Annotated in this window: 97 protein-coding genes and 4 pseudogenes (1 of these 101 running past the window's edge); 52 read left to right on the plus strand and 49 right to left on the minus strand. The window is 66.9% G+C overall.

Annotation, left to right across the window (positions count from 1 at the left end; all coding sequences use genetic code 11):
- Positions 1–212 precede the first annotated feature (212 nt).
- The 5 genes from E3O06_RS14495 to E3O06_RS14515 form a co-directional block, all read right to left on the minus strand.
- Positions 213–1,133, minus strand: a complete 921-nt coding sequence (locus E3O06_RS14495) for an ECF transporter S component family protein (RefSeq protein ID WP_166788223.1) — start codon at positions 1,131–1,133, stop codon at positions 213–215.
- Positions 1,130–3,187 (minus strand): ATP-binding cassette domain-containing protein, encoded by a 2,058-nt coding sequence (locus E3O06_RS14500; RefSeq protein WP_134504100.1) that lies wholly within the window; start codon positions 3,185–3,187, stop codon positions 1,130–1,132. Before E3O06_RS14500 ends, E3O06_RS14495 begins: the two co-directional genes overlap by 4 nt.
- A complete protein-coding gene (locus tag E3O06_RS14505) occupies positions 3,187–3,762 on the minus strand; it encodes a hypothetical protein (RefSeq protein ID WP_134504101.1) in 576 nt (191 codons plus the stop codon). Before E3O06_RS14505 ends, E3O06_RS14500 begins: the two co-directional genes overlap by 1 nt.
- Before the next feature lie 20 nt (positions 3,763–3,782).
- Entirely contained in the window at positions 3,783–5,144 is a 1,362-nt protein-coding gene (locus tag E3O06_RS14510; RefSeq protein WP_134504102.1) for an O-acetylhomoserine aminocarboxypropyltransferase/cysteine synthase family protein, read from the minus strand.
- A gap of 68 nt (positions 5,145–5,212) precedes the next feature.
- Positions 5,213–6,397: a MalY/PatB family protein gene (locus E3O06_RS14515; protein WP_134504103.1), complete on the minus strand. Its 1,185-nt coding sequence runs from the start codon at positions 6,395–6,397 to the stop codon at positions 5,213–5,215.
- Positions 6,398–6,575: 178 nt separating this feature from the next.
- On the opposite strand from E3O06_RS14515, the pseudogene E3O06_RS18465 reads away from it, so the two are divergent.
- Both E3O06_RS18465 and E3O06_RS17790 read left to right on the plus strand, forming a co-directional pair.
- Positions 6,576–6,746 (plus strand): annotated as a pseudogene (locus tag E3O06_RS18465) (NYN domain-containing protein); the annotation flags it as partial.
- Positions 6,747–6,780: 34 nt separating this feature from the next.
- On the plus strand, positions 6,781–6,990 hold the full coding sequence (locus E3O06_RS17790) for an OST-HTH/LOTUS domain-containing protein (RefSeq protein WP_338144871.1): 210 nt from the start codon (positions 6,781–6,783) through the stop codon (positions 6,988–6,990).
- A gap of 284 nt (positions 6,991–7,274) precedes the next feature.
- Here the strand turns inward: E3O06_RS17790 and E3O06_RS14525 are convergent, their stop codons facing one another.
- Both E3O06_RS14525 and E3O06_RS14530 read right to left on the minus strand, forming a co-directional pair.
- Entirely contained in the window at positions 7,275–8,150 is an 876-nt protein-coding gene (locus E3O06_RS14525; protein WP_198415829.1) for a DUF6671 family protein, read from the minus strand.
- 86 nt (positions 8,151–8,236) lie between these two features.
- Positions 8,237–8,521: a helix-turn-helix transcriptional regulator gene (locus E3O06_RS14530; protein WP_134504104.1), complete on the minus strand. Its 285-nt coding sequence runs from the start codon at positions 8,519–8,521 to the stop codon at positions 8,237–8,239.
- Positions 8,522–8,641: 120 nt separating this feature from the next.
- On the opposite strand from E3O06_RS14530, the gene E3O06_RS14535 reads away from it, so the two are divergent.
- Positions 8,642–9,586: a sodium-dependent bicarbonate transport family permease gene (locus tag E3O06_RS14535; RefSeq protein ID WP_134504105.1), complete on the plus strand. Its 945-nt coding sequence runs from the start codon at positions 8,642–8,644 to the stop codon at positions 9,584–9,586.
- A 5-nt stretch (positions 9,587–9,591) separates the two neighbouring features.
- Entirely contained in the window at positions 9,592–9,894 is a 303-nt protein-coding gene (locus E3O06_RS14540; RefSeq protein ID WP_134504106.1) for a P-II family nitrogen regulator, read from the plus strand.
- An 83-nt stretch (positions 9,895–9,977) separates the two neighbouring features.
- Here the strand turns inward: E3O06_RS14540 and E3O06_RS18095 are convergent, their stop codons facing one another.
- On the minus strand, positions 9,978–10,220 hold the full coding sequence (locus tag E3O06_RS18095) for a universal stress protein (protein ID WP_134504321.1): 243 nt from the start codon (positions 10,218–10,220) through the stop codon (positions 9,978–9,980).
- A 243-nt stretch (positions 10,221–10,463) separates the two neighbouring features.
- On the opposite strand from E3O06_RS18095, the gene E3O06_RS18100 reads away from it, so the two are divergent.
- From E3O06_RS18100 to E3O06_RS18105, 6 genes are all read left to right on the plus strand, one after another.
- Positions 10,464–11,081 carry a recombinase family protein gene (locus E3O06_RS18100; protein WP_420898893.1) on the plus strand — a complete coding sequence of 206 codons (618 nt, stop codon included), beginning with the start codon at positions 10,464–10,466 and terminating at the stop codon, positions 11,079–11,081.
- 23 nt (positions 11,082–11,104) lie between these two features.
- Complete coding sequence (locus E3O06_RS14555) at positions 11,105–13,342, plus strand: HelD family protein (protein WP_174843240.1); 2,238 nt, start codon at positions 11,105–11,107, stop codon at positions 13,340–13,342.
- Positions 13,335–14,861: a DUF3375 domain-containing protein gene (locus E3O06_RS14560; RefSeq protein WP_134504108.1), complete on the plus strand. Its 1,527-nt coding sequence runs from the start codon at positions 13,335–13,337 to the stop codon at positions 14,859–14,861. Before E3O06_RS14555 ends, E3O06_RS14560 begins: the two co-directional genes overlap by 8 nt.
- Positions 14,854–15,546 (plus strand): DUF4194 domain-containing protein, encoded by a 693-nt coding sequence (locus E3O06_RS14565; RefSeq protein WP_134504109.1) that lies wholly within the window; start codon positions 14,854–14,856, stop codon positions 15,544–15,546. The genes E3O06_RS14560 and E3O06_RS14565 overlap by 8 nt, the downstream gene beginning before the upstream one ends.
- Positions 15,543–18,944, plus strand: a complete 3,402-nt coding sequence (locus E3O06_RS14570; protein ID WP_134504110.1) for an ATP-binding protein — start codon at positions 15,543–15,545, stop codon at positions 18,942–18,944. The genes E3O06_RS14565 and E3O06_RS14570 overlap by 4 nt, the downstream gene beginning before the upstream one ends.
- A gap of 127 nt (positions 18,945–19,071) precedes the next feature.
- Positions 19,072–19,689 (plus strand): hypothetical protein, encoded by a 618-nt coding sequence (locus E3O06_RS18105; RefSeq protein ID WP_241980234.1) that lies wholly within the window; start codon positions 19,072–19,074, stop codon positions 19,687–19,689.
- Positions 19,690–19,878: 189 nt separating this feature from the next.
- On the opposite strand, the pseudogene E3O06_RS18470 reads toward E3O06_RS18105, so the two are convergent.
- The 4 genes and pseudogenes from E3O06_RS18470 to E3O06_RS17625 form a co-directional block, all read right to left on the minus strand.
- A pseudogene (locus E3O06_RS18470) lies at positions 19,879–20,127 on the minus strand (Gmad2 immunoglobulin-like domain-containing protein); the annotation flags it as partial.
- Positions 20,063–20,374: pseudogene (locus tag E3O06_RS18475) on the minus strand (FAD-binding protein); the annotation flags it as partial. The pseudogenes E3O06_RS18475 and E3O06_RS18470, both read right to left, overlap by 65 nt.
- 31 nt (positions 20,375–20,405) lie before the next feature.
- Positions 20,406–20,858, minus strand: coding sequence for a succinate dehydrogenase/fumarate reductase transmembrane subunit (locus E3O06_RS17620; protein WP_166788224.1), 453 nt, complete (start codon positions 20,856–20,858; stop codon positions 20,406–20,408).
- A 51-nt stretch (positions 20,859–20,909) separates the two neighbouring features.
- Entirely contained in the window at positions 20,910–21,074 is a 165-nt protein-coding gene (locus E3O06_RS17625) for a hypothetical protein (protein WP_166784319.1), read from the minus strand.
- A 166-nt stretch (positions 21,075–21,240) separates the two neighbouring features.
- On the opposite strand from E3O06_RS17625, the gene E3O06_RS14585 reads away from it, so the two are divergent.
- Positions 21,241–23,532: an FdhF/YdeP family oxidoreductase gene (locus tag E3O06_RS14585; RefSeq protein WP_134504111.1), complete on the plus strand. Its 2,292-nt coding sequence runs from the start codon at positions 21,241–21,243 to the stop codon at positions 23,530–23,532.
- Between the two features lie 21 nt (positions 23,533–23,553).
- Here E3O06_RS14585 and E3O06_RS14590 read toward each other — a convergent pair whose 3' ends face one another.
- Together E3O06_RS14590 and E3O06_RS14595 are read right to left on the minus strand one after the other, a co-directional pair.
- Entirely contained in the window at positions 23,554–24,042 is a 489-nt protein-coding gene (locus E3O06_RS14590; protein ID WP_134504112.1) for a DUF427 domain-containing protein, read from the minus strand.
- 35 nt (positions 24,043–24,077) lie between these two features.
- Entirely contained in the window at positions 24,078–25,325 is a 1,248-nt protein-coding gene (locus tag E3O06_RS14595) for an MFS transporter (protein WP_134504113.1), read from the minus strand.
- A gap of 84 nt (positions 25,326–25,409) precedes the next feature.
- Between E3O06_RS14595 and ligD the strand changes: the two genes are divergently transcribed.
- Positions 25,410–26,432: a non-homologous end-joining DNA ligase gene (gene ligD, locus E3O06_RS14600; RefSeq protein ID WP_134504114.1), complete on the plus strand. Its 1,023-nt coding sequence runs from the start codon at positions 25,410–25,412 to the stop codon at positions 26,430–26,432.
- 117 nt (positions 26,433–26,549) lie between these two features.
- Here ligD and E3O06_RS14605 read toward each other — a convergent pair whose 3' ends face one another.
- Positions 26,550–27,551: a glutathione S-transferase family protein gene (locus tag E3O06_RS14605; protein ID WP_134504115.1), complete on the minus strand. Its 1,002-nt coding sequence runs from the start codon at positions 27,549–27,551 to the stop codon at positions 26,550–26,552.
- A 24-nt stretch (positions 27,552–27,575) separates the two neighbouring features.
- Positions 27,576–27,890, minus strand: a complete 315-nt coding sequence (locus E3O06_RS14610; protein ID WP_134504116.1) for a hypothetical protein — start codon at positions 27,888–27,890, stop codon at positions 27,576–27,578.
- 30 nt (positions 27,891–27,920) lie between these two features.
- On the opposite strand from E3O06_RS14610, the gene E3O06_RS18110 reads away from it, so the two are divergent.
- The 3 genes from E3O06_RS18110 to E3O06_RS14620 all read left to right on the plus strand — a co-directional run bounded on the left by E3O06_RS18110 (position 27,921) and on the right by E3O06_RS14620 (position 29,455).
- On the plus strand, positions 27,921–28,016 hold the full coding sequence (locus tag E3O06_RS18110) for a carbohydrate-binding domain-containing protein (RefSeq protein WP_166788225.1): 96 nt from the start codon (positions 27,921–27,923) through the stop codon (positions 28,014–28,016).
- Between the two features lie 94 nt (positions 28,017–28,110).
- Positions 28,111–28,584: a VOC family protein gene (locus tag E3O06_RS14615; protein WP_134504117.1), complete on the plus strand. Its 474-nt coding sequence runs from the start codon at positions 28,111–28,113 to the stop codon at positions 28,582–28,584.
- 67 nt (positions 28,585–28,651) lie between these two features.
- Complete coding sequence (locus E3O06_RS14620) at positions 28,652–29,455, plus strand: DUF1206 domain-containing protein (protein WP_134504323.1); 804 nt, start codon at positions 28,652–28,654, stop codon at positions 29,453–29,455.
- A gap of 33 nt (positions 29,456–29,488) precedes the next feature.
- Here the strand turns inward: E3O06_RS14620 and E3O06_RS18320 are convergent.
- The 3 genes and pseudogenes from E3O06_RS18320 to E3O06_RS14635 form a co-directional block, all read right to left on the minus strand.
- Positions 29,489–30,175: pseudogene (locus E3O06_RS18320) on the minus strand (phosphatase PAP2 family protein); the annotation flags it as partial.
- Positions 30,176–30,210: 35 nt separating this feature from the next.
- On the minus strand, positions 30,211–30,918 hold the full coding sequence (locus tag E3O06_RS14630) for a phosphatase PAP2 family protein (RefSeq protein ID WP_134504118.1): 708 nt from the start codon (positions 30,916–30,918) through the stop codon (positions 30,211–30,213).
- 25 nt (positions 30,919–30,943) lie between these two features.
- Positions 30,944–33,472 carry an ATP-dependent DNA ligase gene (locus tag E3O06_RS14635; protein WP_134504119.1) on the minus strand — a complete coding sequence of 843 codons (2,529 nt, stop codon included), beginning with the start codon at positions 33,470–33,472 and terminating at the stop codon, positions 30,944–30,946.
- A 71-nt stretch (positions 33,473–33,543) separates the two neighbouring features.
- Here E3O06_RS14635 and ku point away from each other — a divergent pair, with 71 nt between their 5' ends.
- A complete protein-coding gene (gene ku, locus E3O06_RS14640) occupies positions 33,544–34,383 on the plus strand; it encodes a non-homologous end joining protein Ku (RefSeq protein WP_134504120.1) in 840 nt (279 codons plus the stop codon).
- 534 nt (positions 34,384–34,917) lie between these two features.
- Here the strand turns inward: ku and E3O06_RS14645 are convergent.
- From E3O06_RS14645 to E3O06_RS14655, 3 genes are all read right to left on the minus strand, one after another.
- Complete coding sequence (locus E3O06_RS14645; RefSeq protein ID WP_166788226.1) at positions 34,918–35,739, minus strand: carbon-nitrogen hydrolase family protein; 822 nt, start codon at positions 35,737–35,739, stop codon at positions 34,918–34,920.
- A gap of 69 nt (positions 35,740–35,808) precedes the next feature.
- A complete protein-coding gene (locus E3O06_RS14650; protein ID WP_134504122.1) occupies positions 35,809–37,173 on the minus strand; it encodes an APC family permease in 1,365 nt (454 codons plus the stop codon).
- Position 37,174: 1 nt separating this feature from the next.
- Entirely contained in the window at positions 37,175–38,092 is a 918-nt protein-coding gene (locus E3O06_RS14655) for a carbon-nitrogen hydrolase family protein (RefSeq protein WP_134504123.1), read from the minus strand.
- Between the two features lie 114 nt (positions 38,093–38,206).
- On the opposite strand from E3O06_RS14655, the gene E3O06_RS14660 reads away from it, so the two are divergent.
- Together E3O06_RS14660 and E3O06_RS14665 are read left to right on the plus strand one after the other, a co-directional pair.
- Positions 38,207–38,950, plus strand: coding sequence for a FadR/GntR family transcriptional regulator (locus E3O06_RS14660; protein ID WP_134504124.1), 744 nt, complete (start codon positions 38,207–38,209; stop codon positions 38,948–38,950).
- A gap of 146 nt (positions 38,951–39,096) precedes the next feature.
- Positions 39,097–39,687: a helix-turn-helix domain-containing protein gene (locus E3O06_RS14665; RefSeq protein WP_134504125.1), complete on the plus strand. Its 591-nt coding sequence runs from the start codon at positions 39,097–39,099 to the stop codon at positions 39,685–39,687.
- 1 nt (position 39,688) lies between these two features.
- Here E3O06_RS14665 and E3O06_RS14670 read toward each other — a convergent pair whose 3' ends face one another.
- The 4 genes from E3O06_RS14670 to E3O06_RS14685 are packed head-to-tail and all read right to left on the minus strand — an operon-like array spanning position 39,689 to position 42,615.
- Complete coding sequence (locus tag E3O06_RS14670; RefSeq protein ID WP_134504126.1) at positions 39,689–40,708, minus strand: heme-dependent oxidative N-demethylase family protein; 1,020 nt, start codon at positions 40,706–40,708, stop codon at positions 39,689–39,691.
- The gene (locus E3O06_RS14675) at positions 40,705–41,646 is read right to left on the minus strand and encodes a PDR/VanB family oxidoreductase (protein ID WP_174843241.1); all 942 of its coding nucleotides are present in this window, start codon (positions 41,644–41,646) and stop codon (positions 40,705–40,707) included. Before E3O06_RS14675 ends, E3O06_RS14670 begins: the two co-directional genes overlap by 4 nt.
- Positions 41,643–42,218: a dimethylamine monooxygenase subunit DmmA family protein gene (locus E3O06_RS14680; protein ID WP_134504128.1), complete on the minus strand. Its 576-nt coding sequence runs from the start codon at positions 42,216–42,218 to the stop codon at positions 41,643–41,645. Before E3O06_RS14680 ends, E3O06_RS14675 begins: the two co-directional genes overlap by 4 nt.
- A 16-nt stretch (positions 42,219–42,234) precedes the next feature.
- Complete coding sequence (locus E3O06_RS14685; RefSeq protein ID WP_134504129.1) at positions 42,235–42,615, minus strand: cupin domain-containing protein; 381 nt, start codon at positions 42,613–42,615, stop codon at positions 42,235–42,237.
- Between the two features lie 274 nt (positions 42,616–42,889).
- On the opposite strand from E3O06_RS14685, the gene E3O06_RS14690 reads away from it, so the two are divergent.
- Genes E3O06_RS14690 through E3O06_RS14715 form a run of 6 tightly spaced genes read left to right on the plus strand, consistent with a single transcriptional unit; the run spans position 42,890 to position 47,594 of the window.
- On the plus strand, positions 42,890–43,435 hold the full coding sequence (locus E3O06_RS14690) for a dimethylamine monooxygenase subunit DmmA family protein (RefSeq protein ID WP_134504130.1): 546 nt from the start codon (positions 42,890–42,892) through the stop codon (positions 43,433–43,435).
- Entirely contained in the window at positions 43,432–44,463 is a 1,032-nt protein-coding gene (locus E3O06_RS14695; protein WP_134504131.1) for a PDR/VanB family oxidoreductase, read from the plus strand. The genes E3O06_RS14690 and E3O06_RS14695 overlap by 4 nt, the downstream gene beginning before the upstream one ends.
- Positions 44,460–45,464, plus strand: coding sequence for a heme-dependent oxidative N-demethylase family protein (locus E3O06_RS14700; RefSeq protein ID WP_241980236.1), 1,005 nt, complete (start codon positions 44,460–44,462; stop codon positions 45,462–45,464). Before E3O06_RS14695 ends, E3O06_RS14700 begins: the two co-directional genes overlap by 4 nt.
- A 58-nt stretch (positions 45,465–45,522) precedes the next feature.
- Positions 45,523–46,767: an ammonium transporter gene (locus E3O06_RS14705; RefSeq protein WP_134504132.1), complete on the plus strand. Its 1,245-nt coding sequence runs from the start codon at positions 45,523–45,525 to the stop codon at positions 46,765–46,767.
- A 36-nt stretch (positions 46,768–46,803) separates the two neighbouring features.
- The gene (locus tag E3O06_RS14710; protein WP_134504133.1) at positions 46,804–47,142 is read left to right on the plus strand and encodes a P-II family nitrogen regulator; all 339 of its coding nucleotides are present in this window, start codon (positions 46,804–46,806) and stop codon (positions 47,140–47,142) included.
- Positions 47,143–47,180: 38 nt separating this feature from the next.
- On the plus strand, positions 47,181–47,594 hold the full coding sequence (locus E3O06_RS14715) for a YbaY family lipoprotein (protein ID WP_134504134.1): 414 nt from the start codon (positions 47,181–47,183) through the stop codon (positions 47,592–47,594).
- Here the strand turns inward: E3O06_RS14715 and E3O06_RS14720 are convergent.
- The gene (locus E3O06_RS14720) at positions 47,565–49,475 is read right to left on the minus strand and encodes a DUF8189 domain-containing protein (RefSeq protein WP_134504135.1); all 1,911 of its coding nucleotides are present in this window, start codon (positions 49,473–49,475) and stop codon (positions 47,565–47,567) included. The two genes, E3O06_RS14715 and E3O06_RS14720, sit on opposite strands and share 30 nt — an antisense overlap.
- Before the next feature lie 248 nt (positions 49,476–49,723).
- Between E3O06_RS14720 and E3O06_RS14725 the strand changes: the two genes are divergently transcribed.
- Positions 49,724–50,200, plus strand: coding sequence for a VOC family protein (locus tag E3O06_RS14725; RefSeq protein ID WP_134504136.1), 477 nt, complete (start codon positions 49,724–49,726; stop codon positions 50,198–50,200).
- A 15-nt stretch (positions 50,201–50,215) separates the two neighbouring features.
- Here E3O06_RS14725 and E3O06_RS14730 read toward each other — a convergent pair whose 3' ends face one another.
- Positions 50,216–51,700, minus strand: coding sequence for a maltokinase N-terminal cap-like domain-containing protein (locus E3O06_RS14730; protein WP_134504137.1), 1,485 nt, complete (start codon positions 51,698–51,700; stop codon positions 50,216–50,218).
- Positions 51,701–51,962: 262 nt separating this feature from the next.
- On the opposite strand from E3O06_RS14730, the gene E3O06_RS14735 reads away from it, so the two are divergent.
- Together E3O06_RS14735 and E3O06_RS14740 are read left to right on the plus strand one after the other, a co-directional pair.
- Positions 51,963–52,643, plus strand: coding sequence for a GntR family transcriptional regulator (locus tag E3O06_RS14735; protein WP_134504138.1), 681 nt, complete (start codon positions 51,963–51,965; stop codon positions 52,641–52,643).
- A 104-nt stretch (positions 52,644–52,747) separates the two neighbouring features.
- Positions 52,748–53,665 carry a D-2-hydroxyacid dehydrogenase gene (locus tag E3O06_RS14740; protein ID WP_134504325.1) on the plus strand — a complete coding sequence of 306 codons (918 nt, stop codon included), beginning with the start codon at positions 52,748–52,750 and terminating at the stop codon, positions 53,663–53,665.
- Here the strand turns inward: E3O06_RS14740 and E3O06_RS14745 are convergent.
- The 3 genes from E3O06_RS14745 to E3O06_RS14755 all read right to left on the minus strand — a co-directional run bounded on the left by E3O06_RS14745 (position 53,582) and on the right by E3O06_RS14755 (position 55,937).
- Entirely contained in the window at positions 53,582–53,983 is a 402-nt protein-coding gene (locus tag E3O06_RS14745) for a helix-turn-helix domain-containing protein (protein WP_134504139.1), read from the minus strand. The genes E3O06_RS14740 and E3O06_RS14745 overlap by 84 nt on opposite strands.
- Positions 53,984–54,429: 446 nt before the next feature.
- A complete protein-coding gene (locus E3O06_RS14750) occupies positions 54,430–54,930 on the minus strand; it encodes a GNAT family N-acetyltransferase (RefSeq protein ID WP_198415830.1) in 501 nt (166 codons plus the stop codon).
- 53 nt (positions 54,931–54,983) lie between these two features.
- Positions 54,984–55,937 (minus strand): ornithine cyclodeaminase family protein, encoded by a 954-nt coding sequence (locus E3O06_RS14755; protein ID WP_198415831.1) that lies wholly within the window; start codon positions 55,935–55,937, stop codon positions 54,984–54,986.
- A 112-nt stretch (positions 55,938–56,049) separates the two neighbouring features.
- Between E3O06_RS14755 and E3O06_RS14760 the strand changes: the two genes are divergently transcribed.
- From E3O06_RS14760 to pflA, 3 genes are all read left to right on the plus strand, one after another.
- Complete coding sequence (locus E3O06_RS14760) at positions 56,050–57,768, plus strand: AMP-binding protein (RefSeq protein ID WP_241980238.1); 1,719 nt, start codon at positions 56,050–56,052, stop codon at positions 57,766–57,768.
- A 79-nt stretch (positions 57,769–57,847) separates the two neighbouring features.
- Positions 57,848–60,124, plus strand: a complete 2,277-nt coding sequence (gene pflB / locus E3O06_RS14765; protein WP_134504141.1) for a formate C-acetyltransferase — start codon at positions 57,848–57,850, stop codon at positions 60,122–60,124.
- 4 nt (positions 60,125–60,128) lie between these two features.
- On the plus strand, positions 60,129–60,920 hold the full coding sequence (gene pflA, locus E3O06_RS14770) for a pyruvate formate-lyase-activating protein (protein WP_134504142.1): 792 nt from the start codon (positions 60,129–60,131) through the stop codon (positions 60,918–60,920).
- A 125-nt stretch (positions 60,921–61,045) separates the two neighbouring features.
- Here the strand turns inward: pflA and E3O06_RS14775 are convergent, their stop codons facing one another.
- From E3O06_RS14775 to E3O06_RS14785, 3 genes are all read right to left on the minus strand, one after another.
- Positions 61,046–61,897 (minus strand): TIGR00645 family protein, encoded by an 852-nt coding sequence (locus E3O06_RS14775; protein WP_134504143.1) that lies wholly within the window; start codon positions 61,895–61,897, stop codon positions 61,046–61,048.
- A gap of 64 nt (positions 61,898–61,961) precedes the next feature.
- Entirely contained in the window at positions 61,962–62,150 is a 189-nt protein-coding gene (locus E3O06_RS14780; RefSeq protein ID WP_134504144.1) for a hypothetical protein, read from the minus strand.
- 370 nt (positions 62,151–62,520) lie between these two features.
- Positions 62,521–63,324 carry an AfsR/SARP family transcriptional regulator gene (locus E3O06_RS14785; RefSeq protein ID WP_134504145.1) on the minus strand — a complete coding sequence of 268 codons (804 nt, stop codon included), beginning with the start codon at positions 63,322–63,324 and terminating at the stop codon, positions 62,521–62,523.
- A 243-nt stretch (positions 63,325–63,567) separates the two neighbouring features.
- Between E3O06_RS14785 and E3O06_RS14790 the strand changes: the two genes are divergently transcribed.
- The gene (locus tag E3O06_RS14790) at positions 63,568–64,425 is read left to right on the plus strand and encodes a caspase family protein (protein WP_134504146.1); all 858 of its coding nucleotides are present in this window, start codon (positions 63,568–63,570) and stop codon (positions 64,423–64,425) included.
- Positions 64,426–64,441: 16 nt separating this feature from the next.
- Here the strand turns inward: E3O06_RS14790 and E3O06_RS14795 are convergent, their stop codons facing one another.
- Positions 64,442–66,169 (minus strand): gluzincin family metallopeptidase, encoded by a 1,728-nt coding sequence (locus E3O06_RS14795; protein ID WP_134504147.1) that lies wholly within the window; start codon positions 66,167–66,169, stop codon positions 64,442–64,444.
- 251 nt (positions 66,170–66,420) lie between these two features.
- Between E3O06_RS14795 and E3O06_RS14800 the strand changes: the two genes are divergently transcribed.
- Positions 66,421–68,652: a caspase family protein gene (locus tag E3O06_RS14800; RefSeq protein WP_166788227.1), complete on the plus strand. Its 2,232-nt coding sequence runs from the start codon at positions 66,421–66,423 to the stop codon at positions 68,650–68,652.
- Positions 68,653–68,806: 154 nt separating this feature from the next.
- Complete coding sequence (locus E3O06_RS14805) at positions 68,807–70,483, plus strand: flotillin family protein (protein ID WP_134504149.1); 1,677 nt, start codon at positions 68,807–68,809, stop codon at positions 70,481–70,483.
- 303 nt (positions 70,484–70,786) lie between these two features.
- Here the strand turns inward: E3O06_RS14805 and E3O06_RS14810 are convergent, their stop codons facing one another.
- Positions 70,787–71,881 (minus strand): carboxylate-amine ligase, encoded by a 1,095-nt coding sequence (locus E3O06_RS14810; protein WP_134504150.1) that lies wholly within the window; start codon positions 71,879–71,881, stop codon positions 70,787–70,789.
- Between the two features lie 184 nt (positions 71,882–72,065).
- Here E3O06_RS14810 and E3O06_RS14815 point away from each other — a divergent pair, with 184 nt between their 5' ends.
- Positions 72,066–74,357, plus strand: coding sequence for a transglycosylase domain-containing protein (locus E3O06_RS14815; protein ID WP_166788228.1), 2,292 nt, complete (start codon positions 72,066–72,068; stop codon positions 74,355–74,357).
- Between the two features lie 53 nt (positions 74,358–74,410).
- Here E3O06_RS14815 and E3O06_RS14820 read toward each other — a convergent pair whose 3' ends face one another.
- Together E3O06_RS14820 and E3O06_RS14825 are read right to left on the minus strand one after the other, a co-directional pair.
- Positions 74,411–77,908 carry a DNA polymerase III subunit alpha gene (locus tag E3O06_RS14820; protein WP_134504152.1) on the minus strand — a complete coding sequence of 1,166 codons (3,498 nt, stop codon included), beginning with the start codon at positions 77,906–77,908 and terminating at the stop codon, positions 74,411–74,413.
- Complete coding sequence (locus E3O06_RS14825; RefSeq protein ID WP_092111863.1) at positions 77,905–78,177, minus strand: hypothetical protein; 273 nt, start codon at positions 78,175–78,177, stop codon at positions 77,905–77,907. Before E3O06_RS14825 ends, E3O06_RS14820 begins: the two co-directional genes overlap by 4 nt.
- 255 nt (positions 78,178–78,432) lie before the next feature.
- Here E3O06_RS14825 and E3O06_RS14830 point away from each other — a divergent pair, with 255 nt between their 5' ends.
- From E3O06_RS14830 to fdhD, 5 genes are all read left to right on the plus strand, one after another.
- Positions 78,433–79,614, plus strand: a complete 1,182-nt coding sequence (locus E3O06_RS14830) for a glycerate kinase (RefSeq protein WP_134504153.1) — start codon at positions 78,433–78,435, stop codon at positions 79,612–79,614.
- Positions 79,615–79,740: 126 nt separating this feature from the next.
- The gene (locus E3O06_RS14835; RefSeq protein ID WP_134504154.1) at positions 79,741–81,819 is read left to right on the plus strand and encodes a PhoX family protein; all 2,079 of its coding nucleotides are present in this window, start codon (positions 79,741–79,743) and stop codon (positions 81,817–81,819) included.
- Positions 81,820–82,000: 181 nt separating this feature from the next.
- A complete protein-coding gene (gene fdhA / locus E3O06_RS14840) occupies positions 82,001–83,218 on the plus strand; it encodes a formaldehyde dehydrogenase, glutathione-independent (protein WP_134504155.1) in 1,218 nt (405 codons plus the stop codon).
- A gap of 144 nt (positions 83,219–83,362) precedes the next feature.
- Positions 83,363–84,481 carry a GTP 3',8-cyclase MoaA gene (moaA, locus tag E3O06_RS14845; RefSeq protein ID WP_134504156.1) on the plus strand — a complete coding sequence of 373 codons (1,119 nt, stop codon included), beginning with the start codon at positions 83,363–83,365 and terminating at the stop codon, positions 84,479–84,481.
- Positions 84,482–84,612: 131 nt separating this feature from the next.
- Positions 84,613–85,470 (plus strand): formate dehydrogenase accessory sulfurtransferase FdhD, encoded by an 858-nt coding sequence (gene fdhD, locus E3O06_RS14850; RefSeq protein ID WP_134504157.1) that lies wholly within the window; start codon positions 84,613–84,615, stop codon positions 85,468–85,470.
- 158 nt (positions 85,471–85,628) lie between these two features.
- On the opposite strand, the gene E3O06_RS14855 is transcribed toward fdhD, so the two are convergent.
- Complete coding sequence (locus E3O06_RS14855; protein WP_134504158.1) at positions 85,629–87,929, minus strand: FdhF/YdeP family oxidoreductase; 2,301 nt, start codon at positions 87,927–87,929, stop codon at positions 85,629–85,631.
- Positions 87,930–88,139: 210 nt separating this feature from the next.
- Between E3O06_RS14855 and E3O06_RS14860 the strand changes: the two genes are divergently transcribed.
- From E3O06_RS14860 to E3O06_RS14870, 4 genes are all read left to right on the plus strand, one after another.
- A complete protein-coding gene (locus E3O06_RS14860) occupies positions 88,140–89,534 on the plus strand; it encodes an OFA family MFS transporter (protein ID WP_134504159.1) in 1,395 nt (464 codons plus the stop codon).
- Complete coding sequence (locus tag E3O06_RS18480; RefSeq protein WP_194087785.1) at positions 89,531–89,632, plus strand: MFS transporter small subunit; 102 nt, start codon at positions 89,531–89,533, stop codon at positions 89,630–89,632. The genes E3O06_RS14860 and E3O06_RS18480 overlap by 4 nt, the downstream gene beginning before the upstream one ends.
- 333 nt (positions 89,633–89,965) lie before the next feature.
- On the plus strand, positions 89,966–92,242 hold the full coding sequence (locus E3O06_RS14865; protein WP_241980239.1) for a glycosyltransferase: 2,277 nt from the start codon (positions 89,966–89,968) through the stop codon (positions 92,240–92,242).
- On the plus strand, positions 92,239–93,600 hold the full coding sequence (locus E3O06_RS14870) for a nucleotide disphospho-sugar-binding domain-containing protein (RefSeq protein ID WP_134504161.1): 1,362 nt from the start codon (positions 92,239–92,241) through the stop codon (positions 93,598–93,600). The genes E3O06_RS14865 and E3O06_RS14870 overlap by 4 nt, the downstream gene beginning before the upstream one ends.
- A gap of 70 nt (positions 93,601–93,670) precedes the next feature.
- Here E3O06_RS14870 and E3O06_RS17810 read toward each other — a convergent pair whose 3' ends face one another.
- Entirely contained in the window at positions 93,671–94,552 is an 882-nt protein-coding gene (locus tag E3O06_RS17810; protein WP_206751377.1) for a PKD domain-containing protein, read from the minus strand.
- Complete coding sequence (locus E3O06_RS14880) at positions 94,528–95,127, minus strand: hypothetical protein (RefSeq protein ID WP_134504163.1); 600 nt, start codon at positions 95,125–95,127, stop codon at positions 94,528–94,530. The genes E3O06_RS17810 and E3O06_RS14880 overlap by 25 nt, the downstream gene beginning before the upstream one ends.
- A gap of 644 nt (positions 95,128–95,771) precedes the next feature.
- On the opposite strand from E3O06_RS14880, the gene E3O06_RS14885 reads away from it, so the two are divergent.
- Entirely contained in the window at positions 95,772–97,640 is a 1,869-nt protein-coding gene (locus tag E3O06_RS14885; protein WP_478213381.1) for a DUF222 domain-containing protein, read from the plus strand.
- A 35-nt stretch (positions 97,641–97,675) separates the two neighbouring features.
- On the opposite strand, the gene E3O06_RS14890 is transcribed toward E3O06_RS14885, so the two are convergent.
- Positions 97,676–98,443: a nucleotidyltransferase family protein gene (locus tag E3O06_RS14890; RefSeq protein WP_166788229.1), complete on the minus strand. Its 768-nt coding sequence runs from the start codon at positions 98,441–98,443 to the stop codon at positions 97,676–97,678.
- A 169-nt stretch (positions 98,444–98,612) separates the two neighbouring features.
- Between E3O06_RS14890 and E3O06_RS14895 the strand changes: the two genes are divergently transcribed.
- The 7 genes from E3O06_RS14895 (at position 98,613) to uraH (ending at position 105,270) form a co-directional block, all read left to right on the plus strand.
- Positions 98,613–99,716, plus strand: coding sequence for an acetamidase/formamidase family protein (locus E3O06_RS14895; protein ID WP_134504166.1), 1,104 nt, complete (start codon positions 98,613–98,615; stop codon positions 99,714–99,716).
- The gene (locus E3O06_RS14900; protein WP_198415832.1) at positions 99,709–100,914 is read left to right on the plus strand and encodes an amidase family protein; all 1,206 of its coding nucleotides are present in this window, start codon (positions 99,709–99,711) and stop codon (positions 100,912–100,914) included. The genes E3O06_RS14895 and E3O06_RS14900 overlap by 8 nt, the downstream gene beginning before the upstream one ends.
- A gap of 95 nt (positions 100,915–101,009) precedes the next feature.
- Positions 101,010–102,263 (plus strand): pyridoxal-phosphate-dependent aminotransferase family protein, encoded by a 1,254-nt coding sequence (locus E3O06_RS14905; RefSeq protein ID WP_134504167.1) that lies wholly within the window; start codon positions 101,010–101,012, stop codon positions 102,261–102,263.
- Entirely contained in the window at positions 102,260–103,540 is a 1,281-nt protein-coding gene (locus tag E3O06_RS14910; RefSeq protein WP_174843242.1) for an allantoate amidohydrolase, read from the plus strand. Before E3O06_RS14905 ends, E3O06_RS14910 begins: the two co-directional genes overlap by 4 nt.
- Positions 103,537–104,388: a MurR/RpiR family transcriptional regulator gene (locus E3O06_RS14915; RefSeq protein ID WP_241980240.1), complete on the plus strand. Its 852-nt coding sequence runs from the start codon at positions 103,537–103,539 to the stop codon at positions 104,386–104,388. Before E3O06_RS14910 ends, E3O06_RS14915 begins: the two co-directional genes overlap by 4 nt.
- Positions 104,389–104,413: 25 nt before the next feature.
- A complete protein-coding gene (gene uraD / locus E3O06_RS14920; RefSeq protein ID WP_134504169.1) occupies positions 104,414–104,905 on the plus strand; it encodes a 2-oxo-4-hydroxy-4-carboxy-5-ureidoimidazoline decarboxylase in 492 nt (163 codons plus the stop codon).
- On the plus strand, positions 104,902–105,270 hold the full coding sequence (gene uraH, locus E3O06_RS14925; RefSeq protein ID WP_134504170.1) for a hydroxyisourate hydrolase: 369 nt from the start codon (positions 104,902–104,904) through the stop codon (positions 105,268–105,270). The genes uraD and uraH overlap by 4 nt, the downstream gene beginning before the upstream one ends.
- Positions 105,271–105,396: 126 nt before the next feature.
- Here the strand turns inward: uraH and E3O06_RS14930 are convergent, their stop codons facing one another.
- The 7 genes from E3O06_RS14930 to clpS form a co-directional block, all read right to left on the minus strand.
- Positions 105,397–106,809: an amidohydrolase family protein gene (locus E3O06_RS14930; RefSeq protein WP_134504171.1), complete on the minus strand. Its 1,413-nt coding sequence runs from the start codon at positions 106,807–106,809 to the stop codon at positions 105,397–105,399.
- Positions 106,810–106,943: 134 nt separating this feature from the next.
- A complete protein-coding gene (gene pucL / locus E3O06_RS14935) occupies positions 106,944–107,849 on the minus strand; it encodes a factor-independent urate hydroxylase (protein ID WP_134504172.1) in 906 nt (301 codons plus the stop codon).
- A gap of 52 nt (positions 107,850–107,901) precedes the next feature.
- On the minus strand, positions 107,902–109,326 hold the full coding sequence (gene allB / locus E3O06_RS14940; protein ID WP_134504173.1) for an allantoinase AllB: 1,425 nt from the start codon (positions 109,324–109,326) through the stop codon (positions 107,902–107,904).
- A 376-nt stretch (positions 109,327–109,702) separates the two neighbouring features.
- The gene (locus E3O06_RS14945; protein WP_241980249.1) at positions 109,703–112,588 is read right to left on the minus strand and encodes a molybdopterin-dependent oxidoreductase; all 2,886 of its coding nucleotides are present in this window, start codon (positions 112,586–112,588) and stop codon (positions 109,703–109,705) included.
- Positions 112,585–113,451: an FAD binding domain-containing protein gene (locus E3O06_RS14950; RefSeq protein ID WP_134504174.1), complete on the minus strand. Its 867-nt coding sequence runs from the start codon at positions 113,449–113,451 to the stop codon at positions 112,585–112,587. Before E3O06_RS14950 ends, E3O06_RS14945 begins: the two co-directional genes overlap by 4 nt.
- A gap of 194 nt (positions 113,452–113,645) precedes the next feature.
- Entirely contained in the window at positions 113,646–114,191 is a 546-nt protein-coding gene (locus E3O06_RS14955) for a DUF2017 family protein (protein WP_134504175.1), read from the minus strand.
- Complete coding sequence (clpS, locus tag E3O06_RS14960; RefSeq protein ID WP_134504176.1) at positions 114,188–114,472, minus strand: ATP-dependent Clp protease adapter ClpS; 285 nt, start codon at positions 114,470–114,472, stop codon at positions 114,188–114,190. The genes E3O06_RS14955 and clpS overlap by 4 nt, the downstream gene beginning before the upstream one ends.
- 110 nt (positions 114,473–114,582) lie before the next feature.
- Here clpS and E3O06_RS14965 point away from each other — a divergent pair, with 110 nt between their 5' ends.
- A protein-coding gene (locus tag E3O06_RS14965; protein ID WP_134504177.1) for an aminotransferase class V-fold PLP-dependent enzyme crosses the window boundary here: on the plus strand, positions 114,583–115,343 show its 5' portion. The gene runs 580 nt beyond the window's last position; 761 of the gene's 1,341 nt are visible here — the first part of the coding sequence; its start codon is at positions 114,583–114,585; its stop codon lies beyond the right edge, outside the window.

Genomic DNA, 115,343 nt, shown 5'->3' on the forward strand with positions numbered 1-115,343 from the left:
TCCGCCGTCGTGAACCCTGAACTAATAGACATTTCCCTGCCTCCTACTGATCATGAACTGACTCACAACCAGCCTGACGCAGAGGGTACGCGGGAGATCGGTTCTGGCCGGAACTCCCGCGCAACTCGCAACGCGGGACCTCAGCCAGTGCGCGCGAGTTGCGCCTCCCGCGCAGCTGCGCAACTCCCGCGCAGCGTGAAACGGGTGACGGGTCAGCGGCGTGGGCTCAGGCGGGCGCGGCGTAGGGCGGCGAGCACGGCCGGGCCGACGAGGGTGATGCCGACGACCGTGGTGATAGCGCGAACGGTGTCCCAGGTGAGGGTCGACGTGACGAGCGAGTACAGCGCGAACGAGGCGAGGTTCTGGCCGGCGTCGGCGCCAGCCGCGTAGGAGATGCCGGTGCCGCTGCCGACGGCGAACGGCCAGAACCAGAGGTTCATCATGAGCCCGAACAGATACGAGGCGACCACGCCGTAGGCGGCGAGGACGACGATTTCCCAGCGGCGGCGCGAGCGCTGCGCGGTCGCACGCCGCCCGGGTTCGATCGGGGGAGACGCCTTCGTCCTGCGCGGCAGCAGCCCGGCTCCGGCACCGACCCAGCCGCAAGCGAACATCTGGAACGGGGTCCACGGGCCGAAGCCGCCCCAGAGCACCGAGGACACCGCGATGGTGAGCAGACCGAGCAGAAAACCGAACCGGGCGCCATAGACCCGGCCGGCCAGAATCAGCAGCACGAACACCGCCTCGACCCCGCCGACGCCGGCGCCCGCGATGCGCACCGCGGCGCCGACGGCCGAGAGCACGCCGAGCAGCGCGACGGTCTTCGCCGTGTACATCTCCCGGTCGAGGGTGAGCGCGAGGGCCACGATGAGCGCCGGAATCAGTGCGAACGCCACGATCGGAACCGCGACCTGCGCGTCGGCCGGCACCGCCCCGACGAAGAACGGCCAGGCGAAGGCGGCCGCGGCGAGCACGCTGCCGCCACCGAGGATCCACTCGGTCCAGCGGATGCTGCGGCGCGGCTGTGCGCGATCCGCCTGCTCACGTAAACGGTCGCTGAGTACGATCCCGCTCGAAGCCCTGGCGCCTGGGGTGCCAGAGACATCGCCGCGGGGCCCGCGCGGCCCTGTCACCGGCGCACCTCGATCGGCGAAGACAGCCGGCCGGCCTGCATCCGCAGGGTGCGCTTGGCCAACCCCCGCGCGAAGTCGTCGTCGTGGGTGGCGAAGATGACCGCGGCGCTGTGGCTTGCGGCCGTCAGCAGTGCCGCGCTGACCAGGGTGCGCGCCGCGCGGTCGAGGCCGCGGGTGGGTTCGTCGACGAGCAGCAGGGCCGGCCGGGCCGCGAGCTGAATGGCCATCACGAGGCAGAGACGCTCGCCGGCCGAGAGGTCGCGCGGGTGGCGCTCGAGCAGTCGCCCGGCATCCGTTTTGGTGTCGAAGCCGAGCAGGTGCGCAAAAGTCTGTGCTGTGTCAGCGCCGGCCAGCCCGCGATCGGCGCGGCGACATTCCTCGGCCACGGTGATCGCAAACAGAAGGTCGTCGAAGTTCTCCGGCACGAGGGCCACGGCCTGCCGGCGGGTCCGCCGCTTGAGCGAGAGAACATCATGACCGGTGACGATGACGGTGTCAGCAGCCGTCGGCAGTGCGATCGCGCGCAGCAGGCTGCTCTTGCCGGCACCATTGTTGCCGCGCAGGGCGATCAGCTCGCCCGCCTGCACCTCGAAGGACACGTCGTTCACGACCACATCAGCCTGATGCCGCACACTCAGCCGACGGATGCTCGCGAGCGGTTCTGCAGGCCTGTTTCCGGTAGTTCGAGTCGCGTCCGCCTCGCCTGCTGCGAGGCCAGGAACGTTTCCCACCGATGCGAGTGCTGTGGCCCACGCGGGCGAATCGGCGGGGCGCGGGCCATCCGAGTCTGCGTTGCTCCCCGGTGCTACCGTCGTGCTGATTTCGTCCGGCGAGAGCTCGTGCAGGCGGCTGCATCGAATCTGGAGCCAGGCATCCGCTACCCCGGCGAACTCGCGCGTGTTGTGTTCGGCGATGACGACGCAGACGCCGGCCTCGTGGGCGAGCTGGCCGAGCACGGTGCAGACCCGCTCGCGGGCGGCCGTGTCGAGGTCGGCGAGGGGTTCGTCGACGAGCAACAGGATGGGATGGTTCACCAGGGCCGCTGCGATCGCGACGAGGCTGGCTTCACCGGCCGAGAGTTGCTCGATCGAACGGTCGACCAGGGGAACGATTTTCAGCCGGGCGGCGACCTCCAGAACGCGGGCATGCACGATTTCTGCGGCCACGTTGCGCACGGCGAGGGCGAAGCCGATCTCGTCGTGCACCGTTTCGGACGCGAAGCCGAGCCGAACGTTCTGCGCGACGAGCCCGACGAATCCCGCGGTGTCACGCGGGGGAGTCGACGCCCGGTCGGCGCCGGCGATGTCGATGCGCCCGTGCTGAACGCCGTCGTAGAAGTGCTGGAACAGGCCGCTCATGCTGTGCAGCAGGCTGGTCTTTCCCGATCCGGTGGCGCCGACGATCACGGTGAGGGTGCCGGGCGCCAGCGTGACGTTGAGTTCGTCGAGGTGCCAGTTCGTGTCGCCCGGCAGGGCACCGAAGTTCAGCGCAGCATCCCGGAGCACCACCGGCGCCTCACATACGCCGGTCACGACGCGGGTGGCCGCGAATCCGCGGGTCTCCATCGACGTGGCCAACGCGAGCGCGCGTTCTATTGTCTGCTCAAAGATGGGCACGAGCAGCGACGCGATGGATCGCTCGCCGCGCAGGGCACGGGCGACCCGCACCCGCCGCACCGATTCCAGAAGCGCCGGAAAGGTGGCCCAGGCGATCACGAGGGAGCGTGAAATGGCCCGCAACGGCCCACGGCCGGCACCGCGGGCGAACAGCGACTGCACGTTGATGACCGCGTTGAGCAGGCCGAAGAACACGATGACGGCGGCGACCGGCAGTGCGCTGAGCGCCGCGTTGCCGAGCCCGAGCAGGGTGATCGGGCCCAGCAGGGTGATGTGGCTGAACGGTCCGTCCAGCCGCAGCCGCGGAAGATCCAGCAGCAGTGCGCCCGTGCCGGCGCCGGCGCCGCCGAAAACCACCCGGTAGACGACCCGCAGCAGCACGAAGCCGACTGCGAGCACGACTGCCGCGCGCAGCGGGGCCAGGCGCAGGCGCAACACTAGCTGCCGGGCGTGGGAGTCTCGATGCCGGTGGTGTAGACGAGGCCGACCGACTGGCCGGGTTCGACCTCAAGCGTGCCCAGGCCCTCCATGGCATAGTCCCAGTCGGCGTCGGGGGCGGCCTTCACCCAAAGGGCCCAGTAGGCGTAGGCCGGCGGCATCGACGCGCAGGTTTCGGTGAAAGATTCCTCGCCCTCCACCACGACGGTTTCGTCGGCGGCCGGGCGTTCGTTGACGCGGCAGACGATCTGGTCGCCGTATTCGACGCTGCCCTCGGTCGTGACGCCGGTCGTGGCGAGGGTCTGGCTCGCGGCAATCGGCTCGGTCGCGTCGACGCACTCGGTGACCGTATCGGCGTCAAGGGTGCCGAAGTCGACGACAACGGTGACGCCGGCGCAATTGCCGGCCGCGGCATCCGCTTCAGCCGTGGCGGTCGCGGCAGCGGATGCCGACGAGCTGGCAGCAGCGCCGGAATCAGCGGTGGCGCATCCGCTTAGGGCGGCAAGCAGCACCAGGGCACCCAGTGTTGAAACGGTGCGAGTGGTCGCGGTGAAAAATGGCGAAGTGAGGTTCATGAATCCAGAATACCTAGCGTTTAGAGGATGCCGGCGACTCGGTCGAGCCCCCCGCGGAGGTCGAGCAGAAGGTCGTCGAGCGCTTCGATGCCGACCGACAGGCGCAGCATTCCGGCGGTGATGCCGAGGCGAGCGTTCAGATCGGGGGCGAACGAAGCGTGGGTGGTGGTGAGCGGGTGCAGCACCATGGAGCGGGTGTCGCCGATGCCGGTCATGCGGCTGAACACGCGCAGGCCGTTGGTAAAGGCGCGGGCACCCTCGGTCCCGCCCTTGACGGTGACGGCGAAGACCGATCCGGTGCGGCCGTTGTAGTACTTCTGCGCGACGTCGTGCAGCGGGCTGCTGGGCAGGCCGGCGTAGTCGACGACCTCGACCTCGGGCTGTTCTTCAAGCCAGTGCGTGATGGCAAGGGAGTTGTCGACGTGGCGTTCCATGCGCAGCGATAGGGTTTCGATGCCCTGGTGCAGCAAGAATCCGTTGAACGGTGAGAGTGACGGGCCGACATCGTTGACGACGGCCTCGCGCACATACTGGGCGTAGGCGGCCGGGCCGAACCGCTCGAGCAGCGACGGCAGGCCGGGGCGCAGCGAGTCGGTCAGCAGCGGGTAGCGGCGTGAACTCGCCGCCCAGTCAAAGGTTCCGCCGTCGATGATGGCGCCCGATACCCCGGCGCCGTGGCCGCTGAGAAACTTCGTGGTCGAGTGCACGACAATGTCGGCGCCGTGCTCGAACGGGCGAATCAGGTAGGGCGTCGCCACGGTGTTGTCGACGACGAGCGGAATGCCGTGGCGGCGGGCGACGGCGGCGATGCGGGCAATGTCGACGACGTCGTTACGCGGGTTCGGGATGGTTTCGGTGAAGATGGCCTTGGTTTCCGGCCGAATGACTGCGTCCCAGGCGGCGTCGGAATCGGTGTCCCAGACGTAGTCGACCTCGATGCCCATGCGGCGAAAGCTGCGTCCGAGCAGAATGCGGGTACCGCCGTAGATGCTCGCGGTCGAGACGATGTGCTCGCCCGACTCGGCCAGGGCGAACAGGGCGGCGCTGATCGCGGCCTGCCCGCTCGACACGGCGACACAGGCGGTGCCGCCCTCGAGCGACGCGAGGCGCTGCTCGGCGACCGCGTTGGTGGGGTTACCCTGCCGGGAGTAGATGGGTTCGCGTGAACCGCCGTTGAACCGGGCGGCCCCGTCATCGAAGGAGTCGAAGACGTAGCCGGCGCTCAGGGTGAGCGGCGGAATGCGCGCGCCGCGGTTCTCATCTGCATATTCGCCCACGTGCACCTGGCGGGTATCGAAGCTGAAGCCGTCCCAGTCGGTGATCGGCGCGACGACCTCGGTGGCGTCAGATTTGAGTAGCGAAGCGGATGCTGGTGCTGGCATGGAACTTCCTGTTGCGTCGGGCGGTGATTTCGTGTGGGGCTGCGGATGGGCATCCGTTGTGGAGGGCATCAGGCGGCCGCGCTCGGCGGTGCGGCGGCGGCTTCCCTCGCGACGAGCGCCGCGATGCGGGCCACGGCCTCGCGCAGGGTGTCGGGGGAGCATGCCAGGTTGAGGCGGGCGAAGCCCTGGCCGCCGAGCCCGAACGACTCACCGCTGTTGAGGGCGACGCGGGCATCGTCGAGAATTCGCTGGTAGGGGTTGTCCCCGAGACCGATCTGGCGAAGATCCATCCAGGCAAGATAGCTGGCGCGCGGCCGGTGATAGATCACGGCGGGCAGGTGTTCGCGGAGCAGGGAATCCAACAGAGCATCGTTGCTGACAATTTGTTCGATGGCATTGTCGAGCCAGTCGGTACAACCGAACGCGGCGATGTTCGCGTGCAGTCCGAGGATGCTGGTGCGACAGGCGACCTCCTCCGGCAGGCAGTTGAGCAGCTCATTGGTGGCGTCATCGGCAGCGACGATGATGGCGCACTTGAGCCCGGCTACGTTCCAGCCTTTGCTCGCCGAGGTCACGGTCACCGCGCGCGCGCCAGCGGCCAGGGCGAGCGGGGCAAACGGAGTGAAGGTGGCGCCGGGGTAGGTGAGCGGGGCGTGGATCTCGTCGGAGATCACGAAGACGTCATACCGGGCCGCGAGCCGGGCGAGTTCTTCGAGTGTGGCCCTGGCCCACACGATGCCGTGCGGGTTGTGCGGGTTGCACAGGAGGAAGGCATCGACGCCGGCAGCGAAACTGAGTTCCAGCGCCGCGAAGTCGAACAGCCAGGTGTCACCGTGCTCGATCAGCGGGGTCAGGGCGACGGTCGCGAGGGCCTCTTCGACGAGTTCGTAGAACGGCGGGTAGACCGGCGGGGTGATCGCTACCCGTCCGCCAGCAGGCACGGCCAGTCGCAAAGCCTCGACGATGCCGACGCTCACGTCGGTCGCAAGGTGCACGTGGCTCGGGTCGACGGTCCAGCCCCAGCGATTCAGGGCGAACGCGGCGAAAGCGGGCGCGAGCGGACCGGGACCGTCGAGGTAGCCGGTGTCGGAGGCTTGCACGCGCTCGACCAGGGTGGCGACGATGGCGGGAGCGAGGGGGTAGTCCATCTCGGCAACGAACAAGGGAAGTACGTCGGCGGGAAACCGAGTCCACTTGATGCTGCTGCGCTCGCGCCGGATATGCTCCAGCGGTGCGACCGTGATGACTGACATGACCACAGCTTGTTCCCGCGAGCGCGAATAAGCGAACACGCACGTAAACATTCGACACAATGAACTTGGACACCGCCTCGGTCCCGAAATGCCCAAAAATCTCACACGGACCGCCGCCCGCAGGGGAACCCCGAGCGGGCAGGGCCAATTGTTGAGCGCTGACTGCCATGCTTGTCACATGGTGCAGCCGAACGATCTCCTCGCCGTCCTTGTCGACGCTGACAATGTGCCGCCTGCAAAGATCGGCGCCATTCTCGCCGAGGTCGCACGTTTCGGCACTGCCTCGGTCAAGCGGGTCTACGGCGATTGGACCAAGCCGAACTTAAGCAGCTGGAAGCCCCCCGAAACTGCGCAGCGACACGAAGCTTATCTCCGGGCTACGGATAAGCGTCACCACCGCATCGGGAGAGGACGGATGGGCGAACCTTGCCACGGTGGGCCAGCTAATGCGCAAGCAACAGCCCGACTTCGATTCACGAAACTGGGGCTACACAAAACTTTCCGACCTGGTTCGAGCGACGGAACTCTTCCTCATCGAGACCCGACCCTCCGGCGGACTGCAGGTACAAAACAAAAAGAAGAACGGTGACTGAACCGGTCGCGACCGGGGCGAGAGCACGCGATACTCGTCCTGGTCCGGCGGCTGAACCGCGCTCGACGACGGCGATAAAGCCCTTAACTTATCAATCGCAAGATCTCGAAGTGGCGAGCCAAACGCTTCCACTACGCCCAATGGCCGCAATCCCTCCGCGCCCCAGGAATCACCGTTCAAACGCTTGTCTGAACGGTATTGAGCCTAAGCCCCGATGCGGCTCTCGTGGCAGCCCACCTGTCGCACATCATCTGCGCGACCAGCGTGTTGAGGGCATGGGCAACGTCACGGGTTGCAGTTGTCGCAAAAACGCGGGTCGGCGTAGCTTCGGTCGGTGAGCTCGCGAGTGTAGCGATGCGGGCAGATGAGGCATCCCTGAGTTTCAGCGCGGGTCTCGTTCGTAGGCGCGTGGCAGACGCTGCAGGGCAGTCCTGCCACCCGCTCTACCTTCCAGAAACCTGGAGTTCCGCAGGCTGGGCACAACGAGCGAAGCTTCTGTGCGAGGTCTTCGGCCGCGAGACGGATGTTTTCCATACGCATCGGATTGGCATGCGCGCGCACGTCTGTCTCGAGAAAAACGTGGCCGTTTTCCGATTGCGCCAGCGCCCACGCAAAGGTGATTTCCAGTTCCGTCCAGGTGGCGATTCCCTTGCGAATGCGGGGGTCGTGCTCGCTTTCCGGGCGTACGACCACGTGGTGTTCGGGGAACCTCAATTTGCGGGCGAACGTTTTGGCCGTTGCCCAGTCCGCCGTCAGCAGGTGGGAGAAATTCGCCTTGCCTTGCGCCATACCGACGACCTCCAACTCGCGCTCACGGTCGATCCAGACGAGGAGTTCAACGTTCCAGGGGAACATTCCCATAAACGGATCCTGACCAAACGACCCCTCGCTGGCAAGGCCCAAAGATAGTGCCGACAATTCCATACCGACGCGCGCTTTCTTGCGTGCTGCCTCAAGCTGTGTACCGGAGCGGGGGATATCGCGGGTGAAAGTACCGAGTAGATCCGTGTCGTAGCCCACGGTGTGTTCGACCCGGCAACCAAGCTCCCGCTCCAACACAGGACCGACCACGCGCTCCTTGCCATGCTGGGTCAGCAGAGCGACCCGTTTACCGGAGTAGATGGAGATCGAGTCCGAATTGTCTGAATCATTGCAGACCACAACTCACCTGCCCTGCTGAGCACGAGGTGTTGGCACAGACTGTTCGAGGACGGGGCCACAAGGGCTGGCGGTTTCGATCGCGGTGACTATTCACGGCCCAAGGATCCAAGCGCTCTGAGAAGCTCGCCAATTTGGTGGTGGCGTTCCAGGGGATGCCTGAGAGGCAGCTCTGGGTGGAGCTGATAGCTGTTGCGCCGTCCATCGCGTCGACGCGTGAGATAGCCATCTGCGACGAGTTCGGCGATGATGCGCTGGGCGGCGCGCTCGGTGATGCCCACGTGCACTGCGATATCGCGCAACCGCATCCCGGAGTCTTGGGAGACGCAGAGCAGAACATGTGCGTGATTAGTGAGAAAGGTCCAGTCGGCCATTGTCTCATCATAGACGACACACGCTCCGCAAAACACGCTACTGTTAGCATGCATTAGTCAGCGTGCATCGAAGGGTTGGTCACTTCGGACTACGAGCAGGACAAATCAGAGAGCAACAATGTGATCGATCCCATCATCCTTTTCTTTCTGCTCGGGGCCGTTGCCGGCCTGTTGCGCTCGGAGTTGCGCCTTCCGGCGGCGATTTACGAGTTCGTCAGTATCGTGCTGTTGCTCGCCATTGGGCTCAAGGGCGGCGTGGAACTCGCCAAGCAGCCTTTCGCCAGCCTGCTGCCACAGATGCTCACCGTGGTGGCCATGGGCTTTGGCCTCACCCTGCTCGCGTTCCCCGTGCTGCGTTATCTGGGCCGATTCAAACGAGCGGATGCGGCATCTATCGCCGCCCATTACGGCTCCGTGAGCGTGGGCACCTACGCCGTGGCCGTCGCCTATCTCGGCAGCCAACAGATCTCGTTCGAAGAACACATGCCGCTGCTTCTGGTGCTGTTGGAAGTGCCAGCAATTCTGGTGGGAATTGTTCTCGCCCGAGGCCTCTCGCGTCAGACACGTTGGAAGTCGATCGCCCATGAAGTCTTTCTGGGGAAAGGCATCGTGCTGCTACTGGGCGGGCTGCTTATTGGCTGGGTAGCTGGCCCGGACGGGTTGTCGTCGATCGAACCGCTGTTCGTTGATCTCTTCAAGGGAATTCTCGCCCTCTTTCTCCTGGAGATGGGCTTGATTATGGCGACACAGATGGGAAGCCTGCGCCGACACGGCCCATTCCTGGTCGTCTTCGGAATCGTAATGCCGCTCTTTTCGGCGCTGGTGGGAACGTGGCTGGGGTGGTCTTTGGGCCTCTCCATCGGCGGAACGACCATCCTGGCGACTCTGGCGGCGAGTGCGTCTTACATCGCGGTACCGGCGGCCATGCGCATCTCCGTACCCGAGGCCAACCCCACCCTGTCACTGGCCGGTGCCCTCGGCATAACATTCCCGTTCAACGTCCTGCTTGGAATCCCGCTCTACCACGCCCTCGCCGTGTGGGCTCATACGTTCGCGAAAGGTTGAACCCGATGCAACGCCATATACGCAAGCTGCTGACCGTCGTTACCGAAGCCGCCCTCGAGGCAACTCTTGTCCGGGATATCGATCGGCTTCACGCCCACGGGTATACCATCACCGACGCTCGTGGCAAGGGGAGCCGAGGTACTCGCAACGCCGGCTGGGAGGCCAGTGGCAACATCCGCATCGAGGTGGTGTGCGACGCAGCGACGGCTGGCGAAATCGCCGCCTATTTGCAGGAGCATTACTACGACAATTACGCCATGATCCTCTTCATGAGCGATATCGAAGTACTCCGACCGGAGAAATTCTGAGACCCAACGCTAGACCCACCGGTGATACTGGCTGCGGGGTGGGTGTCCGCCGATGGACAGTGGCCATGTATTACAAATCGCTTTTAAACGTGTGCCACCTTCAGATCGCGCTGCCGCACGACCAGAACCGGGCACGTCGCGTGCCGCACGCACTGCTCACTTACAGAGCCAAGCGGCATCCCCGCGAGGCCACCACGGCTGCGGGATCCAACAACGAGGATACGAGAGTCTCGTGAGAGGGCAATTAGGCTTTTTGAGGACGACGTGACACGTAGGCAGCGACGGCGTCCGTAGAACGCTTGATTACGTCGGATACGGCGTCCCAGTCGCCCGCGATAAGCGGCGGGTGTTGTAGTTGCTGTCGCAGAAAGCTAAAGCTTTCTGAGGCACGCGAAACGTGTCCGAAGTCGCGGAAAGAAGTGGTGGATTTCCGGGGCTCGATTTGTCTTGGAAACATGTCTTACCGCAAAGTGCCTTTGCTTCGCTGCTTCTAGTAGTTTCTGAGGCAGCATGGCCTGGTTAGACATCTCGGGTATACACGGGTCAGCACCAGAAGCCAAGACGCGAAGCTGCAGGTCGACGCCCTGGTCAAATCCGGTGTCCAGGAGCGTGACATTTTCGCCGACGTCACCTCGGGCAGTCGGACCGCGATCTTCCGCCCGGGGATGAAGAAGCTCCTCGATTATGCCAAGCCCGGTGACACCGTCGTCGTCTGGCGAGTCGATCGGCTTGGCCGGTCACTCATCGATGTGCTGAACACGGTGAAGCTGCTTCGAGAGCGGGACGTGCAGGTGAAGAGCGTCTCGGATGGCATCGACCCGTCGACGACCTCGGGCCGGCTGATGCTCAACATGCTCGCCACCCTGGCTGGGTACGAACGCGAGCTGATCACGGAACGCGTGAACGCCGGGATCACCGCCGCCCTCGCCCGGGAGACCGGGATCCCGGCTCGGACCCTGCAACGCTGGAACCAGCTCTACCGGGGAGGGGGGTTTCGGCCCTCGATCCTCATCCGCGCACCGATAAGGGTGTCCGCCGGACCCTCGGCCGAGACGGTCGCGTTCGTTGAACGGTTGGCCGGAGGTGAAGTTCACCTGTCAACCTCACCGGAACGAAGCGTGCCCGGCCAGGCATTCCGAGCGGTTCAATACACACAGCAAGGCCCACACCGACCGCGACTAAACTAGGGACTTCGGTTTAAGGGGTGTTCGTGATCGACCAGGAGCTTGTTCGGGAACAGACCTATGTCCGGGCGCTGTATGCGCGGCTGGATGCGCTGGCGTCAGAGGCCGAAGATCAGCTGATCGCGGTGCGTCGGCTCGACGTCGGCGGCAATCACCAAAGCCGCAGCGAACGCGACACCTTCGCCCGTCTCTACGAGGACCGCATCGTGCAACTGCGCGAGGTCGACGACCGGCTTGCCTTCGGCCGGCTGGAAACCATGCCGGATGACTCCGGCGACTCGGTCTATCGCTACATCGGCCGGGTCGGCCTGCGCGACGAAGACCACAAACCGCTGCTGCTGGACTGGCGAGTGCCGCAGGCGAGTGCGTTCTACCAGGCCACCGCCGCCACGCCGCTCGGCGCCAGGGCTCGCCGCCACCTGCTCTCCAAGGGGCGCAGCATCATCCGCATCGAAGATGAGATTCTCGATGCGGCCCTGCTGGCTGATCCATCGGCCACCACACACCAGGGTGAGGGCGCCCTGCTCGCGGCGCTCACCGCGCAGCGCACCGGGCACATGTCCGACATCGTCTCGACCATCCAGGCAGAGCAGGACCGCATCATCCGCTCGGAACTGGCCGGTGTTCTGGTCGTGCAGGGCGGTCCAGGCACCGGCAAAACCGCCGTGGCACTGCACCGGGCCGCCTACCTGCTCTACACGCACCGGGATCGGCTGCGGGACAGCGGCGTGCTCATCATCGGCCCGTCACGCTCGTTTCTGCAGTACATCGAGGCGGTGCTGCCGTCCCTCGGCGAGACCGGCGTCGTGCTCAATACGGTTGGCCAGCTGTTTCCTGGCGTCGAAGCGACCGAAGAGGATGCCCCGGCCGTCGCGGCCCTCAAAGGCCAGGCCTTCATGGCCGACCTCATCGCCCGGGCCGTGCACTCCCGGCAGCGCACCCCGTCGGCCCCGCAGGTGTTGGTCGTGAACGGCGACCGGATCGTGCTTCAGCCGGAGCTCGTGGCGCACGCCATCGCGCGTGCCCGCGGCACCGGCAAAACCCACAACGAGGCCAGGGTCACATTTGTGAAGACCGCTATCAACGCGCTCTCCCGGGTCTGGCTCGAGCAGTTGCAGAAGCAGGGCCGGTCGATGGACGACACCGACCTGCCGATGCTGCGCGAAGACCTGCGCCTGGCCGACGATGTGCGGGTGGCGCTCAACACAGCGTGGCTGCCGCTGACCCCGCAAAAACTGGTGCAGGACCTCTATGCCCGGCCGCAGTGGCTGGCCGAGCTGACCCCGCGCTGGCGCTACGCCCAACGCAAGTTGCTGGCCCGCCCGCGCGACGCCGCGTTCACGATCGCCGACATTCCGCTGCTCGACGAGGCGGCCGAGCTGCTCGGGGAGTACAACGCGGTCGACCAGGCCAAGAAGCGCGCGCTCAAGGAACAACGCAAGCGCGACGTGGAGAACGCCGAAACGGCCATCGAGAATATGCAGGTGAAGGGCCTCGTCAGCGCGAAGGATCTCGCCGCTCGGGCCGGCGAACTCGACGAACGGGCCACGACCAGTGAGCGTGCCGCGCGGGACCGCAGCTGGACCTACGGCCACGTCGTCATCGACGAAGCCCAGGAGCTCTCGCCCATGCAGTGGCGGCTGGTGCTGCGGCGGGGTCCGCGCCGGTCGTTCACGATCGTCGGTGACATCGCGCAGGCGGCGAGCGCCGCGGCATCCGCTAGCTGGAAAGAGGCGCTGCAGCCGGTGCTCGATGGTTCGCCCGAAGCCGCTCGCTGGCGGCTCGAAGAGCTCACCGTGAACTATCGCACCCCGAGCCAGATCGCGACGGCGGCCGAGACCGTGGCGATCTCGCACCGCTTGTCGATCACCCCCTCGCGCACGGTGCGGTCGAGCCAGTGGCCGGTCGAAACGGTAGCGGATGCCGCGACCGCGGTGCGCCGCGACCGCGCGCTGGAGGCGGGCGGCACCCTCGCCGTGATCGTCGTCGATGCCGGTCTCGATGAGCTCGAAGCGTCGCTGCGGACCGAATTCGGCGACCTGCTCGGCGTCGGCGCACTCGGCCTGAGCCGCGAGATTGCGCTGCTCACCCCGCGGGATGCCAAGGGGCTCGAGTTCGACGCGGTCATCGTCGTCGACCCGGCGGCGATTCTCGCGGCCTCGGAGCGTGGCGCCGGAGCGCTGTACGTCGCGATGACTCGGGCGACTCAGCGGTTGTACCTGGTGGGCGACGCGCCGCTCGGAAACGGGCGAGCCATTGAGTGATATTGCCGGCGAATTGGCGCGGGTGCGCGAAGCCTTCGACAAACCCACCCTGCGCTTGCTCGACCGCAAATGGGCGCCGTTCGTGCTCGCGGTATTCAAGAGTTCGTTCAGCCGCGAGCGCCGCAGCGTTCCCTGCGAACTGCTGCACACGCAAGTGGATGCCTACCTCGCCGACCTCCGCAGCACCGGCATCGACGCCCCCGAGAAAACCGGCCGGGCCCTCTGCGTGCAGTGGATGAACGACCTCTGGCTGTACCGGGAGCTCCGCGACGCTGGAGACGACGGCGGCGGTCAGGCAAACGTGGAGCACTACTCGCTCACCAGCCACGCGCTCGAAGCCCTGCTGCTGGTCGACGGTCTCGCCAGCTCGCGGGCGCTGATCAGCGAGTCCCGCCTTGCAACGATCGTCGACACGGTGCGGCACCGCGCCACCGAGGCGAACCCCGATCGCGAGGAGCGGGTGCGCCGGCTCGACCGGCAGATCGATGAACTGACCAGCGAACGTGACCGGCTCGCCGGCGGCGGCGACATCGCGCCGGCCTCGAACGAACAGATGCACGAGGGCTACGCCAACCTGATCGACCTCATCCAGCAGCTGCCGAGCGACTTCAAACGGGTCGAGGAGTCGGTCGCGGCCATGCACCGGCAGATCGTCAACGATTTTCGCGGCGAGGAACGACCAATCAGCGAGGTTCTCGACGATTACCTGGCCAAAACGGATGCCCTCATGTCGTCGACCGCGGAGGGTCGCGCCTTCGAGGGCGCGTTTACCCTGTTGCGCAACGACGAACTCATGCAGGGGCTGAAGGCGGACCTCGAGACGATCCTGCTGCATCCGTTCGCTCTCGAACTGAGCCTGAACGAACGCCGCAGCTTCATGAGCACGGTGACCCTGCTGCGCAAGGGCATCGATGACGTGCTCACTCAGCGCAAGGGGCTCACGACGACCCTGCGCGAGCACATCGTCAACCACGACGTGGTGAAAGACCGCGAACTCGAACATGTGCTGCGCGACATCAACCGCGAACTCGCCACCTGGATGCAGACCGCCGGCCCGCGCTCCACGGTCACCGTCGAGCTCATGCCCGGCACCCTCGAGGTGGAGCACCTGCGCGAGCGATTCTACGATCCGGTCGCCCACCGGGGTCCGCCCGCGCTCGCCGATGTGTCCGACGCGGCTCCGGCCGGGCCGAGCCTCGGCGACCTGCGCCAGCAGGGCGGTCCGCTGCTCGAAGAGCTGCGCGACGCCCTCGTGACGGCGTTCGCGGCGGGGGAGGCGGCATCCGTTGGCAGCGCGTTCAACGGGTTCGACGCGAGTCTGCGCCGGCCGGTCGAGATTCTCGGCCTGCTGCAGCTCGCCGCCCAGCTGAGTGCTTCTAACGGTCCCTCCGGCCTGGAAAGCTTCGAAACGGTGCGACCGGATGGCACGGTGCGGCTCTTCGACCTGCCGCACCGCACCCTGACCGACGACGATACGGCGGCCCTGGCCGCCCAGAATTTGGGTTCCGAGCATGAATGACGACGTGATTGACGACGTGACCGACGATTTCGGTATCGATAGTGAACCGGCCAGCCTGTCCCTGTTCGAGGGCGACGAGGGCGGACTCAGCGTGGAACAGCGCCGCACGCTCGTGCTGCTGCTGAAGCACCGCTACATCTCGGCGGCCCTGCAGCCAGCCGAATGGCAGACCCTGCTCAAATCGCAGAGCCTCCTCAAGTCCCGCCTCAACGACGTCTTCCTCGACCTGCACGTTGACCTGCACTACGAAGTCGCCTTCAAGAGGCAGGCCCTCGCCGAGGGCGGTGAACGGTTTCCGACCCTGCTGCATGATGTGGCCTACACCCGCGAAGAGACCATTCTGCTCGTGCTGCTGCGCCAGCGTTTTCGCAGCGAACGCGCCAATGGCCAGGAGATCGTGCTGGTCGACCGGGACAACCTGGTCGAGAACGTCGCGCACTTTCGCCCCGAGCACGCCACCGACCTCTCCGGTGACGCCCGCAAGGCGGCGGCCGCGGTCGACAGCCTCGCCAAGGCGCGGGTGCTACTGAAGACCAGCGACCCAGACCGGTTTCGCATCTCGGCGGTGATCGAGGTGCTGCTGTCGGTCGAACGCCTCGGTGAACTGCTCGACTGGTTGCGCGACGAAAACAGCGACGAAAACCGCGACGCAGCTGACGAACCACTTTTGGAGCCCCTGGCATGAATGATTCCCCGCTGTTCTACATCGATGGCGCCACCGAGGGCACCACCCAGTGGCGAGCCGAATCGATGCAGCTGGTCAACTGGGGCGGATTTCACGGCCACCACGAGATCGATTTCGCCCGGCAGGCCACGCTCGTCTCCGGTGCCTCCGGCACCGGCAAGAGCAGCCTGCTCGACGCCTACCTCGCCCTCATGATGCCCTCAGACACCCCGTTCAACGGGGCCTCCAACGATGCCGGTTCCGGTCGCGCCCGCAGCGTGGATCAGCGCAACCTGATGACCTACCTGCGCGGTAAGACCGACGCCAACCGGGAAGCCGGCACCGGAGAACTGACCGACCAGGTGCTGCGCGGGGCGCACGAAGCCACCTGGGGCGCCGTCGCCCTGACCTTCATCGACGACAACCAGCGCCGCTTCACCGTGCTGCGGACCTACTTCGTGCCGCGCGGCGCCCACAAATTCGCCGACGTCACCATGAAAATGGCCACGACCGACGGGAGCCTCGACCTGCGCGACCTCGCAGCCTGTGCCGAGAATCGGTTCGACAAACGCGCGCTCAAGGCCCGTTTCGAGGGGCTCGACGTCTTCGACACCTACGCGGCGTTCGCCCAAACCCTGTACACGCGCCTCGGTATCGGCGCCAACGGCGAGGGCGGCAAAGCCCTGCGCCTGCTCGCCCGCATCCAGGCCGGCCAGCAGGTGAAAACGGTCGACGGGCTCTACAAGTCGATGGTGCTTGAAGAGCCCGCGACCTTTGCTGCGGCCGACAAGGCGGTCGACCACTTCGAAGATCTCGAACGGTCCTACGGCGCGATGGTCACCGAGGCACAGAAGGCCCAGGTGCTCCAACGCCTGCCCGAACTCCACCAGTCGTACGAGGCCGCGACGGCCCAGGCCGACCTGGTCGACACCTTCGGGGTGCACCGGGCAGGAGACACCCCCTTCGTGCTCTGGCAGCTGCAGACCGAGCAGACCCTGCTCGAGAACGCCGCCGACACAAACCGGGCCGCCCGCCGCAGGAACGAGACCGCCCGGGCGCAGGCCCGCGACGCAGAGACGGCGTTGAAGACCCGGGTCGCGCAGCTGCAACAGCAGCAGCGCGACAACGGCGGCGACGTGCTCGAACGCCTGCAGGCCGAACTCGCGCGCCTCGGCGACCAGCACGACACTGTGGCTCGCGAGCGCGCTGGGTTCGACGACCGGGTGCGTTCGCTGGCCGCGTCGATCGATGCCGCGCCGATCGATTCCGCCGCCGCGTTTGCGGCCGCCCGGCAGGGCGCCGACCGGTTCGCCGCCGGGTTCGCGGCCACCCAGACGGCCCTGGAGACGACCCGCACGGCGCTGCAACGCGAGTCGTACCCGGTGGAGGAGGGCATCCGCTCGCTCAAGCAGGAACGGGCGTTTTTGACCGGGCGGGAGAGCCTGGTGCCGTTCGCCCTGCACAATGCCCGGCTGATGATCGCCGAGGCTGCGGGCATTCCGGTCGAGGAGTTGCCGTTCGTCGCTGAACTGATCGACCTCGCGGCCGGCGAAGAACAGTGGCGTCAGGCCGCCGAGGTGACCCTCGCGTCGGTCGTGCGGGTGCTGCTCGTCGACGAGACCCGGCTCGCGCACCTGAGCGCGGCGATCGATCCGCTGCAGCTGCCGCTGCGCATCCACTTCGAGGGTGTGGCGCTGCAGCCGCACCAGCACCTCGCCGGTGATTCCCGCTACGTGTCGGGCAAGCTCGACGTGAAGGACTCGCCGTTCAGCAGCTGGGTGCAGGCGCGCCTGCGGTCATCGAACCTCGACGCCCTGTGTGTGGCCAGCCCGTCCGAGCTGCGGGGCGCAGGCGCACGGGTAACCCCGAGCGGGCAGACCCGCAACGGTTCCCGCGGTGCCCACGGCGCGAACGCGGGACAGAAATCGATCATCGGGTTTTCCAGCCGCGCCCGCCTCGACGACATCGCGGCGGAGTTGACCGCGCAGGGGCTGGTGGCTGACGCTGCCGCGGGGCGGGCATCCGCTGTCGCTGAGCAACTCGGTGACCTGCGCGAGCAGCAGGCCGCTCACCAGCACATTCTCGACACCGACTGGTCGTCGATCGACGTCGCGGCCGCTGCAGCCCGCATTCTTGAGAAGAAGTCCGAACAAGAACGGATGCTGGCCGGCAGCGACATTCTGCGCGCCCTGAGTGACGAAGAGGGCCGGCTGACCCTGGAACTCGATGCGGCCCAGAAGCTCAAGCACACGACCGAGCAGACCGGCGCGGTGCTGGGTGACGAACAGGGCAGCATCGTCGACGCGCAGGACACCGTGAACGACCGGCTCGAGCAGATCGAACGGACTGCGAACCTGACACTGTCGGAGGAGCATTCCAGACACCTCAGCGAGCAGTTTGCGCTGGTCACCGACCAGAACGATCTCGCCGGCTTTCCCGGCGGCCTGAAGCGCCTGCGCGAGAGACTCATTGCCCAGTCGGCGCAGGATCGGGGCGTCGCCGCCCGCGACCGTGCCACGATGATCGGTATCTTCGAGAGCTACCAGGCTCGCTGGCCCGACCCGAACATCGGTGTGGCGCTCGAGTCGGTCACGAGTTACACCGACATTCTCGATGCCATCCGCACCCTCGGCCTGTCCGAGCGTCGTCAGGAGTGGAAGCGTCACCTGGAGGCGTGGAGCGGGCAGGACCTCGTACCGCTCACCGGGGCGTTCAACACGGCGATCGAGGAGATCGAAGATCGCCTGCGGCCGATCAATGAGATCCTCGCGACCCTGCCGTTCGGCGCCACCCGCGACCGCCTGCAAATTTCGCTGCGCCGCCTGCACCGCGATGACGCGACCGCGTTTCGCAAGGAGCTCAAGGTGCTCTCCTCGGGGTCGACAGAGCAGTTCACCGACGAGCAAACGGAAGACCGGTTCACCCGGCTGCAGCAGTTCATGAGTCTGATTCGTCGGCCCGACGGTCTCAACGGCTCCAATGGCTCAAGCACCGCGCAGCGCGACCTGCTGCTCGATGTGCGTGCGCACGTGGAGATCACCGCAGTGCGTGTGACCCAGGAGGGAGTGGAAGTCAGCACGTATTCCTCGCTCGGTGGCAAGAGCGGTGGCGAGTCGCAGGAGCTTGTGGCGTTCGTGGTCGGCGCTGCCCTGCGCTTTCAGCTCGGCGATGAAAGCCGCACCCGGCCACGCTTCGCCCCGGTGTTCCTCGACGAGGGCTTTGTGAAATCCGACGCCGAGTTCGCCGGCCGGGCCGTTGCCGCGTGGAAGGGCCTCGGTTTTCAGCTCATCGTGGGTGCGCCGCTCGACAAGGTCACCGCGCTCGAGCCGCACATGCAGCTCGTGCTGTCGATCACCAAGAACACCGCCACCGGTTACTCCTACATCACCCCGTTGGCGTCGCCGCAAGCCGCGGCCTAGTTTCGTCCGGGCCTGCGGGCTGTCGGGGCGCACCGGCGCGAGCGTAACATGTCTGCGTGTCGGTCCTGAACTCTTCTGGCTGACCGAAGCACACCCACCGACAGGCGCTTGGGACTGGAGCAGAATCGTGACCAGCACGCGGCGCCTCCATCGCAATCCCAGCTTTCGCAACCCCACCTTCCTCTCCACGTGGCTGCTGTGGCTGGTCGGGTTTCTTGCTTTTCCGATTGCAGGGCTGGCGGGCACGGCGGTGGGCGGTCGGGTCAGCAACCCCGTCTCGGCCCTGATCGGCGGTGCGGTCTATGGGGTTGTCATCGGCGTCGGACAGGTGCTGGTCAGTCGGCGACGCCTCGATCCGTTGATCTGGATTCCCTTGACGGGGATCGGCATGGGAATCGGCCTGCTGCTCGGCTCGACCGCCGTCAACTATCGCACGACGCTGGCCGAGCTGGCCCTAATGGGAGCGATCACCGGACTCGTGCTCGGTGCGGCGCAAGCCGTCGCGCTGCCGCACCGCACCCGGCGGCGGTGGTTGTGGACCCTCGGCGTGGGCGCGCTGTGGGCGCTCGGCTGGACCCTGACGACGCTGGCCGGGGTCAACGTCGAGGCACAGTTCACGAACTTCGGCGCGATCGGAGCGGTGACTTTCACCGCCCTGTCCGGGCTGCTCCTGCACGTTTTGTTGCCCTTTCATCCCGAATCGGGCGTGTGGTTGCGCTCCCGCCCCGTCACGACCGCGCCCTGAAGCGCTGAGCGCCCCCAAATGCTCGGGTCGCGACCGCTCAGGGTCGCACCTCGATCTGCACCGAGAACTCGTGCTCGATACTGCCGTCGCGCTCGCTGTGCGTGAAGCCCACCACGTCGTAGAATCCGCCGTCAGCTCGGACGGCACCGCAATGATCGTACTGAACCGCGATTCCACGCCGCCTTCCTCGGTCAGCAGGTTCGCGCTGAAGACCACGGTGCCGGCCTGGTCGCGCAGCTCGACGGTCAGAGCGGCCTCGAAAACCGTGGCCAGCCCCGCGATCGCGAGGTTGCCTCCGGCAGCGACGACATCGCCGCAAACGGGGCTGGTCAGCATGACCACCGGGTGCGCTGGCTTGACCGTGATGGCTCGCTCGACCGCGTTGATCATCGCGCCGACCTTCGCGCTGAGTTCGTAGGCGCGCAGCGAGGCTGTCATTGTCGACCTTGCGGGCGCGGGCCGCGTTGATGCTGCCCTGCGCGGCGACGCTGTGCGCGCGGCGGGGGGAGTCGTGAAAGGTGAAGGCGTGCACGTCGTAACCCTGCTCACCGAGGGCGGCCGCGCAGGCCGCTCCGGCCAGTCCGGTGCCCACCACGATGACCCGGAATTTGCGTCGGTTCAGCGGCGAGACGAGCTTGTAGTGCAGCTTGCGCTCGGCCCAGGCGTTCGATCCGCTTGCGGCCACCTGGCGAAACCGTCGACCGGTCGCGCCGAGATCAATGGCTGCGGCCCAGAGCCCGTGGGCCACGTGCAGGCCAAGCACGATCATGGCGAGGGCGTAGAAAAGGCCGGCCAGCGGGCGTTGAAAGCTCGCCATGAGATTTTCGTAGGCGTGGCTCGTGTCGACCGTCGCCGCTTCGAAGGCCCCGCTCGCAGCGGGCGCGCCGCCAGAGCAGTGCCGCACAGGTGACGTGCCCGGCGAGACTCGCGAGCAGGGCGAGACGCAGCACCCAGAGCAGTCCCTCATAGGGAAGTACCGGTTCAAACGCTTCGCGCAGCCACTGGGCGTAGTCGTTGAAGTGCCCAGCACCCAAAAATACCTTGAGGTTGCCGAACATGTGCACGAGCACGAACGCCGAGAAGATCAGGCCGGTGACGGCCATGACGGTCTTGCAGACGAAGTTGGAGAGCAGCGGCCTCCGCGCATTCGTCCGTGCCGTGCTGCTCATTCGCGCCCCCAAGCAGGGTCAGGCGGACGTCGAATGCGGCTGGGTCTTACGCTACCGGCCGAGCAGACGGGCGAAGAAGCCGCCGGTGGATTTCTCCTTGACATGGCCCTCGCAGCGCTGATTGCGCGGCACGCCCTTCATGACCTGGTCGACGTGCTGGCCGCAGCCGGCCCAGGTGGTCTTCTGACAGGTCTTGCAGGTGACAGCTCTGCACATGGTGAATGCCTTTCGTTGGAGGAAGTACCTCCACACTATACCCATGGGGGTATATTCCGCATTCGGGTGGTGCGAACGGATGCTCCCGCCCCCGCCGGTGTATCGTGCCAGCGACGCGCGTGCGGCTGGCTGATCGCGCCTATGAACCCCGGAAGAGCGGTGCAACATGAGCAGTGAACCCCCGATCGACGACGTCACCGATGACGACATCGAGGTCACGCACTCCAAGGCCTGGGCTGCCGGCGTGCCCGGCGTGCTGCACTCCCTGCAACCGGCGGTCACCGGGATGGGCGCCCTGCGGGGGATGCGGGCGCTGCTGTCGATGAATCAGAAGGACGGCTTCGACTGCATGAGCTGTGCCTGGCCAGATCCCGGCCAGCGCAAGGCCTTCGAATTCTGTGAGAACGGTGCCAAGGCCGTCACCTGGGAGGCCACCCCGATCACCATTCCGGCGAGCTTCTGGGCGGAGCATTCGCTCGCCGACCTGCGGGAGAAGAGCGAATACTGGCTCGGCATGCAGGGCCGACTGGTCGAACCCGTCCACAAGCCGGCCGGGAGCGACCACTACCGCCCGGTCAGCTGGCCCGAAGCCTTTCGGGTGATTGCCGCCAAACTCAACGCCCTCGATTCGCCCGACCAGGCCGCGTTCTACACGAGCGGCCGCGCCTCCAACGAGGCAGCCTTCGCCTACCAGCTGTTCGCGCGAGCCTACGGCACCAACAACCTGCCGGACTGTTCCAATATGTGCCACGAATCCACCGGCTGGGCCATGGGCCAGACCGTCGGCATCGGCAAGAGCACGGTCAGCTACGACGACTTCGCGAAGGCCGACCTGATCATCATCATGGGCCAGAACCCCGGCACCAATCACCCGCGCATGCTCACCGCGCTCGAAGAAGCCAAGGATGCCGGCGCCCGGATCGTCGCCGTCAACCCGCTGCCCGAGGCGGGCCTGCGCCGCTACAAGAACCCCCAACGGGTGCGCGGAATCATCGGCCACGGCACCGACATCGCCGACCAGTTTCTGCAGATTCGCATCGGCGGCGACATGGCGCTGCTGCAGGCCGTCTCGAAGCGGGTGCTCGACGCCGAGACGTGCGCCCCGGGAACCGTGCTCGACCAGGCCTTTCTCGACGAACACTGCCAGGGGCTGCCCGAATTGCGGCAGCATCTCGCCCAGCTCGACGAGGGGATGGTGCTGGCCGCGACGGGCCTGCGCGCGGCCCAAATCGACGAACTCGCCGAGCGGTACCTCACCGCCGACCGGGTGATCATCACCTGGGCGATGGGCCTGACGCAGCAGAAGAAGGGCGTTGACACCATCAAGGAAATCATCAACCTGCTGCTGCTGCGCGGCAACATCGGCAAACCCGGTGCCGGGGCCTCCCCGATCCGCGGCCACAGCAACGTGCAGGGCGACCGCACCATGGGCATCTGGGAGCAGATGCCGCCGGCCTTCCTCGACGCCCTGCAGCAGGAGTTCGGCTTCAATCCGCCCCGCGAACACGGCGTCGATTCCGTCGACGGGGTGCGTGCCATGCGCGATGGAACGATGAAGGTATGGATGGGGCTCGGCGGCAACTTCGTTGCCGCGATGAGCGATACCGGCATTGCCGAGGCCGCCATGGCGCGCACCGAAATGAGCGTGCAGATCTCCACCAAACTGAACCGCTCGCACGCTGTGACCGGCGAGGAGGCGCTGATCCTGCCGACGCTGGGGCGCACCGAAATCGACGAACAGGCCAGCGGGGAGCAGTTCGTCTCGGTCGAGGACTCCGTCTGCGCGGTGCATCCGTCCTGGGGCAAGCTCAAGCCGGTGTCCCCGAATCTGCTCTCCGAGGTCGCGATCATCTCGCGACTGGCCAGCGCCGTATTGAAAGACAAGGTTGCCGTCGACTGGGCCGGTTTCGAAGCCGACTACGATCGCATTCGCGACCACATCGCCCACGTGGTCGGCGGCTGCGAAAACTACAACGAACGCATCCGTCGGGAGGGCGGATTCGTGCTGCCGAACGGCCCACGCGACTCCCGCACCTTCGACACCCCGACCGGCAAGGCCCTGCTCACCACGAACACCCTCGAGCACCTCGAGGTACCGCCCGGGCGCCTGGTGCTGCAGACCCTGCGCAGCCACGACCAGTTCAACACCACCATCTACGGCCTCGACGACCGTTACCGCGGCATCAAAAAGGGGCGGCACGTGATCTTCATCAACAAGAAGGACCTGTCTGCCCTCGGGTTCGCCGACGGCGACCTGGTCGACGTGCACAGCGAGTTCAGTGACAACGTCGACCGGGTGCTGCGGGGCTACCGTCTGGTGGCCTACCCGACGCCACGCGGCTGCGCCGCCGCGTATTATCCGGAGGCGAACGTGCTCGTTCCGCTCGACAGTGTCGCCGACGACAGTAATACGCCGGTGTCGAAGGCCGTCATCATTCGACTGGAGCCGGCCGGCTGACTCAACCGTGCCAGCCGGCAGTTACCAACCCATGGTGCCCGCTGACCCCTTGAACGGCCCGACGATTTTTTCGGTGATCCAGCCGCCGTAATAGTCGCCGTCCTGCGCCCGCACCGTTTCACCATCGACGGTGCACCGCTGCATGGCTGCCGGATAGATCGCGACGCGATCGAAAAGCGTCTCGAAGCCCGGGGTCGGTGTCGGGTAGAACCAGGCGGCACGCGCGCGGGCGCCTACCGAGAGGTAACCGGCGACTCCCTTGTATTCGCAGTAGCTGTGGCCCGGTTCCGGTTGCAGCACGCCCACGGCGAAGGCACGTCGCGGCAGGTAGTAGACCGGTGGATGGCTGGTCTCGAGCACTCGCACGACGTCGGAGGTGTCGGCGATGATCACTCCGTCGAGTTCGACGGTGACGTGTTCCCCGGTGTGCTCGACGCGGGGCGGGCGGGGGTAGTCCCAGACGGATTCCTGACCAGGGCGGATGGGGTCGCGTTGCACTCGCTCAATCATGATCCGATGCTAGATCGGCTACCTGCGAAGACCAGTCACACCTGCGCCGGGTTCGAAGGTCGCAGCAGGGCCACGGTGAGAGCGGCGGCGACGGCCGCGAGTCCGGCGACCATCACGACGGTGCCTCCCCAGCCCCACTGCACGAAGAACACGCCGCCGAGCCACCCGAACAGGCTCGACCCGGCGTAGTAGGCGAGGTTGTAGAGCGATGATGCCTGGGCGCGACCGATCCGGGCGTCGGCCCCGGTCCAGCCGGAGGCGACGGCGTGCGCGGCGAAGAACCCGGCGGTGGCCAGCAGCACGCCGAGCAGAACGAGCACCAGTACGGTCGACAGGGTCAGCAGCACTCCCGCGATCATGCACGCCAGTGAACTGAGCAGAACCCACCAGCGGCCAAAGCGGGCGGCGAGAATGCCGGCCTGGGCCGACGACCAGGTGCCGGCCAGGTAGGCCACGAAGACCAGGCTGATCAGGGCCTGCGGCAGGTTGAACGGGTCCTGGGCCAGGCGAAAACCGAGGTAGTTGTAGAGGGCGACGAACCCTCCCATCAGCAGAAATCCCTGGGCATAGAGCGCGAGCAGGCGCGGTGACGTCAGGTTGGCGCGTAACAGCATCAACAGCCCCAGGTCGGTGGCGCGCTTGCATGCCCGGCGGGGCACGAAGCCGCGCGGCGCCGGAATCAACGTGATGAACAACACGGCGGCGATCGCGCAGAGCACTCCGACCGTGAAGACGCCGACCCGCCAGTTGGCAAGTTCGGTGATCGGCCCGGCGACCAGGCGCCCGAGCAGACCGCCGATCGACGTTCCGGCGACATAGGTGCCGGCCGCGCGGGCGGCGTGACGCGGCTCGATCTCCTCGCTCAGGTAGGCGATCGCGATCGCCGGCACCCCGCCGAGCATGAGCCCTTCGACGAAACGACCGGTGAGCAGCAGCGAGAAGGTCGGAGCGAACGGCACGAGCAGCCCGAATACGGTCGCCGCGATCACGGCGATCGACATGGCGCGCACCCGGCCGAGGTGGTCGGCCACGAGCGACCAGGGAATCACGCCGACGGCCAGGCCGAGCGTCGATGCCGAGACGACGAGGGCGGCATCCGCTGCGCTGACGCCGACATCGTCGGCGATGTGAGCGAGCACGGCCTGGGGCGAGTAGAGCTGGGCGAAGGTGGCGATTCCGGCGAAGAACAGTCCGGCGAGCAGTTTGCGGTAGTCGGAGCTGCCGTGAGAGTGGCCGTTCCAGCCAGCGGATGCCGCCCCGCGGCCCGGATGCGCGGGCGTCATCACGTGGTGGTCACGACTGGGGGCACATGTTCAGAGTACGCGCGCTCGGCATCGACCCCTGACGAATCTGGCTACAGTGTGCGCATGAGCTCTGACGCGCAGGTTTTGACGGTCGACGGCCCGCACGGTGCGCGCGAGGTGCGCCTGTCGAGCCCGAGTCGGGTGCTGTGGCCCGAACCGGGAATCACCAAGTTCGACCTCGCCCACTACATCATCGCTGTGGGTGAGGCATTCGTGCGGGCCAACGGTGATCGTCCGGTGTCGTTGCAACGCTTCAGTGGCGGCATCGACGGCGAGCAGTTCTTCTCGAAGAACCCGCCGAAGGGTGCGCCGGACTATGTGCGGGCCGTGCCGGTGGTCTACCCGAGTGGGCGCACGCATCCGCAGCTCGTGATCGATGAACCGGCCGCCGCGGTCTGGGCGGTGCAGATGAACACGATCGTGTTCCACCCCTGGCCATCGCGGGCCGAACTGGCCGACAATCCCGACGAACTGCGAATCGACCTCGATCCCCAGCCCGGCACGGACTTCGCCGACACCATTCCGGTCGCCGTTGAACTGAAGAACCTGCTGGCCGAGGCCGGTCTGACCGCATTTGTGAAAACCTCCGGCAACCGAGGGCTGCACGTGTTCGCGCCGATCACCCCGACCCGCGAATTTCTCGACGTGCGGCACGCGGTCATCGCCGCGGCGCGGGAACTCGAGCGACGGATGCCCACCCAGGTCACCACGAACTGGTGGAAGGAAGAGCGCGGCGAGCGCATCTTCATTGACTACAACCAGGCCAACCGTGACCGCACCATGGCCGGCGCCTATAGCCCCCGGCCGCTGCCGCACGCACCGGTCTCCTGCCCGCTGGAGTGGGACGAATTGGCCGGCGCCAACCCGCACGCGTTCACGATTCTCACCGTGCCGACCCGTTTGCGGGAGAGGGGCGACCCGTGGGCGGCCATGCACGAGCAGCCCGGCTCGATCGACACCCTGTATTCGTGGTGGGAGCGCGACCTGGCCGACGGCCTGGGCGAGCTGCCGTTTCCGCCCGACTTTCCCAAGATGCCGGGGGAGCCTCCGCGGGTGCAGCCGAGCCGCGCTCGCCACCCCGACTAGCGGCGGGCTGCGCGGGGGCTGCGCCCGTAAGCGGGACCTGCGCCAGTGCGCGGGAGTTGCGCCTCCCGCCCACTGGCGCAACTCCAGCGCGTCGCGAGGTGCGGGAACGGCTCGCAGTCAGTTCAGAATGCGCTCGGCGGGCAGCGGGGCCTCCGGCGGGGTGCCGGTGCCGAACGGACGGCCGCCGAGGTCGGCGCGAGCGTGCGGGGCCAGCCAGGCGGCAGCATCCGGTCCCGTCGGCACGATGCCACTGGGATTGATGTCCACGTGGGTCACGTAGTAGTGCTTCTTGATCTGGTCGAAATCGATCGTGTCGCCAAAACCGGGCGTCTGGAACAGGTCGCGCGCGTAGGCCCAGAGCACCGGCATCTCGCTGAGCTTGTTGCGATTGCACTTGAAATGCCCGTGGTAGACCGCGTCGAAGCGCGCGAGCGTGGTGAACAAGCGGATGTCCGCCTCGGTGATCGTGTCGCCCACGAGATACCGCTGCCCGGCCAGACGCTCTTCCAGCCAGTCCAGCCGGGCGAACAGGGCCGTGTAAGCCCGCTCATAGGATTTCTGGCTGCCGGCGAAGCCGCACTTGTAGACGCCGTTGTTCACGTCGTGGAAGATCAGGTTGGCGACCTCGTCGATCTCGGCTCGTAAAGCTTTGGGGTAGAGGTCGGGAGCGCCTACGCGGTGGTGGGCCGTCCACTCGGTCGAAAAGTCCAGGGTGATCTGCGGGTAGTTGTTGGTGACGATCTGACCGGTCGGCACATCGACGATCGCCGGAACGGTGATGCCGCGCGGGTAGTCGGGAAAGCGGGCGAAGAAGGCCTGTTGCAGGCGCTCGATGCCAAGTACCGGGTCGAGCCCGCCCGGGTCGAGGTCGAAGGTCCAGCTGTTCTTGTCGTGGATGGGGCCGGGCAGGCCGAGCGAGATCACGCCCTCGAGGCCGAGCAGGCGGCGCACTATTGTGGTGCGATTGGCCCACGGGCAGGCACGGGCGGCGACCAGCCGGTAGCGGCCAGGTTCGACCGGCCAGCCGTCACGGCCGTCCTGCGTGATGCGGTCCTCGATGTAATTGGTGTCGCGGTCGAAATCTTTGCCGGGCTTGATGTAACTGGGGTCGAGGCTCATGCGTCCACGCTACGCGACAAGACCCTACAACTCCCCGCCGAGCTGATCCGTGATCTCGGCGTCGGTGCGCGCGTCGATGATGCCCCACATCATGTGGGTGGGGCCGCTGCTGTCGCTCGGCTCGACCCGCGGCCGGGTGGCCCAGCCGCGGGCGACGGCGGTCGCGCCAAGTTGTTCGAGTGAGGCGCTAATGCGGGTCTTGCGAATCTTGCCGGCCAAAACGCTGCCGTCCGGCGCCTGGCGCCAGCCGCGTTTGTGGGCGATCACCCGACCGATTTCTTCGTCGGTCAGCCAGCGCGAAAAGCTGCGGGTGGGCGGGGTGATAGCGATCAGCTTCATGTCCGTTACTGTACCCGCCGAGGAATTTCCTTGAACGGCGTCGACGTGTCGAGTTCCACGACCGCCGCGATCGCGGTGACCGACGCCGACGAGGTCTTGGTTGTGCTCGCTGGCGCGCGCCCGTGACGTTGGGGCAACGTGGGCGGGCTCACGACTCGTCAGATGGATCGATCCGGGCAATACTCACAGCATCACCCCGAAAAACGAAGGAGAACCAACCATGAGCAGTCGTCTCAACCCGTACCTCGGCTTTCGCGACTCCGCCCGCGAAGCAATGGACTTCTACCAGAGCGTCTTTGGCGGCGAGGTCACCCGCAGCACGTTCGGTGAATACCAGGCGAGCGAAGATCCGGCCGAGCAGAACAAGATCATGCACTCGGAACTGACGACACCGAGCGGATTCTCGCTGATGGCTTCCGACACCCCCAACAGCATGGAACTCCCCACGAGCAGCAGCGTCACCGTCTCCCTCAGCGGCGAGGATGACGCCGAACTGACCGGCTACTGGGACAAGCTCATCGAGGGCGGCGCCATCACCATGCCGCTCAACAAAGCACCATGGGGCGACAGCTTCGGCATGGTGGTCGACAAATTCGGCACGAATTGGATGGTCAACATCACCGGCGCTGTTGCCGAATCCGCAGTCGCCTCCGAGTCCGGTGACGCAACATTACGAGACGACGTCGCTCGGTGACGTTTCGGGGCGCCCGCTAATTTAATTCTGCGCGTGACGGTGTGTGTGCGCCTATGCTGAGCCCGTGATGAATGCATCGGCGACACACATCGCTCGCGACGCGAGCAACAGTTCAACTCTGCAGCTGCTGGCCCGGCTGGGATTCGCCGTGAACGGGCTGCTGCACATCCTCATCGGGTCGATCGCGATCACCGTGGCGGTCGGTGCGGGCAGCGGCTCCGCCGACCAGAGTGGGGCGCTCGCGCAACTCTCGTCGAGCCCGGGCGGCGTGTTTCTGCTCTGGACCGTCGTGGTCGGCATGTTCGCCCTGGGGCTGTGGCTGCTCGTCTCCGCCTTCGTGATGCAGGGTGAGTCCAAACGCAAGTGGTCGCGTCGTCTGGCCAACGTTGCCAAAGCCATCGTCTACATCGCCCTTGGCGCCACGGCCTTGACCTTCGCCCAGGGCGGTTCGTCCAGTTCGGCCGACAGTACCCAGAGTGCCAGTTCGTCGCTGCTGTCCTCGCCCGGCGGTGTCATCGTGCTGTTTCTGGCCGGTGTGGCCGTGCTCGGCGTCGGCGGCTATTTCATCTACAAGGGTGCAGCGCAGAAGTTCCGGTCAGACCTCGCCGTGCCGAGCGGATCGGCCGGCCGCGCTGTCATCGCCCTCGGCGTCGTCGGCTACGTCGCCAAGGGTATTGCTCTCACCGTCGTCGCGGTCCTCGCCGGCGTCGCCGCGCTCACCAACGATTCGAGCAAATCCACCGGACTCGACGGGGCGCTCAAAGCCCTCGCCGCCCTGCCGTTCGGAACGATCGCCCTGATCCTGATCGGGATCGGCCTGATCTCCTACGGCCTGTACTGCTTTGTTAGGGCCCGGCGCGCCCGGTTGTAGTCTGCGGGACGCGTGGCGGGTGTCCCAGGCGATGACGCCGCCGAGCACCACCAACGAAATCGAGAGTGAGGCGAGGGCATCCGTTGCCCAGTGGTAACCGAGATAGAGACGGCTGATCGCGGCGAGCACAATGCAGACCATAGCGATGCTGAACCCGACGACGACAGCCCGACGGCTGTGCCGTCGGGACACGATCAGGTAGGTGAGCACCAGTACGAAATCGGCCGCGCCGAGAACGTGCCCCGACGGAAACGAGAACGAGTGGTCGGGGCCGAACAGCATCAGCTCGATGGGTGGTCGGGTGCGGGCGACGAGTGGCGCCAAAATCTGAGCCAGAATGACGCCGGTCAGCATAGCAATGGCCAGCAGGAGCGGCCGCCAGACGTGCTTTCCGGTGAAGGCCCAAACCACGGTGAGCACGAGCACGATGATCGGCAGCGCCACCGGCCCGAAAACGATGGCCAAACCGATCATCAGTACCGTCAGGGTCGGCGACCGGTTGTCTACGAGCCACTCACGAACCGGAGAATCGTAGAACGACGACCGGTCCGGCTGCAGCACGTCGACGACGACGCAGGCGAACAGAATGACTCCGACGCTCACGAGCGCGATTGCCATCACGCGCAAGTGCCGCCGACCGGCCTCGGACAGCGGTCGGGGCTCGACGACGAGCTTCTCATAACGTGAGCGCCACGTCGTTGTGGGCCGGGTACCACTCATCTGCGCGTCCTTTCGGTAGTGCGGGAAAAACGTGGTCAGTGCCGGGCGACACGCTCGTCGCGTCGCAGCCGACGTTCACCGTCGAGTTTTGCTGCCAGCGGCGCCCAGACTACAACTGCAATGCCCACGCCGAGCAGCAGAGCTCCGATGGTGTCGGTCAACCAGTGCGCTCCCAGGTAGGTGCGGCTGATCATCATGGCCAGAGTGTAGGCGGCTCCGAGGGCCCAGACCCACAACCGTGGAAAGAGGAGAGCGAAAATGGTGGCCATGACGGCCGCGTTCGCCACGTGCCCCGAGGGAAACGACCCAAAGTCGACAGTCACCAGGATGTCCTGGGGGCGGGTTCGCGCGAACAGATTCTTGAGTATCTGCACGGCGCCGCCGGTGAGCATCGTCGCCGCGAGATAGAAACCGACCGCCCAATACCGCCGGGCCACAAGCAGAACGCCCACGATCAGCGCCGGGATCAGCAGCGAGGCCGTGAGCCCGAAGCCGAGGTAATTCAGCACCAGCGCGGGCCCATCCAGAACGGGTCCTCGAAGCCGGTCGATCCAGGCCAGCCAGGACCGGTCAAGGGCGAGCGACCCTGCAGCGGTGGATTCAGCGGTGCCGCGCAGCAGCACCAGACAGCCCAGGCCAAGGGTCAGGGCCAGCGCACAGAGACCGCTGATCAGCGGCCAGCGGCGCGTGACGCGTTTTGCGCGTGGTGTCGCCGAGCGTTCTGGATGTCGATCACTCACCATGGGGTAATGCTAGGTCCACCGCGCGTCATTCGGAGGCTATATCGCCCGGCACTTTGTCGGGCCGCCAGCCCCGCCAGGACGGTTGGCGCAGCCGACCGGTCGCGGTCCACTCGGCGAACTCGACCTCGGCGACGAGGGTGGGGCGCACCCAGACCGCGCTCTGGGCATCCGTTGACGGAATGTCGCTGAACGGGGTGGTCTTGCGCACGAGCCGGGTCAGCCTCGAGCGGATGTCGGCCAGGTCGCGTTCTCCGAACCCGGTGCCGACCCGACCGACGTAGCGCAAGCCCCCCTCGGTCGGGACCCCGAGCAGCAGCGAGCCGATCGCGCCGGACCGGTTGCCGCGGCCGGGGCGCCAACCGCCCACCACCACTTCCTGGGTGCGAAAATGCTTGATCTTCACCCAGTCCCTGGACCGGCGCCCGACCGTGTAGCGGCCATCCTGACGTTTGGCCATGACGCCCTCCAGGCCGAGCTGGCGGCTGGTTTGGAAGGCCTCGGCGAAGTCCCCGTCGAAACGCGGTGGTACCTGGGTGGAGCCGGTCGCGGTCACCGTGGCTTCCAATCGGTCCCGGCGCGCGGTATAGGTCAGCCCGGTGAGTGAGTGGCCGTTCAGTTCGAGCAGGTCGAAGAGCATCAGCTGCGCCGGGGCCTTCCTGGCCGCCGAGGCGACCTCACGGGCCTCGGTGAGTTTCATCCGCGTCTGCAGCAGGCCGAAATCGGGGCGTCCGCGTTTGTCGACGGCCACGATCTCGCCGTCGAGCACCGCGCTGTCCAGAACCGCGGCATCCGTTTCTGGTGTCTCTGTTCCTGGCGCCAGTGCCGCGAGCAGGTCGACCACGAGGTCCGGGTAGGACGCGGTCACATCGTGGCCGTTGCGCGTGACCAGGCGAACGCTCTGCTCGGCGAGCGACACATACGCGAGCGCGCGCATGCCGTCCCACTTCATTTCGAACGCCCACTCGTCGGCTCCGAGATCGACGCCGAGGTCCGTTTCGGAACCGGCGGCGGCGAGCATGGGGGAGTAGGCGTTCTTCGGCGGCGGGGGAGTGATCTCGGCTGCGGGGCCGCTGGAGGGTCGAGCGTTCGTGCGTGAGGCGCCCGAGGCCCCGCCGCTGGGTTTCATGCGGTGGATCAGCCAGTTGTTCGCTGGCTTGCTGCCGTGATTGTCGCTCGTACGAATCAAGGCAAACCGGGCGGTGCCGCCGAGCCCGGCGTCCGGCTCTCCGTGCAGGGTCACGATCACTTCGTCGTCCCGCCACTTTTCGAGGTCGTACACCCCGCGGTCCCAGATCGAGACGTCGCCCGCACCATATTCTCCGACCGGAATATTTCCCTCGAAGCTGCCGTACTCGAGCGGATGATCCTCCACCTGTACCGCGAGCCGGTTCTGTGTTGGCGTCACGGGCACGCCGCGGGGCAGCGCCCACGACACGAGCACCCCGTCGTGTTCGAGCCGAAAATCCCAGTGGAGGCTGCGGGCGTGGTGCTCCTGAATGACGAACGACGTGCCAGCGGATGCCGCGGCGGGGGAGGCCGGAACCGGCTCGGGCGTCTTCGTGGCGTCCCGCTTGCCGCGGTACACCGTCAGCCGGTCCGGCGTGACGAGCGCCGGGGCTGAGCCTTGGTTCGGTACACCGGCGTCATTCGCAGCGTGCTCGAATGACCCTGCCGTGAGCAGGGCAAGCGGATCCTCCCGGCGTTTCAGGCGGGCGAGCACCTGCTTGTAGTCAAGCTGCTCAAGCTCGGCCGAAGCCAGCTCCTTCCAGGTGCGCGGGGTCGCGACCATCGGGTGGCTGCGCCCGCGAAGCGAATAGGGCGTGATCGTGGTCTTCGCGGCGCTGTTCTGGCTCCAGTCCACGAACACCTTGCCGGGGCGCACGCTCTTCTTCATGTCGCTCACCACCAGGTCGCGGTGGTCGGCTTCGAGCGCCCGCGCCAGCTCGTGCGCCACGGCCGAAACCTGGTCGGAGGTGTACGACAGGTCGAGGGCCGCATACAAGTGGATGCCCTTGCTCCCGCTGGTCACCGGCATCGGCTCCAGCCCCATGTGCTGCAGAATCACCCGGGCGAACCGCGCCACCTCGGCGCACTCGAGCAATCCCACCCCGTCACCGGGATCGAGGTCGAGCACCAGCCGGTCGGGATTGCGCGGCGTTCCGGTGCGGCCGAACTGCCACTGCGGCACGTGGATCTCAAGGGCGCTCATCTGCCCGAGCCAGGTGAGGGTGGCGAGGTCGTTCACGAGCGGATAGGTGTTCACATGGTCCTTATGCGTAATCGCGTGCCGTTTCACCCAGCTCGGCGTCGACGGTTCCAGATTCTTCTGGAAGAACATTGGTCCGGGATTCTCGGTGGTGCCGATGCCGTGCACCCAGCGTTTGCGGGTGGCCGGGCGGTTCGCGGCGTGAGGGATGAGCACGTCGGCGACCGCAGCGTAGTAGGCCAGCACATCGGCTTTGGTGGTGCCCGTTTCCGGGTACAAGACCTTGTCCAGGTGAGTGAGCGTGATGCGGTGGCCCTCAACGGAAGCCACCTGTCTGCTGGCGTTCATGCGTCAACTGTGCCGCGGAAACCATGGGTCTACTAGGCGACGAATGTCTCATTCGGGTGTGTACTGGTCGCATGAGAAGCATCTGGACCGGTGCGATCACCTTCGGGCTCGTCAATGTGCCCGTCAAGGTGTACAGCGCCACCGAAGACCATGACGTCGCCCTGCACCAGGTGCACGATGCCGATGGGGGACGCATCCGCTACCAGCGACGGTGTGAGATTTGCGCCAAGGTTGTTCCCTACGACCATATCGACAAGGCTTTCGACGACGGCGAGCAGACCGTGGTACTCACCGCCGAGGACTTCGCGTCGCTGCCGGCAGAGCACAGCAAGGAAATCGACGTGGTCGAGTTCGTACCGAGCGACCAGATCGACCCGATCATGCTCGACAAGAGCTACTTTCTCGAACCCGACGGCAAATCTGCCAAGGCCTACGTGCTGCTGCGGCGCACGCTCGAGGCCACTGATCGCACCGCGATCGTGCACTTCGCGCTGCGGCAGAAGACCCGACTCGGCGCACTGCGCGTGCACGGGGACGTGCTCATGCTGCAATCTCTGCTCTGGGACGACGAAGTACGTGAGGCCAAATTTGCGTCCCTCGACGAGCGGGTGAACGTCAGCGCGAAGGAACTGGACATGTCTGCCGCGTTGGTCGAGTCGTTCGCGGCCGATTTCGCACCGGATGCCTTCAATGACGACTATCAGGATGAGTTGCGCGCCCTGATCGAGGCGAAGCTGAAAAGCGGCGATGCCGTGTCGACCGAGGTGACGTTCGGTGAGACGCCGGACGAGGGCGAGGGCGGCGAGGTGCTCGACCTCATGGAGGCCCTGCGTCGCAGCGTCGAGGCCAGTCGTGACCGGGCCAAGCCCAAGCCGAAGCCGGCAGCGAAGCAGGCCCGCTCAGCCTCCTGACGCGGCCGGCCCGTCTCGTGGCACGTGCGGGGGAAGTCAGCCCGTGTTCCAACCACGGCCAGCTTCTCAACCTCCTGCCGCGAGCACTCCTTTCCAGACCACGAGCACGAGCCCGATCGCCGTCAGCAGCACGGCCAGAACGTTGAGAACACTCACGCCCACCGCTCCGATGGCCACGAGCGGAGTGCTCTGCCCGATGGTGAGGGACAGTTTGATGCCCTCGGCGATGATCGCCAGCGCCAGCCCGAACAGTGCCAGGCGCCCATCGCTGAGGTACGAAGCCAGTGCAGACGCAGCTGGCGCGGGGTACCGACGCTGAGCCTGGCCCTGACGGTTTCGCGCCCGCTGGGTCCCCAGGTACCGGAGGCCACAAAGGCCTCGTTCGACTGGCCGTACTCCCGCTGGGTGGCGCGCAGAAAATCGACGCGACCACCCACCCAAGGATTCTCGGCGCGCAACCACAGGGTGGCCGTGCCGTCGAGCTGTGCCTCGAGCCGGACAATATTTCGACCCAAGGATGAGTGAAGCGGGCATCTACTGTGCGCGCGGTTGAACAGTGTGACGCCGATGATCGAGGGCGGGAGTGCGCACGCGCGCCTGCCGCACCAGATCGGGATCGACGTCGATGGTGACCAGGTCTGGCTCCGGGCCGAGCTCGGCGAGCACCCGACCGGCAGGATCGGAGAGCAGGCTGCGCCCGATCGAGATCGGCGGGCACTGCGACACGGCGCCGACGAAGTACGAGTTCTCGATGGCTCGCGCCTGGGCGAGAACACGCCATTGTTCGGCCTTGCCTGGCCCGGGAACCCAGGAGGAACAGACCAGAACGAGGTCGGCGCCGGCGTCGGCCAGCTCGCGGCCGAGTTCAGGAAAACGTAGGTCGTAGCAGGTCATCAGGCCGACTCGCAGCCGCTCGCCCGACCGCCCCACAACCTCACACACCACCGGGCTCAGGTCGGTCGCCGGGGCGATCCACTCGGACTCTCGAAAGCCGTAGGAGTCGAACAGGTGCATCTTGCGGTACCGCGTCTGGAGTACTCCGTCGGGGCCGAGAACCACGATGGTGTTGTACGGGCGTGCGCCGTGGTCGTTGGTTTCGACGATTCCCGCGACGAGGGTGATGCGAAGCGACCGCGCGGTCGCCGCGAGCGCAGCCACGAACGGCCCGGTCACCGGCTGTGCGATGACCGCGAAGGTGGCATCGACCATCTTCTTTTCGTACATGGCGTATTCCGGAAACACGACGAGGTCGGCACCATCAGCGGCTGCACGCTGAGCGCCCTGCTGAAGCAGCGTCAGATTGCGGTCGACGTCCGTGCCGGACGCGATCTGGGCGAGGGTGACTCTCACACTCACGCTCACCCTGCCTCCCGCGTGCCGGTCACGCCTGTCTCGCCAGCCTAAACGCTGCCAGCCCGAGCGCCGTCAGCGGGTCTCGGTGACGAGAGCAGCGTCATCCGCTTCGACGTAGTCCATTTCGGGCGGCGGACGGCGGAAGCCGCGCGTGAGTACACCGAGCACGATGACGCCGACGGCGAGCCAGCTCAGGCCAAGCACGATGGCGTTCGCATCGAGGCGGGTGAGCAGGTAGAGCGTGATGAGGCCGCCGATCAGCGGAAGGACGAAGTAGAACACGGGATTGAGGTGGTTGCCCTCCCGGCGCTGGCGCACGAAGTAGAAGATGACGGCCAGGTTGACCATGGTGAACGCGACGAAGGCCCCGAAGTTGATGAACGAGGTCGAGGTGGCGACATCAAGGAAGATCGCGATGAAACCGACCACGCCGATGATGACCAGGTTGAACACCGGTGAGCGAAAGCGCTTGCTGACCTCGCCGAAGATACGGCGCGGGAGCACACCGTCGCGCCCCATGGCGAACAGCAGGCGGGAGGCTGCGGACTGGGCGGCGAGGCCGGAGGCGAACTGGGCGATGACGAGGCCGGCCAGGAACACGGCGCCGAACACGTTGCCGCCGATCTGCATGGCGATGTCGAACGCGGCCGAGGACGAGTCGGTGAAGACTCCGCCCGGGCGTACGAGCTGGGTCGTGTAGGAGACCAGCACGAAGATGGCCCCGCCGATGAGGGCGACCAGCAGGATGGCCCGCGGTACCGTCTTGCGCGGGTTGATGGTCTCCTCGGTGAAGGTCGTGACGGCGTCAAAACCGAGGAAGGAGTAGGCGGCGATCGCCGCGCCGGCGGTGATGCCCGCGAAGGTGGAGGTGGGGTTGGCGAACGGCGACCAGTCGATCAGGCCGCCGGCGCCCTGGCTGGCGACGATCGACGCGATCGACAGCGCCACGAAGGCGCCGATGACGAGCACCTGAAATGCCATGAGCAGAAAGTTGGCCTTGTCGGCAACCTTGATGCCGAGAATGTTCAGCAGGGTCGTGATCACGACGAAGCCGATGATCCAGGCCCAGGCCGGCACCCCGGGAAACTGGGCTTCGAGGTAGGCGGCACCGATGAGCCAGATCACCATGGGCAGAAAGAGGTAGTCGAGCAGCACGGCCCAGCCGACGAGAAAACCCACCCGGGAGTCGACGGTGCGCCGCACATACGTGTAGGCGGAGCCGGCTACCGGGTAGGCGGCGGCCATGCGTCCGTAGCTCGATGCGGTGAACAGCATCGCCACGAGAGCAACAAGGTAGGCGGAGCCGCTCGCACCCCCGGTCGTTTCGGCGACGACGCCGAAGATGCCGAGCACGATCAGCGGTGTCATGTAGGCCAGGCCGAACAATACGAGGGAGCGCAGGCCGAGGGTGCGCGCGAGGGCGGGAGTGCCGGTCATGTCAGGAGTCCGTTTCCAGGGAAGTGGCGAAGATGGGGGCGGGTTGCGGGGTCCAACGGTGTGGATCGATGTGTCCGGCGTAGAGCGGCAGGGCGAGGGGCGCGTCGGTGGGCAGGAACTGCTCCCACATGCGATTGGTCCCGGCCGTGCCGTATTCACGCGCCCGAGTGACCTGGTCGAGGTCGAGGGTGTAGGCGAGCACGACAGCGGCGGAGTCGGTTGATTCAGCCAGGGTGGCCCCCTCCGGGTCGACGATGAGACTGCGGCCCTCGCCGAGGGGTCCGGCGCAGTTCACGCTCACGGTGAAGGTTTGGTTGACGATGGAATTGGCTCGGGCGAGCACGACTTCCTGGGCGCGGTCGGGGGTAGTGGTCTTGACGATGTTGAGCACGACCTCGGCGCCCATCCAGGCGAGGTGCCGCGTCACCTCGGGAAACCAGGCGTCGTAGCAGATCGACAGCCCGAACCGGCCGAGGCCGGGGGCATCGAACACGACGAAACGGTCGCCGGGTTCGTAGGGCTCGTAGGGTCGCCACGGAAAGATCTTGCGATAGCTCGCCACGAGCGCACCCTCGGGGGAGAACACCACGGCCGTATTGAACAGCTCGCCGCCAGGCCCACGTTCACAGATGCTCCCCGGCAACAACCAGACGCTCGCCGAGCGGGCGATCGCCCCGAGCCCCCTGACCAGCTCACCATCCAGCGGCACAGCGGATGCCCGCAACGCGTCGTTGCGCTGCTCCAGGCTCCGGGGTGGTTCGGTTTCACTGCCGAAGAGGTGCAACTCGGGAAACACCACGAACTGTGCGCTCGGGTCCTCGTCGAGGACGCGCCGGAGCTCGGCCGCGAAATCGTCCAGCGACGCTCCGAGGGCATGTGGCGCTGCCTGAACGGCAATGATGCGCACTTCTCGTGGCATGGTGACTCCTTCGATCTGGACAACCGTGTCTGCAAGAAATAAAATAGATCATAATGATCGTTTTTGTCTAGTCCGAGGCTCTACTTCGGGGCGGGAAGCTACTGTAGGTGCGTGATGGTTGATGCAAAAGACACCAGGGGGGCGGTGACCGCCCTCGCCAACCCTGCGGTCTCTGGCATTACCCGGCTGAGCGCCACCGACACCGTGCGTGCCCGCATCGCCCTCGCCATTGAGCTTGGACTCATGGTGGTGGGGGAGCAGCTGCCGTCCGAACATGATGTGGCAGCCGCTCTCGGGGTCAGCGAGATCACGGCCCGCCGGGCCTTGAAAAGCCTCGCCGATGAGGGTGTACTGGCCCGCAAGCGCGGACGCAACGGGGGAACCTTCGTGGCCGACCCTGGGGCATCCGCTTCGGTCGCGCCGATTACCGCCTACCTGGCCGATGCTGCCGACGTGCACCGGCTCATCGATGAGCGGGTGCTGCTCGAGTGCGCGCTCGTGCACCACACGTCCTTGAACATCACGGCCGGGCAACTCGACGCGCTCGACGAGGCGGTGGCGAAGGCGGCGGCGGCGCAGAATTGGACCGACTACCACGCGGCCGATGTGCAATTCCACCTCGGCGTGGCCGCGGCCAGCGGGCTGGACTGGGCGCTACCGCAGTACGCTGCCGCACTGAACGGACTGTATCGGTATTTTCTGCCCTACCCGGTGAGCTACCTGCACGGCGTAAACCGTGAGCATGCCCGCCTGGTGGCAGCCCTGCGCGAGCACGACCCGGTGGCCGCCGTGGACATCATCCGGCAGCACGTGTCGGTGCTGCACGAATCCATGTTCGTCGGGCTCGCCCAGGATTAGTCCACACTCAGTGGTGACACGTGCCATTTCAGACCTCACTATCTCAGCAACTGCGCTGTTCACCTGACGATCCAACTATACCCACTGGGGTATTTACCGCTGGTGTGTTCCGCTTCCTGGTGGTGACCGGCCCGTAAGATTGCACGGTGCCCCACTCTGCTGAAACCCCCGCCACGCCCGGAGCGTTGGAACGAATCATCGCCACCCAGGTGCGCAAATACCGCACCGAGAGCGGTTTGTCCTCCGCGGACCTGGCGCTGCGTACCGGTATGTCCAAGGCCATGATCTCCAAGGTGGAGAGCGCGAGTACGTCCTGCTCCCTCACCACGCTGCAGCGCCTGGCCGAGGGGCTGAAAGTTCCGGTCACGGCGTTGTTCCGCGGCGCCGACACGGACCGTGACGCCACCTTCACCAAGAGCGGCGAGGGTAGCCTGAGCGTGCGTAGCGGCACCCAACACGGCCACGAGTACCGGGTGCTCGGCTCGCTCAAGGGCCGCACCGACGCCATCGAGCCGACCCTGGTCACGCTCACCGACGCCTCGGACATCTTTCCGCTGTTCCAGCATGCCGGCACCGAATTTCTCTACCTGCTGACCGGCAAGATGGTCTACGGGCACGGTGCCTACGAGTACACGATGGTACCCGGCGACTCCTTGTTGCTCGACGGCGAGGGCCCGCATGGCCCGCTGCAACTGCTTGAACTGCCCATCACCTTTCTGGCGATCACGGCCAAGTAGCTCAGGTCCCCAGCAGCCAGGCGGATGCCGCGGCCCGATACCGATCGATGCCCTTGTATTCGGCCATATCCGGCGGGAGTTCGGCTAACACCTGGCCGAGTCGCTGCCGCCAGGCGGGAACGGTCGCGAGCTCGGTGAGCGAGACAAGGTAGCTGCGCACCAGAAAGAGCACGGCACCGGTGCGTGGCAGACGGATGAGGTGCTGCACCTCGACCCGCAGGTGTAGCCGATCGGGCAGGGTCGGGTCGAGGAGCACCAGGCGGCGGTCGGCGCCCCACTCGGGGTAACTGTCGGTGGAGGTGTCCAGGCGGCGATCCACGGTCATGGTCCAGTTGGTGCGCCGAAATTTGTCGCCCGGCTGCAGTCGCAGTAGGAACTGTTCGGCCCGGCTGACGATGCGTTCTTCGTGCACGCGGGGGACCGGCCCGTGAATCTCGGTGAAGCGCATGCCGACGTCGAAGCCGAGACACCAGTCGGCGGCAAAGGTGACCAGGCCGGCATCCAGCCAGAGGGCGCCGTCGCGCGCGTCGAGCAGCGCGATGTCGTCCTGGACCTGACCGCCGATGAATACCAGCGGGTCCATGCCGAGCGAGGAATCATCGCCGATCACGAAGTCGAGCTGAAGCCCCAGCAGGTCGTTACGCCAGGAGCAGTGGAGCCCGTCGCGCTGAAAGGCCATCACCTCGGGATAGTCCGTGGCCATGATCGGCAGGAGCGTCTCGATCACGTCCCAGACCGCGGTGCGCATGTGAGACAGGGCCTGGCAGCGCGACGGATCGCGCGCGAGGATCTCGGCCCGCTCGGCCAGGTCGCTGCGGTAGTCGCCGTCGATGTCGATGATGTTCTCGCCCCAGTGGCCGGCATCGGTGTCGACCCGCCCGGGCGCCGGCTCGACGTTGGCGCTGTAGCGGTAGCTGTCGGACGAGAAAGGAAACGGCAGGTGCCGGGCGCGTTCGACGATGCCGTCGCCGAACGCCGTGGCACGGGGCGGCGCCGTGTCGGTAAAGGGTGCAGGTGTCATAGATCCAGCTCCAGTTCATTGTCGTGGCCGCGCGAGACGCAACACATCATGCTGGCGTTGTCGGCTTTCTCGTCGTCGCTCAGATAGAGGTCTCGGTGTTCTGGACGGCCACGGAGCACGGGCACGATGCACTCGCCGCAAATTCCGCTGCGGCACATGTTCGGCACCCCGTGATCGGCGCCCTCCAGGGCTTCGAGCAGCGACACCCCGGCGGGTACGTCGACGTTCACGTCGCTTCGTGCCAGGTGCACCCGAAATGGTTCGCCCGGGCCTAGATCGGCGGCAGCGAACGCCTCGGAGTGCAGCCTTGAGGCGGGCCAGCCGGCATCCGCTGCCGCCTGCAGCACGCTCGCGCTGAACCCGGCAGGCCCGCAGACGTAGAGGTGCGTGCCCAGCGGCTGGCTGCTCAGGTGCTCAGCGAGCACGACGGCGAATCGTTCGCGGCTCGTGCTCTCCACCAGCGCGGCGCCGGCCAGGGCCCGTGCCTCGTCGAGGTGGGCGGCGGCGCCGGGACGGTAGCGATACAGCAGGGTCGTCGGGCGTTGCCATTCCCCGCCGGCCTTGAGGTGCGAGATCATCGGGGTGATGCCGATTCCGGCGGCGATCAGCAGGTGTCGCCTGGCCGTGGTGACCGGCGCGAAGGCACTGCGCGGGGCAGACACGCGGACTGTGTCGCCGACAGTGAGGGCATGCAGGGCCAGGGAGCCGCCGGCGCCGTCCGGCTGGCGCAGTACCGAGATGGTGTAGTCGCTCGGATTGCTGCCGGATCCGGTGAGGGAATACGAGTTGGTGCGCCCGCCACGGTGCACCACGATATGACTGCCCGCCACATAGGCGGGCAGCAGGCCGCCGTCGGCCGCCTCAAACGCCAGAGAGCGGATATCAGGGGCCGCCACGGTCACATCGCGCACGACGAGGTCGAGCAGGGCGGAGCTCACGGCGCCGCCTCGGCATTGACAATCTCGGCGTTGACCATGAACCCCAGGTAGGCGGTACTGCGCCGGGAGAAGTGGTGATAGATCAGCAGGGAACGGTCGCACCCGAGACAGGACACGACGCCGCCGACGGGATTTCCGGTCTCGGTCACCGTCTTGCAGTGGGCGCAGTGCACCCGACGACTGCTGCGGTCGGTGACGCAGAGTGCGATCTCCTCGTCGAGGGCTCCGCGGGCGAGTGCCTCGGAACGGGCCTGGTAGACATCCGTTTCGGGGCCGGCAATAAGCAGCCGAAACCCCACGTGCACGGTTGCGAGGAGGGTGCCGAGATGGGTGAGGGTTGGCGTGTCGGCGCTCGGCGCGGTAAATTCCCGCCAGAGCGCGGCCGGGGCGCTGGTGCGCGGCCAGGCTATGCGGGCCGCAGCGGGTGCGGCCGGTCCGAAGCAGTAGACGATGCACTCGCGGGCCGCGACGAGCACGCTGGTGGTGCCAGCAGTGCTCGTCGCGGCCCGGGGAACGCTCGTGTTGGTCGCGAGCACGGTGTTGGTAGCGAACACGGCGTTGGCGGCGGTCATGTTTGTTCTGACCGGCCTAGGGTGCGAAAGAGCGGTGTCCGACGTAGTATCCGAGCGCGTAGTCGAGCGTCTCGAACTTGACCGTGGTGCCCTTGGGAAAGAACAGTACGTCCCGGGCGACGGCGTGCGTGACCTCCCCGGTGGCCTGGTCGGTCAGGATGAACTCGCCCTCGACGACGACCTTCATCTCGTCGTAGGTGTACTCGTAGATCAGCGGCTCTGAAGCCGTGAGCTCGAAGAAGCCGCAGGAGATCGCGGCCCCGGCCGGGTTGGCCAGGGCGTCGCCGATGAAGGCCTCCGACCCCGGTGTGTTCATGCTCGGCAGGTTGAGGAAGGCGCCTTCGACCTTGTGGATCGAGCCGGCCTTGGTGAGCGTGCCGTTGAGGGTTGTGGTCATCGTGGTCTCCTTGTTGCGGTCGTGCAGTGGGTCGTGCAGGCGGTGAATTTGCTTACCCAATGATTACTCGCAGTAAATCCAAATCTGGTTTCCAAAATGTTAAATGCACGTTTCGTCTGGTTGGGCAGCCCCGTTCGGGTCAGTGCCGAAGATCGACGCGGCGATTTTACGTGCGTGAAACATCGGTCGGGTTTATTGCCGGTAAACATAGTTGCACCACAGTAACCACAGCACAGTCGACGCCTCAGGTCGTCACCGATTGATTGGAGAAGCCGTGCCCACGCCCAGCAGCGCGTACGTCCACCCACCGGCCCGCAGCCTGCCGCTCTGGCCCGCCGGCCACCTCGACACCAGCGCGCGTTCGCACCTCATCGTGCGCATCGGCGGGCGGGCCGAGACCGACCTGGCGCACGAACGGCTGCGCCAGGCGCAGCAGCTCGCGCCGACCACCCTTCTGGCTTTTGCCGCCCTCGGACCGACCGAGGCTGCCACTCTGAACGCGGCGTACCGCAGCGCCCGCGTCGGGCTGCGCGTTCTCATCATCGGCGGTCAGTTCGACGTGTTCCAGGCGCTCGCCGCGGCCCGCGGCGCTGGACTGTTGCCGCCGGAACTCCGCTGCATCCTCACCCACACCCGTGACCTCCCCATGTTCTGTGCGCACTGCCGGGCCACCAGCCGGGTCGAAGCCACACCCGGCGCCATCGTCTCGTGCCCGAGCTGCCGGCGCACCCTGGAAATTCACGAACACACCTCGGAGGTCCGCGGCAGCTTCCTCGCCTCGCAGGCCGCTGCCACGAACGACCTGGCGCAGGCAGCATGACGGTTATCAGCCCTGCTCCGGCGCGCACGTTGGATCCGCGCAAACCGGGCCACCAGCATCCGTCCTTCGATACCGGCGTGCGATCGCTCGTGGTGACCGCGGTGCTCCAGCTCACCGCGGCGATCGTGCACATCGTGTTCGAAGACCCGGCCGGGGGCATGCTCGCCGCGTATGAGCCCGGTAGTCACCTCATCGTGCAGGCCGGTCCGGTGCGCAACACCTATTCTCTGGTCGATGACGGCGTCAATCCGAACCGCTACGCGATCTCCGTGCTGCGGCGCAACGGCACTGCTGAATCGGCCGGTTCGGGCGGGTCGGCCTGGCTGCACGAGAACGTTCGAGTCGGCCAGCGGGTAGAAATCGAAGGACCGCGATCGCTGTTCGCGCCGGTCACGACCGAGCGCAAAGCACTGCTCGTCGCGGGGGGAATCGGGGTCACGCCGATTCTCTCGCACGCCCGCGCGGCCGCACGATGGGGGCGCCCCGCCGAGGTGATCTACAGCTACCGACCGGGCTCTGGCGCGCACCTCGCCGACCTGCGCGCGCTTGCCGCGACCGGGGCGATCACCCTGTTCGAAGTGCACAACAGAACGGATGCCGCCGCTCTGCTCGCCGAGCGCCTCGCCACCCAGCCGATGGGCACCCACGCCTACGCCTGCGGACCGCCCGAACTCGTCGACAGCTATCTGTTGCTCGGCGAAGCGGCCGGATGGCCCCCCGACCGCCTGCACTCCGAACGTTTCGAGGTGCCGCCGCAGGACCCCGGCCTGCCGTTCACCGCCATCATCGCCTCGACCGGCGCGCGCCTGGCGGTGCCGGCCGGCGTCAGCCTGCTCCAGACGCTGCTCGAGAACGGCCACGATGTGGCCAACCTCTGCCGCCAGGGGGTGTGCGGCGAATGCCGTATTCCGGTGCGATCCGGACAGATCGAACACCGCGACCACGTACTCTCCGAGCGGGAGAAAGCCGATAACACCACCATGCTCTGCTGCGTCTCGCGCGGCGCTGAAATCGAGGTAGACCTGTGACGATCACCGACCCCAATACGAGCGTGGCCCAACCATTCAGCCACACGATTAATTTGCCCTGGCCGTTTCCCGACGACCTCACGGCGTTTCGCTACTCGGTCAACGTGGAGCCGGCCCGGGTGATGCGCACAACGGCCGGAGGATCCTGGGGCACCCATATCGTCGACCTCACCAATGCCGACTACCCGCAGGTGATGGCCGAGCGCCGCCGCATCCTCGACGCCGATCCCGGCCGCACCCAGATTCTTGACGGCATGATGCCGGCCTGCTGGGACATCCTCGTCTACTACCTGCGAGACCTCGCCCTCTCGTATCCGCTCAGCTGTCACCTCGCGGAGAACGGTGACCGATTCCACTGGCGCAACGATCTGCTCGGCACCGATCAGGTTTTTGTGCTGGGCGACCTCACCACCCTGCCGTACGATCCGCTGAGTTTTCTCGGCCGAGAGATTCCCGACGATCTGCTCCTGGTGAAGGAACGCGACGGGCAATTGTTCTTCGACGCCGGCCTCGTGACCTTTGCCGCAGCCTGGTCGGTGAGCTTTGACGTTGGGATGAATTTTCGGGAGATCCACGGTCCGGTGCCCCGCTTCACCGGTGAGGGGCTCACGAGCCGGGCCGAGCAGTTCCTCATGCACCTGCCCACCGATTCCGTCTACCGGCGCGTCAACTGGACCCTCTCGGCCTCCGGCTCGCGCAAACTCGACGTCAGCCTCGAAGAACTCCCGGAATGGGGCGGCGACATGCCGCGCCTGGTGCGCGACCGTGACTTCGGCAACGTGCAGCTGCGCATCGAGCTGGAGCATTTCATGCGCCTGCCGATGTCGGGTGCGATCACCTTCTGCATCCGCACCTTCATGGCCTCGTTCGCCGAGATCAAGGCCATTCCCGTCTGGCGCGACCAACTGGCCCAGGTGCTCACCGAACTCCCCGAGGACCTCGCCAGCTACAAGGGGTTCATCGGCCACCGCACTGAGGCCGTCGCCTGGCTGCTCGCCTAGCAGCGCCGCGCCACCCGCAGCATCCATTCGCCACACCACTAGCAACAGGAGAACCCCTATGCCCGCCGCAGACCTCGCCTGGCTCCTCGCCGCATTCGCCCTCGTGTCCCTCATGTTTCCCGGGCTCGCCATGTTCTACGGAGGCATGCTCGGCAGCAAGAACGTGCTCAACATGATCATGATGGTTATGAGCTCACTCGCTGTCACGAGCGTGCTGTACGTGCTGTACGGCTACAGCATGGTCTCGGGAAACTCCCTCGGAGGCCTCGGAATCATCGGGGACCCGCTGGAATTCTTCGGACTCCAGAGCTTCGTAGCGGATGCCGCCAGCGGCGGCGCCGAGGGCCTGTACTGGGCGGCATTCTTCATTCTGTTCGCCGCGATCACCATCGCGATCGTGGCCAGCGGCGCGGCCGGGCGCATGAAATTCGGCGCCTGGATCCTGTTCTCCGGGCTCTGGCTCACCCTGGTCTATTTTCCCCTCGCCCACCAGGTCTTCACCTTCACCGACGAGGAGAGCGGCTATGTCGGCGGCTGGCTGCGCAACGTCGTCGAACTGCACGACTTCGCCGGCGGCACCGCCGTGCACATGAACGCCGGCGTCGCCGCACTCGCCCTCGCCCTGGTGCTCGGCAAGAGCAAGGGCGGACACCGCCCGCACAACCTGCCGCTCGTCGTACTCGGGGCCGGCATCCTCTGGTTCGGTTGGTACGGCTTCAACGGCGGATCCGCCGCCGGCGCGAACTTTCTCGCCCAGTATGTCGTGCTCACCTCGTTGCTGGCCGGTTCGGCCGGCATGATCGGCTTCGCACTCGTCGAGAAGATTCGCACGGGTCGTGCCACGACGCTCGGCATGGCCTCCGGTGCTATCGCCGGGCTCGTCGGCATCACTCCCTCGGCCGACGCCGTCAACCCGGTCGGGGCCCTGCTCGTTGGCCTGTTCAGCGGCGGCGTCGTCTGCCTGGCCCTGAAATGGAAGACCAGGCTGGGTATCGATGACACCCTGGACGCCTTCGCTGTGCACGGCGTCGGCGGTGTGGTCGGAGTGATCTGCGTCGTGCTGTTCGCCGCCGGCGACGCCCCAGCCGGCATCACCGGCATCCTCTTCGGGGGCAGCTGGGATATCGTCTGGCGCGAACTGGTGGCTATCACGGTCACCTGCGTCTATTCGTTCACGGTGACCTACGCCATCGCCTGGACGCTGAACAAAACCATCGGGCTGCGCGTGTCCGAAGAAGAAGAATACGTGGGCCTCGACGTCAGCTACCACGCAGAAACGGCCTATGATTCCGGCCGCGTCTAACACCACCCCACCGCACCTCACACCTAAGGACTCAAGATGAAACTCATCACCGCGATCATTCAGCCGCACCGCCAGGGCGCCGTGCACGATGCCCTCATCGGCGTGCACGTGAACGGCCTCACCGTCACCGAGGTGAGCGGCTATGGATCCCAGAAAGGCCACTCGGAGATCTACCGCGGCGCCGAATACACCGTCGCCTTCCGGCCCAAGGTGCGCATCGACGTGATCGTCAGCGACGAAGACCTCGAGTCCACGATCCAGACCATCGTCGCCGCGGCCTGCACCGGCAAGATCGGAGATGGCAAGGTCTGGGCCACCGACGTGACCGACGTCGTGCGGGTGCGCACCGGCGAGCGCGGTCCCGCCGCCGTCTAGACGGCGGTTCAAGCCGGGGGCGGGGTAGCCTGTGCGGCATGACCGAACCGACGAAGGCCCAGGGCGAGACCGCGACCGTGCGCGGCATCATCGCGTTCGCGCGAGCCCAACGACCGCTGTCGCCATTGACGGTCACGGTACTGGTCGAAGACGTTTCCAGAGCGGATGCCCCGAGCACCATCGTTGGCCGCTCCCGTTTCGAGATTCCCGCCTCTTCGCCCAACCCGCCGTCAGACGGCGACCTGAGCTTTGCCGTGACCGTCCCCGCCGAAGCACTCGACACCGTGCGACGCCTCAATGTGCGGGTGCACGTGCGTGCGCGGTCACTCGGGGAACCCGACGTGACCGAACGGCCCGACATCACCGAGGGGGACTTTGTCTCGACTCAGTCCCACCCGGTGCTGCCACGGCCGGTTGCGGCGTCAGTCCGTATCCCGGTTCAACGCGTCTGAACCGGCACGCACCTCGGCCTCGTCGAACGAGGTGATCACGCCGCCGAGGCTCTCGTAGCCGGTGAGCGACGGACCCCACGCTGCGCCGTTGAACCACTTGTGGAACAGCGCGCTGTTGGTGCCGGTCAGGAACACGTCGAGCCGGCCCGACGACCACGAGACCACGCGCGGCTGCGAGGTCGCGATTCCGCCCATGTTCTCGTAACCGAGAACCGATGGACCCCAGGCGTTGCCGTCAAACCACTTGTGGTACAGCGCACTGTCGGTGCCGATCACAAATAGGTCCAGCCGGTTCGGCCCCCAGGAGACGGCCTCGGGTTCGCCAACGACGATGCCGCCGAGTTGTTCGAAGTCGTTCACCGACGGGCCCCAGGCCGAGCCGTTCCACCACTTGTGGTACAGCGCACCATCCGTGCCCGTGACGAAGACATCGAGCCGGTTCGGACCCCAGGAGACCACACGCGGCGACGAGGTGCAGACCCCGCCGAGCCGTTCGTAGCCGGTGAGCGACGGTCCCCAGGCGCTGCCGTTCCACCACTTGTGGTACAGCGCCCGGTCGGTGCCGATCACGAAGACATCGAGTCGGTTCGGGCCCCAGGAAACGACTTCGGGCTGGCCGACGACGATGCCGCCCATGTTCTCGTAGCCGGTGACCGAGGGACCCCACGCGCCGTTGAACCACTTGTGATAAAGCCCGTGGTCACTGCCGACGACGAAGACGTCGAGCCGGTTCGGTCCCCACGCCACCACGCGCGGGTCGCCGAGAATGACGCCGCCCATGTACTCGTAGCCGGTCACCGACGGCCCCCAGGCGCTGCCGTTCCACCACTTGTGGTAGAGCGCGCTGTCGGTTCCGGTGACGAACAGGTCGAGCCGGTTCGGCCCCCACGCCACGGCCTGCGGAGCGCACTCGGCGATACCGCCCATATTCTCGTACCCGGTGACCGACGGCCCCCAGGCCCCGCTGAACCACTTGTGGAACACGGCGCGGTTGGTGCCGAGCACGAAGGCGTCGAGCCGATTCGGGCCCCACGATACGACGGGGCTCGAGCTCGCCCTGGCTGTCTGCGGGTACATGAAGTTCACCGCGGCGATGTCACCGGCCGAGAGGGCGGTGCGCTGGCCGATCTGGGCGCCGGCCTGCACCGGCGTGATCGTCTCGAGCCCGTTCTTCGAGAAGGCGGTGCGTGGGTAGTGCATGATCGAGCCGTAATCGTAGCCGCCGACATCATCGCCGTCGACGATGTGCTGGTCGAACTGGCTCTCCATGCCGGCTTCGATGTTGGCCCGGTTGATGGTCACGAAGGTGTTGCGGTCTTCGCGGCTCTGTTCGTGCCAGAGGCCGACCGCATGGCCGATCTCGTGGATGGCGTTGCCGGTGCTGCAGCCGGTACCCAGACTGATGGTCTGCATGCCGTTCCCCTGCATGCCCAGCATCGACCAGCATCCGCCGGAATCACTGAACTCGATGAAGTTGGGATATTGCGCCGCGTTGGCCGTGGTGCGTTCCGGAAAGCGGATGGGCGTGCGCGCTTCCCAGTGCGTGATCGCATCCCGCACACGCTGCTGATTCGGCAGGGCGGCGTTGATCCGGAATGGAACCTCGGCATTGGTCCATCGAAAGCGTGCGCCGGTGATGATGACGCCTCGCGCTCTGGCATCATCCTGGTTCGCTGCATCCTTGGTCTGCTCCAACTCGGCGACGGTGCCCAGCACGATGTCACCTTCGAACACGGCCAGGTTGTTGACCTTGTAATACACCACTTCGGTCGGTCCGAAGGTGACGCCGGAGATGATACCGGAGGCCGACTCGCCCGCCTGAAACTCTCCCTCGCTCACGAATTTCTGGTCGCCTCCGGGGCCGGACTTGTTATCTGCCATGGAACTACTCCTTGTGTGTTCTGTTCCCCACTGGCACTGGCCGGAATGGGCGGTGCCGGAAAGGGCGGTGCCGGAATGGGCACTGCGCCCGCTGGCGGTCACGCTACGCCGGCGGGCGTTATCGGAGCGTTACTCGGGCTCAGAATCGGGTTCGGGTTCGATGGAGCAATAACGCTGTCGGTCGCTGGGTATTATGACCTGAATCGTTCACCGATCAGGTGGCGCCCACGCCCGCAAAGGAGTACCCGATGACGAGTATCAGCCCCTTTCTTTGGTTCGACGGCCAGGCCGAGCAGGCCGCCAATTTCTACATCTCGATCTTTCCCAATTCGCGCCTGCTCAACGTGGCGCGCTATCCGGAGGGCGGGCCGGCACCGGCCGGCAGCGCCATGTCGGTCTCGTTCGTGCTCGACGGCCTTGAGATTCAAGGACTCAACGCCGGACCGCAGTTTCCGTTCACGGAGGCCATCTCGTTCTTCGTGCAGGTGGAAACGCAGGAGGAAATCGATAGTCTTTGGAACCAGCTCACCAGCAATGGTGGGCAGCCCGGGCAGTGCGGTTGGTTGAAGGACCAGTTCGGTTTGTCGTGGCAGGTGGTGCCGACGACGCTCGGTCAACTGCTCAGCGACCCCGCCCCGGCGCGGGCCGCTCGGGTCATGTCGACGATGATGGGTCAGACCAAGATCATCATCGCCGACCTGCGTGCCTCGGCCGACACCGAGTAGGGGCGTCAGCTCAGCTCAGCCGACCAGCCGTTCGATGGCAGCGAGGGGGATCGGCAGCCAGGTCGGGCGGTTGCGTATCTCGTAAACCGCTTCGTAGAGGGCTTTGTCGAGTTCGAAAGCGTCGAGCAGGGCGCTCTGATCGGCCAGTTTGACGCCGGAGCGTTCCGCGTAACCACTGAGGAAGGCATTGCGGCAGGCAGCGGCCCACTCGAAAATAGATTCGCTCGGAGTCGATTCGCCCGTTGCCATCATCGCCCCGGCCACGTAGGAGAAAGACCGCAGCATACCGGCGACATCCCGCAGGGGAATGTCGGGCCGGGTGCGTTCCCGCAGGGTGCGCAGCGGTTCCCCCTCGAAGTCGAGCAGCACCCAGCCGCGGGCTCGCACGTCGAGAACCTGGCCGAGGTGAAAGTCCCCGTGGATGCGCTGAAGCCTCGGCCAGACCGAGGTCTCCGCTCGGGCAAAAACTGCCTCGATGGCGTCGCGATGCCTGGCCAGAGCGGGTACTTCGTGCAGGGCTTGACGGCAGCGCAGCCGCATCTTCGCCATTTCCTCGGCGATGACCGCGGGAGTTGCATCGAGGGTCGGCAGGGTGCTGGCGAGGTCCTGGTGCACGTCGGCGGTGGCTTGGCCCAGCCGAAAGGCTGGGCCGGTGAAATCGCTCCGGGAGGCCGCTGCGACCAGGGCGGTACGCCAGGCATCCGGAGCGTCGGGCAGAAACTCCTGGGCGAAGGCGAGATGGCCGACGGCACGGCTGCCGGGTTCAGCTGGGTCGTCCCATTGGCCGGTAATAGCGCCGAACGGCAGTGGCACTCGTTGCGATCCCGCGCGGGCGAGCGCGGCCTGCACCGTCACATCGGGATTCTCGCCCGCATGGATGATGCGGAAGACCTTGCAGATGATCGGCCGTGTCGCTGCCCCGGTCGCATCAGTTCGCTCCACGATGATGGAGGTATTGGATTGCTCGCCGCTCAGCACGCGACTCGATACCACGAGAGCCGTCGATGAGGTCGCGGCCTTCGGTCGCAGGTCCTCGCCGCGCGCGCTGGCGGACCAGCGGTCGGTCTCCCGCGGAAGGTTCGCGGTGGACACGCCGTGTTGTTCCATGAAGGCGAGTACCGCGGCCGCGAAGGCGGGATCGTAGGGTGCGTCGTAGATGAATCGTGCCTGGTGGGAGCCGGGACCCCGCACCGTGATCAGGGCGTCGGCACCGCCGGTCAGCTCGGAGTCGCGCTCCGTGGTCGGCAGCTGGTACAACGTCAGGCCGAGGCTGGCGGTGTCCAGCACGAGGTCGACGCGAATGCTGACGCCGACCTCGGACGAAGGGAGGGAGAAATAGCCGATGCTGCGCAGGGCGGGCACGTGTCCCTTGTTTCCGAACCACCGCTGGGTGGACACCCAGGCATTGACGTAGTCGGGCAGTGGGGTTCCCCGATGATCCGGGGCGAGGTCAGGATTGGCGGAGCGGTGTGCATTGGGGGCGCGGTCTCCATCGATCATGCCGCCAGCGTAGCCTCCTCACCCGCACGGCGGTCGAGAGCGCGGAAGTTCCTTGGTTGCATGCGGCAAGCCGGCCCCAATCGTTCGCTGGCAACGGCCAACCGTTCGTCAAGCCCCAAACAGGATTGCGTAAATCAGACGATATTTTCGAAGGGCTGCGTTAGAATTGTAAACAATTGACAGGGTGCCGGAATCGGGTCACACTGTCGATGGAATTCTCCGTGTGATCCAGACACCGTCTCAAGAAAGAACTGTGAAGGGTATGCCCCAGCGATATTCATTGGAACCCGTGATCCAGGAATCGACTCCTTCGATCATCGCCCGCAAGCTGCGTTATGCGATTGCCCACGGCGAGGTGGCCCCGGGGTCGCAATTGGGCGAGGCTGAGCTGGCCCGCGAACTCGGTGTCAGCCGGGGCCCGCTGCGCGAAGCCATGCAGCGGCTGACCCAGGAGGGCCTGCTGGTCAGCATTCGCAACCGCGGCCTGTTCGTGATCGAAATGACGGATGCCGAAATTCGTGACATGTACGTGCTGCGCACCGCCATCGAGTCGGCCGCCTGCAAACTGCTCCTGCGCGGCGACCACGTCGCCGCCGGCCAGGACTTGCTCGCCAGGGTCTCGGAGATGGAGAACGCGGCCGCCACCGGCGACCGGGCCGCCATGAGCGACGCCGATATGGCCTTTCACGAACACCTCGTGGCGTTGAGCGGCAGTCGCAGCCTGGCGCGCATCCACAGCACCCTCATGACGGAGACCCGCATATGCCTGACCGTGCTGCAGACCTCCTACCGAGGTACCGCGGAATGGATCGCGGAACACCGCGGCATCGCCGAGGCCGTACTCGACGGCAACGGGCAGCTCGCCGAGAGCCGGTTGGGCGAACACGAAGACGACGCACTGGCGCGACTGACGAGCGCACCGGCATCCGTTTCGATCGCCTGACATCGCCCGCACACACCTAATTCATTGTGGACACTCTCGTTATCAGGACTCGCCCCGTCATCGTCGTGCTGTGTGAGCCCCTCGATGCGCAGCGTCCCGCCGGCATGGACGCCATCGAGCGAGTCGCCGACGTGCTCTACACCGACGCCGCCGGCCTGCCGGACGCGATCGAGAACGCCGAGATCTTGCTGCTCTGGGACTTCTTCTCGACCGCACTGCGGGATGCCTGGCCGCGCGCCCGGGCCCTGAAGTGGGTGCACGTCGCCGCAGCGGGCGTGGATACCGTGCTGTTCGACGAGTTCCGCGGCTCCGAGGTCGTGCTCACCAATGCGCACGGCTTCTTCAACGGCCCGATCGCCGAGTTCGTGCTCGCGCACATTCTGGCCCACGACAAGGAACTGCACGAGAACCGTGCCCTGCAGCGGGCGCATGAGTGGCAGCATCGCGAGACTCGGCGTACCGCCGGGAGCACGGCCCTCATCGTCGGAACCGGCGGCATTGGTCGCCACATTGCCAGGCTGCTGCGCGCAGTCGGCCTCGAGGTGCGCGGAGCCGGGCGGCGCACGAGTGGTGACGATCCGGACTTTGGTCGTGTCGTGTCGTCGGCCGCGCTCGCCGAACACGTCGGCTGGGCCGACAACGTCGTCGTGGTCGCGCCGCTCACGACCGAGACTCGCGGAATGATCGACGCGGGCGTGTTCGAGGCGATGAAGGCATCCGCTCATTTGATCAGCGTCGGCCGCGGCCCGCTCATCGACGAGGCGGCCCTGCTCGAGGCGCTGCAGACCGGGTCGATTGCGGCGGCCTCGCTCGACGTTTTCGTGACCGAGCCGCTGCCGGCCGCGAACCCGCTCTGGGACGCCTCGGGGGTGACCGTGTCGGCGCACATGTCGGGCGATGTCGTGGGCTGGCGTGACGGCCTGGCTGAGCAGTTCACCTCAAACGTGACGCGCTGGCTGGCCGGCGCAGAGCTGATCAATGTCGTGGACAAGCACCTGGGTTATGTGGCGCGGGCACACTGATCGCCGACTCGGCGGTTGGCGATCTTCTCGGCGAGCGAGTTCTTTACGCCCGGTTCGAGGAATAGAGACAACGCGAACAAGCGAATGCACGGGGAACAGCTCCCAGAGTCGAACGCCGAGTCTCACTTCGCCGTTCTCGTCACGTTCCAGCAGCCGCTGGTTGACCAGCTGCACGACGACGCGATGCGTGGTCGCGAGGGGAATGTCGACCCGACGGGCAAGGGCCGAGACCGTCATTGACGTACGGGTGGCGTTGAAGGCGCCGAGAATGCCCACGAGTCGCGTCAGCCTTGAATCGCCCGAGGGAGAGTTGGCCATGAGACCCAGTATGCCGCTCAACTCGCGTGATCAGGCCGGGCGACCGGCCACCACGAAGCGGATGCCAGCGCGTCGCCGTCTGTTTCACCTTGGTTTGCGGCGGCGCAATCAAACCGTCGCGAGCGTCTTGCAATCCACGTGGGGAAGGCGCACGGGTTCGACGCGAATGCTGGTGCGCTCGCAACCGGTGCACTTGAGAACGTAGAGGGGGAGAGTGATGCGCAGGGCCTGCGCGGGGTTCGGTTTCAGGTCGGCTTGTGACTTGCAGAACGGGCAGGTAATTCGCATCGAGGGGGGTCCCTTGGCTTGATTCTGCGCAAGCGATAACTCGCGTCAGGATGACCTTAGGGGGAAACCGTCGACGACCGCACCCCCTTGTCATCTATTCCGATGTGTGTACAGAGCAGTCCGTCTGTCCCCGTTCCGACGGACACGCAGGAGAAGCGCTAAACGGATGCCGCGAGCAGGCTCACCACGACGGTGTCGCCCTTGGTCGACAGCTGGCCGACCTCGGTGAATCCGAGCCGGTCGTGAAAGGCGAGTGACCCCGGGTTCCGCGGTTGAAGGTTGACCTCACAGAGCACCTCGGCGAGCAGCTCGCGGCGCGCGGCACCGAAGATGGTGTCGTAGAGCACCTGGCCGAGGCCCCTCCCGCGATGCCCGTCGGCCACAACGATGCGGTCGACGTAGAGAAAATCGGTAGACCGGGCCGAGAACCAGCGATAGTTCTCGCTCTCGTAGTCGGCCCCGGCCACGAACAGAATGGCAAATCCCAGCGCGATGTCGGCCGCGTCGTCGTGCACGACAGCAAGCGCGAGGTGGCTGTGCTGGACGAGCGTGGCCAGCGCCCGGGCATCCAACTCGTTGACCGCGGGAACCGCGGCATTGTTGAGAGCGAGCAGGAGCGGCAGATCGGCGGGAACGAGGGAACGAGTGGAATAGGTCACCCCATTAACGATAGGCCAGCACGCGAGAGGCCGGCACACGAGAGGCCGGCGGTCTAGCCCGCCGGCCTCGCGCCGGCCCGATACACCGCAGTGGCGATCACGAGGTCTTCCCACGACATGCCGGTGCTCTTGAAGACCCGCGGTCGGGCCTCGACTGCGGCGACCGTGCCGATCGCAAGGTCGCGCAGCGGCACGAGGTCGCCCGGCTCGATCGATCCGTCGGCCAGAGCCATGATCACGTCGCCGGCCTCGCGCCGGGCTGTCGCCGCGTCTTCGACGACGAGCTGGGAGCGGGCGAGGAGCACGGAGTCGAGCTCGCGGGCATCAGCTTCGTGCGAACCGACCGCGATCACGCAGCACTCGGCGGGCACAAGGGCACCGTCGAACAACGGAGTGCGGGCGGTGGTGGCGCAGACGATCAGCTGTGCCGAGCTGATGTCGGCGGCACGGCCGACCCGGGCCGGCAGCCCGCTCGCGGTCACCCGGGCGGCGAACAGCTCGGCGCGGGACTGGTCGCGGGCCACGATCGTGACCCGACCGATCGAGCGGACGGCCCGCATCGCCTCGATATGCCCCCAGGCCTGCGGCCCGGACCCGAACACGACGAGGTGGTCCACCGCGGCCGGGGCCAGGTAGTCGGCGGCGGCGGCCGACACGGCCGGGGTGCGCAGGGTGGTGATGGCGGCGCCGTCGAGCAGAGACAGCGGGGTGAGCGTCGCGGCGTCCAGCAGCAGGTAGACGCCCTGAATGCGCTCCCGGCCGAGTGCCGGGTTGCCCGGCGCAACCGAGGCCACCTTGATGCCGACGAAATGCGCAGCTTCGGTGGGCATCAGCAGCAACTGCCCGTTGGCGACCGGCAAGACCTGCCGGGCGAAGTCGTTCGCCGGGTCGAGCCCGTCCGCGAGTGCGTCCTGCACCGCCCGAACGGCCGTGCCGTAGTCGACCCGGGTGAAGATCTCGGTGGCAGTGACCATGGCGGGCAGGACGGGCGCGTTCTTAGATGTCATCCCTCGCAGACTATCGGTCGGCACCGTCCGGCCTCGAGCCCTGCCAGAATAGACTGTCGCCGTTTCGCACCTGGCGACTCGTTCGAGGAGACAGCGGCGTATGACTCACCCAGTGAGCACGAGTACGAACACGACCAACACCAGCACGCTTAACTACCTTGCCGCACGTGACCAGCTGCTGGCCCTGCGCGACGATCACGCCCGCGCCGCGCAGGAGTTTCGCTGGCCCGACGTGGGGGAGCACTTCAACTGGGCCACCGACTGGTTCGACGTGCTGGCGCGCGGCAACGACAAAATCGCCCTGTGGATCGTCGAAGAAGATGGCAGCGAGCAGAAGTTCACGTTCGACGAGATGGCCCATCGGTCCGACCGGGTCGCCACCTGGCTCACCCGGCAGGGCGTGCGGAGCGGTGACCACGTCATGCTCATGCTCGGCAACCAGCGGGAGATCTGGGAGGCGATGCTCGCCATCATGAAGGTCGGCGCCGTCATCATGCCCACGAGCGCAGTGCTCGCCTCACACGACCTGACCGACCGGGTGCGTCGCGGCGGTGTCAAGCACGTGATCGCCAATTCGGCCGACGCGGCCAAATTCGACGACGTTCCCGGCGACTACACCCGCATCGGCGTCGGCGAAACCCGGCCCGGCTGGGCCGACTTCGCCGACGCCTACCAGGTCACGCCGGAGCCGATCACGACGGTCGTCGCCTCCGCTGACCCCTCACTGATCTATTTCACCTCCGGTACGACGAGCAAGCCGAAGATGGTGCTGCATTCGCAGACCTCCTACCCGGTCGGCCACCTGTCGACCATGTACTGGCTGGGCCTGCGCCCCGGCGACGTGCATCTCGCCATCAGCTCGCCCGGCTGGGGCAAACACGCCTGGAGCTGTTTTTTCGCTCCGTGGATCGCCGAGGCTACCGTATTCGTCTACAACTACTCCAAGTTCGACCCGGCCGCACTCATCGCGCAGCTGCACCGCGCCCAGGTCAGCACGTTCTGTGCGCCGCCGACCGTCTGGCGCATGCTCATCCAAGCGGATGTCGGCGCTCGCCCGGCGAGCCTGCGCGAGTTGCTCTCCGCCGGAGAACCGCTCAACCCCGAGGTCATCCGGCAGATCGACAACGGCTGGAAACTGACCATCCGCGACGGATTCGGCCAGACCGAAACCACCGCGATCGTCGGAAACGGGCCCGGATCCGTGCTGAAGGCCGGCTCGATGGGCCTGCCCCTGCCCGGTGTCTCGATCAAGCTGCTCGATCCGATCACCGAGCTGCCCGCCGACGAGGGCGAGATCTGCCTCGACCTGTCGCAGAGCCCGGTCAATCTCATGAGCGGCTACCACGGCGAACCCGACCTCACCGCACACGCCATTCGCGGCGGCTTCTTTCACACCGGCGACGTCGCCACAGTGGATGCCGACGGTTACCTCACCTTCATCGGCCGCACCGACGACGTGTTCAAGTCGAGCGACTACAAGGTGTCACCGTTCGAGGTGGAGAGCGCGCTGCTCGAACACCCCGCGGTCGCTGAGGCCGCCGTCGTTCCCGCGCCGGATGCCACCAGACTGAACATTCCCAAGGCCTACATCCACCTCGCCCCGGGCTGGGAGCCCACCGCCGAGACCGCCGAAGCCGTGCTTCGGCACGCCCGCACCGGGCTGCCCGCCTACATGCGGGTGCGGCGGGTGGAATTCTTCGACCTCCCCAAAACCATCTCGGGCAAGATCCGCCGGGTCGAACTGCGCGAGCGCGAAGACGACGCGGCCGCCGCCGGCACCCGGCTGCCGGGCGAGTGGCGCGACGACCAGTTTCCGGGACTGAAGCGCTAACGGCAGCTGCTTGCAGTAGCGCCCAAAGAAGGGACTAACGGCCCGAGACAGCCGCCGATCCGCTCGTTAGCGTAGAAGTATGACCCTCCTCGACCTCCCGCGTTCCACGACCGACGACACGACTGCAGAGGCCTCCGGCTGGGCCGGATTCGCTGATGGGCCGTGGCAGCACGGCATTGACGTGCGCGATTTCATCCAGCGCAACTACACACCGTTCGAGGGAGACGCGAGCTTTCTGACCGGGGCGACCGAGCGCACCCTCGGCCTGTGGGCCCGCCTGTCGGCGATGTTCCCCCGGGAGCGGGAGCTCGGCGTCTACGACATTGACCCAACGACCCCGGCGTCGATCACCGCGCACGCCCCCGGCTACATCGACCGTCCGAACGAGATCATCGTGGGACTGCAAACGGATGCCCCGCTCAAGCGCGCCATCATGCCCTTCGGCGGTTGGCGCATGGTCGCGACGAGCCTCGAAACCTACGGCTACCCGGTGTCGCCCGAGCTCGAAACCATTTTCACGAAGTACCGCAAAACCCACAACGACGGCGTCTTCGACGTGTATCCGCCCGCCGTCAAACGGGCCAGGCACAGCCACCTCATCACCGGCCTGCCGGATGCCTACGGTCGCGGCCGCATCATCGGCGACTACCGCCGCGTCGCCCTCTACGGCGTGACCGCGCTGATCGCGGCCAAGAAGCTCGAACGTGTCAAGCTCGACGAGTCTTTCAGCTTCGAAGACGTGATTCGTTCCCGCGAGGAGAACGCCGAGCAGGTGCGCGCCCTGAGAGAACTCGTGCAGATGGCGGCCGGCTACGGTTTCGACATCACCCGGCCCGCTGGCAACGCGACCGAAGCGGTGCAATGGCTGTACTTCGCCTACCTCGGCGCGGTCAAGGAGCAAAACGGTGCCGCCATGTCGTTCGGCCGTACCAGCGCGTTCCTCGACGCCTACCTCGAACGTGACCTGGCGGCGGGAATCCTGACCGAAAGTCAGGCCCAGGAACTCATCGACGACCTGGTGATCAAGCTGCGCATCGTACGTTTTCTGCGCACCCCCGAATACGACCAGTTGTTTTCGGGCGACCCGACCTGGGTCACCGAATCGCTTGGCGGGATCGGTCTGGACGGGCGCACCCTCGTGGTCAAGACTGCATTCCGGTTTCTGCAGACCCTGTACAACCTAGGCCCGGCGCCGGAGCCGAACCTCACGGTGCTCTGGAGCGACCGGCTGCCTGAGGGCTTCAAGCGTTTTTGCGCGCAGGTCTCCATCGACACGTCGGCCATTCAGTACGAGTCCGACGACCTCATTCTTGCGGCCTGGGGCGACGACGCCGCCATCGCCTGCTGCGTTTCACCAATGACAGTCGGCAAGCAGATGCAGTTCTTCGGCGCCAGGGTCAACGTCGTCAAGGCGCTGCTCTACGCCATCAACGGCGGCCGCGACGAACTGACCGGCGAGCAGATCGGGCCGGTCACGGCCCCCGTGACCGGCGATGTTCTCGACTATGACACCGTCTGGACGTGCTACCTCGCCAGCCTCGAATGGCTCGCCAAGACCTACGTCGACGCGCTCAACTGCATCCATTACATGCACGACAAGTACGCCTATGAACGCCTCGAGATGGCCCTGCACGACGGCACCATCCTGCGCACGATGGCCTGCGGCATCGCCGGCCTCAGTGTCGCCGCCGACTCCCTCGCCGCGATCAAATACGCCACCGTGCGGCCGGTGCGCGACGACACCGGCCTCGTCGTCGAATACACGATCGACGGCGACTACCCGGCCTTCGGCAACGACGACGACCGGGTCGATGCGATCGCGGTCACCATCGTGGGCACCTTCATGGCCATGATTCGCCGGCACCCCACCTACCGGGGAGCCGTGCACACCCAGTCGGTGCTCACGATCACGTCGAATGTGGTCTACGGCAAGAAGACCGGCAACACCCCCGACGGTCGCCGGGCCGGCGCGCCCTTCGCGCCCGGAGCCAACCCGATGAACGGCCGCGACACGCACGGCATGCTCGCTTCGGCGCTGAGCGTGGCGAAACTGCCCTATTCCGAAGCGCAGGACGGCATCTCCCTGACCAATACGGTCGTGCCGGCCGGGCTCGGCCACACCCCGGCGGAGCAGATCACCAACCTCGTCGGCCTCATCGACGCCTACACGCTCGCGAGCGGCTACCACCTCAACATCAACGTGCTCAACCGGGAAACCCTCGAAGACGCCATGGAGCATCCGGAGGACTATCCGCAGCTGACCATCCGAGTATCGGGCTACGCCGTGAACTTTGTGCGGCTCACCCGGGAGCAGCAACTCGACGTGATCAGCCGCACCTTCCACACGAGCGTCTGAAATCATGGTCGCGGTACAGCTGGGTCGATCCGAGTTCCACCACGAGCAGGTCGAGGGACATCGCACCGGCACGGTGGCGAGCGTACACTCCTGGGAACTGGTCACCGCGGTCGACGGTCCGGGCACCCGGCTGACCTATTTTCTCTCCGGCTGCCTGTTGCGCTGCCAGTACTGCCACAATCCGGACACCTGGAAGCTGCGGGACGGTGCTCTGACGCCGATTGACGAGGTGCTGGAACGCATCCGTCGGTATCGGGGGGTGTTCGCGGCGACTGGCGGTGGCCTGACGCTCTCCGGTGGGGAGCCGCTGATGCAACCGGCGTTCGTGGCCCGCGTCTTCGCCGAATGCCGCCAACTCGGCGTGCACACCACGCTCGATACCTCGGGGTATCTCGGCACGAGTGCCTCGGATGAGATGCTCGAGCACACCGACCTCGTGTTGCTCGACGTGAAGTCCGGCCTGCCTGACACCTACCGGGCGGTGACCGGGCGTGAATTGGCACCGACGATCGCGTTCGGCGACCGGCTCTGTGCGCGCGGCATCAACGTGTGGGTGCGGTTCGTGCTGGTTCCCGGGCTCACCGACGCGGTGGACAATGTCGACGCGGTCGCCGAGATCGTGGCCCGCTGGCCCAACGTCTCCCGGGTCGAGGTGCTGCCGTTCCACCAGATGGGCGAAGTCAAATGGAACCGCCTGGCCATTCCCTACCCGCTGCACGGGGCACAACCGCCGGATGCCGCGCTGCTCGAGCGAGTGCGCGAGCAGTTTGGTGCTCGCGGCCTCACGACGTTCTAGCGGCGGGCGCCCGGTACGTAAAACCGGTAGAAATGCGACACGCCGAGCCTTTTTGGCTCTGGTGACGGCGTGCCGCGAAATCTACCGGCGTTACGTACGCAGACGGCGTCCAACGGCCTAATTGGCTAGTAGCGGGCGAGCAGTTCCGTCTTCTTGGCGAGGAATTCGGCATCCGTCACCACGCCGGCATCGCGCAGCTGACCCAGCTGGGTCAGGTGCAGGACGATTCCGCTGGAAGCGGCCGGGGCGTGGCCCTCGATCTCGCGTCGAGCGGGCGCGGCAGTGAGCGCTGCGACCGGCTCCGGGGCCACGGCCGGCGCCAGCACGGTCGCCGGCGGTGTGGCATGGCCGGACTGCGACATGCGGTCGATCCAGGCCAGGGCGATCGCCGAGAGGATGAACACCATGTGGATGATGACCTGCCAGAGCACGCCGTCCCAGGTGTAGACGTTGCCGGTGATGGTCTCGGTCGGGCTCGAGTCGATCGGGGTGCCGCGCGCGGCCAGATCGCCGACTTCAATAAAGGTTTTCAGCAGGTGGATCGATGAGATCCCCACGATGGCCATGGCCAGCTTGACCTTGAGCACGTTCGCGTTGACGTGGCTGAGCCACTCCGGCTGGTCGGGGTGACCCTCCAGACGGATGCGCGAGACGAACGTCTCGTAGCCGCCGATGATGACCATGATCAGCAGGTTCGCGATCATCACGACGTCGATCAGGCCGAGCACCGAGAGCATGATCGCGGCCTCTTCGACGTGGATGCCGCCGTCGTCGCCGGGCACGGTCAGCGAGATCCAGACGTCGCCGCCGAGGTTGATGAGTTCGACCATGAACACGATCACGTAGATGATCTGCGCGATGATCAACCCGATGTAGAGGGGTGCTTGCAGCCAGCGGCTGAAGAAGATCATCAGGCCGACGCTGCGCACCCAGCGCGACTGGGGACGGAACGGGCGGGGAAGGTCGGTTTCAGTCACCGGACGATCTTATGGTGAGCCCGGGTGAGAAAATCCTGTGTGTGCCCGGTGTTGGGACGGGCGGCTATGGGGACGAATTGATGAATCCGACCACGATGGTGGTCCACCAGCAGGTTTGTGAAATGGTCAGCCCGAGCAGTAAGTGTGCGCGTTGACCGGCTCTGAGGTCCTGAAACCTCGTCGTTGTCGGCATCAGGTGCAGGCGGCGCATCAGGGGGATCAGCAGGATGCCGTTGAGCATCAGAACCAGCACCCCGGCTAGTTTGACGAGGGGGTGAGCGGTTGGCTCGTGTCGGGGTGCATGAGCGCGCCGGTGAGCAGCAATCTGGCGAGGCCACCCCAGATCAGCGGCATCGCTGCGGATTCCAAACGACTTGTCTCGTTCAACCGTCGGCTTCCGATGAGCCAGCGAAAGCCGACCCAGGCCACGAGGAGAACGGCACCGAAGGTGCCAACGAGCGAGAGAATGTGGGCAATGACCGCGACGCGCTGCCCACGAGGCGTAACCGGTCTGGGCTACCGCTTGACCGAAGGGGTAGGACCGGAACATACGCATCGAACAACGACAAAGTGAATATTTTCATCACTAGAGTAGACCGACGTCAAGGGCCTGGACGGAATAATTAGGATTGTCTCAGCGAACGTTCAAAACCGCTGCGGCCAGCCAACAGGCCACCCGATCGACCTCCGGATAGACCTCCGGACAGGCCGCCGGAGAGCTCGGTTGACTCCAGACCGAGCAGCTCGGCGAAGTGCACCGATGGCTCGACACCGAGTTCACGTCCCAGATGGGCGCGAAAACTGCGATAGACCCGCACCGCCGATGCATAGTTGTCTTCGGCGAGGTGGCAGCGCACCAGCAGGTGCTGGGCGCTTTCGCGCAGAGGGTCCACGACCGCCGCCGCCCGCGCCGCACCCAGGGCACGACTGAAACTTCCGGAAACCAGGTAGGAACGGGCCAGGCCCTCCAAGGCGTCTACGCGCTGATTCAGCAGGTGATCCTGCTGGTCGACCACCCACTCCTCGTACCAGCCCGGCAGCAGGTTCGCCTCCTGCAACAGATCGATGGATTCCGGCGGCACGGACCGGCCGCCGGTCAGGGTGATCTCGGTGATCAACTCCCGCACCTCACGCAGATCGACGCGCACCGCAGCGTCGAGCTGCAACGGATCGGTCGCGCTGAGTAAACGTGGCAGCTCATGCGAGATACGAAAGACGCTCGCCCGCAGGTTGCCCGCCGACTGGCGCTCGGGGCTGTCCGGCCAGAGCAGGCCGGCGAGCACGTGCCGTGGCTGGGTGTGCAGCAGGGCCAGGGCCGCGAGCAGCCGCTGCTGCCGGGCGCCGACCTCAACCGGTACGCCGCTGCAGCGCAACTGCCAGTAGCCCAGCACGCGAAGATCCCAGCCCGGTGTCGCTGAAAAACCCATGAGTGCTCGATCCGCGAAGGAGTACACAGCTGCCCCGCACCGATGAGGCGGGTGCTGCTACCGCCCAGAATGGCCAGCCCCGGCGCGGTTGTCAATGCCGTTACCCCCAAAATGGATGCTCCCGCGCGCGTGACCGCGCCGCGCTCCTCACTCGTCGCCCGAGATCGCCGCCGCTCCAGTAACTCACCGGTAACGCCGACGGGGCTACCCTCAACGGGCACGTGCTCTCGAGATTGGACGGCCATGAGTCAATTCGCTCTCTGTGTGGGCATTAACCGGTTCGAGAACCTGCCCGTGAATAGCTGGCTGAACGGCTGCGTGAACGATGCCACCGACGTCAGCGTCCTGCTCGGCACGGCTTTCGGCTTCGCGGACTCGAGCATCACCGTGCTCACCGACCAGGCCGCGACCAAGGACGCCGTATTCGGGGCGATGACCGAGGCGCTCGACCGGGCGAACGTGCCGGGGGAACACCTCGACCACATCGTGTTCACCATGTCGAGCCATGGCACCCAGGTGCCCGACACGAGCGGCGACGAGGCCGACCGGGTCGACGAAGCCTTCGCCACCTTCGACCTGCGGCAGAACGGGGCAGTCTGGGACGCGAGCTCCCTCATCCTCGACGACGAGCTGCACGATTTGTTCACCCGACTTCCGAAGGGGGTGCTGCTCGATGTGATTCTCGACACCTGCCACAGTGGCAGCGGGCTGCGTGCCATGGACCTGGTGCCGACGGTCGACGACCGACGCCCCCGGTACGTTCCGCCGCCGACGCCGCTCGGCCGGGACGGTGCCGAAGCCGAGGGCGCCGATACCCGCACGCTGCGCGACCTGGTGCGGTCCTCGAAGGCCGCTGCCAAACCGGTGTTGTTCGCCGCCTGTCGGGCCGACCAGACCGCTGCCGATGCGAACTTCGACGGCCGGTACAACGGGGCGTTCACGCATTTTCTGCTCGATGCGCTGCAGTCAGGGGCCGCTCCAAGCCGGGCGGCGGTCATCAAACAGGTCAACGCGAAGCTGCGCGCGCGCAAGTTCGCCCAGCGGGCGCAACTGGAGGCATCCGCTCCCGGAAAATCGACCGCGTGGGGCACCGCCTTCTAGCCTCAGGGTGAAACTGTCAGGGGTGAAACGTCGGCCGCCGATGCGCTGAGACCTCCGGGGGCGCAGCGGCGATTCCTCGGGTCGCGCCGGGCAGCGGCGGCACGCGCGGCGGGGTAACGGGCGTGGTGACCGGCGGGGCAGCCGGCGGGGCGGCATCCGCTGGGCGAGGCGCCGGGATCGCGGCGTCGAGCTTGGCCTGCTGACGTTCCGGGTCGAGAATCGGTTTGAGGGCGGCGAAGCTGAGGCGCCCGCCCTCGTCGAAGCGCAGCTGCCCGCCGCCGCGAATGAACACCGGCGCGCGCGTGGTGAGCCCGAAGCGGCGCGCTTCGGCGGTGCTCAGGCGAAACTCCTGCGTGAAGGTGGACCCGATCTCCGAGACCACGAATCCGTCGGGGCCGACCCGCAGGGTGGGGCGCACCCGTTCGACCACAATCGGCCGGGTCGGGTCGATTTTCGCCGCCGCGAGCAGGGTGGGGTTCTCCCAGAGAAATCGAACGATCTCCTCCGGATCGGAACTCAGGGCGGCGAGTCGCACCGGATACCGCAGACCGGTGAAGGTGGACACGCCGTACAGGTCCGTGGGCGTTGGCAGCACGATTCCGGCCTCGGCGAAGGCCGTCACCACGACGCCGCGGTATTCGAGGTCGTCATCGGGCACGACCGCCCGGTCGGCGGCGAGGATGCCCCGCAGCAGGTCTTCCCACGTCACATCCACCGGCGGCATGTAGCCGAGGCTGCGAATGAGCATGCTCAAGACCTGGCGCCCGACGGACGCCCCGGCCCGCGCCACCTGAAACAGGCTCGAGCGGCCACCAGGCGCGTCGAGGTGCTTGATCCACAGCCGGGCCACCACGCGCAGGAGCACCTGTACGACCGCCCCGCCGCGCAGGTGCGGGTCACTGAGCGTGCGCCAGTTCGGGTCCGGGTCTTCGGCCAGCGACGGCCGGGCGGAGCCACGGGTGAACAACCCGTCGCCCAGCCGGAACAGGTGGCTGCGCAGCAGGTTTTCGTCGAGGGTGTCGAGGTCGAGGCTGGCCTCGCCGTTCTGGGTCAGTAATTGCTCGACCAGGGTCTGCGTGGAAAACACCGACAGCAGGGCGACGAGGTCGGCGATGGCTTCGTGCAGGGCGAGCTGGTCGGTTTCTGCATGGGAATCGGCCCATTTCGGCCGGTAGCCGTCGACGATCGCGTGTGTGACCTCGTGCGCTACAAGGTCCCGAAACAGGGCGAGCGGCACCGCCTTGGTCGCACGGCCGTCGCGTTTGTGCCCGAAGCGAATCAGGCCGTCGTCGCGATAGTAGCCGGACTCCCGGTAGGAGACCCGGTCGTAGGCGCTGATGGTGAGCCGGCCGCCGCCGACCCAGCCCATGCGCCGCCCCAGCGTCGATTCGAACAACGCCAAAGTGGATGCCGCCACCGCGTACACCTGTTGCGCCAGAAACCGGCTGTCCTGCAGCAGCGCCGCGAGGCTGTCGGGCGGACTCTCGTCGACGACCATCCACGGCGGGGTTGGGGAGCCGAGTTCGAGGCTGAACGGCTTCTCGCCTGGACGACGCACGATCACGTCGAACCGGGCACTGCGCGGCCCCGGACCGATGCGCTCGACCGGAACCCGCAGGGTTGTCGTGAGCGGTCCGTCGGGGCCGCGGGTGAATGGCCCCTCGGCCAGCACGGTCAGGCTGACCTGCAGGCCGCTGTGTCCCGATCCGGGGTCGGTACCAGTTGTTTCGGAACCAGTAGTCATAGCGGCCCCCGCAGCATCCGTTTGTGCCTGCAATATGCAACCGAACACCGGGTCTGTCAAGGCGTCGCGGTGCGGGAGGCGTGCAGTACGCGTGCAGTAACGCCGCAGTAACGCTTCAGCGCCATAATCACCGTGCTGTCATAATCACCGCGCCGATCTGTGCAGCGGCCCACTTGTTCGACCGTGAAAGGAACGGCGCCATGTCCGAATCGAGCCCTGCCAGGTCGACCAGCCCTGTTCACCCGATGCCCATGAAACGGCAACCGCCGTTACCGAAGGGCGAACTCGACACGCTGCGGCCGCACGTCGTCAATCTCAGCGGCGGCAAGTTCTCGTCGACCGGGGCGTTCGCGACCACGAAGAAGGACGTCGATGCCATTTTCGCCACGCACCTGCCGGCCTTCGCGGCCGAGCATAGCGGTGTTGTCCCGGTGGTCTTCTACGCCCACGGCGGGCTCGTCGACGAGCAATCCGGGCTGCGCATCGCCCAGACCCAGGTGGACTGGTGGAAGTCCAACGGGGTATACCCGATTCACTTCGTCTGGGAGACCAGCCTCGCCGGAGCCATCACGAGCGCGGTCGGTGACTGGGCGCAGGGCCGCCGCGGCTGGCTCGATGAAGCGAAAGACCGAGTGCTTGAACTGGCCGCCCGATTCGGCCAGGGCCAGTCCATCTGGGGGCAGATGAAGCGTTCAGCCGAGGCAGCGTCGGCCGGCGACGGTGGCGCCCGTTACGTGGCCGAAGCGCTCGGCGCGTACTGCACGGCTCACCCCGGCACGATCAGCGTGCACGCGGTCGGGCACAGCGCCGGGTCGATCTTCCACTCCTTCTTCCTTCCCGTCGTGTTGAAGGCGGGGGTGCCGGTCGTCGAGACACTCAGCTTGCTCGCACCGGCCGTGCGTACCGACGTCTTCGAGAAACAGATCGTACCCCTGGTCGGCCACGGGGTGGAATCGCTCGCCCTGTTCACCATGACCGAAAAGCTCGAGCGCGACGATACCTGCCTGGGCGCCTACGGCAAATCCCTGCTCTACCTCGTGCGGGCCTCGTTCGAACCCGAGGAGTTCTCGCCCATCCTCGGCCTCGAGGAGTGCCTGCGGGCCGACCCGGTGCTCGCCAAACTGTTCGGTTTGTCCGGCGTGAGCGGGTCGCCCGGGGCCGGCGGGGCCGCCGACATCGTCTGGTCGAAAACCACGAGTGGTTCCTTGACGAGCCGCAGCACGTCGACCAGCCATGGCGGTTTCGACAACGACATTCCCACGATGGACAGCGTCGCGCGCCGGGTGACCGGCAGCTCGCGCATCCAGTCGTTCCCGGTCACCCGCGACCTCGGCGATGAACTGTGGCCGGTGCCCGGCCCGGCCGCGCCCCGTCCAGCCGGGACCCACCACGCACTCTGCGTGGGCATCAACGCCTACCCCAGCGGCGATGCACTCTACGGCTGCGTAGCGGATGCCGAGGCCTGGGCCACCCAATTCGCCGCCGCAGGGTTCGCGGTGCGCACCCTGCTCGACGCGGAGGCGACCCGGCAGAATATCCTGCTCGGGCTGCTCGACCTGGTCGCGAGCAGCGTCGCCGGTGATGTGCTGGCCTTTCAGTACGCCGGACATGGCACTTATGTCGACGATCTCGACGGCGACGAGGCCGAGGCGGGCAACGCGGAGAAGAAGTACGACGAAGCCCTGTGCCCGATCGACTTTCGCGAAGGTAACCTGATCATCGACGATGACCTGGGCGAGATCTTCGACCAGCTGCCCGACGGCGTCAGCCTCACGGCCTTCTTCGATTCCTGTCACTCCGGCGATGGTCAACGCCGGTTGCAGCTGCAGCCGGCCGACGTTGCCGACCTGAGTGCGGCATCCGCTCCCCATGGGCGTCGGGCGCGTTTCATCATTCCCGACGAGGCCACCAGCAAGAATTATCGGGCCAAGCGCGGCACGCCGGCCCGAGCTGGCAAGCGAGCGTTGGCGCGGGAGGTATTGTTCAGCGCGTGCAAGCCGACCGAGGTTGCCTACGAGACCGGCGGGCACGGCGACTTCACCGTCGCGGCGAGCCTGCTCGTGGTGCCGAGCGCGAACCGGCTGACCAACGGGGAGTTCCTGGCCAGGGTGCGGGAGGCCTTCTCGAGCCAGCCCCGGCAGAACCCCGACTTCAATGGTCCGCGGGCGGCGAAGTCGCGTATCTTTCTGGCGCCTCTGGCTGGTGCTGGTGCCGGTGGTGGTGGTGCTCCGGCCGAGAGTGCGATGGGGGCGGGGTCTGCCTCGGTAGGCAGCATCCCCGACGCGATCACCGCCCTGCTCGATGCGGCGGCTGCAGGTGGCGGCGCTTCTGGTGCGGCCGGTGGAGTTGGAGGTATCGGCCCGCTGGCCCCTGCCGGCCCTGGGAACGGCGCTGTTGCTGGTTCTCGCGAAGCGGATGCCGCAACTCGCGCCCTCGCGGCCGCTGCGTTCCTGCGCGCGGCCGCCGACTTCATCGACGGGTAGTTCGTTCAGCTCGGTGCACGGCTGCACGCTCTGATTGTCGACATCTTTCGCATCCCGCGCCGTGGCCTGCGAGACTGGGCGAACAGCTCGGCGCCGAGGTCTCCCGACCGGATCGCCGAAAGGATGTACGCGCCCGGCTCCTCGGAAGGACCCCATGCTCGATTTTCTGTTCAGCCCGATCCCCGGGATCATATTCACGATCGTCGTCGTTCTGCTTATCGCCTTGGTGTACGCCAAGACCATTTATAAAAACGCCGGGCCCGACGAGGCCCTCATCATCACCGGCAAGAAGAGCCGCAAGACCATCGTCGACGGTGCCACGCTCGAGGAATCCGGCCAGCGCGTCGTGCACGGGCAGGGCGTGTTCATCACCCCGTTCTTCCAGAAAGCGTTCAAAATCAGCCTGCGCAGCCGGGCGATCGAGATCACGGCTGTCGCGCAGGACCGCAACGGCATCACGCTCTCCGTCGAGGCCGTCGCCATCGTCAAGGTCGGCGACGACCCCGCCGCGATTCGGGCTGCGGCTCAGCGTTTTCTCGGCCAAGACAAGAACATCGACGGGTTCGCCCAAGAGGTACTGAGCGGTTCGCTGCGTTCCTCGATCGGCGCGACCGATGTCATGACCGTCATCCAGAAGCGCGATGAGCTCGGCAGCTCGGTGCTCGCCACCGCGCGCGAATCGCTCGCCAACCAGGGCCTCGACGTCGACTCGTTCGAGATCAAGGGCATCACCGATGAGAACGACTACATCCGCGACATCGGTCGTGCCGAGCAGGCCAAGGTGCGTCGCCAGGCCGAGGTGGCCGAGCACGTCGCGAACCGTGAGTCGCAGGAAGCCCTCATCACGGCCGAGCAGGCCATTGCGGAAGCGCAGAACACGCTCGCCCTGCGCAGGGCTGCGCTACAGCTCGACACCGACAAAGCCTCCGCTGAAGCCGCCGCATCGAAGCCCCTCGCCGAGGCGAAGGCCCAGCAGGCCATCGTGCAGGAGCAGGAACTCACCGCACAGCGTCGCGCCAGCCTGCGCAAGGCCGAGCTGGAGTCCGAGGTCAACGCCATCGCCGACGCCGACGCGTACCGCATCCGGGTGACCGCGATCGCCGCCGCCGAGGCATCCGTTGCCAAAGCCACCGCCGATCGCGACAGTCGTGTCGCCAACGCCGACGCCACCCGTGCCGAGGGGCAGGCCGAAGCCGACGCCATCCTCGCCCGCGGTACCGCCGAGGCCACGGCCACCCGCCTCTCCGCCGAAGCGGTGGCCCAGCAGTCCGAGGCGCTCATTCAGCTGCGCCTGGTCGAGATGCTGCCACAGATCGCGCACGAGCTCGCCGCTCCCATGGGCAACATCGACCAGCTCACCGTCATTTCAACGGATGGCGCCAGCCAACTCTCCAAGAACGTCGCGTCGGGCTTCAGCGAGGTCGACGCCGTGCTCGGCTCCACCATGGGCATCGGCATCAAGGATCTGCTCGGCGGGCTGCTCGGCGGCACTGCCGGGGCCGCGCTGCGAAACGCCGGGCCGGCTCGCGGCGGCGCATCCGCTTCGCCGACAGGTGCCGGCTCGCCGTCAACATCGGTTTCTGCGACGTCAGAAGCCACGCGCTCGTCTGCTCCGTCGGCAAGGTCTTCAGCAACACCGTTAGCACCGTCTTCGGTAGCTGCCTCGGCGACGACCGCTGCGGCAGCGGCGCGATCGGCAGCGGAAGCATCCGTTGCTGATTCAATCAGCGGCGTCGACTTCGAGGCTGTCGCCGACGAAGCGACCATCGCAATCGCCCGTGCTGCCGCTGCCCGACTGCCCAAGAGGGCCGGGGACCGCCTGCTTCCGTAGCGGTTTCGTGTCGGCGGCCCCGGTCAGCAACCGGGGCCGCGAGGGTTGGCGTTGCAGTCTTCGGCCACGAGCACGGTCGATTCTCGCGGTCGCCGCAGCGATCGGCGATGCCGCGCCGGAAGGGGCGGGCGTGGCCACGCATCCGCTTAGCGAAAGTGTCAGTACAAGTGCGCCGAGCGCAACGTTGTGCAGAGGGCGGTGACGCGACGGGATGCACACGGAGGTCAGGATAAACGGATTGCTACAATCCCGCCGAGACTGTCCACAGGCTGGTGTTGAAGCCACACGAGCGGTAAAGCGCGCTCAGTCGTGCGCGGTCAACGCCCGCCCGAGCAGGGCCGCGAGGGCCGGCTGCCCACCGGCACGCATCGCGGCGCGCTGGCGTTCTGCCCCGGTGCCGAGCCGCTGCGTGCGGGCCAGCAACGCGACGATGCGATCGCGGTTGCCGACCTCGTCGATGGCATCGCCGGCGTAACGCAGCAGCGCGGCCGTCACAGCGGATGCGCTCTCCAGCGTTCCCGACACCGGGTTCAGCAGGGTCGACTCCATTCCCTCGCGGGCAGCGTGCCAGAGGCCGGCGTCGAGCAGTTCCGGCGCGATATCGATGGGGGCGACATCCGCTTCGCCGTCGCGCAGCGCGGTCGTGACGACCGCCCGGGTCAGGGCGGCAAGCAGCAGCGTCGACGGCGCATCGAGCTGGGCGTCGCAGACGCGAATCTCCACGGTCGGATGGTCCTCGGCCAGCCGTGCATTCCACCAGATCGTGCGCAGGTCGTAGGTGCCGCCCACACCGACCAATCGGCGAATTCGACGGTCGTAGTCGGCGGCATCCGCGAAGATCGGCGGGCAGCCGATCGTCGACCACCGGCGCATGTGCACGCTGCGCCAACTGGAGAACCCGGTGTCGGCGCCGTGCCAGAACGGCGAATTCACGGCCAGCGCGAGCAGTGTCGGCAGCCAGACCCGCACCCGGTTCAGTGCCTGCACTCCGGCTTCCCGGCCGGGAATGCCGACGTGCACGTGCAGCCCATTGATGAGGTGGTCGGGAACCAGGCCGCGAAACTCGGTCTCGACGGTGTGGTAGCGCTTCACATTGGTCACCTCCGGCCAGCCCTCGGTCTGGAACGGTGCGCCGACGCCGGCGGCGAGCACTCCTCGGTTGAGGGCGGCGCGGGCCAGCCGCGACCGAAAAGCGAGCAGATCAGCGGATGCCTGCTCAAACCGATCAAAGACCGGCGTGGACCGCTCGATCTGTGAGGCCAGAAACTCGTGGCTGATAAACCGCGACACGGGGGAGCGTCCGAGGAGCTCGGCGTGCACATCGTCGCCCACGTTCGCCGGCTGCAGGGTTGAGGGCTTGAGAAAGATGAATTCCTCTTCAATGCCGAACGTTCGCATTCACCACCTCCAGCACTTTCACCGGATACTACTTGAGAAACCGGTATCAAGCCGATACATTCTCAGATCGGCCAGCCGACCCCATGAGCGCTCGCATGTGACTAACATGACTTTCAATTACGAACCTTGTGCAGGCGCTGGCTCTCGCACTGGACGGACTCAGCTGGGGGTAAATGTGGTGCAGGTGACCGAGGTTCCAACCGGCGCGGCCCAGTCGTGGCGGCGCACATTCCACGGAGCTCTCGGCGGGATGCTCGGCTTCGTTGCCATGAGTGCGGCGGCCGGCGTTCTCGTGACCGTGTCGGTGACCCCGGTCGTGGCGCTCTCGGGTCTCGCGGCCACCAACACCATCTCGGTGTTCGAAAACCTGCCGGGCTATGTCAACATCGAGACCCTGTCCCAAAAGAGCGACATTTTCGCTACCCGCAGCGATGGAACCGTCGAACTGCTCGCCTCGTTCTACGATCAAAACCGCATCGAGGTGGGGTGGGATGCGATCAGCCAGTTCGCGAAGGATGCCGCGGTGTCCGGGGAAGACCCACGGTTCTACGAGCATGGCGGGGTCGATCTGCAGGGCACCCTGCGAGCCACGGCCACGACGGTGGCCGGCGGAAAAACCCAGGGCGGGTCATCCATCACGCAGCAATACGTCAAGAACGTACTCGTGCAGAAATGCGAGTTGCTCACCGACCAGCGTGCACACGATGCCTGCTACACCGCAGCGACCAAGACCACGCCCGACCGCAAACTCAAAGAGATGCGCCTCGCCATCGGGGTCGAGAAGAAGTACAGCAAGCACGACATTCTGCAGCAGTATTTCAACATCACCGGCTTCGGCGGCACCGTCTACGGCATTGAGGCCGCCGCCAACTACTACTTCAACACCACAGCGGCCAATCTGACCCTGATCCAGGCCGCGAGTCTCGTGGCGATCGTGAACAATCCGGTCAAGTTTCAGCTCGACAAGCCCGCGAGCGAGACCAACGGGGCCGCCAACGGCTATGCCGCCAACAAGCAGCGCCGCGACTATATTCTGCGCGAGATGCTGCGGTACCAGAAGATCAGCCAAGCCGACTACGACGCCGCGGTCGTGGCTCCGGTCGAACCCGTCATCACCGAACCGAGCACGGGCTGCCAGACCGCGGTAGCCAACGCGTTCTTCTGCGATTACGTGACCAAGATTCTGCAGACCGATCCCACTTTCGGCGCCGATGCCGCCACCCGCATGCTGAACTTTCGGCGCGGCGGCTACGACGTGTACACGACCCTCGACCTCGACGTGCAGAACGCGGCCGTGACCACGATGAACCAGCAGGTTCCCAAGGTCTACGCCGGCGGTGATGTGGGCGCGGTCATCACGAGCGTGCAGGTCGGCACCGGCCGGGTGCTCGCCATGACCCAGAACAAGGACTACAGCCAGGATCCGGCCGTGCAGGCGACCGGGGCCAACTACACCGGCATCAATTACGCCACCGACTACGCCGAGGGCGGGTCGAGCGGGTTTCAACCCGGGTCGACCTACAAGGTGTTCACCCTGGCCGAGTGGCTCAAGGAGGGCCATTCGCTCAACGAGCGCGTCGACTCGAGGCGCAAAGCCAACTGGGGTACTTTTCAGGACAGCTGCCTCGGCCCGCAGAACTACAACAGCCAGAATTGGAACCCGCGGAACGACGCGAACGAGTCCGGCGCCAACTACAGTGCGCTGCAGGCCACCGTCGGCTCGATCAACACCGGCTTCATCGGAATGGCCAAGCGGCTCGACCTGTGCGGCATTCGCAAGACGGCAGAGGCGTTCGGGGTGCACCGGGCCGACGGTAACGCGCTGTCGCAGACCGCGGCATCCATTATCGGCACCAATGAGATCGCGCCGCTTACCATGGCCGTGGCGTTCGCGGGCATCGCCAACAAGGGGGTGACCTGTTCGCCGATCGCCATCGACCGCATTGTCGGCCCGAGCGGGGTCGAGATTCCGGTGCCGCCGTCGACCTGCACGCAGTCGGTGGATTCCACGGTCGCCGCCGGCATGGCCTATGCCATGCGCCGGGTGATGACGGGAGGTACCGGGCAACAATCGAATGCGAACACGAGACCGTCGGTGCCGATGATCGGCAAAACCGGCACAACGGATGGTGCCAAGGACACCTGGATGAGCGGCGCGAGCACCAAGGTGGCGACGGTGGTCGCCGTGGTGAGCCTGACCGGAACGCTCAGCCAGCGGCGGCAGTACTTTGGACGGGACCAGATCGCGACGGCGCGGCACCGCATGTGGCCGGTCGTGATGTCGGTCGTGAATGCCAAGTACGGCGGTGACGCCTTCGAGGAGCTCGCTCCCAAGTACATTCCGCCGCCCGTGGTCGTGGCCCCGCCGGCAGCCCCTGCGCCTCCCGAGGCGCCACCCGCCCCGCCGGCCGCGCCTGCGCCTCCCGAGGCGCCACCCGCCCCGCCCGACGCGGTTCCTGCCCCGCCCGGCGAGTAGCGCCGCAGCCAGCACTGCAACCGGCACCGGCACTGGCACCGGCACTGACACGGTCAGGCGCTCTGCGCCGCATTGAGCTGGTGCAGGGTGCCACCGGGGCTCGATGAGGAGTGCTCTATCAACGGATGCGCGGCGAGTTCAGCCGCGTAGGCGGTCGCGCTGGCCGCTTCCTCCGCGGCGGCGCGCTCAACGGCATGCCGCTCCTTGACCTGGCGGGCCACGTCGAACAGGTTCCAGAGGTTTTCTCCGGTCACCGACACGCCGCGAGCTCCGGAACGCCGGGTGCGACCGCGCACGAGCATGTAATTGGTCTGGAACACCTGCCCGCCGACCCTCTCTTGCGCGTCGTGAAAGAACACGACGTTGGAGACCGGGCCGGTGCCGTCGTCGAGGCTGATGAACACCACCCGGCGGCCGCCACGCATCGGCGGGGTGTTCGTGGCCCGCCGCACCCCGGCGAGCAGCACCTCGGTGCCGCCGGGCAGATTGCCGAGCTCGCTCGCCGGGGTCACCCCGAGCTCCTTGAACAGGGCGTGAAAGCGCTTCATCTGGTGGGACCCGACGGCCAGGTTCAGATCGAGCAGCTCCAGATCGGTCTGGGTGCGGCCGCGCAGTTCGAGCGACGTGATGGCACCGGCGCGGTCGCCCGAGTACTGCGGCACCGGCAGTTCCACCTCAAAGGCGAGCTGGTCGGCGCGAATCACGACGGCGGTGCCGCGCAGCGACTGGATATGCGCGAGCAGTTCGTGCCGCCTGGTCCGGTCGTAGCCGATGAACGTGTCGAGGGCGCCCACCCGGGCGAGCGCCTCGAAGGTGCGCCGCCGCGGATGCACCCGGTCCCGAAAGTCCTGCAGCGAGCTGAACGGCTGGTGCCGGGCAATGCGCGCCCGCTCGGCCTCCGTGCTGCCGACCAGTTCCGGCAGCGCCAAACGGATGCCCTGGCTCCCGTCGGCGAGATCCTCCACCCGGTAGTCCAGTGCGCTGGACTGCACGTCGAGGGGGAGCACCGGCACCCCGAGCACCCGGGCTTCGGCGACGATGAGGTCTTTCGGCCACATGCCGGGGTCGTGGGTGAGCAGCCCAGCCAGAAAAGCCGCCGGATGGTGGGTCTTCAGCCAGGCCGACTGGTAGGTGGGCAGGGCGAAGGCTGCGCCGTGCGCTTTGGCGAAGCCGAAGCTGCCGAACCCGGCCAACACCGTCCAGATCTGGTCGATGACCTTCACGCTGAAGCCCCGGGCGAGGGCTCTCTCGCGCAGGTACTCCTCGATCTGGGGGAGCTGCTCCGGCTTACCCAGGTGGCGGCGAAAGACATCCGCTTTGCCGAGGCCGCAGCCGGTGAGCTCGTCGAACAGCCGCATGACCTGTTCGTGAAAGATGACGACGCCGTTGGTTTCGCGCAAAATAGGCTCGAACCGGGGGTGGATGTAGTCGGGGAAGACCTCACAGTGCCGGGCCTGCAGGTATTTGAGCGGCATGTTGTTCTTCATCGGGCCGGGGCGAAACAGTGAGATCTCCACTGTGAGGTCGTTGAATACCTCGGGCTGCAGCTTGCCGACGAGCTCCATCTGGCCGGGCGACTCGATCTGGAAGATGCCGAGGGTGCGGGTGGAACGAATGAGCTCGAACGTTTTCGCATCGTCGAGCGGCACCCGGTCGAGGTCGATGCTCTCGCCGGTGAGCCGGTGGTGCTCTTCGACGGCGTGGGCCATCGCCGACTGCATGCGCACGCCGAGAATGTCGAGTTTGATGAGCCCCATCGGATCCATGTCGTGTTTGTCGTACTGCGACATGGGCAGTCCCATGCCGCTCGCCTGCACCGGGGTGCGGTCGAGCAGGCTCGCGTCGGAGAGGATCACGCCGCAGGGGTGCACCGAGATGTGCCGGGGGAGCCGGTCGAGCCGGGCGGTGAGGTCGACCAGCAGGTCGAGCTGCTGCGACTCGCGCACCTCGGCGGCGAGGGCCTCGAGCTCGGGCTTCTCCTCGAGGGCGCGGCGAAAGTCGCGGGCGTTGAACCGCCACATCTGCTTGGCGATCACGTTGATCTGGGCGTCGGGCAGGCCGAGGGCGAGACCGGCGTCACGCACGGCGCCGCGGCCGCGGTAGGCGTTGGTCATCGACATGAGCGAGACCCGGTCGCTGCCGAAGGCGCGAAAGACCTCGCGGTAGATGTCGTGCCGCCTGGCCGACTCCACGTCGATGTCGATGTCGGGCAGGGTCTGACGTTCGGGCGAGAGAAAACGTTCCCAGAGCAGCCCGTTCGCGATGGGTTCGACCGAAGACGTGCGCAGCGCATAGTTGAGCACCGAACCGACCCCCGAACCGCGGGCTTGAATACGGATGCCCATACCGCGAATGATGTCGGCCACCCGCGACACGGTGAGGAAGTAGCTGGCAAAGCCGAGGTGCTCGACCGTTTTCATCTCGTGGGCGAGCTGGGCGTGGGCGGCGTCGACCGCGCGCGAACCGCGCGCAGAGTACAGGTCGGCGATGCCGCTTCGGGCACGCCGCCAGAGTTCGGTGACCGGGTCGCCGGTGACGCCGATGATGCGCGCCTCCGGCATGCGCGGGCGGCCCAGGCCGATGTCGCTCACCGGGTCGAGGCGGCAGCGATCGGCGAGCTGCTCGGTATCACGCAGCAGTCGGTCGAGTGCTCCGTCTTCGTGCAGGCCCGCATCGACGACCATGCGGGCCACCTGGCGCATCATTCCGGCCGGTTTGAGCCAGGCCTGGCCGTTGGTCTGCGGGGTTTCGAGGTCGGCGAGCGGCAGCAGAAAACGCGCGGCGTCAGCGAGGTCGGCGGTGACCGCTTCGTCGGGGGTCCCGTACCGCACGGCATTGCTGAGCACCGCTGGCAGCCCGGCGTTCTCGGCGAGGGCGAGCAGGCGCGTGGCCGGGGTCACACTGCCGACGGTACCGCTCTCGGCGAGGTGACAGACGATTTCGAGTACCAGAGCACCTTCGGGCAGGGCGCGCTGCCAGTGGGCGAGCCGCGCCGCGGCATCCGTGTTGTCGCGCCTGCCGACAGCGAGACCCACGTCGGAGTCGGGGCCGAGCAGCACGGTGAGCGAGGCGAGACCGGCCAGGTCGGCCAGCCGGGCGCGCGAAATACTCGGCCCGGTAGCGCCGTGACTCGCAGTGCCGTACTGGGCCGCACCGTACTGGGCCGCACCGTGCTGGGCGTGCTGAACGGCGTCCCGGTCGGCGCTGTGGGCGGCGCTGACCGCGCGGCAGAGCGCGGCGTAGCCGCGACCGTCGGTGTGACCGTGGGCGAGCACGACCACCCGGCCGAGCGAGCGATATTCCTCGTCGTGTACGGCGAGGTCGGCACCCAACCCGGCGCTGATGCCCGCGCTCACGCAGGCGCGCACGTGCTTGACGGCGCCATAGAGACCGTCACGGTCGGTGATGGCCAGAAAGCTCGCACCCTGCGCGGCCGCCTGCTCGGCCAGGACTTCGGGGAGCGTCACGCCATAGTGGGTCGAGTAAGCGCTCGCGACGTGCAGGTGCGCGAAGGCCGTGCCCGCTGTTGCTGACCCCAGCGTGCTGGTCATCCCCAGTCCATTGCTAAAGTCCAGGACCCGTCCGTTCCGCGGCGCAGGTCGTAGCGGTGCTGTTCTTCGCCGCCACGGCTCGCGTCGAGTCGCCACAGCTCGGTGTCGATGCGGGTGGGGATCCCCTCGTTCTCCCACCACCGGGTGCGTTTGAACACGGCCTGCGGTTGCCCGATGACGGTGTGTTCAAACCGATTCCAGATGAACGCGCGCGGGTCGCCGTCGGCGGAGAGCTCAACGTCAACCGGAGCGTCAATAATGTGGGGCAAGGCGGGCTCCCTGGTCTGAGAAGGCGAAAATATTGGGCTGTTCAGAAAAATGCTGGTCTGGTCACATAAATGAACGGGAAGAAAAAAATATGCTACAAAGTTCGAACAGTATGTCGTTGAGATCGAAATTTATAGAATAAATCTTCTATGTGAAAAGTGTATGTCACACCACCGACATGCGCCACGGGCGAATGCTGTGAAGACGACGGGCGGCATCCGTTCGTGTGGTGGTCGTAGCGGGGCTAGCCTGAACCAATGCACGATCACCCGGCAGTGAAGCCGCTCTCCATAGTCATCGCGCCGGACTCGTTCAAGGGCAGTCTCAGCGCGGCCGAAGCCGCCGCAGCCATGGCTGACGGTGCCCGCGACGCCGGCCTGGCGCTCGGCTGGCCCGACCTTCGCCTCACGCTCTGCCCGATGGCCGACGGCGGCGAGGGAACCCTCGATGCCATCGCGGCCGTCTGGGGCGCCCTGCCCCGCACCATGCTCACCGTCGACGCGCTCGGTCGCGACCGCCGGGCTCGCTACGCCACCTCCACCGACGGGCGCATCGGGCTCATCGAAGCGGCCGAGTCCAACGGACTGCCCCTGGTAGCGGATGCCCCGCCCCAGCCCCAGCGCGCCGACACCTTCGGGATCGGCCTGCTCGCCCGCCAACTGCTCGACCAGCAGGTCGACGAGATTCTGCTCTGTGTCGGCGGCTCCGCCAGTACCGACGGCGGAACCGGTCTGCTCGCCGCACTCGGCGTGCGTTTTCTCGATGACGTCGGGGTGCCCGTGGCCCCTGGCGGTGCCGGCCTGGCCCGGATCGCGTCGATCGACCTGGCCGGACTGCACCCGCACGCCAGCGTGGTGCGCTGGCGCGTGGCGGTCGACGTGAACAATCCGCTCTGCGGCCCCGCCGGCGCTGCCGCCGTGTTCGGCCCGCAAAAGGGCGCGCAGCCACGGGACGTGGCCGAGCTCGATGCTGGCCTGGCCCACCTCGCTGCCCTCATGCTCGCCGAAACCGGGGAGAACATGCTCGACCGGCCCGGCGCCGGAGCGGCCGGCGGTATGCCAGCCACCCTCGTGCCGCTGCTTCGCGCCGAGCTGGTTCCCGGCAGCACCCTGGTAGCGGATGCCGTGGGCCTGGCCCGCACACTGGCCTCCGCCGACCTCGTGCTCACCGGCGAAGGCAGCTTCGACTCCCAATCCCTCGGCGGCAAAGTGCCCGTGGCCGTTGCACGCCTGGCCCCGGCAGGATGCCCGGTCGTCGTCATCGCCGGCCGGGTGGCGTTGCCTGCGGCCGACACCGCGGCATCCGGTGTTACCGCCGCTTTCTCGATCGCCGGCGGGCCGGCGACCCTCGACGACCTGCAGACGCACGCCGCTGAACGCGTGCGCGCGACCACCGCGCACGCCGTCGCGCTCTTTCTCCATTCCCGCTGGAGCCGGTAGCGCTGGCGCCCCGAGCGTTCATGTGCGGTTCACTGCCGGGACACCGGGCGGTTTCACGCCGGAGAGGTAACGGGGGGAGTGTGGTTCCACCCCAGTTCGGGGCTCACCTGTTTGAGGAGCACTCCAATGCTGCACCGTGAATCCACCGCCGCTGGTCGTCCGTTGCTGCCGCTGCTTCCCATGCAGGGGCACACCCTCGGCAAGCGCAGCGCCGTCACCTGCCACCTCAAGTGTGCGGATGCCTGCTTCCACCCGGTGCCCAACGAGAGCGCGAACGACTACTTTCGCGACATCGTCGGCGCTGCCCTGAGCCGCCGTTCGCTGCTCGTCGGCGTGGGCGTCGGCGCTGCGGCGATCGTGCTCGGGTCCGGCCAGACCGCTCCCGCGTTGGCCGCACCGGGCGGCCCGGCCGGCGGCGGCCTCGCGTTCACGCCGATCGCCCCGGTTCCGGCCGCCGTCGACGCCTTCTCGGTGCCCGCCGGCTACTCCTGGAACCCCATCATCCGCTGGGGCGACCCGCTGTTCGCCGCCACCGACACCTTCGATCCCACGCACCAGACGGCCGCGTCGCAGGCACTCCAGTTCGGCTACAACAATGACTACCTCGACATTCTCGAGGACCGCAAGGGGCGAAGCGGCGTCCTCGTCACCAACCACGAGTACACCAACGAGAACATCATGTTCGCGCCCGCCGCCACACCGGCCGAAGCGGATGAGCAGCGTCGCGTCGCCATGATGGCCCACGGCATGTCCGTGGTCGCCCTCGAACGGAAGCGCGCCGGCTCGCCGTGGACCTACCGCGTGGGCCACCGCCTCAACCGGCGCATTACCGCGAGCACCCCGTTCACCGTGACCGGTCCGTCCGCCGGCAGCGATCTGCTGAAGACGAAGGCCGACCCGACCGGCCGCACCGTGCTCGGCACCCTCGGCAACTGTGCCGGTGGCACCACGCCGTGGGGCACCGTGCTCTCCGGCGAGGAGAACTTCAACGGCTACTTCCGCACCAAGGGCACCAGCCCGGCGGATGCCCGCTACGGCCTGGCCGACCGCCCTACCGGTCGGCTCTGGGAGCAGATCGACGACCGCTTCGACGCCACCATCGCCGGCAACGAGAACGAGCCGAACAGGTTCGGCTGGATCGTGGAAATCGACCCGGAGGCACCGAACGAGCCTCCGGTCAAGCACACGGCCCTCGGCCGATTCAAGCACGAGGGTGCCAACGTGATCGTCGGAAAGACCGGCCATGTCGCCGCCTACATGGGCGATGACGAACGCTTCGACTACCTCTACAAGTTCGTCTCCCACGACCGCTTCGATAAGAAGAAGAGCCCGAAGGCCCGCTTGCACAACAAGGCCCTGCTCACCAGGGGCTCCCTCTACGTGGCTCGATTCGCCGGCAACTCTCCGGCCGCCGAGATCACCGGCACCGGTCAACTGCCCGCTGACGGACTGTTCGACGGCACCGGCCAGTGGGTGGCTCTCGTCATCGACGGCGTCTGCCAGGTGCCCGGCTTCAGCACCGATGATGCGCTCGTGAACACTCGCTTGGTAGCGGATGCCGTCGGTGCCACCAAAATGGACCGCTGCGAAGACGTCGAGCCGAGCCCGGTGACCGGCAAGATCTACGTCGCCTGCACCAACAACTCCGATCGCGGCCTGCCAGGCAAGGAGGGCGCGACCGAGCCCAACCCCCGCGCGATCAACCGCGACGGCCACATCGTGGAGATCACCGAAACCGGATCCGACGCCACCTCCGTGACGTTCGACTGGAACCTGCTGCTCGTCTGCGGTGACCCGAAGACGAACACGAGCACTTACTTCGCCGGTTTCCCGAGCGAGAAGGTGTCGCCCATCTCCTGCCCCGACAATGTGGCCTTCGACACCGAGGGTAACCTGTGGATCTCCACCGACGGCGCACCGAGCACGATCGGCTTCTGCGACGGCCTGTTCAAGGTTCCGCTCACCGGCCCCGAGCGTGGGCGGGTGCAGCAGTTCCTCGCGGTGCCGCGCCAGGCTGAGACGTGCGGGCCGGTCATCCGCTCGGAGCAGTCGATGGTCTACGTGGCCGTGCAGCACCCGGGGGAGAACGGTAGCTGGGCTGCCCAGGCCAGCCGATTCCCGGACTATGTTGCGCTGGGGGCGGTCGCGCCGGCTGGCGCGTGGGCCGGGCCGCGGCCATCCGTTGTGCAGGTCTGGAAGCCTTGAGTCGCTCCCCGCTCTGGTCGTTCTATAGGCCAGAACGGGGGTCACGAACTGGGAGTTGGCTGATTGTAATTTCTAGGAATCGTGGTGGAGTGAAAGGGCTGCAGTCAGAATCGGCAGCGCTCACCCACCGCGGAGAAGGTCGATCGGCCTGCACCGCGAAGAAAACCGAGAAAGGTAGTTCATGACGGGGAACAGAGCAGTTGCCTACAAGAGCCCGGGTGTCGTCGAGGTCATCGACATTGATTACCCGAGCTTCGAACTCAAAGACGGGCCGGGCGTCAACCCGGAAAACGTGGGACGTAAGGTGCCCCACGGAGTCATTCTCAAGACCGTGACCACCAACATCTGCGGCTCCGACCAGCACATGGTGCGGGGTCGCACGACCGCTCCGAGTGACCTCGTTCTGGGTCACGAAATTACCGGCGAAGTGGTCGAAGTGGGCCCGGATGTCGAATTCATCAAGGTCGGCGACATCTGCTCGGTGCCGTTCAACATCAGCTGCGGTCGCTGTCGCAACTGTAAGGAACGCAAGACCGGCATCTGCCTCAACGTGAACCCTGACCGCCCTGGCAGCGCCTACGGCTATGTCGACATGGGCGGTTGGGTAGGAGGACAGGCCGAGTACGTGCTGGTTCCCTACGCCGACTGGAACCTGCTGAAGTTTCCCGACCGGGACCAGGCGCTCGAAAAAATCATGGACCTCACCATGCTCTCCGACATCTTTCCAACCGGATTTCACGGTGCCGTCACGGCCGGTGTCGGCGTCGGTTCCACGGTGTACGTCGCCGGAGCCGGCCCGGTGGGTCTCGCTGCGGCGGTTTCGGCGCAGCTGCTCGGCGCCGCCGTCGTCATCGTCGGTGATATGAACCCGGAACGCCTGGCGCAGGCCCGCAGCTTCGGCTGCGAGACCATCGACCTCACCAAGGGGGAGCCGGGGGAGCAGATCGAACAGATCCTCGGCGTGCCAGAGGTCGACGCCGGTGTCGACGCCGTGGGCTTTGAGGCGCGTGGCCACGGTAAGGATTCCGACCACGAGGCTCCGGCCACAGTGCTCAACTCGCTCATGACGATCACCGCGGCCGGTGGTGCCCTCGGCATTCCGGGCCTGTACGTCACGGGTGACCCCGGCGCCAAGGAGAAGGCCGCCCAGGTGGGTTCGCTGTCGATTCGGCTGGGCCTCGGCTGGGCCAAGTCCCTGTCCTTCACGACCGGCCAGTGCCCGGTGATGAAGTACAACCGCCAACTGATGATGGCGATTCTGCACGACAAGGTGCAGATCGGCAAGGCAGTCAACGCCCAGGCGATCAGCCTCGAGGATGCCCCGCGCGGCTACAAGGAGTTCGACGCGGGAGCTGCGACGAAGTACGTGCTGAACCCCAACGGATACGTCAAGGGTTAGCAGAACTGCCTAACGGCACTAGCGGATGGCCCGGCCCGGGAATTCTCCCGGCCGGGCCATTCCCGTGGTGGCGACCATCAGCATCCGCTTAGAACCGGTGTTCTGAGCATGCCCGGTACGGGGCACGAGGATTAGGGTGGAAACATGACCGGCGCCGACGTTGCAGAACCAGTTCCGCGCTTCTATCGAGAGCGCGCGGACATTCCGGTGAACCTCGAGACTCCCACCGGCACTGTGATCGACCGGATGAACCGGCCGCTGCACGACCTGCGCCTGAGTGTCACCGACCGCTGCAACTTTCGCTGCGTGTACTGCATGCCCAAGGAGATCTTCGGCCGGGACTTCGCCTTCATGGAACACGACGAACTGCTCAGCTTTGAGGAACTCACCCGCCTCGCCCGCCTCGCCGTGGCGCACGGCGTCGAGAAGATTCGGCTCACCGGGGGCGAACCCCTGCTGCGGAAGGGGCTCGAAGACCTCATCGCTCTGCTGGCCGAGCTGCGCACGCCCGACGGACGCGAGATCGACATCGCGCTCACCACGAACGGGTCGGCGCTGGCCGTGAAGGCGCAGGCGCTCAAGGATGCCGGCCTGAAGCGGGTCACCGTCTCGCTCGACTCGCTCGACGACACCACGTTTCGCACCATGAACGACGTGAAGTTTCCCGTCGCCAAGGTGCTGCACGGCATCGACGTGGCCGAAGCGGTCGGGCTCGGCCCGATCAAGGTCAATATGGTCGTGCAGCGCGGCAAGAACGACCAGGACATCGTGGCCATGGCCCGCCATTTCAAGGACACCCCGTATATTCTGCGGTTCATCGAGTTCATGGACGTCGGCACGAGCAACGGCTGGGAGATGGGCGCGGTTGTGCCGTCGAAAGACGTGATCGCGCGCATCCACGCCGAGCTTCCGCTCGAAGAGATCGCGCCGAACTACAGCGGCGAGACCTCCCGCCGCTGGCGCTATCAGGACGGCGGCGGCGAGATCGGCGTCATCTCCAGCGTCACCCAGAACTTCTGCCAGACCTGTTCCCGCGCCCGGGTGTCGACCGACGGCAAGCTGTTCACCTGCCTGTTCGCCACCGAGGGTCACGACCTGCGGGCGCTCATGCGCGGCGGCTGCTCCGACGCCGAGCTCTCCACCGTCATGGCGCACCTCTGGCGGGAGCGCACCGACCGGTATTCGCAGCTGCGCAGCGCCAAGACCAGCGAGCTGCGGGCATCCGGTGCCAAGAAGATCGAAATGAGCTACATCGGCGGGTGAGCGGCCGGCACCCAACGCCGGTAAATTTGCGACACGCCGGGCTCGGACGAACGAAATCACGGCGTGTCGTGAAATCTACCGGCATAGCGTACCGACCTGCGGCCCGGGCCGACCCGTGGCAGACTTTGAACATGAGCAGAATCACCGCGCGACGTAAAATCACCCGGCTCACCGTCGGCTCCCGAACCCTGGCCGGCGAGGACCTGCTCGCGGTCGAAGAACCCCTGGAGATTCGCGTGAACGGCCGCCGCCTCGCCGTCACGATGCGCACCCCCGGCAACGACATCGACCTCGCGGCCGGGTTCCTGGTCTCCGAGGGCGTCATCACCACGGGCGACGGCTTCAACACCGCCCGGTATTGCGCGGGAGCGGTCGACGGTGTCAACACCTACAACGTGCTCGACGTCACCCTTGGCCCGGGCGTCGCGCCGCCCGCACCGAGCCTCGAACGCTCGCTGCTGACCACCAGCTCCTGTGGCCTGTGCGGCAAGGAGAGCATCGACGCCGTGCGCACCAAATCGGCCTTCGTCATAGCGGATGACCCGGTGCGAGTGGATGCCGAATCGCTCACGACGTTCCCGGAGCAGCTGCGCGCCGGCCAGAACGTGTTTGAGAAGACCGGCGGCATTCACGCGGCCGGTCTGTTTGACGCTGCCACCGGAGACCTGCTCGTGCTGCGCGAAGATGTGGGCCGGCACAATGCCGTCGACAAGGTGATCGGCTGGGCGGTCAAGGAAAACCGGCTGCCGCTGACCGGCACCGTGCTCATGGTGTCGAGCCGGGCCAGTTTCGAACTGACCCAGAAGGCCCTTATGGCCGGCATCCCGGTGCTGGCAGCAGTCTCGGCGCCGTCGTCACTCGCCGCGGAGTTCGCCGCCGAGGTGGGCATGACCCTGGTCGGTTTTCTCCGCGGCGACTCCATGGTCATCTATGCCGGCGGTGACCGCATCGTCGACCGAGCGGATGCCGCGTCCGCTGCAGTGATGTAGCCGCCAGCCCGGCGCGGTACGCGGGACCTGCGCCGCTGCGTGCGAGGCGGAACTCCCGCGCACTGGCGCAGCTCCAACGGCACTCGTCGCGCGGGTGTTCTGGCCAGGCCAGAACCCCCGCGCACTGGCGCAGCTCCCGCGCGACGGGTGGTACCGGGTCAGGCAGCGGTGCCGGCCCGCACGAAGCGCACCGTCATAGCCTTGTATCCGGGGGTGTTCGACTCGCGGGCCACGAGTTCGCGGTGCATGAGGGCGTTCGCCTCGGGAAAGTAGGCGGCCGCGCATCCCCGCGGCGTGGGATAGACCACGAGACGGAAGGCATCCGCTCGTCGCTCCACGCCCCGGAAGGTGCTGATCACGTCGACCAGGTCGCGGTCCGCAAAGCCGAGTTCGGTGACATCATCTTCGTGGATGAGGATGACCCGGCGGGCGTTCTTGATTCCGCGATACCGGTCGTCGAGCCCGTAGAACGTGGTGTTGTACTGGTCGTGGCTGCGGATGGTCTGCAGAATCAGGTGACCCTCGGGCGCTGACAGATATTCGATCGGGCTCACGGTGAACCGGGCGAGACCGATTTCGGTGGCGAAGGTGCGGGTGTCGCGCGGAGGGTTGGGCAGCACGAACCCGTTCTTGGTCTTGAGCCGCGCGTTGAAATCGTGGAAGCCGGGCACGACGCGGGAGATATGGTCGCGAACAACGTCGTAGTTTTCGGCCATCGCCTTCCAGCCGACCGGGTGGTCGTCGCCGAGAGTGGCGTGGGCCATGCGGGCGATGATCACCGGTTCGGCCAGCAGATGCTCCGACACCGGCTCCAGTCGACCCTGGGTCGTGCGCACGACCGACATCGAGTCTTCCACCGAGAGCACCTGGCGGCCAGACGGATGCTTGTCATCGGTATCCGTGCGGCCGAGCGTCGGCAGAATGAGCGAGGTCTTGCCGTGCATCACGTGTGAGCGGTTGGGTTTGGTGGAGACGTGCACGGTGAGGCCGACGCGTTGCATGGCCTTCTCGAGCATGTCCGTGTCGGAACAGGCGAGGGCAAAATTGCCGCCCATCGACACGAACACGTCCACCCGATCGTGCACGAAGGCATCAACCGTGTCGACGGAGTCGAGGCCGTGCTCCCGCGGCGACACGATGCCGAACTCGGCGTCGAGCGCGGCGAGCATGTCCTCTTTCGGCTTCTCCCAGACACCCATGGTGCGGTCGCCCTGCACGTTGGAGTGGCCGCGCACCGGGCACGCGCCGGCGCCGGGCTTGCCGAAGTTTCCCTGCAACAGCAGCAGGTTGATGATCTCCTTGAGGGTGTTCACCGAGTGCGGCTGCTGGGTCAGGCCGAGCGCCCAGCAGATGATGGTGGCCTTGCTGGCCACGAGCAGCTGCGCCACCGTCTCGATCGCGGCACGTTCGAGCCCGGTGGCTTTCTTCGTCTCGTCCCAGTCGATTACCGATCGGGCCGCGCGATAGGCCTCGATCCCGTCGGTGTTCGCGGCGACGAACTCGAGGTCGATGACCGACCCGGGAACGCGTGCCTCTTCTTCAAGCAGCAGGTGACCGAGCGCCTGGAACAGGGCCAGGTCGCCGCCGACCTTGATCTGCAGAAACTCATCGGCCAGGTTGGTGCCCTTGCCGACCACGCCCTTGGGGGTCTGCGGATCCATGAAGTTGAACAGCCCGGCCTCCGGCAGCGGATTGACCGCCACGATCCGGCCACCGTTGTCCTTGCACTCGGCCAGGGCCGACAGCATGCGCGGATGGTTGGTGCCCGGGTTCTGGCCGACCACCAGGATGAGTTCGGCCTGGTGGATGTCCTCGAGCGAGACCGTACCTTTGCCGATGCCGATCGTGGGGTTCAGAGCAGAGCCCGAGGATTCGTGGCACATGTTGGAGCAATCCGGCAGGTTGTTGGTGCCGATGGACCGGGCGAACAGCTGGTACATGAACGCCGACTCGTTGGCGGTGCGACCGGAGGTGTAGAACACGGTGCGGTCGGGAATGGTGGCGCGAATCTGCTCGCCGATGAGTTCGAAGGCGTCGTCCCAGGAGATTTGCGAGTAGTGGGTGTCGCCCGGGCGAATCACCACGGGGTGGGTGATGCGGCCCTGGTTGCCGAGCCAGTATTCGGTCTTGGTGGCGAGCTCGGCGATGGAATGCTCGGCCCAGAATGCCGGCGTCACCGTGCGCAGTGTGCTCTCCTCGGCGACGGCCTTCGCGCCGTTTTCGCAGAATTCTGCGGTCTTGCGGTGTCCGCGGGACTCCGGCCACGCGCATCCGGGGCAGTCGGTGCCGTCGCGCTGGTTGAGTCGCAGCAGCGAACGGGCGGTGCGCCCGATACCGGCCTGGGCGATGCCCCGATCGAGAGCCACAACTACGGCTTCAACACCCGCCGCATGGGTTTTGGGCGCGGTGACAACGAGATTATTTTCGTTGATGTCTTCGATCGGAGCTGAGCGTGTCATAAAACCATCCTGCCTTGTCAACCGATCAAAATGCCCCTCAACGGCGAAATGGGTAAGGAATCCGAAAGAGAATTCGTTCCAATCGTGCGTATAGTCTGTAGTTCGCGCATCACCAGACCCCCCGTTTGCGCACTACGTTCATGGTCAACGTGAACCGCCGAACCGCACAGCAACGTCGCTATACGCCTTCCCGGCAGCAAGGACATCTCAATGAGCTGGCTCGATCGAGACCGCACCATCGCCCCACCCGGATTCAACCGCTGGCTCATTCCGCCGGCCGCCCTCGCCGTGCACCTCTGCATCGGCCAGGCTTACGCCACGAGCGTCTACAAAACGGCGCTCGTGGCGCACTTCGACGCCAGTCTGGTGCAGATCGGGGTGATCTTCTCGATCGCCATCGTGATGCTGGGGCTTTCGGCGGCCATCATGGGCACCTGGGTCGACACCAACGGACCTCGCAAGGCCATGTTCGTTGCGGCCCTGTTCTGGTCCGGCGGATTCCTGATCGGTTCGCTCGGAATCTTTTCGAATCAACTCTGGCTGGTTTACCTCGGCTACGGCTTCATCGGCGGTATCGGGCTGGGCATCGGCTACATCTCACCGGTCTCGACACTGATTAAATGGTTCCCGGACCGCCCGGGGCTGGCCACCGGCATGGCCATCATGGGCTTCGGTGGCGGCGCACTCATCGCGAGCCCGGTGTCGACGATGCTGCTCAGCTTCTACGACCCGAACTCGGGTGCAGCGAATTGGGTTGCCAGCGGCGATGCCGTCGGCAAGCTGTTCTTGACCCTCGCCGTGATCTACTGCGCTTACATGATGTTCGGGGCCTTCACCATCAAGGTTCCGGCCGCCGATTGGGTGCCGGCCGGATTCGATCCGACGAGGGTGCGTGCCAAAGCCCTCGTCACCAGTAACCACGTCTCGGCCCGGAACGCCATTCGAACGCGTCAGTTCTGGCTGCTTTGGGTCGTGCTGTTCTGCAACGTCACGGCCGGTATCGGCATCCTCGAGCAGGCCGCACCGATGATCCAGGACTTCTTCCGCCAGAATGACGGCGACTCGCTCGTCTCCGCCGCCGTTGCTGGCGGCTTCGTCGGCCTGCTATCGCTCGCCAACATGGGTGGACGCTTTATCTGGTCGGCCACCTCGGACAAAACCGGGCGCAAGAACATTTACATGGTCTATCTCGGAGTCGGCACCGTGCTGTACCTGCTGCTGGCCCTCTTCGGCCCCAGCACGACCGCCCTCTACGTGATTCTGGCCTTCATTATCATCTCGTTCTACGGCGGAGGTTTCGCCACCATCCCGGCCTACCTGCGCGATCTGTTCGGCACCTTTCAGGTGGGCGCCATTCACGGTCGCCTGCTGACCGCGTGGTCGGCAGCCGGAATAGCCGGACCGCTCATTGTCAACTCGTTCCTGGACGCCCAGGGTGCGCCGGGAGAGCTCACCGCCGCGGCCTATCAGCCGGCCCTGCTCACCATGGTCGGGCTGCTCATGGTCGGTTTCGTGGCGAACCTGTTCGTGCGACCGGTGCACTCCGAATTTCACGAACCCGACAAGCCCCTCGTCGGGGCAGCAGCAGGAAAGGCGCAGTCATGAAGAAGGCACAGCTCGTCGTTGGGTGGGTCTTGGTCGGTATTCCGCTCGCTTTCGGCATCATTCAAACACTCACCAAGGTGACAGCCCTGTTCGGCTAGTTCACCTAAGGCATTTTCGAAAACACAGAGTCACGCTCCAATCACTGGGGCGTGACTCTATTCGATTAACCGGTATTTTTCCGCGCATCCCTGTTCTTGGCGCGCTGGCGACGCTTCTGACCGATTTCGGAAGTCTCCCAGCTTCAGGGCCGTGAATCATGCAATGATGGCGAATGGGGATTTAGCTAACGCAGTTAGCTAAATCCATTCCGGGCGGGTCAATTGCCCGGGTTGTTGGACTTGTCGACCTGGGATGGTCGAGATAGCCCCCCGTTCACTCGCGGTGAGCCCGAATTGCCGCGATCGTTCCGTGGAAAATTCCGCGGGGAGGAGATGCCCGTGGCCACCCACACCGCCCTTGACGAGCAACGCGCTGCCGCCAGCATTCTTGACGGTATCCGGCGGGCCGATAACCTCACGGTCGCCGCCGCTCGCGATGGCGGAGTGCGGGCCGTGCGGCTGCTGGCTCAAGCGGCAACCGACCCCAGCGATCAGCTCACCGCCATCGCGGCGGTGCACGCTCTCGCCCAGGTCTTCGACGATTCCGCCGACGAGGTTCTGGTGGCCCTGCTGCACCACGACTCGGCGTTCCTGCGCGAGCACGCAGCCTGGGCCTTCGGCACTCGCCTGCCCCGCTATGACGCGATTGCGGGGCTCGTCACGCTCGTGCGTGAGGGCGGTTTCACCGGCATGCTGGCCCAGCGCACTCTGGAGCAGTGGGGTTCCTCGGCTGGCGATCAGGTCGGACTTTTTCTCGAGGGTGCCCTGCTGGGCGTCAGCGAAGTCTTCGCCCGCGCCCGACTGATCGAGACCATCGGCCTCATCCCCGGCCGCGTGCCCGAACGCCTGCTGCGCCGCGTGGCTGTCGACAGCACCGAGAACCTGCACGCGCGGGTTGCCGCGATCGCCGCCCTGGGTGACCGTGCCCCGAACACCGTCGTCATCTCGCTGCTCAGCGCACTCTCCCAAGCGGATGCCGCAGCACCCGCCTCCGAGCTCGCCGCCGTTGCCCGGCTGGCGCTGTTCGACCTCACCGCGACCGATGCCCCGCGGGCATCGTGGAATCGGGGAACCACGATCGCCCAGCTGTTCCTGCACGCCGATATCGATGGTGAGTTGTCCCAGGTGGGTGCCGGAGACAACGGCGGCATCGCGACGCTGCTCGTGCGCCTCGGCGACGCCCTCGTGGCCAGGACCAGCGCGGCCGGCACCCGTACAGCTGGAGCCGGCGTTGCCGGAGCGGTCGACCGGGTCATCACCATCTCCCGCGGCACCCATGACGGCGCCCTCCAGGCCCTCGCCGACGTCGGATCGACCCTGCCAGGGCATTCCTTCGCCGCGGTGCCGTTCGTCGGCGGCCCGGTTCCGTCGATCGACGCCTGGCCGCGGCGGGTCGCCGCGCAGCGTGGAATCCGCCGTATTCTGCGCTCGGCCGGCGTGGTCGACGCAATTCACCTGCGCATGGCCGACGTCGGCAGCCTCGCCGCGGCCACCGTTGCCCGTGACCTCGACATTCCCATGGTGTTCACCGTGGCACCCGACCCGCACGGCGTGATCGACTCGCTCGAATCGAGCGGCGCCCTCACCCGCGCCAACTTCGGCACGGTTGACGCTGTCGAACACTTCTGGTTTCGCGCCCGCCTCGTGCAGCGGCTCGCCGCGGATGCCGCCCACACCGTGCTGTTTCCGCGCCCGCACCTGCAGCAGGACATCGTTCGGCTGACCGGCATCGACATCGACGCGCACCCCGAACGGCACTCCGTCATCCCCGAAGGCATCGACCTCACGGTGATCGACCGCTCCCGAACGGATGCCCTCGGCTCGCTCGGCCTCACCGGCGGGAGCCTGCTGGTCTCCCATGACGCCCACGTGAGGGCGGCGGCTGACCCAGCCGCCCTGGCCTTCGATCAGCTCGACGAGCTGCTCCGCACCCTCCCGCCCGAGCGACGCGGCCTGCCCCTGCTGATCAGCGTCGGACGCCTGCACCGCGTCAAGGGCATGGCCGCCCTGGTCGAGGCGTGGAACACCGACTCGACACTTCAGACCCGCTGCAATCTGCTGATTGTGGGCGGTGACCTCGAGCATCCGTCCTTCGACGAGGGTATCGAGCTGCAGCGCATGGCGGGGTCTCTGGCGAGCGGCGACCTCGGCGATGCTGCGGCACACGGACTGCTGCTGGCCGGACACCGCGCCAACGACACGGTCGCCCGCTGGCTCGCCGCGGCCCGTTACGGTCGGCCTGGCCTCGCTGCACCGTTCGGGGTCTATGTCTGCGCGAGCATGAAAGAGGAGTTCGGCATCGCCCTGCTCGAGGCGATGGCGACCGGGCTCATGGTCGTCGCCCCCGACGATGGCGGACCGGCCACTTACGTCGAGCACGGCGTGACCGGTTTTCTGGTTGATACCGGAAATCGTGACGCACTGGTTCGTTCCATCGCCGACGCACTCACCGTGGCGAATGGAGTGCACGGCGGCGCCAACGCGGCGCGGGCCCGCAGCATGGTGATGGACAACTTCACGATCGAGGCGATGGCGACCACCCTCGCTGGCGTCTACCGTGACGTCGCCGTGGCGTTCGAGCCGGCCGCCTGGGAACTGAGCGTCTCATGACCCTGCTGATCATCAGCCCGGACTACGCCTCACACCTATACCCACTCGCCACGCTCGGCACAGCCTGGGCGCGGGCCGGCGAACGCGTCGTGGTCGCAAGCGGTCCGGCCACGGCCGACATCGTGACCTCGTTCGGATTCGAACGGGAGAATCTGCAACTCGGTCGCGGTTCGAACCCCGGCACGATCCGGGTCGAAGCGCAGCCCGTCGGCGAAGACAACGCCCTGCGCGGCTTCTTCGACGCCACCCGCCGCGGCATGGTCGACACGTTGCGTTTTCAGGCCGAGGCGCGCAGCAGCGACCTGCTCTACAACCCGGTCGAGATCGCCCGCGAGGTGCAGCGCATCGTTGCCCGGGTGCAGCCAGACCAGGTGATCGTCGACCATCTGGCTTTCAGCGCCCGGCTGGGGTTGCTCAGTGCCGGCGTCGCGCACGCCGACGTCGTGCTCGGGCATCCGTCGGCCCTGCCCGTTGGCACGGAGGTCTACGGATACCCGCCAGCCTGGCCCGTCGTGTTTTCGCCCGCCGCCGCGGAACTGGCCATGCTGAAACTCCAGTGCGAAACCGCGCGTGACACCTTCACATCCCAGTGGAACGACGCCCTGCGGGAGCTCGACCCGGCGGCTGTACCGAGCCGGGACGCCTTCCAGGAATCGGGCGACGTGCTGCTGCTCAACTACCCGGAAGAACTGCACGAGCCAGCGCGAACACGCCAGCTGCCGCCGCACGTCTTTCTCGGGTCGGCCGTGCGGTCCGAGGCCGTCGACCCCGAGGTTGAAGCCTGGCTGGCGGCCGATTCGCTGCCCGTGGTCTACGTCAGCTTCGGGAGTTTTCTCTCGGTGCGCGGTGACGTACTCGCGAAGGTCGCCGCAGCACTGGACGGCCTGCCGGTGCGGGCCGCCATCGCCGTCGGCGCGACCGACCCCGTAGAGCTTGGACCCGTCCCCGCCTCCTGGCTGGTGCGCGCGTTCCTGCCGCAGGTGCGCCTGCTGCAGGCAGCCGACCTCGCCGTCACCCATGGTGGCAACAATTCGGTGACCGAGGCGATGACGGCCGGGGTTCCCCTCGTCGTGTTGCCGTTCTCGACCGACCAGTTCGCCGGCGCTGCAGCCCTCGACGCGGCGGGCTTCGGCGAATCGCTGCCGCCCAATACCGCCACGGTTCTCGACCTGCGAGCCGCCTGCGAGCGAATGCTGCGCCTCGGTGCCGACCCGCGTGCTGACCCGCGTGCCGACCCGCGTGGCGACGCGAGTGGCGACCCGCGCGCCCGCCTCGATGCGCTCGCGAAGTCGCTGGCCGCGCAGCCCGGCGCCGAGCGAGCCTACGCGGCTCTCACCCGGGTGCCGGCCCGGGCTTAGTACACCCGTTCCAGGGTCTGGAAGCCGATCATCCCGGACGCGGTGGCCTGTGGACCGCGTCTCGTCTCTCTCAGCAGCCGGGGCCGCGGGGGTTGGCGTTGCAGTCCTCGGCGACGAGCACGGTCGATTCGTTGGCTGCGACGACGGTGAACGGGGTGGACGGTACCGTGACGATTCCTTCGACGGGTCGCCAGCCCTGGTCGCCGAAGCTGTAGTCGGCTCGGTAGTCGACGGTGAGGATGACGGTGAAGGTGCCTTTCTCGGTGTAGACGTGGCTGGTGGGGGTGGTGGCGAATTCGGTGAGGCCGAGGGCTTCCCAGCTGGCGCCGCCGGTTGCGGTTGAGGTGGTGGCGCCGTCGCCGTAGGTCCAGTGGTAGCCGATCGGGGTGAACATGACCTGCGCGGGTTGGCCGAGAAGGAGGCCTTCGCCGAGTTGAGCGGATGTTTGCGCCCAGAAATTCGCGGCCAGTCCGACGATCGCCCAGCCGCCTGGTTCCATTCCGGTGGGGGCGGGATAGGCGGGAAAGTTTTGCAGGTCGGAGACGCGCACGATGGTGTCGGGGGAGCAGACGGTGCACGGGGCGGCTGGGGTGGGATTTGTGGCGAAGGGGAGGAATGATCCGTTACCGCAGGGGATTGTTTTGATGCCGGGTTTTGCCGGGTCTCCGTTGGCGCAGACTCGCGGTGGTGCCGTGGTGCCCGGCCCGCCGCGTCCTCGCCGGGGGTGACTCGAGGCCCCCGTGCCGCTGGAGCCCGAAGTGGTGTCCGCTGTCAGGTCGACGCTTCCCCCGTTTGCGATACCGCCAGTCGCTGGTGGGTCAGGGCAGGCATACAGCGCGCCGTCAATCCCTGTGCAGGCGGTGGCGCGCACTCCAGCGACGGCAACATGGGTTGGCGACAGCAGTAGAGCAAGAGCGGCGGTAGCGACTAGCAGAAATTTGAGCCGGACCATGAGTCTGATTTCTCGACGAAGAGTCGGTTGGAGAAAGAATCGTGAAGGAGCGATACCTGCAGCGGGTAGCGGTTGGGGCGGCCCACGGGAATGACAGACGCCCCTTCAACGTCAAGCACGTCCGTCTTAGTGACGTCGAGGCAGACGTACGCCACCAAGGCGCCCGACTCTAGATTTGCGCTCTGCAGCGTCAACGAATCGAATGCGAGATCACCCACGAGGCGAAGTCCGTCCGCCGCCATTCGTCCGTATGTTCCCAGCTCAGACTCGAGGACGGTACCAACTGTAAATTTGGCAATTCTGTCCGGGTCTGCTCCACCTTCGTGGGCAATCTGGTTCGACATTTGTTGGTATTCGGAGTAAGCGGCCTCCGCGGCAGCCAGCGCCTCGTCGTTGGAGGCGAAGACCGGAGGCGCAGCCGTTTCCTCGGCGACGGGCGGCGCGGCCGTGCCGCTGGGTGCGGGCGTGGCGGCGGGAGTGGCTGAGCATCCGCTGAGCGCGGTGACGATTAGGAACAGGATGCCGGCGGTCGTGACAACTCTGTGCACGGGGCGGCGCCGCGGCGGAATTCGCATGGGCACACCATAGGCCGGATTACTACAATCCCATTTAATCTTTCCACAGGCTGGTGTCCCGGCCTCAATCCCGCTAGTGCTGTACGCGGGACTCCCGATTTCCGGAGCTGAGTGTGGCGCCAGGACCAGCGATGCCAGGTGGGGCGCGGTCAGGCCAACAGCATGGACGCCGTTTTGTGCTGTCCCCTGAACCCCGCGGGCGGGGATCGGTGGGGGCCTGTGATGGCTGCGGAAACATTTCTTTGGGTATTCTTTGGTGGATGTGCTCGGTTTAGTGCTTGTAAGCATGATTTTTCCTCGGGAATGTCGGTGGTCGGGTGTTGGGTTGAATCATGAACAATCTGGCGATGGAGCTCACCTGGGCGGCGGCCACCGTGGCGGCGCTCGGTGGGTCCAGTGCCGAGTTCGGCGGCCTGTCGGATGTGGAGGTGCTCGCGGCGCGGGGTCCGATCGCGGCGCTGTTGCGGCTGAGCAACACGGCGGCGGCGTTGCTGGCGGGCACGATCGCCGAGCGGTCCCGGCCGCAGCTGGGTCAGTCCGGGTTGGCGGCCCGGCACGGGTTTGGCAACCCGACGTTGATGGTGCAGCAGGCGACCGGCCTGAGCCGGATCGAGGCGGGCCGGCTGGTGGCGGTCGGGGTGTTGATGAGCGAGACCGAGACGGCCGAACGCCNCTCTGCAGCGGCGGCCGCGGCTGCGGCCGTGGAGGCTGCGGCTCTCGCTGCGGCGCAGGCGCAGCGGCAAGCCGACTGGGAAGCCGCCCAGTGGGAGGCACGCGAGGCCGATCGGGCCGAAGCGTGGGCCGAACTACACCCCGACCTGCCACTGCCGGAGGCCGCGCCCCGCCCGGTCAGGCCGGCCGTCCCGGTCGCCCCACCGGTCGCGGTGGCGCCGCCGATCCCGCTGATCGTGCCGACGTCGCTGGTCGAGGTGGTGGTGCCGTGGCAGGCGCCGATCGTGCACGCGGTCTCTGCTGGTACGTTCTCGCCCGGGGTGGGCGATGCCCTGCTGCGGGGCCTGGGCACCCTGGACCAGGCGATCACCGTCGAGAAGCTCGCCGCCGCGCTGAGGGTGCTGCTGGCGGAGGCGCCGGGGATGAACACGGAGCAGGCGTTCAAACGAGCCCGCCGGTTGCGTGACGAACTCGACGCGGCGGGCATTCGCGCGCGGGAGAAGCAGGCCCGTGACGACACCACCTGGTCGCTCTGGCGGCGGGCCGACGGCATGGTGACGCTGCACGCTTTGCTGCCGCCGGAGCAGGGCGAGCTGTGGGTCGCGACCTATGACGCGCTGACCAGCCCGCGCCGCGGTGGGGTGCGGTTCGTTGACCCGGAGCGGGCGGCGTGGGCGCAGAGCGTGAAAGACGATCCGCGCACGCTGGATCAGATCGCCGCGGACTCCTTCACCCAGCTGCTCAAACTCGGCGCCGACGCCGACCCGAACACCCTGTTCGGTGGCCGCCGCCCGGTCGTGCAGGTCATCGTCACCGAACACGACTGCCCCACCACGATCCCCGGCCCGAGCGCGGCGACCCCCGACGGGCGAATCGGCACCGACGCTGGCCCGGCCACGACGACGACTACCGAGACCACCGTGACCACTGAGACCACTGAGACCACTGAGACCACTGAGACCATCGAGACCACTGAGACCATCGAGACCATCGAGACCATCGAGACCATCGAGACCATCGAGACCATCGAGACCACTGCGAACATCGAGACCATTGCGAACGCCGAGGCCACCGACACCACGCCGGCCGGGTCCCGGGAGAATTCTCGGGCTGATGAAACCGCCGGGATCACCAGTGGCGGGAAGATCGACAAACTGCCGGACAGCGAATCGGGTCAGCCCACGGGCGCGCAAACCATTGTGAATGTCCCGGTCAACAAGGCGAACGGGGGGTTCGGCTATCTCGAAGGCAACCCGGCACCCGTCTCGGCGGAGACGATTGCCCGACACCTGTGCGACACCGGCTACCTCGGCATTCTGTTCAACCAGGCCGGGCAACCCCTGAACGTAGGACGAGACCAACGCCTGTTCAACCGGGAACAACGCCGGGCCCTGGCCGTGCGCGACGGCGGATGCCGCTGGCCCGGCTGCGACCAACCACCATCATGGACGGAGGCGCATCACATTCAAAACTGGTCTGACCTCGGACTTTCCAATATCGACCACGCGATTCTGCTCTGCGCCCTGCACCATCTGTTGCTCCACAACCGGCACTGGAAAATCCTTCTCCGAGGCGGCCAGTACTGGCTGCAACCGCCGGTTGACATCGACCCCGAGCAGACCATGATCGCCCTGCCCCGCAACAACCCGCTCATGCAGGAGCCCCTGCCGCTCGACCCGCCCGCAGCGTACCCCCGAACGGATGTCACCGCAGACAGCGGCGCGTTGAGCGATGGCGGTCTCGACAAGCTCGACCAACGAGATGGTAGCGACCCACAGACAATGGCGCGTCACAGCGATGGCGGGCTCGATCAGCGAAGTGCAGACGATTACCGCAACTAGAACCTGGCACTGCCCCTGGCTCCGGACCCAACCGGTCAGTTCGGCCGGTCGACATCGGCTCCGGTGCCGAGGTCACCGCACTCGATCTGCTCGACCTGGTGCGCGTGCAGGTATGGGCGGGCGCCGGTGTCGCCGGCGATGCTGTCGATGAGGGGCACCCAGTGCGCCCGGCCGATCACGACGGGATGCCCCGGCTGGCCGGCAAATCGGGCCTGACGCAGAGTGTCGGCCGAGACGGCGGCCGGGCTGGTGGCCGCATCCGCCGCACCCGGCCCACCCGCCGTACCCGGCCCACCCGCCGCACCCGACCCACCCGCCGTACCCGGCCCACCCGCCGTACCCGTCCCACGCTCATCCATCGTCTCGTGGTTCGCGCCGATCACCCGCGCCACCGTTGCCGCGTTCAGATCAGGAACGTCGACGGGAATGATCGCGACGGCGTCGACATCGGGCTGGTCGAGCGCGCAGCGCAGACCGGTGCGCAGCGACGCGGAGAGCCCCTCGGCCCAGTCGGCGGCCTGCACGACCAGAACGGATGCCGGAAGCTGGCAAGCGCCCCGTGCCGGCGCACCGGTCGGGTCATCCCTGCCGGCTTCGAGCAGCGCCGCCGCTTCGGCCCCGCGGGCGCCGAGCACGACGATCACCGGGGAGCATCCGGCTGCGGCCAGCACCCGGACCGCGTGCTGCAACCACGAGTGCCCGGCGGAATCATGCACGAGCGCCTTCGGCATGCCGTAACGCGAACCGGCCCCGGCGGCGAGCACGAGCCCGGCGACGCGGCTGGGTGGCGGCGGCAGATGCATGCCTGCCATCGTAGGGTTTCGGCGCCGCTCGCGCTGTGGCCATGTTCCCCCATCACGGGGGTGAGCCAACGTTTCTACGCCGGCGGCGTTATACGCTCGCAGATACGGTTCGAAATATTCGAGTTCGCCGACCCACCAGCTTCCACCAGGCCCTGCTCGGAAGGCGCCCATGTCCCCTCAGATTTTGCAGCCGCTCACACGGGCTCCGGAGCGGTCTTCGAACGGGACCGGCAGCATCCACTACCTGCCGGCGACCCGGCAGAACGTGCTGTGGGGCCGGCTGCCCTGCGCGCGCGACGTGGGCGTGCTCACGATCGAGTCGGGCGACGAGGTCACGATCGACACGATCAGCCACGAGGGCGTGCTCGAAGACCAGGGCCGCGACCCGGCCGCCTTCTTCGGCCGCCACGGCGTGCCGCGGGAGTTCGTGCTCGACGACGCGATCGACCTCGCGGCGTCTGATTTCGATCATGACCCGGGCAGCGACGGGCCGCACGTCGTGACCGGCCCCATCCACGTGCGTGGCGCCCGGCCCGGCGACCTGCTCAAGATGACCGTGCTCGAGGCGACCCCGCGCGTTCCCTACGGCATCATCTCCAACCGGCACGGGCGTGGCGCCCTGCCGGGAGAGTATCCGCTCGGCGTCGAGAACGTGAGCGTGTTCGCGGCCGTCGAAGCGTTCGAGGGTATCCAGGTCGGCACACTGCCGCTCGTTCCGGGCGGCGACCGGGTGGTTCGGTTTCCCCTGGACCCTTTCCTCGGCATCATGGGCGTCGCGGTCGCGGGCGACGTGCGGGCGCATTCCGTGCCGCCGGGCGCGCACGGCGGCAATATCGACATCAACCTGCTCACCGTCGGATCCGCGCTCTACCTTCCGGTGCAGGTTCCGGGCGCGCTCGCCTACGTCGGTGACCCGCATTTCGCCCAGGGAGACGGCGAAGTCGCGCTCACCGCCATGGAGGCTTCGCTGCGGGTGCGCGTGCGTTTCGACGTGATCAGCCAAGCGGATGCCCTCACCCAGTTTGGCGCGCTCGGCGGCCCGCTCGCCGAGACGACCGACTTTCTCGTGCCGACCGGCCTGAACGCCGACCTCGGCGAGGCCGTGCGAGAGTGTGTGCGGGCGGCGATCAACCTGCTCGCGGCACGCTTCGGAATGGATCGTACCCTCGCCTACGCCTACCTCAGCGCCGCCACCGACTTCAACATTTCGCAGGTGGTCGACCGGGTCACCGGTGTGCACGGCCGCATTCGAGTGGCGGACTTTCGTGGGTGATTCGCTCCAACCGGCGGCGGTACCCGCCTTCGACAGCACCATCTGGCGGGTTCTCGGCAACCCGCTCGTGGGCAGTGAGAACATCGGCCCGCTCTGCGGCCGCACCGTCGCGGTCAAGGACCTCTACGACGTGGCCGGGTTCGCCGTCGGTGCCGGCATTCCCGAGTACCTGCGTGAGCAGCCGTTCGCGGCCGAAAGCGCCCCGGCACTGCGCTCCCTGCTCGGAGCCGGCGCGACCGTGCGCGGCATCGCGCAGACCGATGAGTTCGCGTACAGCATCATCGGCGCCAACGTGCACTACGGCACCCCGCCGAATCCGCGGGTTCCCGATGCTCTGCCCGGCGGATCATCGAGCGGTCCGGCCAGCGCCGTCGCGCTCGACCAGGCTGATATCGGGCTCGGCACCGACACCGCAGGTTCGATTCGGGTGCCGGCGTCGTACCAGGGCCTGTGGGGGCTGCGCAGTACGCAGGACGCCGTCAACCGCAGCGGGCTGCTGCCGCTCGCGCCGCGGTTCGACGCGGTGGGCTGGCTCACCCGCACGCCAGAGGTGCTGCGCGCGGCCGTCGTGGCGTCGGTGCAGCCGCAGCTGCAGCGCGGCACGCCGGCCCGATACGCGGTGGCGGCATCCGTTGTGTTCGGGCTTGACGACGCCGTGCAGAAAACCTTCGTCGACGCCGTCGATCGGCTCGAGAGCACCGACGGTATCGCCCCGGTCGAGCTGGTTGACGTCGGCGATCTCGCCGCGATGTTCCAGGCCTTCCGCACCGTGCAGGCGGCCGAGGCCTGGCAGGTTCACGGCTCATGGGTGCGCGCCCACCCCGGTGTGCTCGGTGCCGATATCGCTGCCCGCTTCGCCTGGGCATCGCGGGTGACCGGCAGCGCCGAACGAGCGGCGCGGGGGGTGCTCGGCGCTGCCCGCGAGCGCCTGGATCAGATTCTCGACGATCGGGTGCTGCTGCTGCCGAGCACCGCGTCGACGGCACCCCGTCGCGACAGCGCACCGGCCGACCTCGATCGCACCCGCAGCGCGACCCTCGCGTTGACCTGCCTCGCTGCGATCGGCGGGTTCCCGGCCCTGTCCGCTCCGCTGCTCGACGTCGACGGAACCCCGCTCGGGCTGTGCCTGGTCGGGCCACGGTTCAGCGACCTCGCGCTCATCGATAGTGCTGTGGGGCTGGCTGACAGGCTCGCGTAAATCACCGGCGACATCCCCGTAACGTGCAGGAAACGTAGGCTGCCTAAACTGTGAACCTGAAACACCTGTTTCACGACGCCGAAGGAGTGAAACACATGCCCAGCCTTTCGATCAACCCGCCAGCGCGGCTTCTCATGGGTCCCGGCCCGATCAACGCCGATCCCCGGGTGCTGCGCGCCATGGCGGCCCAACTGGTGGGCCAGTACGACCCGGCCATGACCGGCTACATGACCGAGACGCAACAGCTCTACCGCACCGTGTTCGGCACCTCGAACGAGCACACCCTGCTCGTGGACGGTACCGCCCGGGCCGGCATCGAGGCCGCCCTGGTCTCGCTGATCGAACCCGGCGACCGCGTGCTCGTGCCCATCTTCGGCCGCTTCGGCCACCTGCTGCGCGAGATCGCCGAGAGGGCCGGCGCCGAGGTGCACGTGCGTGAGGTCGAATGGGGGCAGGTCTTCACCCCCGCCGCGATCGAGCAGGCCATCCGCGAGACCCGACCGAAACTGCTCGCGATCGTGCACGGCGACACCTCGACCACCATGATGCAGCCGCTCGACGAACTCGGCGAGATCTGCGCCCGTCACGACGTGTTGTTCTACACCGATGTCACCGCCTCGCTCGGTGGTAACACGGTTGAAACGGATGCCTGGGGCCTCGACGCTGTCACCGCCGGCCTGCAGAAGTGCCTGGCCGGCCCGTCGGGTTCGGCTCCGTCGACGTTCTCGCCGCGCGCCGCCGCCGTGATCAACGCCCGCAGGAGCATCGAGGCCGGGCTGCGCGAACCGGGGGATCCGGTCTCGCAGAACCCGATCCGCTCGAACTATTTCGACCTGTCGATGCTGTTCGACTATTGGGGGCCGAAGCGGCTCAACCATCACACCGAGGCCACGACCATGCTCTACGGCGCCCGCGAATGCGCCCGGCTGCTCGTCGACGAAGGCCTGCCGCAGGCCGTCGACCGGCACCGGCGGCACGGCGCAGCGATGCTCGCCGGAGTCGAGGCCCTCGGCCTCGACGTGTTCGGGGACCTCCGGCACAAAATGAACAACGTCGTCGCCGTCGTGATTCCCGACGGGGTGAACGGCGACAGCGTGCGCGGCGCCCTGCTGAATGACTTCGGCATCGAGATCGGCACCTCTTTCGGCCCCCTGCGCGGCTTGGTCTGGCGCATCGGCACCATGGGCTACAACGCCCGCCAGGACACCGTGCTGACCACCCTCGCCGCGCTCGAAGCTGTGCTGCGCCGCGCCGGGGCATCCGTTGTCGCTGGCAGCGGCGTCGGCGCCGCCTACGATTTCTACGCCGACACCGACTCGGCGGACGACGCCCGACAGGAAACCCCGTGACGACCGCCGCCGACATTCTCGACCGCTGCGATGAGCTCGCGCGGCACAGTTCGCTGCCGAATGGCCTGATCGAGCGGGTCTACCTCTCGCCCGAGCACGCGGCCGCGAACGCCCTGGCCGCCGAGTGGATGACCGCGGCCGGCCTGGCCACCTGGCAAGATGCCGCCGGTAACCAGTGCGGTCGGCTCGAGGGCGCCAGGCCCGGCCTGCCGGCGCTGCTGCTCGGTTCGCACCTCGACACCGTGCCCGCGGCTGGACGGTACGACGGAATTCTCGGGGTGCTGCTCGCCATCGCCGTGGCCGAACGGGTAGCGGGCTCGGGCCGGGCCCTGCCGTTCGCCCTCGAGGTGGCCGCCTTCGGCGACGAGGAGGGGACCCGGTTCGGCACGACCCTGCTCGGCAGTCGCGCCCTTGCCGGAACCTGGCAGGGGGACTGGTGGCAGCTGTGCGACCAGAACGGCGTGAGCCTCGACGCGGCCTACCGCGCCTTCGGACTCGACCCGGACGTGATCGGCGAGGCCGCGCGCACCCCGGCCGACCTCATCGGCTACCTCGAAGCGCACATCGAACAAGGCCCGGTGCTCGACGACTCGGGGCGGGCGCTCGGTGTCGTCTCATCGATCGCCGGCGCCCGACGGTTCTCGATCGTGATCGAGGGCGCCGCCGGGCACTCGGGCACGCCGTGGGCGCTGCGCCGCGACGCGCTGGCCGGTGCGAGCGAGGTCATTCTCGCCATCGAACGCATCGCCAGGGGCGCGAACCTCATCGGCACGGTCGGCCACCTCGCCCTGACGCCCGACGCGGTCAACGTGATCCCCGGGCGGGTTGAATTCAGTCTCGACCTGCGGGGCGAGTTCGATCCGGAACGCGACCGCGCGTGGGCCCTGATCGAGCAGACCGCCGAGCAGATCTGCGAGCGCCGGGCGTTGAGGGTGACGAGCGTTCAGACGCACGGCGCGCCGGCCGCGCACTGCAGTCCGCACCTGCGGGCGGCCGTGGCCACGGGCATCCGTCGGGTTGTCGCCGACGATTCGCCGCCGCCGACACTGTTCTCGATGGCCGGGCACGACGCCATGGCGATTGCGGCGCTCACCGATATCGGCATGTTGTTCGTGCGGTGCCGCGGCGGGGTCAGTCATCATCCGGACGAGTCGGTCACCGAGGCGGACGTGGCGCTCGCGCTCGATGCCTTCGAGGCCGCCGTGCTGCACCTCGCCGACCAGTACGACGCCGACGAACTCGACTCCGAGTTCGACGCCCGTGCGGCCACGAAGTGACCGACACGATGAACATCGGGCAGCGCATCGACAGGAGCTATGGCGAGCTCACACCGCAGGAGCAGCGGGTAGCCGATTTCATCCTCGATCATCTGAGCGACCTGGCTGTGTACAACGCGTCCGAACTGGCGCGGCTCAGCGGGGTCTCCAAGGCGACCGTGTCTCGGCTGTTTCGTCGGCTCGGATTTCAGGATTCCGCGGAGGTGCGCGACCACGCGCGCACCCTGCGCAGCCACGGCGCCCCGGTGGGTGGGCCGGGGGCATCCGCTGGAACGCCGTCGCGCCTCGCCGCGCACTTCGCCGGCGAGCAGGAGAACCTGCGGCTGCTGCTGCAGAACCTCGAAGACGGCCGACTGGATGCCGCGGCGCGGCTGATCGCGCACGCCGGCAACGTCGTCGTGATCGGGCTGCGCAACAGCTACCCGCTGGCCCTGCACCTGCGCCAGCAGCTCGCCCAGACCTGCCAGAGCGTGCGTTTGGCACCGCTGCCCGGGCAGTCGATCGGCGAGGATCTGGCCGGACTCGGCCCGAACGACGTGGCCGTTCTGTTCGGTTTTCGCCGTCGCACGGCGGGGTTCGGGCAGCTCGTCGCGGCGATCGAGCGGCGGGGGATTCCGCTCGTGCTGATCGCCGATTCCTCGGCGCGCAAGCACGCCGACGGAGCCGCGGTCTGGCTGGAATGCCCGATCGACAGCGCGAGCGCCTTCGACAGCTATGCCACCGCGATGAGCCTGATCAACCTGCTCGCGACCGGCGTGATGGGCGCAAATGTGCGCGAGACGCGCACCCGCATCGCGGCCATCACCCAGGTCTATGAAGACCTCGACGAACTCGAGGCGCCGTGGTGACGACATCTCTTTTAGATTGGGCACCATGCTGACCTATTCCGCACGGGACTTACGCATTCGGTTGTACGCCTGCCTCGGCGTTGAGCGCTGGGTCGACGAGGTCGCGGCCGGCGCCCCATACACCGAGGCGAACGCGCTGGTCGATGCCGCGCGGCGGGCCGCGACCCCGCTGACGCGGCTCGAGGTGGACGAAGCCCTCGCGGGGCATCCGCGGATCGGTCAGGCACCCACGGGAGCCGGGGCGGCGCAGCAGTTCTCCCGCCGCGAGCAGTCCTCGGTCGACGCCGACGACGCCGAGCTGGCTTCATCGCTCGCCGCCGGCAATCGGGATTACGAGGTGCGCTTCGGCCGGGTGTTCCTCATTCGTGCCGCCGGGCGCACCCGCGCCGAGATCCTCGCCGAGCTGAACCGGCGCATGCTGCTGCCGGACGAGGTCGAGGCATTGATCGTCGCGAGCGAGTTGCGGGAGATCGCCCTGCTGCGCCTCACGGCCCTGATCGAGTTGGGTGCCGCGTGAGCGCGGGTGCGGGTGCGGAGCGTCACGCGCGCAGCCACGTTACGACGCACGTGCTCGACTCCGTCACGGGCCGGCCGGCTGCGGGCGTAACGGCCGAGCTCGACCAGCGTGTCGGCATCGACTGGGTACCGCTCGCGACCGGCGAAACGGATGCCGACGGTCGTCTCGCCGTGCTCGGCCCGCCCGTGCTGCCGGCGGGACGATATCGCATCCGTTTCGACACCGGCGCCTGGTTTGCGCGCGCTGGCCGCGCCACGTTCTACCCCGAGGTGACGATCACTTTCGACCTCGCCGAGGTTTCTGAGCATTACCACGTGCCCCTGCTGCTGAGTCCGTTCGCGTACTCGACCTATCGCGGCAGCTGACGAGCCGCGCCGTGAGTTCAAACGCCGAGCCGTGAGTCTTGAACACCGAGCCGTGAGTCTTGGCCCAAATAATACGAAAATAGGCTGAAACTCACGGCTCGGCGAGCGGATGCGGCAGGGGACCGACTACTCCACGCTCACGCGGCGACCGCGCACGTAGACGCCGGTGATCGCGCTCTCGCGCAGGGCGAGCAGCAGCGCGAACAGGGTTTGTTCGGCGGCCAGCGCGGCGTCATCGGCGCGCACCGCGTTCGCCAGCACGAGGGCGAGCGGTTCCCAGCGGTCCGGGTCGATGAGCAGCAGATCCGCGTCCTTGCCGAGGTCGAAATTGCCGAACCGCGCCTCCATGTCGAGGGCGCGCGCCCCGGCGAGCGTTCCGGTGAAGAGCAGTGCGGCCGGGTCGAGGGCCACGCCGGCATCGCCGGGCTCGGACAAATGTGCCTTGTAGCAATCGTTGAGCACCCGCGCGACGAGCCATTCGTCGCCGCCGCCGACATCCGTTCCGATCGCGACGTTCACGCCGAACGCGGTCGTACGGCGCCACGGCATGGTGCCGGAGCCGAGGAACGCCTGCGAGGTGGGGCAGTGCGCGATCGACGTGCCGGTGTCGGCGAGACGGGCCAGCTCGCTGTCCTGGCAGTGCACGGCGTGGGCAAGGATGCTGCGCGGCCCGAGCAGCGACGAGCCGCCGCGGGCCGAGCGCGGCAGGAAGCATCCGTCGTAGGTGTCGAGGTAGTTCTCGGTACCGTACGCCGACCGCACCGCGTCGATCTCGCCGGTGCTTGGCCGGTCGTTCTCGTTGAGATGGCTGTGAAAGTACACGCCGCGCCCGCGCACCGAGTCGTAGAGCTCGCCGAGCCCGGCCAGGGTCGTCGGCGTCACCGAGAGGCTGAATCGCGGCACGATCGCGACCTGCAGCAGCGCGGTCTGGGCGTTATCGGTGTCGACGGCGTGCCAGCGGTCGATCTCGGACGCCGTGAGCTCGAGAGCGGTCTGCTCGCTCGTGAGCAGCGCGCGGGCGGAGTCGGTGCCGACGGTCTGGATGCCGCGACCGCTCACCAGTCGCAGGCCGGCCGCCTGCGTTTCTTCGAACAGGGCGTCCTGCGCTGGCGCGAAGGCCGACCCGAACACGAGCGCACTCGTCGTGCCAACGGATGCCCGCCGCCGCGTGAAATCGCGCGCCACCTGGCGGGCGAACCCCGGGTCCTCCAGCCGGGACTCGGCCGGGAACACGCACTCGTCGAGCCATTCGAGCAGCTGGCCGCCGCCGTAGGAATCCGTTGTGTAGGTCTGCGGAAAATGGATGTGGGTGTCGACGAACCCTGGCAGGATGAACCCGGCGCGGGTCACCGACAGCGCGGCGAAGTCCGCCGGCAGTTCACTGAAGGGGCCGACCCAGGCGATCGTGCCGTCGATATCCGTGACGAGGGCGCCGTCGGGCACCGAGACGAGTTGCGAACGGGCCTCGGCAACCGTGGGAGCGCCGGCGATGTGAAAAATATGGCCGCGAAAGACCTTGGGCGAAATGGTTCTGTGCACAACAGCGGAGATTACCGTCTCTCCGCCGCAAAACCGGCATCGTGGCCCGGTTCGGGCGGCGACTGAAGCCTGAATCTCTGCGGTCCTGCACGCACCCCCGCAGAACCCGGCCCGAAACGGCCTCGCGACAGGACCTAGACCAGCCCGGTGTACGAGTCCCAGGCCGGGCCGGCGTCGGGCGCGTCATCGTGGGTGATCGTGGCCTGGATCAGGCCATAGGGCCGGTCGGCGGCGTGGTAGACCTCGTCGTTGTTCGCCACGTTGAACGGCGACAGGTCGTACAGAAAGTGGTGTTTGTTCGGCGCCGACAGCCGAATCTCGGCGATGAACGGGTATGCCTCGAGTACGGCCTCGCCCATGCGGTACAGCGTCTGCTGCAGTGCCAGGGAATGCACGGTCGCGAACTGGGTGATCAGAATCTGCTTGATGCCGGCGTAGGTCGCTTCCCAATCAACGTCGGTGGTCATGAACCGCCAGCCCGCGGTGACGGAGGTCGCCATCACCCGGTCGTTGGTCGGTTGCAGCAGCGTGTACGGATCCTGCATGAACCCGGCGAATTCCGATCCGGTCGACTTGAGAATGACGAGGTCTTTCAGCCCGCCGACCACCCAGACCTGCTGCGCTGGCCCGGTGCCTTCGACCGAGATGGCCGCTGTGCGCACTTCCTGGCCGCGCCGCACCCAGGTGTGGTTGTGCTCGGCGCCGTCGACGACCACGCGTTCCCAGGCGAACTCCTCGATCTCGATCCGCGCCCCGGCCACCGGCTCGATGTGGTCGACGAAGTGGGTGGCGAGGTCGATGCCGTAGCTCTCGATCGAGAGCAGCCCCTTCTCCTTCGCGAAGGAATAGGCGGTCTGCTTTTGCGTGTCGGTCGGCAGTACGTGCAGCTGATCGCCCACCAGGTGGGCAGCCGCGAAATCGCCGTGCAGGGCCGTCGACACGCTCACATCGTGAATCTCGTGCCGCGGCGTGTCCCGATAGATCCGCACGATACGGTTCTCCGCCTTGCCATACCGGTTGGATCCGAGAACGATCGTCATGTTGTGCTCCTTGCGGGTTGTTCGAATGAATCTGCACAGCGGATGCCGCCGGTCACCGCACGAGAAGCGCCCCCGTCGGCGGCCCGGCCACATCGTCGTGCACCGAGAACACTTCGAGGCCGGCCAGCCAGGTCGTGCGCACCCGCCCGACCAGCAGTGCGCCGTCGAAGGCACTCACCTTGTTCTTGTGGCGCAGGGTTGCGGCATCGACCAGAAACGGCTCGTCGGGGGCGAACGCGACGAGGTCGGCATCCGCTCCGACCGCGATGGCGCCCTTGCCTGCCCGTCCTTCGAGACCGGCCGCCCCGTCGAGACCGGCCAGGCCGACGAAGCGGGCCGGGGCCGCGCTCATCCACTCGACGACCTGCTCGAGGGCGACGTCGCGTGCACGGCCGGCCGACCAGACGGCGGCGAGGCTGAGCTGCAGGCCGGAGATCCCGCCCCAGGCAAGGCCGAAGTCCCCGCCGTGGCCGAGTTTGAGTTCGCGGGTGGCCGGGGAGTGGTCGGAGGCCACGAAGTCGATCGTGCCGTCGCCCAGGCCGGCCCAGAGCAGCGCCCGGTTGGCCTCATCGCGAATCGGCGGACAGCACTTGTAGCTTGTAGCGCCGTCGGGAATGCACTCCGCCGCAAAATAGAGGTAGTGCGGGCAGGTTTCGGCGGTGATCGGCAGGCCGGCGGCTTTGGCCGCGGCGAGCAGCGGCAGCGACCGGGCCGACGAGAGGTGCAGAATGTGGGCGCGCACACCGGTGCGCTGCACGATCTCGATGACGTGCTCGATCGCGGTCGTCTCGGCCTCCGGCGGCCTGCTCGCCATGAAGTCGCGGTAGCCGTCGCCGCCGCCGTTCACTGCGGCGTCGAGTACGTCCGGATCCTCGGCGTGCACGAGCAGCTGCCCGTCGAATGCGGCGATCTCGGTGGCGGCCGCCTCCAACTGTTCCAACGACAGGTGCGGAAACTCGTCGACCCCGCTCGGCGAGAGGAACGCCTTGAACCCGAACACCCCGGCGTCGTGCAGTTCGCGCAGAGTGCCGAGGTTGGCCGGAATCGCTCCGCCCCAGAACCCGACATGAACGGATGCCTTCGCGCCGGCCGCCCGGCGTTTGCATTCCAGCGCGGTCACCGACACCGTCGGCGGCACGCTGTTGAGCGGCATGTCGATGATCGTGGTGACCCCGCCGGCACAGGCGGCGAGGGTCGCGCTCGCGAAACCCTCCCACTCGGTGCGGCCGGGTTCATTCACGTGCACGTGAGTGTCGACGAGGCCGGGGATGAGGACCTCGTCGAGCGCGAGCCGCACCTGGCGAAGCGGGATTGTGTCGAAAGGAGCCGCAGCATCCGTTTCGGGCGGGCCTTCGATGACCGAATCGATCGGCAGGATCGCGGTGATGACGCCTTTCGACACGCAGACAGCGGCCGGAATGAAACCCTGCGAGGTTAACACGCGCTCGGAGCGGATGACGAGATCGGGGTAGGTCATGCGGTCCTCTCGAGGGGTTCTGGCGCCTGATTTCACCCTACTGAAAACGGATCAGGCCCATTCGGGGGTTTGGAAACGTGTCTGACATGCTCCGTGATCCGGCCGAAATATTGGCCCCGCCGCTCCTCCGAGGTGTACGTTATGCCGGTTAGAATTGCGACACGCCGTGCAAAACCAAGTGAAGTGACGGCGTGTCGTGAAATTTACCGGCAGAACGTACGGGCGGTGTGGGGACTGACCCGCCGCTTTGTACTGGAGCCGGCCTGTTGCCACGCGAGCCAGTCTGCGCGCCGCGATCGAATCCGTTGGTCGAGCCCGCCGAGCCCGCCATTGACCCGCGCGAGCCGGTCTGCGCGAACCGCGCGGCGGCATTCGCTCAGCCGTGCAGCAGGCGCCAAATGCGATCGCGCGACATCGGCAGCTCGGTGGGACGGATGCCGATCGCGTCGCGCACCGCATTGGCCAGCGCCGGCGCGACCGGGTTATAGGTGGACTCGCTCATCGACTTGGCGCCGTACGGCCCGAGCACGTCGTGACTCTGCGCAAAATACACTTCGGTGACCGGCAGGTCCGCGAGCTGGGGCACGTGGTAGTTGCGCAGCACCCTGGTCGTCACGGTGCCGGCGCCGTCGAGCACGACCTCCTCGAACAGGGCGGTGCCGAGTGCCTGCGCGACCCCGCCCTCGATCTGCCCGCGGCACTGCTCCGGGTTCATCACGAAGGCGGCATCCGCGGCCTGAATGCTCTGCAGAATGCGCACCTCGCCGGTGTCGGTGTTCACAGCCACCCGAAACGCGTGCACGTTGAAGGCGAGCGAGCGCAGCGCTCCGTCTTCGCGGCGCGTGGCGGTGAGGTCGACGTCGTTGGCCCCGGCCCACTCCGCGAGCTCATCGAGCGAGACACTCGTACCGGCCGAACGCAGCCCGTCACGCTCGAGCTGCCAGGCCAGGTCATTGGCCCCGCTGAACGACGCCGCGGCCGCGACGAGCGATTCGGCCAGCGCGGTCGCGGCGGCGAGCACGGCCTTGCCGGCCACGACGACGCCGGCCGAGCCGAACGCGCCGGAATCGTAGCCGGCGGCATCCGTGTCGGAGTGCACCAGGTCGATGCGATCCAGGGTGGTGCTGAGCGCCGTCGCGGCGATCTGCGCGTGCACGGTCGTGGTGCCGTTGCCAAATTCGGTGGTGCCGACCCGCACCAGATAGCGGCCGCCGGGCATCAGCTGAACGGATGCCTGTGAGCGGTGGCCCCGCGGCGGCGTCGTCGCGATCATCGACGACGCCATGCCGGTGCCGACCTGCCACGGCGCCCCGGTTGGAACGGCGGCCCGATTGCCGCGTTCGAGGGCCGCTTCGGCGAGGTCGAGACACTGGTCGAGGCCGTAGCTGCCGAAGACGAGGTCGGGCCCTTCTTCGTGGGTGACCACGAGAGCGTCCCCGGGTCGCACCGAGTTGAGCCGGCGCAGTTCGAACGGGTCCAGGTGGAGTTCGCGGGCCAGTTCGTCGAGGGCGCACTCGATCGCGAAGATGATCTGGCCGAGGCCGTAGCCGCGGAAGGCGCCCGACGGTGGGTTGTTCGTGTAGACACTCTGGGCATCCACGCGCTTGTTGGGCACGTTGTAGAGCGCGACGGATTCGCTCGTGCCGTGGAACAGCACGCCGGGAGCGTGGTTGCCGTAGGCGCCGGTGTCGGCGAGCACGCCCAGTTTCAGGGCGGTGAGGCGGCCGTCGGCCGTAGCGCCCAGGGTCACATCGATCGTCATCGGGTGCCGCACCGGGGCGATAGTGAGCTCGTCGGTGCGGGTGAATTCGTATTGCACCGGTCGCCCGGTTTTCAGTACCGCGAGGGTGACGAGGTCTTCGGTGAGCAGCTCCTGCTTGCCGCCGAAGCCGCCGCCAACTCGTGCAGTGAACACCCGCACCGCGGCCGGGTCGAGGTCGAACAGGCGGCAGATCTCCTTCTGCACCAGGAAGGGAACCTGCGAACTCGTGCGCAGCACCAGTCGATCATTGTCGAGCCAGCCGATCGTGGCGTGGGTTTCCAGGTGGGTGTGCGAAATGCGCTGGGTCTGCCAGCTGCCCGAGACGACGGTCGTCGCCTCGACCAGGCCGGCCTCGACGGAGCCGTATTCGCCGTGCAGCTCGGCCACGAGGTTGCGATCAGGGTCGGCCAGGCGGGAGACGACCGGGTCCTTGTCGCCGTGCACGAGCGCGGCGCCGGGTTCGAGGGCCAGTTGCGGGTCGAACACGGCGGCGAGCAGGTCGTACTCGACCTCGATCAGTCGACAGGCGGCCTCGGCGATCGCCACCGAGGCGGCCACGACCGCCGCGACCCGTTGCCCGCGAAAGCGCAGGGTTTGATCGAAAACCAGGGTGTCGTCTGGATCGTCGAACCGGCTCTCGTGCCGCGCCGTCGAGTACAGGGTGCGGGGGGAGTCGGCGTGGGCGAGCACGCGGTGCACGCCCGGCAGTGCGGCCGCCCTGGTGGCATCGAGAGAGCGGATGCGCGCGTGCGCGTGCGGACTACCCAGCACAGCGAGGTGCAGCAGCCCGGGAACAGCCACGTCGAGGGTGTACGGCTCAAGCCCGCTGACCACGCGCTCCCCGTTGAGTGCCCCGGGGGAGGTACCGACCGCGCCGACGGCGTCGCCGGCTCGGCCGGTCGCCCGCACCGGGCCGAGCGTGGAGGCTTCGGCGTGATCGCGCCACGGCGCCGCGTGGCGGGAGCCTTCCGGCGGCGTGTGCTGGCCGACGATCGCGTCGGTGATCGAGCGGTAGCCGGTGCAGCGGCAAAGGTTGCCCTTGAGTAGTCGGGGAAGATCGAGCAGGCGGGGAAGGTCGAGCAGTCGGGGAAGGTCGGGCAGGCCGGGTGACTCGTCGACGTCGAGGACGGCATCCGCTTCGATCGCGGCGGCGGTGACGACCATGCCGGGCGTACAGAAGCCGCATTGAAAGCCCGCGGCGTCGACGAAACGCTGCTGCACCGGGGCGAGGCTGCCGGGCTGGCCGAGGCCGGCCGCGGTCGTGATCTGCTTGCCGGCCGCCCGGAACGCGGGGTAGATGCAGGAGTGCACGGGCGTGCCGTCGATCTGCACAGTGCAGGCACCGCAATCGCCGGTGTCGCAGCCCTTCTTCACCTCGAAGTGCTCGTGCTCGCGCAACAGCGTGCGCAGGCACTGGCCGGGTGTCGGCGTCGCCTCGAGCGGGGTGCCGTTGACCTCGAAAATGACGGTGGCGAGCATCGCGGCCTGTTCCAACGTCATGAGCGGCTTCCCAGACCGGCGAGTTCGGCGCGAATCTCTTCGCCGAGCAGCAGGCCCATCGCGCGTCGCCAGTCGGCCGTGCCGTGGGCATCCGTGAACCAGCAGTCGATCGCCGCAATGTCGCGGGCCAGCTCCTCGGCGGTGGGCAGCTGCGGATAGCGCAACTGCACCGGGCGCAGCGTCGCGGCCGTGACCGTGAGCACGAAGGCGCCGTTTACGCCGTCGGTATCAACGTCGACCCGCCCGGCCAGCACAGCGCCCGAGCGTCCGAGCGGTGACAGGGCAATCTTGCGATACGCCGTGGTGGCCTGCAACGACCTCAGCGGCACTCGAATGGAGCGCAGCACGTCGGTGGAACCGAGCACATTGGTCATATTGCCGGTGACGAACGATCGGGCCGGTACGACCTCGTCGCTGCCGTCACCGTGCCAGACCAGCAGCTCGGCGTCGAGCGCGACCGCGAGGGTGATCATGGGCCCGGCCGGAAGTGAGGTGGCCAGGTTGCCGCCGACCGTCGCCACATTCCACACCTTGAACGAACCGAACAGGGCGGTGCAGCACTGATAGAACAGCGGATGCGCCGCCCACCCCGCCTGCCGTGGCAGCCGGGAGAGTTCGGCGAGGGTGCAGGTCGCGGCAATCTCGAGGCCCGCGCCGCCGTCATCTTCGCCGTCATCGTCATTGTCGGTGATCGTCAGCGCCGGCCACCCGAAGGTCTGCAGATCGACGAGTCCCCGGAGGTGGGAGCGCGGGTCGGCGAACAGCTCGGATCCGCCGGCCAGCGGCACGACCGTCGGCCCGAGTGCGTCCAGGTCGCTGCGCTGCCGAGCCGGGATGATGCGGGTGACCGTACTGAGGTCCATGGGGCTCCGTCGGGTTCCGGGGAGGCCGCGCTGGTCTGGCGGAGCGTGGCCGGATTAGCCGTGCGAGCGACCATGGGCGCACGATAGTGGGTATCACAGTCGTTGTGAATTACAGAGCAGGTTACCTCACCCGCTGGTGTCAGAGTAACGCCCCGATTTCGGGCGGATTTCGCGCCGATCGACCCCTGGGAGAGTCAGACGTCGATCGCGTAGACGAGGTCCTCCTGCAGCATGCCGAGCCATTCGTAGAGTTCGCGCAGGAACGGCGTGTCGGCGCCTTCGAGGTGCACGATACCGTCGGGGGAGATCTGCAACCGGTCGGCGAGGGTCAGGCGCAGGTCGGTGAGGCTGCGGAGCCAGGCCTGCACGGCGCCCTCGTCGAGGATGATCGTGACCGGCTGGCGGTCTGCGCTGTCAGTCTGGGTGGCGGCATCCGTTTCGCCGGCACCGACACCGAGCGAGCCCAGCACGATCTGGGCGTTCTGCGCCTTGCGTTCGAGCAGGCCGGGCGCGGTGAAGCGGCGGAACTCGGCCGCCGCTTCGTCATCGTCGCGGTAGGCAGCGGGCAACAGACGGCCGAACACGCCGTCGCTCGCGGCGACCCCGAGGTCGGCGGCGCCGGAGTCGAGCATCTCCAGCAGCTGGGTGGTGGCGAGGCGCAACAGGTCAGCCTCCATCGGTGCGAATCGGCCGAGCAGCACACCGGACTCCTGCGGGATGAACCGCTGCGGTCCGCTCATTCCTCGGCCTTGGCGAGGGTCGCCCAGAGGCCGTAGCCGTGCATAGCTTCGACGTGGCGTTCCATTGATTCGCGATTTCCGGTCGCGACGACGGCGCGCCCGGTGTTGTGCACCTGCAGCATGAGTCGTTCGGCCTGCTCGGGGGTGACGCCGAAGTAGCTGCGAAAGACGTAGGCGACGTAGGACATGAGGTTGACCGGGTCGTCCCAGACGAGAGTCACCCACGGTCGGTCGAGCGACACCGCCTCGCGGAGCTCGGTCTGTTCGGCAGTCCTGGTCACCCCTTAAGCCTCACACGCTCCGGCCGGGTTTTCCACCGCCTTCTCTCACCCGCTGCGTCATACTCGGCTGCGCGGCGCACGGGCTTGGGGTGAAGGAATATCCTTGGGGTATGACGTCCTCAGCACCATCGTCCGCAATCTCCCCGGCACCCCGCGCCCAGCACCCGGAGCTGGCCCCGCTGACCAACATCGACGTTGAGCGCATCCGAAACGACTTTCCGGTGCTGCACCAAACGGTGAACGGGCATCCGCTCACCTATCTCGACTCGGGCGCGACCTCGCAGAACCCGATCAGCGTGATGGAAGCGGAGCAGGAGTACTACGAGCAGCGCAACGCCGCTGTGCATCGCGGCGCCCACACGCTCGCCGTCGAGGCGACCGAGGCTTTCGAAGCGGCCCGTGAGAAGGTCGCCGCGTTCGTCGGCGCCCAGACCGATGAGATCGTGTGGACCTCCAACGCCACCGAGGCCATCAACCTGGTGGCCTACAGCTTCTCCAATGCCTCGCTCGGTCTGGGGGGCCCGGCCGCCCGCCGCTTCAGCCTCGGCGCCGGCGACGAAATCGTGGTCACCGAGATGGAACACCACGCCAACCTCATTCCGTGGCAGCAACTCGCGCTGCGCACCGGCGCCACCCTGCGCTACATTCCCGTGCTCGACGACGGCACCCTCGACCTCATCGCCGCAGCGGATGTTGTCGGACCGCACACGAGACTGCTCGCCTTCACCCACGGCTCCAACGTCACCGGAACCATCAACCCCGTCGCCGAACTCGTGGCCCTCGCCCGCAAGTTCGGGGCCCTCGTCGTGCTCGACGCCTGCCAGACCGTGCCGCACCTGCCGGTCGACGTCACGGCGCTCGACGTGGACTT

Source organism: Cryobacterium glaciale (genome assembly GCF_004402535.1).
Classification (GTDB): Bacteria; Actinomycetota; Actinomycetes; order Actinomycetales; family Microbacteriaceae; genus Cryobacterium; species Cryobacterium glaciale.

Coding starts and splice junctions, on each gene's coding strand:
- E3O06_RS14505 (WP_134504101.1), bottom strand. CDS start 3,762: ATGAACCTCACTTCGCCATTTTTCACCGCGACCACTCGCACCGTTTCA.
- E3O06_RS14510 (WP_134504102.1), bottom strand. CDS start 5,144: ATGCCAGCACCAGCATCCGCTTCGCTACTCAAATCTGACGCCACCGAG.
- E3O06_RS14515 (WP_134504103.1), bottom strand. CDS start 6,397: ATGTCAGTCATCACGGTCGCACCGCTGGAGCATATCCGGCGCGAGCGC.
- E3O06_RS14530 (WP_134504104.1), bottom strand. CDS start 8,521: ATGGCCGACTGGACCTTTCTCACTAATCACGCACATGTTCTGCTCTGC.
- E3O06_RS14540 (WP_134504106.1), top strand. CDS start 9,592: ATGCAACGCCATATACGCAAGCTGCTGACCGTCGTTACCGAAGCCGCC.
- E3O06_RS14565 (WP_134504109.1), top strand. CDS start 14,854: ATGAATGACGACGTGATTGACGACGTGACCGACGATTTCGGTATCGAT.
- E3O06_RS14570 (WP_134504110.1), top strand. CDS start 15,543: ATGAATGATTCCCCGCTGTTCTACATCGATGGCGCCACCGAGGGCACC.
- E3O06_RS17620 (WP_166788224.1), bottom strand. CDS start 20,858: ATGAGCAGCACGGCACGGACGAATGCGCGGAGGCCGCTGCTCTCCAAC.
- E3O06_RS17625 (WP_166784319.1), bottom strand. CDS start 21,074: ATGTGCAGAGCTGTCACCTGCAAGACCTGTCAGAAGACCACCTGGGCC.
- E3O06_RS14585 (WP_134504111.1), top strand. CDS start 21,241: ATGAGCAGTGAACCCCCGATCGACGACGTCACCGATGACGACATCGAG.
- E3O06_RS14590 (WP_134504112.1), bottom strand. CDS start 24,042: ATGATTGAGCGAGTGCAACGCGACCCCATCCGCCCTGGTCAGGAATCC.
- E3O06_RS14595 (WP_134504113.1), bottom strand. CDS start 25,325: ATGACGCCCGCGCATCCGGGCCGCGGGGCGGCATCCGCTGGCTGGAAC.
- ligD (WP_134504114.1), top strand. CDS start 25,410: ATGAGCTCTGACGCGCAGGTTTTGACGGTCGACGGCCCGCACGGTGCG.
- E3O06_RS14605 (WP_134504115.1), bottom strand. CDS start 27,551: ATGAGCCTCGACCCCAGTTACATCAAGCCCGGCAAAGATTTCGACCGC.
- E3O06_RS14610 (WP_134504116.1), bottom strand. CDS start 27,890: ATGAAGCTGATCGCTATCACCCCGCCCACCCGCAGCTTTTCGCGCTGG.
- E3O06_RS14615 (WP_134504117.1), top strand. CDS start 28,111: ATGAGCAGTCGTCTCAACCCGTACCTCGGCTTTCGCGACTCCGCCCGC.
- E3O06_RS14620 (WP_134504323.1), top strand. CDS start 28,652: ATGAATGCATCGGCGACACACATCGCTCGCGACGCGAGCAACAGTTCA.
- E3O06_RS14630 (WP_134504118.1), bottom strand. CDS start 30,918: ATGGTGAGTGATCGACATCCAGAACGCTCGGCGACACCACGCGCAAAA.
- E3O06_RS14635 (WP_134504119.1), bottom strand. CDS start 33,472: ATGAACGCCAGCAGACAGGTGGCTTCCGTTGAGGGCCACCGCATCACG.
- ku (WP_134504120.1), top strand. CDS start 33,544: ATGAGAAGCATCTGGACCGGTGCGATCACCTTCGGGCTCGTCAATGTG.
- E3O06_RS14650 (WP_134504122.1), bottom strand. CDS start 37,173: ATGACCGGCACTCCCGCCCTCGCGCGCACCCTCGGCCTGCGCTCCCTC.
- E3O06_RS14655 (WP_134504123.1), bottom strand. CDS start 38,092: ATGCCACGAGAAGTGCGCATCATTGCCGTTCAGGCAGCGCCACATGCC.
- E3O06_RS14660 (WP_134504124.1), top strand. CDS start 38,207: ATGGTTGATGCAAAAGACACCAGGGGGGCGGTGACCGCCCTCGCCAAC.
- E3O06_RS14670 (WP_134504126.1), bottom strand. CDS start 40,708: ATGACACCTGCACCCTTTACCGACACGGCGCCGCCCCGTGCCACGGCG.
- E3O06_RS14680 (WP_134504128.1), bottom strand. CDS start 42,218: ATGACCGCCGCCAACGCCGTGTTCGCTACCAACACCGTGCTCGCGACC.
- E3O06_RS14685 (WP_134504129.1), bottom strand. CDS start 42,615: ATGACCACAACCCTCAACGGCACGCTCACCAAGGCCGGCTCGATCCAC.
- E3O06_RS14695 (WP_134504131.1), top strand. CDS start 43,432: ATGACGGTTATCAGCCCTGCTCCGGCGCGCACGTTGGATCCGCGCAAA.
- E3O06_RS14705 (WP_134504132.1), top strand. CDS start 45,523: ATGCCCGCCGCAGACCTCGCCTGGCTCCTCGCCGCATTCGCCCTCGTG.
- E3O06_RS14710 (WP_134504133.1), top strand. CDS start 46,804: ATGAAACTCATCACCGCGATCATTCAGCCGCACCGCCAGGGCGCCGTG.
- E3O06_RS14715 (WP_134504134.1), top strand. CDS start 47,181: ATGACCGAACCGACGAAGGCCCAGGGCGAGACCGCGACCGTGCGCGGC.
- E3O06_RS14720 (WP_134504135.1), bottom strand. CDS start 49,475: ATGGCAGATAACAAGTCCGGCCCCGGAGGCGACCAGAAATTCGTGAGC.
- E3O06_RS14725 (WP_134504136.1), top strand. CDS start 49,724: ATGACGAGTATCAGCCCCTTTCTTTGGTTCGACGGCCAGGCCGAGCAG.
- E3O06_RS14730 (WP_134504137.1), bottom strand. CDS start 51,700: ATGATCGATGGAGACCGCGCCCCCAATGCACACCGCTCCGCCAATCCT.
- E3O06_RS14735 (WP_134504138.1), top strand. CDS start 51,963: ATGCCCCAGCGATATTCATTGGAACCCGTGATCCAGGAATCGACTCCT.
- E3O06_RS14740 (WP_134504325.1), top strand. CDS start 52,748: ATGGACGCCATCGAGCGAGTCGCCGACGTGCTCTACACCGACGCCGCC.
- E3O06_RS14745 (WP_134504139.1), bottom strand. CDS start 53,983: ATGGCCAACTCTCCCTCGGGCGATTCAAGGCTGACGCGACTCGTGGGC.
- E3O06_RS14755 (WP_198415831.1), bottom strand. CDS start 55,937: ATGACATCTAAGAACGCGCCCGTCCTGCCCGCCATGGTCACTGCCACC.
- pflB (WP_134504141.1), top strand. CDS start 57,848: ATGACCCTCCTCGACCTCCCGCGTTCCACGACCGACGACACGACTGCA.
- pflA (WP_134504142.1), top strand. CDS start 60,129: ATGGTCGCGGTACAGCTGGGTCGATCCGAGTTCCACCACGAGCAGGTC.
- E3O06_RS14785 (WP_134504145.1), bottom strand. CDS start 63,324: ATGGGTTTTTCAGCGACACCGGGCTGGGATCTTCGCGTGCTGGGCTAC.
- E3O06_RS14790 (WP_134504146.1), top strand. CDS start 63,568: ATGAGTCAATTCGCTCTCTGTGTGGGCATTAACCGGTTCGAGAACCTG.
- E3O06_RS14795 (WP_134504147.1), bottom strand. CDS start 66,169: ATGACTACTGGTTCCGAAACAACTGGTACCGACCCCGGATCGGGACAC.
- E3O06_RS14800 (WP_166788227.1), top strand. CDS start 66,421: ATGAAACGGCAACCGCCGTTACCGAAGGGCGAACTCGACACGCTGCGG.
- E3O06_RS14805 (WP_134504149.1), top strand. CDS start 68,807: ATGCTCGATTTTCTGTTCAGCCCGATCCCCGGGATCATATTCACGATC.
- E3O06_RS14810 (WP_134504150.1), bottom strand. CDS start 71,881: ATGCGAACGTTCGGCATTGAAGAGGAATTCATCTTTCTCAAGCCCTCA.
- E3O06_RS14820 (WP_134504152.1), bottom strand. CDS start 77,908: ATGACCAGCACGCTGGGGTCAGCAACAGCGGGCACGGCCTTCGCGCAC.
- E3O06_RS14830 (WP_134504153.1), top strand. CDS start 78,433: ATGCACGATCACCCGGCAGTGAAGCCGCTCTCCATAGTCATCGCGCCG.
- E3O06_RS14835 (WP_134504154.1), top strand. CDS start 79,741: ATGCTGCACCGTGAATCCACCGCCGCTGGTCGTCCGTTGCTGCCGCTG.
- fdhA (WP_134504155.1), top strand. CDS start 82,001: ATGACGGGGAACAGAGCAGTTGCCTACAAGAGCCCGGGTGTCGTCGAG.
- moaA (WP_134504156.1), top strand. CDS start 83,363: ATGACCGGCGCCGACGTTGCAGAACCAGTTCCGCGCTTCTATCGAGAG.
- fdhD (WP_134504157.1), top strand. CDS start 84,613: ATGAGCAGAATCACCGCGCGACGTAAAATCACCCGGCTCACCGTCGGC.
- E3O06_RS14855 (WP_134504158.1), bottom strand. CDS start 87,929: ATGACACGCTCAGCTCCGATCGAAGACATCAACGAAAATAATCTCGTT.
- E3O06_RS14860 (WP_134504159.1), top strand. CDS start 88,140: ATGAGCTGGCTCGATCGAGACCGCACCATCGCCCCACCCGGATTCAAC.
- E3O06_RS18480 (WP_194087785.1), top strand. CDS start 89,531: ATGAAGAAGGCACAGCTCGTCGTTGGGTGGGTCTTGGTCGGTATTCCG.
- E3O06_RS14865 (WP_241980239.1), top strand. CDS start 89,966: ATGCCCGTGGCCACCCACACCGCCCTTGACGAGCAACGCGCTGCCGCC.
- E3O06_RS14870 (WP_134504161.1), top strand. CDS start 92,239: ATGACCCTGCTGATCATCAGCCCGGACTACGCCTCACACCTATACCCA.
- E3O06_RS17810 (WP_206751377.1), bottom strand. CDS start 94,552: ATGGTCCGGCTCAAATTTCTGCTAGTCGCTACCGCCGCTCTTGCTCTA.
- E3O06_RS14880 (WP_134504163.1), bottom strand. CDS start 95,127: ATGCGAATTCCGCCGCGGCGCCGCCCCGTGCACAGAGTTGTCACGACC.
- E3O06_RS14890 (WP_166788229.1), bottom strand. CDS start 98,443: ATGCATCTGCCGCCGCCACCCAGCCGCGTCGCCGGGCTCGTGCTCGCC.
- E3O06_RS14895 (WP_134504166.1), top strand. CDS start 98,613: ATGTCCCCTCAGATTTTGCAGCCGCTCACACGGGCTCCGGAGCGGTCT.
- E3O06_RS14905 (WP_134504167.1), top strand. CDS start 101,010: ATGCCCAGCCTTTCGATCAACCCGCCAGCGCGGCTTCTCATGGGTCCC.
- uraD (WP_134504169.1), top strand. CDS start 104,414: ATGCTGACCTATTCCGCACGGGACTTACGCATTCGGTTGTACGCCTGC.
- pucL (WP_134504172.1), bottom strand. CDS start 107,849: ATGACGATCGTTCTCGGATCCAACCGGTATGGCAAGGCGGAGAACCGT.
- allB (WP_134504173.1), bottom strand. CDS start 109,326: ATGACCTACCCCGATCTCGTCATCCGCTCCGAGCGCGTGTTAACCTCG.
- E3O06_RS14945 (WP_241980249.1), bottom strand. CDS start 112,588: ATGACGTTGGAACAGGCCGCGATGCTCGCCACCGTCATTTTCGAGGTC.
- E3O06_RS14950 (WP_134504174.1), bottom strand. CDS start 113,451: ATGGACCTCAGTACGGTCACCCGCATCATCCCGGCTCGGCAGCGCAGC.
- E3O06_RS14955 (WP_134504175.1), bottom strand. CDS start 114,191: ATGAGCGGACCGCAGCGGTTCATCCCGCAGGAGTCCGGTGTGCTGCTC.